This window comes from Halomarinibacterium sedimenti (genome assembly GCF_019312585.1).
GTDB classification, from domain to species: domain Bacteria; phylum Bacteroidota; class Bacteroidia; order Flavobacteriales; family Flavobacteriaceae; genus Halomarinibacterium; species Halomarinibacterium sedimenti.
Map to the genome: position 1 here is coordinate 14,895 of NZ_JAHWDP010000006.1, position 85,301 is coordinate 100,195.

Annotated in this window: 79 protein-coding genes, 5 tRNA genes and 1 other RNA gene; 28 read left to right on the top strand and 57 right to left on the bottom strand. The window is 34.8% G+C overall.

The window, feature by feature from the left end:
* Positions 1-1,387, bottom strand: a 1,387-nt coding sequence (locus tag KXJ69_RS12155) for an Ig-like domain-containing protein (RefSeq protein ID WP_219053395.1), incomplete at its 3' end; no start/stop codon positions are given.
* Positions 1,388-1,811: 424 nt separating this feature from the next.
* Here KXJ69_RS12155 and KXJ69_RS12160 point away from each other — a divergent pair.
* Positions 1,812-3,410 (top strand): peptide chain release factor 3, encoded by a 1,599-nt coding sequence (locus tag KXJ69_RS12160; protein ID WP_219053396.1) that lies wholly within the window; start codon positions 1,812-1,814, stop codon positions 3,408-3,410.
* 14 nt (positions 3,411-3,424) lie between these two features.
* Here the strand turns inward: KXJ69_RS12160 and KXJ69_RS12165 are convergent, their stop codons facing one another.
* The 31 genes from KXJ69_RS12165 to KXJ69_RS12315 all read right to left on the bottom strand — a co-directional run bounded on the left by KXJ69_RS12165 (position 3,425) and on the right by KXJ69_RS12315 (position 34,038).
* Positions 3,425-4,129 carry a hypothetical protein gene (locus KXJ69_RS12165; protein ID WP_219053397.1) on the bottom strand — a complete coding sequence of 235 codons (705 nt, stop codon included), beginning with the start codon at positions 4,127-4,129 and terminating at the stop codon, positions 3,425-3,427.
* 33 nt (positions 4,130-4,162) lie between these two features.
* The gene (locus tag KXJ69_RS12170) at positions 4,163-5,308 is read right to left on the bottom strand and encodes an Ig-like domain-containing protein (protein ID WP_219053398.1); all 1,146 of its coding nucleotides are present in this window, start codon (positions 5,306-5,308) and stop codon (positions 4,163-4,165) included.
* A 305-nt stretch (positions 5,309-5,613) separates the two neighbouring features.
* The gene (locus KXJ69_RS12175; protein ID WP_219053399.1) at positions 5,614-5,931 is read right to left on the bottom strand and encodes a DUF3467 domain-containing protein; all 318 of its coding nucleotides are present in this window, start codon (positions 5,929-5,931) and stop codon (positions 5,614-5,616) included.
* 57 nt (positions 5,932-5,988) lie between these two features.
* Complete coding sequence (gene rpoC / locus KXJ69_RS12180) at positions 5,989-10,287, bottom strand: DNA-directed RNA polymerase subunit beta' (protein ID WP_219053400.1); 4,299 nt, start codon at positions 10,285-10,287, stop codon at positions 5,989-5,991.
* An 88-nt stretch (positions 10,288-10,375) separates the two neighbouring features.
* Entirely contained in the window at positions 10,376-14,188 is a 3,813-nt protein-coding gene (gene rpoB, locus KXJ69_RS12185; protein ID WP_219053401.1) for a DNA-directed RNA polymerase subunit beta, read from the bottom strand.
* 135 nt (positions 14,189-14,323) lie between these two features.
* Positions 14,324-14,701, bottom strand: coding sequence for a 50S ribosomal protein L7/L12 (rplL, locus tag KXJ69_RS12190; RefSeq protein WP_219053402.1), 378 nt, complete (start codon positions 14,699-14,701; stop codon positions 14,324-14,326).
* A 59-nt stretch (positions 14,702-14,760) separates the two neighbouring features.
* Entirely contained in the window at positions 14,761-15,282 is a 522-nt protein-coding gene (gene rplJ / locus KXJ69_RS12195; protein WP_219053403.1) for a 50S ribosomal protein L10, read from the bottom strand.
* 15 nt (positions 15,283-15,297) lie between these two features.
* On the bottom strand, positions 15,298-15,993 hold the full coding sequence (gene rplA / locus KXJ69_RS12200) for a 50S ribosomal protein L1 (RefSeq protein WP_219053404.1): 696 nt from the start codon (positions 15,991-15,993) through the stop codon (positions 15,298-15,300).
* Positions 15,994-16,013: 20 nt separating this feature from the next.
* Positions 16,014-16,451: a 50S ribosomal protein L11 gene (gene rplK, locus KXJ69_RS12205; protein ID WP_219053405.1), complete on the bottom strand. Its 438-nt coding sequence runs from the start codon at positions 16,449-16,451 to the stop codon at positions 16,014-16,016.
* A 70-nt stretch (positions 16,452-16,521) separates the two neighbouring features.
* On the bottom strand, positions 16,522-17,076 hold the full coding sequence (nusG, locus tag KXJ69_RS12210; protein ID WP_219053406.1) for a transcription termination/antitermination protein NusG: 555 nt from the start codon (positions 17,074-17,076) through the stop codon (positions 16,522-16,524).
* A gap of 12 nt (positions 17,077-17,088) precedes the next feature.
* Positions 17,089-17,277: a preprotein translocase subunit SecE gene (gene secE / locus KXJ69_RS12215; RefSeq protein WP_219053407.1), complete on the bottom strand. Its 189-nt coding sequence runs from the start codon at positions 17,275-17,277 to the stop codon at positions 17,089-17,091.
* Between the two features lie 45 nt (positions 17,278-17,322).
* A tRNA-Trp gene (locus tag KXJ69_RS12220) sits at positions 17,323-17,395 on the bottom strand.
* Between the two features lie 62 nt (positions 17,396-17,457).
* Positions 17,458-18,645: an elongation factor Tu gene (tuf, locus tag KXJ69_RS12225; RefSeq protein WP_219053408.1), complete on the bottom strand. Its 1,188-nt coding sequence runs from the start codon at positions 18,643-18,645 to the stop codon at positions 17,458-17,460.
* A gap of 54 nt (positions 18,646-18,699) precedes the next feature.
* Positions 18,700-18,771 (bottom strand) — tRNA-Thr (locus KXJ69_RS12230).
* Between the two features lie 63 nt (positions 18,772-18,834).
* Positions 18,835-18,907 (bottom strand) — tRNA-Gly (locus tag KXJ69_RS12235).
* Between the two features lie 145 nt (positions 18,908-19,052).
* A tRNA-Tyr gene (locus KXJ69_RS12240) sits at positions 19,053-19,135 on the bottom strand.
* A 38-nt stretch (positions 19,136-19,173) separates the two neighbouring features.
* Positions 19,174-19,247: transfer RNA gene (locus KXJ69_RS12245), tRNA-Thr, on the bottom strand.
* A gap of 111 nt (positions 19,248-19,358) precedes the next feature.
* The gene (hpf, locus tag KXJ69_RS12250) at positions 19,359-19,661 is read right to left on the bottom strand and encodes a ribosome hibernation-promoting factor, HPF/YfiA family (protein ID WP_219053409.1); all 303 of its coding nucleotides are present in this window, start codon (positions 19,659-19,661) and stop codon (positions 19,359-19,361) included.
* 41 nt (positions 19,662-19,702) lie between these two features.
* The gene (locus tag KXJ69_RS12255; RefSeq protein WP_219053410.1) at positions 19,703-20,599 is read right to left on the bottom strand and encodes a tyrosine-type recombinase/integrase; all 897 of its coding nucleotides are present in this window, start codon (positions 20,597-20,599) and stop codon (positions 19,703-19,705) included.
* Positions 20,600-20,605: 6 nt separating this feature from the next.
* Positions 20,606-21,796, bottom strand: a complete 1,191-nt coding sequence (locus KXJ69_RS12260; RefSeq protein WP_219053411.1) for a leucine-rich repeat domain-containing protein — start codon at positions 21,794-21,796, stop codon at positions 20,606-20,608.
* Positions 21,797-21,802: 6 nt separating this feature from the next.
* Positions 21,803-23,344 (bottom strand): leucine-rich repeat domain-containing protein, encoded by a 1,542-nt coding sequence (locus tag KXJ69_RS12265; RefSeq protein ID WP_219053412.1) that lies wholly within the window; start codon positions 23,342-23,344, stop codon positions 21,803-21,805.
* Between the two features lie 78 nt (positions 23,345-23,422).
* A complete protein-coding gene (rpsU, locus tag KXJ69_RS12270) occupies positions 23,423-23,617 on the bottom strand; it encodes a 30S ribosomal protein S21 (protein ID WP_219053470.1) in 195 nt (64 codons plus the stop codon).
* Between the two features lie 79 nt (positions 23,618-23,696).
* The gene (locus KXJ69_RS12275; RefSeq protein WP_219053413.1) at positions 23,697-25,124 is read right to left on the bottom strand and encodes a carboxypeptidase-like regulatory domain-containing protein; all 1,428 of its coding nucleotides are present in this window, start codon (positions 25,122-25,124) and stop codon (positions 23,697-23,699) included.
* Between the two features lie 28 nt (positions 25,125-25,152).
* Positions 25,153-26,319: an acyl-CoA dehydrogenase family protein gene (locus tag KXJ69_RS12280; protein WP_219053414.1), complete on the bottom strand. Its 1,167-nt coding sequence runs from the start codon at positions 26,317-26,319 to the stop codon at positions 25,153-25,155.
* Positions 26,320-26,367: 48 nt separating this feature from the next.
* Positions 26,368-27,246 carry a ComEA family DNA-binding protein gene (locus tag KXJ69_RS12285; RefSeq protein ID WP_219053415.1) on the bottom strand — a complete coding sequence of 293 codons (879 nt, stop codon included), beginning with the start codon at positions 27,244-27,246 and terminating at the stop codon, positions 26,368-26,370.
* 58 nt (positions 27,247-27,304) lie between these two features.
* A complete protein-coding gene (locus KXJ69_RS12290) occupies positions 27,305-29,008 on the bottom strand; it encodes an alanine/glycine:cation symporter family protein (protein ID WP_219053416.1) in 1,704 nt (567 codons plus the stop codon).
* Between the two features lie 96 nt (positions 29,009-29,104).
* A complete protein-coding gene (locus KXJ69_RS12295) occupies positions 29,105-30,115 on the bottom strand; it encodes a potassium channel family protein (protein WP_219053417.1) in 1,011 nt (336 codons plus the stop codon).
* Entirely contained in the window at positions 30,112-30,342 is a 231-nt protein-coding gene (locus KXJ69_RS12300; RefSeq protein WP_219053418.1) for a PspC domain-containing protein, read from the bottom strand. Before KXJ69_RS12300 ends, KXJ69_RS12295 begins: the two co-directional genes overlap by 4 nt.
* A 37-nt stretch (positions 30,343-30,379) precedes the next feature.
* Positions 30,380-31,651, bottom strand: a complete 1,272-nt coding sequence (locus KXJ69_RS12305; RefSeq protein ID WP_219053419.1) for a DUF2851 family protein — start codon at positions 31,649-31,651, stop codon at positions 30,380-30,382.
* A 96-nt stretch (positions 31,652-31,747) separates the two neighbouring features.
* Positions 31,748-32,728 (bottom strand): PLP-dependent cysteine synthase family protein, encoded by a 981-nt coding sequence (locus KXJ69_RS12310; RefSeq protein ID WP_219053420.1) that lies wholly within the window; start codon positions 32,726-32,728, stop codon positions 31,748-31,750.
* A 74-nt stretch (positions 32,729-32,802) separates the two neighbouring features.
* On the bottom strand, positions 32,803-34,038 hold the full coding sequence (locus KXJ69_RS12315) for an ABC transporter permease (RefSeq protein WP_219053421.1): 1,236 nt from the start codon (positions 34,036-34,038) through the stop codon (positions 32,803-32,805).
* A gap of 5 nt (positions 34,039-34,043) precedes the next feature.
* On the opposite strand from KXJ69_RS12315, the gene KXJ69_RS12320 reads away from it, so the two are divergent.
* Positions 34,044-35,360: an exo-beta-N-acetylmuramidase NamZ family protein gene (locus KXJ69_RS12320; RefSeq protein ID WP_219053422.1), complete on the top strand. Its 1,317-nt coding sequence runs from the start codon at positions 34,044-34,046 to the stop codon at positions 35,358-35,360.
* Here KXJ69_RS12320 and KXJ69_RS12325 read toward each other — a convergent pair whose 3' ends face one another.
* Positions 35,361-35,852, bottom strand: coding sequence for a YkgJ family cysteine cluster protein (locus KXJ69_RS12325; RefSeq protein WP_219053423.1), 492 nt, complete (start codon positions 35,850-35,852; stop codon positions 35,361-35,363).
* Between the two features lie 64 nt (positions 35,853-35,916).
* On the opposite strand from KXJ69_RS12325, the gene KXJ69_RS12330 reads away from it, so the two are divergent.
* The gene (locus tag KXJ69_RS12330) at positions 35,917-36,627 is read left to right on the top strand and encodes a class I SAM-dependent methyltransferase (protein WP_219053424.1); all 711 of its coding nucleotides are present in this window, start codon (positions 35,917-35,919) and stop codon (positions 36,625-36,627) included.
* On the opposite strand, the gene KXJ69_RS12335 is transcribed toward KXJ69_RS12330, so the two are convergent.
* Positions 36,608-37,144: a DUF2059 domain-containing protein gene (locus tag KXJ69_RS12335; protein WP_219053425.1), complete on the bottom strand. Its 537-nt coding sequence runs from the start codon at positions 37,142-37,144 to the stop codon at positions 36,608-36,610. The two genes, KXJ69_RS12330 and KXJ69_RS12335, sit on opposite strands and share 20 nt — an antisense overlap.
* A 53-nt stretch (positions 37,145-37,197) precedes the next feature.
* Between KXJ69_RS12335 and KXJ69_RS12340 the strand changes: the two genes are divergently transcribed.
* The gene (locus KXJ69_RS12340; RefSeq protein ID WP_219053426.1) at positions 37,198-37,980 is read left to right on the top strand and encodes a hypothetical protein; all 783 of its coding nucleotides are present in this window, start codon (positions 37,198-37,200) and stop codon (positions 37,978-37,980) included.
* A gap of 9 nt (positions 37,981-37,989) precedes the next feature.
* Here the strand turns inward: KXJ69_RS12340 and KXJ69_RS12345 are convergent, their stop codons facing one another.
* From KXJ69_RS12345 to KXJ69_RS12355, 3 genes are all read right to left on the bottom strand, one after another.
* Positions 37,990-39,621, bottom strand: a complete 1,632-nt coding sequence (locus tag KXJ69_RS12345; RefSeq protein ID WP_219053427.1) for an amidohydrolase — start codon at positions 39,619-39,621, stop codon at positions 37,990-37,992.
* Between the two features lie 130 nt (positions 39,622-39,751).
* Positions 39,752-41,470 (bottom strand): TonB-dependent receptor, encoded by a 1,719-nt coding sequence (locus KXJ69_RS12350; RefSeq protein WP_219053428.1) that lies wholly within the window; start codon positions 41,468-41,470, stop codon positions 39,752-39,754.
* Between the two features lie 31 nt (positions 41,471-41,501).
* Positions 41,502-44,522 carry a tetratricopeptide repeat protein gene (locus tag KXJ69_RS12355; protein ID WP_219053429.1) on the bottom strand — a complete coding sequence of 1,007 codons (3,021 nt, stop codon included), beginning with the start codon at positions 44,520-44,522 and terminating at the stop codon, positions 41,502-41,504.
* Positions 44,523-44,673: 151 nt separating this feature from the next.
* Between KXJ69_RS12355 and KXJ69_RS12360 the strand changes: the two genes are divergently transcribed.
* Together KXJ69_RS12360 and KXJ69_RS12365 are read left to right on the top strand one after the other, a co-directional pair.
* Positions 44,674-45,135, top strand: coding sequence for a tail fiber protein (locus KXJ69_RS12360; protein ID WP_219053430.1), 462 nt, complete (start codon positions 44,674-44,676; stop codon positions 45,133-45,135).
* Between the two features lie 60 nt (positions 45,136-45,195).
* Positions 45,196-45,879 carry a cell division ATP-binding protein FtsE gene (locus KXJ69_RS12365; protein ID WP_219053431.1) on the top strand — a complete coding sequence of 228 codons (684 nt, stop codon included), beginning with the start codon at positions 45,196-45,198 and terminating at the stop codon, positions 45,877-45,879.
* Here KXJ69_RS12365 and KXJ69_RS12370 read toward each other — a convergent pair whose 3' ends face one another.
* Positions 45,880-47,526 (bottom strand): S8 family peptidase, encoded by a 1,647-nt coding sequence (locus tag KXJ69_RS12370; RefSeq protein WP_219053432.1) that lies wholly within the window; start codon positions 47,524-47,526, stop codon positions 45,880-45,882. It abuts the gene before it with no gap.
* Positions 47,527-47,614: 88 nt separating this feature from the next.
* Here KXJ69_RS12370 and KXJ69_RS12375 point away from each other — a divergent pair, with 88 nt between their 5' ends.
* Positions 47,615-48,496 carry a glycosyltransferase family 2 protein gene (locus tag KXJ69_RS12375; RefSeq protein ID WP_219053433.1) on the top strand — a complete coding sequence of 294 codons (882 nt, stop codon included), beginning with the start codon at positions 47,615-47,617 and terminating at the stop codon, positions 48,494-48,496.
* Entirely contained in the window at positions 48,486-49,433 is a 948-nt protein-coding gene (locus KXJ69_RS12380; RefSeq protein ID WP_219053434.1) for a glycosyltransferase family 2 protein, read from the top strand. The genes KXJ69_RS12375 and KXJ69_RS12380 overlap by 11 nt, the downstream gene beginning before the upstream one ends.
* Here KXJ69_RS12380 and KXJ69_RS12385 read toward each other — a convergent pair whose 3' ends face one another.
* On the bottom strand, positions 49,434-50,528 hold the full coding sequence (locus tag KXJ69_RS12385) for a glycosyltransferase (RefSeq protein ID WP_219053435.1): 1,095 nt from the start codon (positions 50,526-50,528) through the stop codon (positions 49,434-49,436). It abuts the gene before it with no gap.
* A gap of 38 nt (positions 50,529-50,566) precedes the next feature.
* On the opposite strand from KXJ69_RS12385, the gene KXJ69_RS12390 reads away from it, so the two are divergent.
* The gene (locus tag KXJ69_RS12390; RefSeq protein ID WP_219053436.1) at positions 50,567-51,709 is read left to right on the top strand and encodes a glycosyltransferase; all 1,143 of its coding nucleotides are present in this window, start codon (positions 50,567-50,569) and stop codon (positions 51,707-51,709) included.
* On the opposite strand, the gene KXJ69_RS12395 is transcribed toward KXJ69_RS12390, so the two are convergent.
* The 9 genes from KXJ69_RS12395 to typA all read right to left on the bottom strand — a co-directional run bounded on the left by KXJ69_RS12395 (position 51,706) and on the right by typA (position 61,936).
* On the bottom strand, positions 51,706-52,110 hold the full coding sequence (locus KXJ69_RS12395) for a sugar 3,4-ketoisomerase (protein WP_219053437.1): 405 nt from the start codon (positions 52,108-52,110) through the stop codon (positions 51,706-51,708). The genes KXJ69_RS12390 and KXJ69_RS12395 overlap by 4 nt on opposite strands.
* A 29-nt stretch (positions 52,111-52,139) precedes the next feature.
* Positions 52,140-53,396 (bottom strand): O-antigen translocase, encoded by a 1,257-nt coding sequence (locus KXJ69_RS12400; protein WP_255571354.1) that lies wholly within the window; start codon positions 53,394-53,396, stop codon positions 52,140-52,142.
* A 42-nt stretch (positions 53,397-53,438) separates the two neighbouring features.
* Positions 53,439-54,539, bottom strand: coding sequence for a DegT/DnrJ/EryC1/StrS family aminotransferase (locus tag KXJ69_RS12405; protein ID WP_219053439.1), 1,101 nt, complete (start codon positions 54,537-54,539; stop codon positions 53,439-53,441).
* Entirely contained in the window at positions 54,536-55,408 is an 873-nt protein-coding gene (locus tag KXJ69_RS12410; RefSeq protein WP_255571355.1) for a GNAT family N-acetyltransferase, read from the bottom strand. The genes KXJ69_RS12405 and KXJ69_RS12410 overlap by 4 nt, the downstream gene beginning before the upstream one ends.
* A gap of 103 nt (positions 55,409-55,511) precedes the next feature.
* Complete coding sequence (locus KXJ69_RS12415; RefSeq protein ID WP_219053440.1) at positions 55,512-56,669, bottom strand: sulfatase-like hydrolase/transferase; 1,158 nt, start codon at positions 56,667-56,669, stop codon at positions 55,512-55,514.
* Between the two features lie 320 nt (positions 56,670-56,989).
* Positions 56,990-58,477, bottom strand: a complete 1,488-nt coding sequence (locus KXJ69_RS12420) for a hypothetical protein (protein WP_219053441.1) — start codon at positions 58,475-58,477, stop codon at positions 56,990-56,992.
* Between the two features lie 5 nt (positions 58,478-58,482).
* Positions 58,483-59,871, bottom strand: coding sequence for a class I SAM-dependent methyltransferase (locus KXJ69_RS12425; RefSeq protein WP_219053442.1), 1,389 nt, complete (start codon positions 59,869-59,871; stop codon positions 58,483-58,485).
* On the bottom strand, positions 59,855-60,058 hold the full coding sequence (locus KXJ69_RS12430; RefSeq protein ID WP_219053443.1) for a hypothetical protein: 204 nt from the start codon (positions 60,056-60,058) through the stop codon (positions 59,855-59,857). The genes KXJ69_RS12425 and KXJ69_RS12430 overlap by 17 nt, the downstream gene beginning before the upstream one ends.
* Before the next feature lie 84 nt (positions 60,059-60,142).
* On the bottom strand, positions 60,143-61,936 hold the full coding sequence (gene typA, locus KXJ69_RS12435; RefSeq protein WP_219053444.1) for a translational GTPase TypA: 1,794 nt from the start codon (positions 61,934-61,936) through the stop codon (positions 60,143-60,145).
* Positions 61,937-62,087: 151 nt separating this feature from the next.
* Here typA and kdsA point away from each other — a divergent pair, with 151 nt between their 5' ends.
* Positions 62,088-62,906 carry a 3-deoxy-8-phosphooctulonate synthase gene (gene kdsA, locus KXJ69_RS12440; protein WP_219053445.1) on the top strand — a complete coding sequence of 273 codons (819 nt, stop codon included), beginning with the start codon at positions 62,088-62,090 and terminating at the stop codon, positions 62,904-62,906.
* On the opposite strand, the gene KXJ69_RS12445 is transcribed toward kdsA, so the two are convergent.
* Positions 62,893-63,255: a DUF1801 domain-containing protein gene (locus KXJ69_RS12445; RefSeq protein ID WP_219053446.1), complete on the bottom strand. Its 363-nt coding sequence runs from the start codon at positions 63,253-63,255 to the stop codon at positions 62,893-62,895. The two genes, kdsA and KXJ69_RS12445, sit on opposite strands and share 14 nt — an antisense overlap.
* A gap of 348 nt (positions 63,256-63,603) precedes the next feature.
* Between KXJ69_RS12445 and KXJ69_RS12450 the strand changes: the two genes are divergently transcribed.
* The 6 genes from KXJ69_RS12450 to KXJ69_RS12475 all read left to right on the top strand — a co-directional run bounded on the left by KXJ69_RS12450 (position 63,604) and on the right by KXJ69_RS12475 (position 68,957).
* Complete coding sequence (locus KXJ69_RS12450; RefSeq protein WP_219053447.1) at positions 63,604-65,874, top strand: CRTAC1 family protein; 2,271 nt, start codon at positions 63,604-63,606, stop codon at positions 65,872-65,874.
* A gap of 79 nt (positions 65,875-65,953) precedes the next feature.
* Complete coding sequence (locus KXJ69_RS12455) at positions 65,954-66,559, top strand: hypothetical protein (protein WP_219053448.1); 606 nt, start codon at positions 65,954-65,956, stop codon at positions 66,557-66,559.
* A 3-nt stretch (positions 66,560-66,562) separates the two neighbouring features.
* On the top strand, positions 66,563-66,853 hold the full coding sequence (locus tag KXJ69_RS12460) for a winged helix-turn-helix domain-containing protein (protein ID WP_219053449.1): 291 nt from the start codon (positions 66,563-66,565) through the stop codon (positions 66,851-66,853).
* Positions 66,854-66,901: 48 nt separating this feature from the next.
* Positions 66,902-67,180, top strand: coding sequence for a hypothetical protein (locus tag KXJ69_RS12465; RefSeq protein ID WP_219053450.1), 279 nt, complete (start codon positions 66,902-66,904; stop codon positions 67,178-67,180).
* Between the two features lie 18 nt (positions 67,181-67,198).
* Positions 67,199-68,551 carry a cell envelope integrity protein CreD gene (creD, locus tag KXJ69_RS12470; protein ID WP_219053451.1) on the top strand — a complete coding sequence of 451 codons (1,353 nt, stop codon included), beginning with the start codon at positions 67,199-67,201 and terminating at the stop codon, positions 68,549-68,551.
* Positions 68,544-68,957 carry a DUF2809 domain-containing protein gene (locus KXJ69_RS12475; protein WP_219053452.1) on the top strand — a complete coding sequence of 138 codons (414 nt, stop codon included), beginning with the start codon at positions 68,544-68,546 and terminating at the stop codon, positions 68,955-68,957. The genes creD and KXJ69_RS12475 overlap by 8 nt, the downstream gene beginning before the upstream one ends.
* Before the next feature lie 59 nt (positions 68,958-69,016).
* On the opposite strand, the gene KXJ69_RS12480 is transcribed toward KXJ69_RS12475, so the two are convergent.
* On the bottom strand, positions 69,017-69,436 hold the full coding sequence (locus KXJ69_RS12480) for a CBS domain-containing protein (protein WP_219053453.1): 420 nt from the start codon (positions 69,434-69,436) through the stop codon (positions 69,017-69,019).
* A 251-nt stretch (positions 69,437-69,687) separates the two neighbouring features.
* Here KXJ69_RS12480 and KXJ69_RS12485 point away from each other — a divergent pair, with 251 nt between their 5' ends.
* Complete coding sequence (locus tag KXJ69_RS12485; protein ID WP_219053454.1) at positions 69,688-71,925, top strand: ATP-binding response regulator; 2,238 nt, start codon at positions 69,688-69,690, stop codon at positions 71,923-71,925.
* A gap of 592 nt (positions 71,926-72,517) precedes the next feature.
* Here the strand turns inward: KXJ69_RS12485 and KXJ69_RS12490 are convergent.
* Both KXJ69_RS12490 and KXJ69_RS12495 read right to left on the bottom strand, forming a co-directional pair.
* Entirely contained in the window at positions 72,518-73,108 is a 591-nt protein-coding gene (locus tag KXJ69_RS12490) for a hypothetical protein (RefSeq protein WP_219053455.1), read from the bottom strand.
* A 150-nt stretch (positions 73,109-73,258) separates the two neighbouring features.
* Positions 73,259-74,461, bottom strand: coding sequence for an NAD(P)-dependent oxidoreductase (locus tag KXJ69_RS12495; RefSeq protein WP_219053472.1), 1,203 nt, complete (start codon positions 74,459-74,461; stop codon positions 73,259-73,261).
* Positions 74,462-74,555: 94 nt separating this feature from the next.
* Here KXJ69_RS12495 and ssrA point away from each other — a divergent pair.
* Positions 74,556-74,955: a transfer-messenger RNA gene (gene ssrA / locus KXJ69_RS12500) on the top strand.
* 191 nt (positions 74,956-75,146) lie between these two features.
* On the opposite strand, the gene KXJ69_RS12505 is transcribed toward ssrA, so the two are convergent.
* From KXJ69_RS12505 to KXJ69_RS12520, 4 genes are all read right to left on the bottom strand, one after another.
* Complete coding sequence (locus KXJ69_RS12505; RefSeq protein WP_219053456.1) at positions 75,147-75,536, bottom strand: rhodanese-like domain-containing protein; 390 nt, start codon at positions 75,534-75,536, stop codon at positions 75,147-75,149.
* A 12-nt stretch (positions 75,537-75,548) separates the two neighbouring features.
* Positions 75,549-75,857 (bottom strand): rhodanese-like domain-containing protein, encoded by a 309-nt coding sequence (locus KXJ69_RS12510; protein ID WP_219053457.1) that lies wholly within the window; start codon positions 75,855-75,857, stop codon positions 75,549-75,551.
* Between the two features lie 87 nt (positions 75,858-75,944).
* A complete protein-coding gene (locus KXJ69_RS12515; RefSeq protein ID WP_219053458.1) occupies positions 75,945-76,589 on the bottom strand; it encodes a thioredoxin family protein in 645 nt (214 codons plus the stop codon).
* A 10-nt stretch (positions 76,590-76,599) separates the two neighbouring features.
* Positions 76,600-77,133: a TlpA family protein disulfide reductase gene (locus tag KXJ69_RS12520; RefSeq protein ID WP_219053459.1), complete on the bottom strand. Its 534-nt coding sequence runs from the start codon at positions 77,131-77,133 to the stop codon at positions 76,600-76,602.
* Between the two features lie 152 nt (positions 77,134-77,285).
* Between KXJ69_RS12520 and KXJ69_RS12525 the strand changes: the two genes are divergently transcribed.
* From KXJ69_RS12525 to KXJ69_RS12570, 10 genes are all read left to right on the top strand, one after another.
* Positions 77,286-77,738, top strand: a complete 453-nt coding sequence (locus KXJ69_RS12525; RefSeq protein WP_219053460.1) for a MarR family winged helix-turn-helix transcriptional regulator — start codon at positions 77,286-77,288, stop codon at positions 77,736-77,738.
* Positions 77,739-77,764: 26 nt separating this feature from the next.
* Positions 77,765-78,331, top strand: coding sequence for a YceI family protein (locus KXJ69_RS12530; protein ID WP_219053461.1), 567 nt, complete (start codon positions 77,765-77,767; stop codon positions 78,329-78,331).
* A gap of 170 nt (positions 78,332-78,501) precedes the next feature.
* The gene (locus KXJ69_RS12535; RefSeq protein WP_219053462.1) at positions 78,502-79,902 is read left to right on the top strand and encodes an anthranilate synthase component I family protein; all 1,401 of its coding nucleotides are present in this window, start codon (positions 78,502-78,504) and stop codon (positions 79,900-79,902) included.
* A 2-nt stretch (positions 79,903-79,904) separates the two neighbouring features.
* A complete protein-coding gene (locus KXJ69_RS12540; RefSeq protein WP_219053463.1) occupies positions 79,905-80,471 on the top strand; it encodes an anthranilate synthase component II in 567 nt (188 codons plus the stop codon).
* 1 nt (position 80,472) lies between these two features.
* Complete coding sequence (gene trpD, locus KXJ69_RS12545) at positions 80,473-81,474, top strand: anthranilate phosphoribosyltransferase (protein ID WP_219053464.1); 1,002 nt, start codon at positions 80,473-80,475, stop codon at positions 81,472-81,474.
* On the top strand, positions 81,461-82,243 hold the full coding sequence (gene trpC, locus KXJ69_RS12550; RefSeq protein ID WP_219053465.1) for an indole-3-glycerol phosphate synthase TrpC: 783 nt from the start codon (positions 81,461-81,463) through the stop codon (positions 82,241-82,243). The genes trpD and trpC overlap by 14 nt, the downstream gene beginning before the upstream one ends.
* 23 nt (positions 82,244-82,266) lie before the next feature.
* Positions 82,267-82,854: a phosphoribosylanthranilate isomerase gene (locus KXJ69_RS12555; RefSeq protein WP_219053466.1), complete on the top strand. Its 588-nt coding sequence runs from the start codon at positions 82,267-82,269 to the stop codon at positions 82,852-82,854.
* The gene (trpB, locus tag KXJ69_RS12560; RefSeq protein ID WP_219053467.1) at positions 82,844-84,025 is read left to right on the top strand and encodes a tryptophan synthase subunit beta; all 1,182 of its coding nucleotides are present in this window, start codon (positions 82,844-82,846) and stop codon (positions 84,023-84,025) included. Before KXJ69_RS12555 ends, trpB begins: the two co-directional genes overlap by 11 nt.
* 88 nt (positions 84,026-84,113) lie before the next feature.
* A complete protein-coding gene (gene trpA, locus KXJ69_RS12565) occupies positions 84,114-84,881 on the top strand; it encodes a tryptophan synthase subunit alpha (protein WP_219053468.1) in 768 nt (255 codons plus the stop codon).
* A 56-nt stretch (positions 84,882-84,937) separates the two neighbouring features.
* A complete protein-coding gene (locus tag KXJ69_RS12570; protein ID WP_219053469.1) occupies positions 84,938-85,057 on the top strand; it encodes a 30S ribosomal protein THX in 120 nt (39 codons plus the stop codon).
* 72 nt (positions 85,058-85,129) lie between these two features.
* Here the strand turns inward: KXJ69_RS12570 and KXJ69_RS13805 are convergent, their stop codons facing one another.
* Positions 85,130-85,300, bottom strand: a complete 171-nt coding sequence (locus tag KXJ69_RS13805) for a T9SS type A sorting domain-containing protein (protein WP_219053473.1) — start codon at positions 85,298-85,300, stop codon at positions 85,130-85,132.
* Between the last annotated feature and the right edge of the window lies 1 nt (position 85,301).

Consider the following 85,301-nt stretch of genomic DNA (forward strand, 5'->3'; position numbering starts at 1 on the left):
CTATGGGCGTAATGGCATCATTGGCATCTAAGGTCTGGATTGGGTCTTCCTCACACTCCGTAATATCCCCCGTGCTGATGGGAGCATCCGCTGCAGGGTTGATCGTTAAGGTAACTGCTGTTCGCGTTAAACTACTACAGTTGGTTTGATCTACAACACCCTCGGCCCAGTAAGTAACAGTGCCTACCGTGTTTAAAATTGGATTCGCAACAACATTGCCGCCAGTGGCAGCATCGTACCAGACAACGCTCTGACCCGCTATGGGCGTAATGGCATCATTGGCATCTAAGGTCTGGATTGGGTCTTCCTCACACTCCGTAATATCCCCCGTGCTGATGGGAGCATCCGCTGCAGGGTTGATCGTTAAGGTAACTGCTGTTCTAGTAAGTGAGCTACAACCACCAATAGTAACAGTTGCCTCTGCCCAATAGGTAATACTTCCAAGTTGATTCCATATAGGGTTTGCAACGACATTGCCGCCCGTGGCAGCATCGTACCAAGTTATAGTTTGACCTGCTGGAACAGTTGCAGTTGCAGTTAAAGTTTGAATTGGATTTTCTTCACACTCGGTTTGATCTCCTCCACTAACAGGAGCACTAGGAGTTACACAACAAGACTGGACATCAATAACATTAGAATGGCTATCGCTATTTGCTGGGACATCACTATCAGTTACAATTACTGTTACAGTTCTAACCCCAGTAGAATTATATGAAACAATATGTGGTCCAGGGCCTACAGCAGTTCCTGGGCTAGCACCAAATCCAAAATTCCAAGTATAGCTATAAGGTGTGTCTCCTCCAGTTGCAGTTCCAGTAAAAGTAAATTGCTCAAAAGCATTTCCAGGGACACAATTAAAAGTAGTTGAAAAATTGGCTACTAAAGGAGCATCAACAACTATGGGGGGCAATTTTTTACATTTAGGAGTATTACAAATTGTACAAGTACCACCGGGAGAGTTATTCACATTCCAACTAAAAACGGTGTTATTTACAGACAAGGTTTCTCCACAAGTATATGTTATGGAAGTTATTTGAACACTATGAGGGTTTCCTGCACTGCCATAATCTCCTAAACACTCATTAAAAGTAGAATCATAAACTCCATCAATAAATAAATCTCCATATACATTAATATCATACCTATTCGTGGCATTAACATTAAAAACTGCATATATATAGGCAACAACAGGATCACCCGGCGTACAACTAGTAGATAATGGATTACCATTAATATCTCCAACAAAATAACTCACATCTTGAATATCCTGCGATGTACAATTTGCCCCTGGGCATGGATCCCCAGGCATCGTTTGACCAAATATTGAGGAAATTGAAAAAAACAATAAAATAAAAATTGTTCTTTTTAAAAACGTAAATTTCTTCATAATACAATATGTTACAACACCAATTAATTTAATTTCTATTTATTCAGTACACTTTATTATGCTAATAGAAAAACAATTAGCTATTACAAATGCATTTATAAATAGTATAGTGGTAGGTCTGATATGGTAGACTTCAGGGCTAAGTCTACTTATTAGGTAGAATTATCTATACCAAATTTACGTACGAAAATTCTTATTTATTCAAAATCAATAAGTTATTAGTTAAATTCTATGAAAAAATCGACCAAAAGCATAAAAAATGCCAATTTGAGAGAAAATTTCCTTTCTAAACTGTACGTATAAGTACTTATTTATTTGAATACAATTAAATAAGCACAATAAAATATCACTTTAAGAATTAAATGCAAATATCAAATTAGAGGCCATGAAAATGTATATTTGCACCTAATTATTCAATAGAAATATGTCCTTATTAAAAGAAATTCAACGAAGAAAAACCTTCGGAATTATCTCCCACCCAGATGCAGGAAAAACAACTTTAACCGAAAAATTATTATTGTTTGGAGGAGCTATTCAAGAAGCTGGGGCCGTGAAAAGCAATAAGATAAAAAAGGGTGCTACAAGTGATTTTATGGAGATTGAACGCCAAAGAGGTATTTCGGTGGCTACCTCGGTTTTGGCATTTGAATATGAAGGAATTAAAATCAATATTCTAGATACTCCCGGGCATAAAGATTTTGCTGAAGATACGTTCCGTACCCTGACAGCTGTAGACAGCGTAATTGTGGTAATAGACGTTGCCAAAGGGGTTGAGGAACAAACTAAAAAACTTGTTGAAGTTTGTAGAATGCGTAATATCCCTATGATAGTTTTTATCAATAAATTGGATAGAGAAGGAAAAGACGCCTTTGAGCTTTTAGATGAAATTGAACAAAAATTAAACCTGCGTGTAACACCCCTCTCCTTTCCTATTGGTATGGGATATGATTTTAAAGGGATTTATAATATTTGGGAAAAGAATGTTAATCTATTTAGTGGGGATAGCCGGAAAAATATTGAAGAAACCATTGAAATTAAAGATATTTCCTCAAATGAGTTAGATAAATTAATAGGAGAAAAGGCTGCCGAAAACCTTCGGAGTGAATTAGAATTAGTTTATGAAGTGTATCCAGATTTTGATCTACAGGAATATCTTAGTGGAACTCTTCAACCTGTATTTTTTGGTTCAGCCCTAAATAATTTTGGAGTGCGAGAGCTACTCGATTGCTTTATTGAAATTGCTCCAAAACCACGGCCCAAAGAAAGTGATACTCGTTTAGTAAAACCTGAAGAAAAAGAATTTTCGGGATTTGTATTTAAAATTCACGCCAATATGGATCCTAAACATAGAGACAGATTGGCGTTTGTAAAAATTGTTTCGGGAACTTTTGAAAGAAACACAGCATACCTGCACGTTCGTAATGGAAAAAAACTAAAATTTTCCAGCCCTAATGCCTTTTTTGCTGATAAAAAAGAAATTGTGGATGTCTCCTATCCTGGTGATATTGTAGGGCTACACGATACGGGGAATTTCAAAATAGGAGATACCTTAACTGAAGGTGAAGAAATGCGCTATAAAGGTATTCCTAGCTTTTCTCCAGAGCATTTTAAGTATATTAATAATGCAGACCCCATGAAAAGCAAACAATTGGAAAAAGGGGTGGACCAATTAATGGATGAAGGAGTTGCTCAGTTATTTATATTAGAGCTTAACGGAAGAAAAGTAATTGGGACCGTTGGAGCGCTTCAGTTTGAAGTCATTCAATATCGGCTAGAACATGAATATGGTGCCAAATGTTCGTATGAGAACCTGAATGTACATAAAGCTTGCTGGGTTGAACCCAAAGATGTAAAAGGTGCGGAATTTGCAGATTTTAAGCGAGTGAAATCAAAGTATTTAGCTAAGGATAAAAGAGGTCAATTGGTGTTTTTTGCAGATAGTGCATTTACATTACAAATGACACAACAGAAATATCCTAATATTAAATTTCACTTTGTTAGTGAGTTTGAAAAAATTCAATAACTATCCATCATTTTTTATAAATAAATAGCCTGAATATCAATTCTATCTAAATCTCCAAAGGTAGCTCTAAAAGCAGCATCTGCTGTTAAATCACCTCCATATACAGCACCATTTAAATGTACACTATAAGTACCCGCTTCTAATGAAATGGTTGTTGATCGTGAATTATAAACATAGCCTGTAGCAGTATCACAATTTGAATTTGAATATACAGAACTTGTCATTCCATACGCTTTTGAAGTGTCTGCCGTTGTACCATTTCCTATGTAAAAATAGTTATGTGCAATTTTAGCTCTTCCATCATCTATTTTAGAGACGCCATCATATCCTTCATAATCTATAGAAATGTAATAAGTGATAACAACTAAAGCTCTTTGAGTTAAGGTAAAATTCTTTTGGTATAACTCGGAAGAATTTAACCCAGAATTAGCCGTTGTTTGTACTACGACTGGAGATGAAATTCCCGATTCGGAAACAACTTCACCAGATAAATCTCCAAGTGAAAGGTTACCATTTGCATCCACCAAAACATTATACTTTGCAGTCCCTCCCAAGTTTTTATTATTGTTTTCGCTATTAAGACCGTCTACTCGAATAGTACTAGTATTTCCTGCAATATGTAAAGATTCTTGAGGATTGGTAGTGCCAATTCCAACTTGTGCACTTGCTGTTAACACTGCAAAAATACTAAGTGCGATAAGCGTAATTTTATTTTTCATAATTGAGTGTTTTATAAAAATTTTAATATATAATTAGTTTTGTAATAAGGGTCCATTTGCATTTCCGCTAGAGCAGGTACAATATTCATCAGACCAAGAAACATAAGTAATTGTTACTGTATTTGTATCACAGGTTCCTGAATTAGGGAAGGGTAAACAAACCTCATATTCAAAAACAACATCGCCTAAAAATCCCGTTTCAGGAGTGTAAGAATAACTTCCATCTGAATTAAATGTAAAATCTTGACCTGCAGGTGTAGGCCCTGAAACTAATGAAAAAGTAGAACCTGAAGGAATGCTATTGGTAACTACAGAACCATCAAATTGAGTGTCCAAACAAGCTTTTTCATTTATGGCTTGTGCATACTTTTGAACAACAAATACTTTACCATCGGCATGGTCGAGAGTAGCTCCCACTAGTTCCACTTTAGTTATAACAGATCCTGTTGGAGCTAAATCGTCCAATTTAAATATGGCTATACCTATGGTTCCGTTATTTTCCTGAACCCTTCCAGAATTCCAATAATCCACTCCTGCCGGCGGAGCATTAAACAATGGTCCCCATTGAGTTGAATTTGCTCTCACAAACGTATCTCCTAAAAATTGCTCTGGACCTCCACCACTTGGAGTACCATATACGGCAATATAGTAACAGTTATTTGCATTCCTTTCTGAGACTGCTAATAGGCCCCCTTCATTTGAAGGGATTCCTGGATTAAAATAAAGTGTTTGTAACTGGGCATCGGTAGTTGCAACGGCATTAAAATCACCACAAATGTCACGTCCATTTGGATTTGCTACGAAATAATGATTCAAATTTTTATCTTGATATGCTGCCTGAGCGTGTAAATTCCACGTTGGATTTGAGCTATTATTATTTACTACCACTCCATTCAAATATATATTATTTGTGGAATGTCCCGCTGGACCCACCCTGGTCATCTCATAAGAAGTAGGGGCCGCAAAGGCTTCAAAAACCTCTCCGTCTATAGTAATGGATTTAATAGTAGCAGGATTGCTAGGTATTGTTTGTACATCTTCCCATTGAAAGGTCACGCCTGTTTGAACAGATGGTGCTTGGGTTTGTCCATAATGTTTTCCACTAAGTAGAAAAATTAAGGCAATCGAAAGTATATAAATAAGCCTTTTGAAAAGACCTTTAAACACAGTAGGTTTCATAAGTTCAATTTGGGTATGAAAACAAGAATTAATTAAAAAAATTAACGGGGGCTCTTGTTTTACTTTACAAATATAAACACATGTTGAAGTATTTTCCTACAACCTGTATCGTATATTCGTTATGAGGCAAAATAAAATCGTTTAAGTGCATAAAATTGTGATTTTTACGTACTTAAATTTTCAAGTTTTAAGGTTAATGGAATGGAAATTGGTGAAGTGGTTGGATAAAATGCACCATATAAATGATGTAAATTCCTATCAAAATAAAAAGTAAACCTTCAAATAACTATTTGAAGGTTTACTTTTTAAGCTTCTCCTGTAGGCCCAAAATTAATAGGCATAGGTGGCTGTTGATAGTCTTTTATTTCGCCGTGAGCATTTTCAAACCTCGCAACGTTGTCGCTTAATGCTTTTAAAAATCGCTTTGCGTGTTGCGGTGTGAGTACAATTCTAGATTTTACTTTACTCTTAGGCACCCCTGGCATGATAGTAACAAAATCTACTACAAATTCAGATTGAGAATGATTTATGATAGCAAGGTTACTGTAAATTCCTTGTGCTACAGTTTCGTCCAGTTCTATGTTAATCTGTCCCTTTTTAGGTTGTTTTTTATCTTCTGCCATAATGATTCTGTTTTAAACAATTTGCGCTCCTTTCGGAGCGCAAATTTCAATAATATATTAATTGTAATTTACTTCTTGTTTGGCTTTGGTCATTTCTTCAAATTCCTCCTTTGAGCCAACAATAATTGTATCATATCTTCTCATTCCTGTACCGGCTGGAATTCTGTGACCTACAATTACGTTTTCTTTTAATCCTTCTAAAGTATCCACTTTTCCGTTTACTGCTGCTTCATTAAGTACTTTAGTAGTTTCCTGGAATGAGGCTGCAGAAATAAACGATTTCGTTTGTAATGAAGCTCTTGTAATACCTTGTAAGATTGGTGTTGCCGTAGCAGGAACCGCATCACGCGCTTCAACTAAAGCTTTATCCTCTCTTTTTAGAATAGAGTTTTCATCTCTCAACTCACGTGAAGAAATAATTTGTCCTTCCTTAAGGTTTTCAGAATCTCCAGCATTTTCAACTACCTTCATTCCAAAAATCTTATCGTTTTCTTCAATGAAATCGTCTTTATGAACTAATTGATCCTCTAAGAATAACGTATCGCCCGTATCTACAATTCGAACTTTACGCATCATCTGGCGAACAACCACTTCAAAGTGCTTATCATTAATCTTCACCCCTTGTAAACGATATACTTCCTGAACCTCGTTTACCAAGTACTGTTGTACAGCAGATGGTCCTTTAATGTTCAAGATATCATCTGGAGTTACAGAACCGTCAGACAACGGCATCCCTGCACGCACATAATCGTTCTCCTGAACTAGGATTTGGTTTGATAATTTTACCAAGTATTTCTTAATTTCTCCTAGTTTAGACTCTACGATAATTTCACGGTTACCACGCTTAATCTTTCCGAAGGAAACGACACCATCAATTTCACTTACTACAGCTGGGTTTGAAGGGTTACGAGCTTCAAACAACTCTGTAACTCTTGGAAGACCCCCTGTAATATCTCCTGCTTTTGCAGATTTACGAGGTATTTTCACTAGAATCTTACCTACCTTAATTTTATCGTTATCATCCACCATTAAGTGAGCTCCTACAGGTAAGTTATATGATCTTATAACCTCTCCTTTAGAATCTAAAATTTGAAGGGTTGGTATTTTCTTTTTATCTCTAGATTCTGAAATTACTTTTTCTTGGAAACCAGTTTGTTCATCAATTTCAACCTGATAAGTAACTCCTTGCTCTATGTTATCGTACTTAATTTTTCCAGCAAATTCTGAAATAATTACTCCGTTATACGGATCCCAAGAACAAACAACATCTCCTCTTTTAACTTTTTGACCATCTTTAACAAAAATAGAAGAACCGTAAGGTATATTATTGGTACTTAAGGTAATTCCTGTTTCAACATCTACTAATTTAGCTTCAGAGGTTCTAGAAATTACGATATCAATTGGCTTTCCTTCGTTATCTTCTCCTTTTACAGTCTTAAGGTCTTCAATTTCTACACGACCATCAAACTTAACAGTTAATTTGTTTTCTTCAGAAATGTTACCAGCAATACCTCCCACGTGGAATGTACGAAGTGTTAACTGAGTTCCTGGTTCACCAATAGATTGTGCAGCAACTACTCCTACGGCTTCACCTCTTTGAACCATTTTATTGGTAGCAAGGTTTCTTCCGTAGCATTGTGCACAGATTCCTTTTTTGGCTTCACAAGTTAGTGCTGAACGAACTTCAACAGATTCAATTGGAGAGTTTTCAATCTTATCTGCAATGACATCTGAAATATGTCCACCTGAAGCAACATATAGTTCCTTGGTTAATGGGTCATAAACATCATTTAATGAAGTTCTACCTTTAATTCTCTCGGCAAGTGTTTCTACTACTTCTTCATTCTTCTTTAATGGCATTACTTCAATTCCTCGAAGTGTTCCACAATCTTCGGTGTTGATTATAACATCCTGAGAAACATCTACCAAACGACGCGTTAGGTATCCAGCATCGGCAGTTTTAAGAGCCGTATCTGCAAGTCCCTTACGCGCACCGTGTGTAGAAATAAAGTATTCTAAAATTGAAAGTCCTTCCTTAAAGTTAGAAAGAATTGGGTTTTCAATAATTTCACCACCACCAGAGCTAGATTTTTTAGGTTTCGCCATTAATCCACGCATACCTGTTAACTGACGGATTTGCTCCTTTGAACCCCTCGCACCAGAATCAAGCATCATATATACCGAGTTAAACCCTTGTTGGTCTTCTCGAATACGTTTCATAGATAGCTCAGTCAATTCAGCATTGGTAGCTGTCCAAATATCAATTACCTGATTGTAACGCTCGTTATTGGTAATTAATCCCATATTGTAGTTGGCAATAATTCCATCTACTTGGGCATTGGCAGAGTCAATCATACTCTGTTTTTCAGCTGGGATAATAATATCACCTAAACTGAATGACAATCCACCTTCAAATGCAAACTTATATCCTAAGTTTTTAATTTGATCTAAGAATTCGGCTGTTTTAGGTACCGATGTTACCGATAAAATATTACCAATAATATCACGAAGTGATTTCTTAGTTAATACCTCATTTATAAATCCTGCTTCCTCTGGCACACTATCGTTAAAGATAATTCTACCAATGGTAGTTGTTATAATTTTCGTTACTAATTCACCTTCTTCATCAAGGTCTTTAGTTCTTACTTTTACTTCGGCATTAAGCTCAACTTTCTTTTCATTGTAAGCAATAAATGCTTCTTCTGGCGAGTAGAACGTTAAGCCTTCTCCTTTTACTTTGTGCTCTTCTGTAGACTTACGAAGTTTGGTCATATAATAAAGACCCAACACCATATCTTGAGAAGGAACCGCCACTGGAGAACCGTTGGCCGGATTCAAGATATTATGAGAAGCCAACATTAATAATTGTGCTTCCAAAATTGCTTCTGGCCCTAATGGAAGGTGCACTGCCATTTGATCCCCATCAAAATCCGCGTTAAACGCAGTACATACCAATGGGTGCAATTGGATTGCTTTTCCTTCAATTAATTTAGGCTGGAATGCTTGAATACCTAAACGGTGAAGTGTAGGAGCACGGTTTAGCAATACTGGATGCCCTTTAAGAACGTTTTCCAAAATATCCCAAACTACAGGCTCTTTTTTATCTATAATCTTTTTAGCAGACTTTACTGTTTTTACAATACCTCTTTCAATTAATTTTCTAATAACAAAAGGCTTGTATAGCTCGGCAGCCATATCTTTAGGAATACCGCACTCAAATAATTTTAATTCAGGTCCAACAACAATTACCGAACGAGCTGAATAATCCACACGCTTACCTAGTAAGTTTTGACGGAAACGTCCTTGTTTTCCTTTTAATGAATCGGAAAGTGATTTTAACGGACGGTTACTATCGGTTTTAACTGCTGAAGATTTACGCGTATTATCAAATAATGAATCTACCGATTCCTGAAGCATACGCTTTTCGTTACGTAAAATTACTTCAGGAGCTTTAATTTCCATCAATCGCTTTAAACGATTGTTTCTAATAATTACTCGACGATATAAATCATTTAAATCTGAAGTAGCAAAACGACCTCCATCTAGCGGCACCAAAGGACGTAATTCTGGTGGAATTACAGGAACCACCTTCATAATCATCCATTCAGGCTTGTTCTCTCTATTTTTTGCTGCTTCACGGAAGGCTTCAACCACTTGAAGTCTCTTTAAAGCTTCGGTTTTACGTTGTTTTGAAGTTTCGTGATTTGCTTTATGACGTAATTCGAAAGATAATTTATCTAAATCGATACGGTTTAAAAGCTCGATAAGACATTCAGCTCCCATTTTAGCAATAAACTTGTTAGGGTCTGTATCGTCTAAATATAAATTCTCCTGAGGAAGTGTGTCTAAAATATTTAGGTACTCTTCTTCCGTAAGGAAATCTAACCTTTGAACTGGCTCTCCTTCTTCATTCTTTGCAATACCTGGCTGAATTACCACATATCTTTCGTAGTAAATAATCATATCCAATTTCTTGGATGGTAAGCCTAATAGGTATCCTATTTTATTTGGAAGTGAACGGAAATACCAAATATGTGCAACTGGCACCACTAAGTTGATGTGTCCAACACGGTCACGACGTACTTTCTTTTCGGTAACTTCTACACCACAACGGTCACAAACAATACCTTTATATCGAATTCTTTTATATTTACCACAGGCACATTCGTAGTCTTTTACAGGACCAAAAATACGCTCACAGAAAAGACCGTCACGCTCTGGTTTGTGCGTACGGTAGTTAATAGTTTCTGGTTTTAAAACCTCTCCACGAGATTCTGCCAAAATAGCCTCTGGAGAAGCTAAACCAATTGAAATCTTGTCAAATTTCTGTACTGTGTTTTCTTTATTTCTTGACATAATGCTGAAAATATTCTTTAAATTTTTGAAACGGGATTTTTAACTATCCCAAACCCGAATGGAAGAGTCCCGCCTAGGCGGGATTTTCCTATTCTTCTAATCTAATGTCTAGTCCAAGACCTTTCAATTCATGCATAAGTACATTGAAAGATTCTGGTAATCCAGGCTCTGGCATCGATTCTCCTTTTACAATAGATTCGTATGTTTTTGCCCTTCCTACAACGTCATCAGATTTAACCGTCAAAATTTCTCTTAATGTGCTTGAAGCTCCATACGCCTCAAGTGCCCAAACTTCCATCTCTCCAAAACGCTGACCTCCAAACTGAGCTTTACCACCCAATGGTTGTTGTGTAATAAGTGAGTATGGTCCAATAGAACGAGCGTGCATTTTATCATCTACCATGTGACCTAATTTCAACATATAAATGATTCCTACTGTTGCAGGTTGGTCGAAACGCTCTCCTGTTCCACCATCATATAAATAGGTATGTCCAAATCTTGGAATTCCAGCCTTATCGGTAAGTTCATTTATTTGGTCTAATGTAGCTCCATCGAAAATTGGAGTAGCATATTTTTGACCTAATTTTTGACCTGCCCATCCAAGAACCGTTTCATAAATCTGACCAATATTCATACGTGATGGTACACCAAGTGGATTCAATACGATATCTACTGGAGTTCCATCTTCTAAGAATGGCATATCCTCTTCACGAACAATACGTGCCACAATACCTTTGTTACCGTGACGTCCTGCCATTTTATCCCCTACTTTAAGTTTACGCTTTTTAGCAATATAAACTTTGGCAAGTTTTAAAATACCCGCTGGTAATTCGTCCCCTACAGAAATTGTAAATTTCTCACGACGCAAGTTACCTTGAAGATCGTTTTCTTTAATCTTATAGTTATGCATTAGGTCTCTCACCAATATATTGGCATTATCATCTGTGGTCCATGTACCTCCTACTAAATGTGCATAATCATCAACAGCATGAAGCATTTTTAAAGTGAATTTCTTTCCTTTTGGGAAAACAACTTCACCTAAGTCATTTGTCACACCTTGCGCAGTTTTACCGCCAACGATGTTAAACAACTTATCTACAAGAACTTCTTTTAATTCTTGGAATTTTGCTTCGTAGATTACCTCCAATTCTGAAATATCTTCTTTGTCCTTGGCTCTCTTACGCTTATCTTTAATCGCTCTAGCGAATAGTTTTTTATCAATAACTACTCCGCTTAATGATGGAGATGCTTTTAAAGAAGCATCTTTAACATCACCTGCTTTATCACCAAAGATCGCACGCAATAGTTTTTCTTCAGGCGTAGGATCACTTTCTCCCTTTGGAGTAATTTTTCCAATAAGAATATCGCCAGGTTTTACCTCGGCACCAATTCTTATCATTCCGCTTTCATCCAAATCTTTGGTCGCTTCTTCAGAAACGTTTGGAATATCATTGGTTAATTCTTCGTTACCTAACTTGGTATCACGGACATCCAACGAATATTCATCGATATGAATTGAAGTAAAGATATCGTCTCTTACTACTTTTTCAGAAATTACAATCGCATCCTCAAAGTTGTACCCTTTCCAAGGCATGAAGGCTACTTTCATATTTCTACCAAGAGCTAATTCACCACTTTCGGTTGCATATCCTTGGCAAAGTACTTGTCCTTTAGAAACTCTATCCCCTTTTCTTACGATAGGTTTTAGGTTAATAGAAGTACTTTGGTTTGTCTTTCTGAATTTAATAAGGTTGTATGTTTTTGAATCACCATCAAAACTCACCATTTTTTCTTCTTTGGTACGATCGTACTTAATGGTAATTTTTTCGGCATCTACATATTCTACAACTCCATTTCCTTCTGCATTTATTAATACTCTCGAATCTGAAGCAACTTGACGTTCAAGTCCTGTTCCAACAATAGGAGCATCGGCTCTTAATAAAGGTACCGCTTGACGCATCATATTTGATCCCATCAAGGCACGGTTCGCATCATCATGTTCCAAGAATGGAATCAAGGATGCCGAAATGGATGAAATCTGGTTAGGTGCAACGTCTGTATAATGAACCGTTTTAGGATCTACCACTGGGAAGTCTCCTTCCATTCTAGCAATTACACGATCGGTATCGATAGTTCCATCATCCTTCAAAGGAATGTTGGCTTGTGCAATTAACTTTTCCTCTTCTTCTTCAGCTGAAAGATAAATAGGTTCGTTTTTCAAATCTATTTTACCATTCTCAACTTTACGATAAGGAGTTTCTATGAAACCTAGGTTGTTCACTTTAGCAAAAACTGAAAGCGAAGAAATAAGTCCAATGTTTGGACCTTCAGGAGTTTCAATAGGACATAACCTTCCGTAGTGCGTATAGTGTACATCACGCACCTCGAAACCAGCTCTTTCTCTGGATAAACCTCCAGGTCCTAAAGCCGAAAGACGACGTTTGTGAGTAATCTCTGCCAATGGATTGGTTTGATCCATAAACTGAGATAACTGGTTAGTACCAAAGAAGGAGTTAATTACCGAAGATAGTGTCTTCGCATTAATCAAATCGATAGGTGTGAATACTTCGTTATCACGAACATTCATACGTTCTCTAATGGTACGAGCCATACGAGCCAAACCAACACCAAACTGTTGTGATAATTGCTCACCTACGGTACGTACACGACGGTTACTAAGGTGATCGATATCATCGATTTCAGCTTTAGAGTTAATTAACTCAATTAAGTATTTTACAATGGTAATGATATCTTCTTTGGTAAGCACTTGCTTATCCATTGCGATGTCAAGACCTAATTTTTTATTCATTCTGTAACGTCCAACCTCACCCAAGTTATATCGTTGGTCGCTAAAGAAAAGCTTATGGATAATTCCACGAGCGGTTTCTTCATCTGGTGGTTCTGCGTTACGTAATTGTCTGTAGATATGTTCTACCGCTTCTTTTTCAGAATTGGTAGGATCCTTTTGAAGTGTATTATGAATAATTCCATAATCTGCCTGAAGGATGTCTTCTTTATGAAGAAGAATTGTCTTCGCACCAGCATCCAAAATCTCATCAAGGTGTTCTTTTTCAAGAACAGTATCTCTATCAAGAATAATTTCGTTACGCTCAATAGAAACTACTTCACCTGTATCTTCATCTACGAAGTCTTCGTGCCAAGTTTTTAATACACGAGCCGCTAACTTACGCCCTAAGTATTTTTTAAGTCCTGTTTTTGACGCTTTTACTTCTTCGGCAAGATCAAATATTTCAAGAATATCTTTATCCCTTTCAAAGCCAATAGCACGGAAAAGTGTTGTAACAGGTAATTTTTTCTTTCTATCGATATAGGCGTACATGACGCTATTGATATCGGTAGCAAATTCAATCCAAGATCCTTTAAAAGGAATCACTCTCGCTGAATAAAGCTTAGTACCATTTGCATGGAAAGATTGTCCAAAGAAAACCCCGGGAGAACGGTGTAATTGTGAAACCACAACACGTTCGGCTCCATTAATTACAAACGTGCCACTAGGCGTCATATAAGGAATAGTCCCTAAATAAACATCTTGAACAATTGTTTCGAAATCTTCATGTTCCTCGTCGGTACAATATAATTTCAATCTTGCTTTTAATGGAACACTATATGTAAGTCCACGTTCGATACATTCCTGAATGGAGTACCTTGGAGGATCCACAAAGTAATCTAGGAATTCTAATACGAACTGGTTACGGGTATCGGTAATTGGGAAGTTTTCTAAGAAAGTCTTATAGAGTCCTTCGTTACCTCTTTCTTCTGATTTGGTTTCCAGTTGGAAAAAATCTTGAAACGATTTAATCTGGATATCCAAAAAGTCCGGGTAATCCGGCTTATTTTGTACAGAGGAAAAATTCAATCTTTCAGTTTGCGTTGCTGACATCTATGGATGGAATTTTAATTAAAATAAAAACAGTTTTTGTGTATACTGAAATTGAAAACCTATATATACACAAAATGGTTTAGGTCTTAACCGCTTTGGCAAAGACCTAAACCTTAAGGTTTGGAATGGAGAGGCTTACTTAAGCTCAACCTCTGCTCCAGCTTCTTCTAACTGAGCTTTTAAAGCTTCAGCTTCGTCTTTAGCTACACCTTCTTTGATTGGTGAAGGAGCATTATCAACTAAATCTTTTGCATCTTTAAGACCAGCACCAGTTAATTCTTTAACTAGTTTTACTACTGCTAATTTTGAAGCACCAGCGGCTTTAAGGATTACATCAAATTCTGATTGTTCTTCAGCGGCGTCACCACCAGCAGCGGCACCACCAGCAGCAACAGCAACAGCTGCAGCAGCAGGCTCGATACCATACTCATCTTTTAATATAGTAGCTAACTCGTTAACTTCTTTTACAGTTAGGTTAACCAATTTTTCTGCGAAATCTTTTAAATCTGCCATTTTCTATCGTTTTAAGTGTATTTTAATTTATTATAATTTAATTAGTGCAATAATTTAGATTACCCTTCTCTTTCTGAAAGGGTTTTAACAATACCTGCAATAGTTCCTCCACTACTCTTAAGAGCAGAGATAACATTCTTAGCAGGCGATTGAAGCAATGCAATGATGTCTCCAATAAGCTCTTCTTTAGATTTAATATCTACAAGTGCATCTAATTGGTTATCGCCAATATAAATTGCTTCTTCAATGAAAGCTCCTTTTAATAAAGGTTTATCAGATTTTTTTCTGAATTCCTTGATTACTTTAGCAGGTGCATTACTTGCTTCAGCGATCATAATAGAAGTATTTCCTTTAAGCACATTGGTTAATTCACCAAAATCTTTTTCGGAACTTTCCATTGCTTTTGCTAGCAATGTGTTTTTAACCACATTTAGTTTTACGCCCGCTTTAAAACAAGCACGACGTAGGTTCGAAGTTGAATCTGCATCAAGACCTGAAATATCTGCCAAATAAATGGTAGAATTTTCAGCAAGCTGTGCAGTTAACTGTTCAATTACTAATGATTTTTCTTCTCTAGTCATAATTTTACAATATTACTACTCAGCAAATCTTTTAGAGTCTATTTCTACACTAGGGCTCATAGTACTTGACATATAAATGCTCTTAATGTAAACTCCTTTTGCAGCCTGAGGCTTCAATTTTACTAAAGTTGTTATTAATTCTCTTGCGTTTCCAGCAATTTTATCTGCATCAAAGGATGCTTTTCCAATTGCAGCATGAACGATTCCAGTTTTATCAACTTTAAAATCGATCTTACCAGACTTCACATCGGAAACTGCTTTAGCAACATCCATAGTTACAGTACCAGTCTTTGGGTTTGGCATAAGACCGCGAGGTCCTAATATACGTCCTAATGGACCTAATTTACCCATAACACTTGGCATTGTTACTATAACGTCAACATCTGTCCAACCTCCTTTAATTTTATCGAGGTACTCGTCTAATCCAACAAAATCTGCTCCTGCTTCTTTAGCCTCAGCTTCCTTATCTGGAGTAACTAATGCTAAAACTTTTACATCTTTACCTGTTCCATGAGGAAGGGTTACCACACCACGAACCATTTGATTCGCTTTACGAGGGTCAACATTAAGACGTACAGCAAGGTCTACAGACGCATCAAAATTTGCGTTGGTGATCTCTTTTACTAAAGCAGAAGCTTCTGCAATAGAATAGGTCTTATTAGACTCTACTTTTGCACTTGCTTCTTTTTGCTTTTTTGTTAATCTTGCCATTTTTTAGATTCTTTTCTTGATTAAAAAGGTGCGTTACCTTTAATTTTAACTCCCATAGAACGTGCAGTTCCTGCTACCATTTTCATGGCAGACTCAATAGTGAATGCATTTAAATCTGGCATCTTGTCTTCAGCAATTACTTTAACTTGATCCCAAGAAATAGTCGCAACCTTCTTAACGTGTGGTTCTCCAGAGCCTTTTTTGGTTTTCGCAGCTTCTAAAATTTGCACTGCAGCTGGAGGAGTTTTAATAACAAAGTCGAAAGACTTGTCTTTATAAACTGTAATCGCAACTGGCAATACTTTTCCTTGCTTGTCCTGAGTTCTAGCATTAAACTGCTTACAGAATTCCATAATGTTAACTCCTGCAGCACCTAAAGCTGGTCCTACTGGTGGAGAGGGGTTAGCCGCTCCTCCGCGAACTTGCAACTTTACTACTTTACTTACTTCTTTTGCCATTTTCTAAAATTTAAAAATTGGTTTTTCAAATGTGGAAGCCTAAGAAAAAACCTTTTATATAGCGTAACAATTAAACTTTCTCTACTTGCATATAACTTAACTCCAATGGTGTTTTTCTTCCGAAAATTTTAACCATTACCTCAAGTTTACGCTTTTCTTCATTTATCTTTTCAACCGTTCCATTAAATCCATTGAACGGCCCATCAATTACTTTTACTGTTTCCCCAATTACATAAGGGATATTAATATTATCGTCCTGAACAGCTAATTCATCAACCTTTCCTAACATTCTGTTCACTTCTGATTGGCGAAGCGGCACAGGATCTCCTCCTTTGGTTTCTCCTAAAAACCCAATAACACCATTAATAGAGCGAATAATATGAGGAATTTCCCCAGCTAACGTTGCCTGAATCATAATATACCCAGGAAAGTAAACACGCTCTTTATTAATTTTTTTTCCGTTACGGATTTGGATTACTTTTTCAGTAGGTACTAAAACTTGTTCTATATAGTCTTGCAGGTCTAATCGGACAATTTCAGACTCGATATAAGATTTAATCTTATTCTCTTGCCCGCTTACCGAACGAACCACATACCACTTTTTTGTACTTTTAGTTTCAGTCATTCCTTTATTTACTTAGGATTTAATCCATTGAAAATATTGCCCTACCATTTTACTAAAAACAGTATCAATCCCCCAAATAGCTAAAGCTAAAACAACTGAAAATACAGCCACTACAACAGTAAGACGTTGTGCCTCTGACCATGTAGTCCAGGTCACATGATTTCTTAACTCGTTATAAGATTCTTTGATGTAGTTAATCATATTCTTTAATTTATATACTCAGCCTTGAGAGTTCTGTTCCAAGAGCACGGGTTGAGAGACTCGAACTCCCGACACCTGGTTTTGGAGACCAGTGCTCTACCAACTGAGCTAAACCCGTAACAAAAGTCAAGGCGTTCCGTTATAAACGGAACACCTTTAAAACTTTTATCTAAATTTTAATTATTCTAAAATTTCAGTTACCTGACCTGCACCAACAGTTCTACCTCCTTCACGGATAGCAAAACGTAAACCTACAGTCATTGCAATAGGCTGGATAAGATCTACAGTAATAGTTAAGTTATCACCTGGCATTACCATCTCTACACCAGCAGGAAGATTAATATTTCCTGTTACATCTGTTGTACGAACGTAAAATTGAGGACGGTAGTTGTTATGGAATGGAGTGTGACGTCCACCTTCTTCTTTTTTAAGAACATATACCTCAGCTTTGAACTTAGCGTGTGGTTTTACAGATCCTGGCTTAACGATAACCATACCTCTTCTAATATCGGTTTTCTCGATACCTCTTAAAAGGATACCTACGTTATCTCCAGCTTCTCCTCTATCAAGAATTTTACGGAACATTTCAACTCCAGTAATAGTGGAAGTTAATTTCTCTGCTCCCATACCAATAATATCTACTGCATCTCCAGTGTTAGCAACTCCAGTTTCGATACGACCAGTAGCAACTGTTCCACGACCTGTAATTGAGAATACATCTTCGATTGGCATTAAGAAAGGCTTATCAACTTCACGAAGAGGCTCTTCAATCCAAGTATCAACAGCTTCCATTAATTCCATTACTGTATCAACCCATTTTTGCTCACCGTTCAATGCTCCTAAAGCTGAACCTTGAATAACAGGACCATTATCACCATCATACTCATAGAAGTTTAATAGGTCACGGATTTCCATTTCAACAAGCTCTAAAAGCTCAGGATCATCCACCATATCAACCTTGTTCATAAAAACAACAATACGAGGAATACCAACTTGACGTCCTAATAGGATGTGCTCACGAGTTTGTGGCATAGGTCCATCTGTAGCAGCAACCACAAGGATAGCACCGTCCATTTGAGCAGCACCAGTAACCATGTTCTTAACGTAATCCGCGTGACCTGGACAGTCAACGTGAGCGTAGTGACGATTAGCTGTTTGGTACTCTACGTGTGAAGAGTTAATTGTAATACCTCTTTCTTTTTCTTCTGGAGCGTTATCAATTTGATCAAAAGATCTAGCTTCTGAAAAACCAGCATCTGCCATTACTTTTGTAATTGCAGCAGTCAAAGTTGTTTTACCGTGATCAACGTGACCGATAGTACCTACATTTAAGTGGGGTTTTGACCGGTCGAAAGTTTCTTTTGCCATTTGTATTAAGTTTAATCTTAGTTATATATTAGTGTTCAATTATAAACGAATTTGAGCCAATGATGGGAATTGAACCCATGACCTCTTCCTTACCAAGGAAACGCTCTACCCCTGAGCTACACCGGCGTAAAGTATTTTTTTCTACTCCTTACAAAAAGGAAGAGATTCCTGCCTTCGCAGAGAATTTTGAGCGGGAGACCGGGTTCGAACCGGCGACATTCAGCTTGGAAGGCTGACGCTCTACCAACTGAGCTACTCCCGCTTTTAATCCTTAAAAACATCAAGAATTAGTAATCAATATTTCAATACATTTATTAGAATATTTTTTCTAAAAATGCGTGCAAAGATAATGATAAATCACTAGCCCGCAAAATCTTAATGCAACTATTTTAATGCATCAAAAATAGTGGGGAGAGCAGGATTCGAACCTGCGAAGTCGTAAAACAACAGAGTTACAGTCTGTCCTCGTTGGCCGCTTGAGTATCTCCCCAATCCAATAATTTGCACTATTTTAATGAACTTTAAAAGAGCCGATGGAGGGACTCGAACCCACGACCTGCTGATTACAAATCAGCTGCTCTAGCCAGCTGAGCTACATCGGCTTTTATGTCTTTTTAACACTAAAATTTAGCATAAAAAAGTCCGCTATTTCTAACGGACTGCAAATGTATATAAATATTTGTTTCTAAAAAATCTTTTTCAAAAAAAATCTTTTATAAATATGCTCTTTGTTTTTGCTTTCTTTTTTTTAGCTGCCTTTCGAGAGATTGTACACATTCGTCGGTGCCTTCTTCAAAGGTTTTGGCTTCTTTTTTTACAATTAAATCATCGCCAGGGACACTTAATAAAACCTCTACTGTTTTATTTTCCTTTTCACTTGTTTTTTGAACCTTCAAAAAAACATCTGCATAAATAATTTTGTCATAAAACTGCTCTAATTTTGCTAATCTTTTTTCGATAAAGTTTACAAGCTTAATGTCTGCAACAAAATTGGGGGTTTGAATGTTTACTTTCATCTGTTACTTTTTTTCTGTTAATAAATAGGTCTATTAAAAAGTTACTCTTTTCTAGAGTTTCTGGGGTGTGCATTTTGGTAAACCTTTTTTAATTGTACTATACTATTATGAGTATACACTTGTGTTGATGCCAAACTTGCGTGCCCAAGTAACTCTTTTACAGCGTTTAATTCTGCTCCTTCATTAAGAAGGTGGGTTGCAAAAGAATGCCTTAAGATGTGTGGGCTTTTCTTAATCTTTTCTGATGCTTTACTAAAGTATGAATTTATAATTCGGTAGACAAACGTTTCATATATTTTAACTCCTTTTTTGGAAAGTAATAAATAAGGTGTGTCCTTAATATAATCTAAACGTGAACGCTCTTGTATATATTGCTGGATAGAATCTACAAGAGAGGGAATAAGGGGAATGATTCTTTCCTTGTTACGCTTTCCCAAAACCTTTATTGTTTTTTGAGCTAAAGAAATATCAGACACTTTTAAATTCACCAATTCTGTACGCCGCATTCCTGTGGCATAAAACAACTCAACTATAAGTTTATTTCTTAGTCCTTCAAACCCTTCTTCTTGCGATAGCAATTCAATTACTTCGTTTATTTCTTTTTCTGAAAAAGGAACTTGCAGTTTTGAAGTCGTTTTTAAAGATTTGTGCTTTACTAGTGGATTCTCTTTAATTTGTTGCGTCTTCAATAAAAATTTGTAGTAAGTTTTTAAAGAGGACATTTTTCGGTTAATGGTCCTATTGGAAATTCCACTATCGACCAAACTTACTATCCAGCTTCGTATTACACTATAGTTTACCTTTTTTATCGTATGGTAATCATAATTTTCTGATGCAAATGCCAAAAAAGTCTCTAAGTCTTTAAGATACGCAGTAACGGTATGCTTAGAGTAGTTTTTCTCTAAGGTGAGGTAATCTATAAATTCTTTGAAGGGCATAAATAATCATTCACAATTTATCGAATATTTTGCAGTTTCATCTTTAAACCAATTGGGTTGGCTTTCTGCAAAATCTACATCATCAACCCCTACACAAGTTAAATAAGGACTGTAATTAGCCCAAAATCTATTTATCTTTTCATTATTCCCATTTGCAATATTTATTTCAGTTACATCAAAGTTATTGTACGTAATTACCTCTTCTAGGTTTAAATTTTGAGATACATCTAAGTAAGTGAAATAATTGAAGGCTACATCCAGTTTTTTTAATTTTAAATTATTTGTTAGGTCATATTCTGGCACTCTACAACTCCAACATCTTAACGTTTGTAATTCTAAGTTTTGAGATACATCCAATTCACGAAGTATATTAGATGCTATATTTAAGGTAGTTAAAAGGGGGCAATTAGTCACATCAATATTTCCCACTTCCCAAGAAACTTCTACTTCAATTAGATCAGGATTGTTTGTTAAATCTAGGTTGAAAAGATCCACTCCTCCTAATAGTAATTTTCTTAATTTGGTATTTTTTGAAATATCCAAATCATCAATACGGTAACCCCCAAATGAAGAAATTTCTTTTAGGTTTAGGTTATTACTTAACTTAAGTGAAGTAATAAAGGTGTTATCGCAGTTTAATTTTTCTAAGGCTCTAAAGCCTTGAATTCCTCTCAAATTAAAAATAGTTCTATTTGAAATATCCAATTCTGTTATACCAATAATATTTTCTGTAAGCACTTTATTGTCTAGCAAATCATCATACCCTTGGTCTATTAAAGCTTGTTCAAAACCATCATCTGGCACCTCTATCCATTGTGGTATAGTTGTAGTAAAAGACAATTCATTACCATAATAGGTTCCCTCTTGATTGGCGACAAAGGTTCGATAGTAATAAGTAGTTCCAAATTTTAAATCTTCAAGGACAGCATTTATATTTTCTCCCTGAATCTCAACAACTATATCTTCTTCCACTTTTGGAAATATAGATTCTCCATAAACAAGACCTTGAGCTAAAACAGGAGTTTCATCACAAGTATTTGTATGTATTGTTCCAGAAATAACTGCAGTATAATCTTCAATGTCACTGGCAGAAAAAGTTTCTAATTGTGGATTATTTATGCAATCAATCATGGTGCTATTTTCCTTATTACAAGAAACTAAGAAGACTAAACAATAAATAACAACTTTAAATTTCATAACACTTTAATCACAAATTGTATTAACTTCAGTCCAAGGATCTTTACACCAATAACCTGGAGGAGGAGGATCACAATTAAAACCATGTGCAGGAATAACGGGATCTACTTGCACACAAAGCAAATTAGGGTTTCCGGAAATAACGAGTTCTGAAATTCCTAAATTGTTACCATTGGCCACATTTAATGAACTTAATTGGTTAACCCCACACCAAAGGGCAAAAATATTCTTATGATTAGAGAAATCCAATGTAGTAATTTGATTGCCAAATATATATATATCTCTCAAACTTAAAGAGTTACTAATATCAATTGAATTTAAATTATTACAACATATGGACAAGAATACCAAATCATTGGTTTCTCCTAGATTGACTTCTGTTAATTGGTTAATTTTAGCGTCTATTGATTTTAGGAGTGGGTTCTTCGATACATCTAGGGTTAATAAAGAATTTTCATAACAACTTAAGGATTCTAATAAATAGTTTTGGCTTACATCAAGATTTTTTATTTGATTTTCACTACAGTTTAAAGAAATGAGAGCCTTATTATTTGTTACATTTAGTTCAGAAATTTGATTTCTCCAGCAATTTAAATTTGTAAGGTTAGGGTTGTTTGAAATATTTAAAGATTCAATAGTATTAAAATAACAATATAACTTCTCTAACTCTAAATTCTTTGAAACCTCTAAGGTGGAAAGAAAATTATCCCCACAATTTAGCTCTTTTAATCCAAGGTTACTAGAAATATTCAGAGATGGTAAAAGATTATGCGAACAATCTAGTATTTCTAGGGTAGGGCATTGGTTGACTTCTAATGAGGAAATTTGATTCCTGTTACAATAAAGTTCTTCTAAATTATTATTATTTCCAACATTAAGATAATTGATAGAATTAAAACTGCAATCAATAATTTTTAAATTTGTGTTATTTGTTAAATCTAAGGTCTTAATATCATTTTGTCTACAATTAAGCACTTCTAAAGCTACGAAATCTTGAATCCCAGTTAAGTCTGTCACTATTGTTGATTGCCCTGAAACAGGTTCTAAATCAAGCTCTGTAATAAAATTTATATTTTCAGTTATAACATAGTCGTCAAGTAAATCATCATAATCCAAATCGATTAATTTTTGTTCAAAAACATCATCAGGTACATAGGTTAATTGTGGAACAGTCGTTGTAAATGAAACTTCATTCCCATATAGAGTTTTTGTAGGAGAAGTTAAAAAAGTTCTGCAATAATAGGTTGTACTACTTGTAAGGTTTTCAACTCCACTTGTTATATTATTTTGACCTGTAACTTCAGCTATTATATCATTAATTGTAGGGGATGGACTAGTGCCATAGACAAATCCTTGGGAGGTTATGGAAAAACCATCACAATTTGGCTTATTAATTACCCCATTTAATGTAACGCTTTGGTAATTAACATTTGTAGCTTCAAGGGTTTCTAGGGTAATTGTATCATCACAAACAGAAACCCCATCGTCGTTATTTTTATTACAAGAAAAAAAGATGAATAGAATAATAAGGTAAAGGTGGTTTTTCATTGCATTTTTTTTAAATATAAAAAAATCCGCTGAAACATTTGCTGCTCCAGCGGATTTATAAATTATTAAAACTGAATACTAAATTTCCTCAGCGTCACGTAGTCCTTGAATGTACTGCGCTTTCTGAACTTGCTTTCTGCGTTTTACAGAAGGTTTAGTAAACTGTTGTCTATCTCTTAATTGACGCATCGTGCCCGTTTTGTCGAACTTACGCTTAAAACGCTTTAGCGCTCTATCAATATTTTCTCCGTCTTTTACTGGTATTATTAACATAGTGTCATCACCTCCTCTCTTTAGGGACGGCAAATATAAAAAGTAATTTATAATTAGCGTAAAATAAAATGCAAAAAGTTTATTCCTTAAATAATGAAGCCCGTTTGCTTAAATCCCTAATAAGCTTTTCTTCTTCGGCACTTTCAAGTAGGACGTTGTAATTTCTCCAAAATCCTTCATTGTATGGCCGTGGTGCAAAAATATCTGAAGACCATTCTTTACGCAATGATTCTGAAATAATTTCTGGATCTTGAATGACTTCTGAAAATAGAATCTCCTGAATGGTATAGTAATACTGTTCGTCTTTATCAATTCCCTGCTCCTCTTCATTCTTCTCTCTATCCGAAGATCGATCCCCAATGTTCACCAATTTTGGTGTTTCGTAATACAAATAACTTGGGTACATTTTATCATTGTATTCTCTATATGTTATAACAAGTTTATGATTTACATTCGTATCAAACAAACTTTTACTTCGTCTTTTTTGCACATCGGAAGCCGCAACGAGTTCGTATTCTAATTTCTTCACCGCATAATTATCGTAATAAATATAGATCCACCCTTTGGCTTCGAAACCTTCGTTGTAAACATTTTCAGTATTTAAACCAACAAAATCTTTACTTTTTGTGATTCTTATTTTGTACAATTTTCGACCATCATCCACTAAGATAGTATCTAACACAAATTGATGCTTGTCTAGCATTCCTTTTCCAAACAAGGCATCGTGAGTGTTGGAATTACGAATTAAATTTAGTTGTCCTTTAAATAAATTTTCAACACCAGTAAGTCTACTATCATTCCATTTAATAGCATTTACTAAGGTTTTGGTTTTAATGGTATCTCTAAGAAGATTTTTTGACCTCAACTTTTTATTTCCACCGTGGTATCTTAGATAGGACGCGTATGCAAAGAGACTATCCACATCACGTAAATCGTAACTCTTTCTGTTTTCGTCAACGTTTATTTTTAAATTCTTCCTTGAGCCTGAAGCAAAACTAGAATCATATAGTGTAAGTGCACTTTCAATAAGCCATTTGTATTCTTTTTTGTTTCGCTCTCTATGTCTTAAAAATCCCTTTTGAAGATAGGGCTCATTTGGCATATTGCGATCCAATCTTTCCATGGCTCTTACCACTATTCCGTTCCCATCGGTGGGTCTAGGGTCTGCCACAATAAGTACTTCATCCAATGAGGCAATATCCTCTTCTAGAAATACCTCTTGGGTATTATCAAATTCACTTACCAAGGTTTTAAAGCTTTTAAAGCCAATTGAAGAAATTACCAAAGTATCATTCTTGTGCTCCTGTGGAACCAACAACACAAACTTTCCATCAATGTTACTCACCGTACCTATGGTCGAATTTTGCACGTACACACTAGCGCTTTCAATAGGCTCGAAGGTTAAAAAATCTGAAATTTTGCTTTTGATTTCAATTTGCCCATAGGTATTTATAAAAAATAGGCTAATTAATAAAGTTAAGAAATGCTTTGAATAACGATACTTCATCTTTAAAGTTTAAGTTGTTAGTAGGTCGTTAGGTTGCTGGCTTATATGTTTTACCATCAATTACCATTTTGGCAATAATCTCTCTCAAAATCTCCGATGTACCACCACCAATAGGACCTAGTCTACTATCACGCAATAACCTTGCCATTGGGTAGTCCTCCATATAGCCATAGCCTCCTAAAAGTTGCAGACACTCGTAGGCAACCTCATCGGCTACTTTGGTAGAAAATAGTTTCGACATGGTTGCTTCTTTCACCACATATTGTCCTTCGCCTAAACTCTTAGCTACATTATAATTAAAGGTTTTGGAAATTTCAACTTCTGTAGATAAATCTGCCACTTTATGTCGTAGGGCTTGAAATTTTGAAATACTCTGTCCAAAAGCCATCCGGTCTTTCATATATTGAATAGTATATTCCAACGCCCATTCACTTCTTGCGTGTGCATTAATCCCCATCACCAATCGCTCTAATGCAAAGTGTTGCATGATGTAAGGGAAGCCCATATTTTCTTCTCCCATTAGGTTTTCCGCAGGAATTTTCACATTGTCAAATGCTATTTCGCCAGTATCGCTCGCTCGCCATCCCAATTTATCCAGTTTTGTGGCAGAAATCCCAGGAGTGTCCCTATCTATTACAAATATACTTATACCTTTATTACCAAGTTCGGGTTTAGTTTTAGCTGCTACAATTAAATAATCGCTATAGACCCCATTTGTAATGAACGTTTTTGAACCATTAATTATATAATGGTTTCCGTCTTTTACGGCTGTAGAACGCATCCCACTTACATCACTTCCTCCAAAAGGTTCTGTAATGCAAAGACAACCCATTTTTTCACCAGAAATACTTGGCGCTAAATACTTTTCTTTTTGAGCTTCATTTCCTTCCTTTTCAAGATGCGTCATAGCTAAATAGGTATGTGCCCACATGGCTGCCGCAAAACCACCACTATTTAATCGTTGCATTTCTTCAAGAAAAATAACCATGTAGAAAATGTCTAAGTTTAGTCCACCATATTTCTCAGGATAGGAAATTCCAAAGTAGCCCATTTCGCCCATTTTCTTCCATATAAAACGGTCTATGGTTCCGGTTTTTTCCCACGTATCTATATGTGGCGCTACCTCCTTTTGAAGGAAATCGCGAAAGGTCTTTCTAAAATATTGATGTTCTTCGGTAAAATATTGATCATTCATCTATTTGCACGCTTTAAAAGTCTTCAATTTCCCGAAGCTTTTGGGAAATTATTCTGCTAGCAAATATAGTTTAATTAGCTGTAATTTTTGAACGGTAATTCCTTCAATTTTTGATAATTCATCCAAATTCCCAATACCATTTCTCAAGTGAACAAATTCCCAAATATCTTTTGCAAGGGCAAATGAAATACCTGGAAGCGTTGCAATATCCGAAGCCGACGAATGATTGATATTCATTTTTTGAATTTCTTTTGGTGTTTTTACGGTAAACTTATTTAGTGCTCTTTGAACTACCGAAGCATCTAAACCATACACAAAATAAAGTTGGACATCATCTGTAAACCCACCTAATTTGTTGCGATATTCAATAATTCTATTACTTAATGCATCTCCTATACCACTCACTTCCATTAACTGTTCTTTTGTAGCCAGGTTTAAATCTGTTTTTTCAGAAAATGATAGTACTTTATTATACGAATTTGTCTTAGTATTCCTTTTGGGATTGGTTACCCACTCTGGAAACTTAAAATAAGGGCTTATTGAGTCCAACCAGTTTTGGTTTACTCCGGTAACTTTCTTAAAATCTGAAACTGAATTAATCCACTTTCCGTCTTCCCTAAAAGTCTTTAGTTTATCGTATTCTTCCGTTTTCATCCCTAACGTATACGCTTTAAAATCGGTAATGAAATTAGGATTAAAAGGATATAACTTGGGTTTTCTTTTATCAAGTTCAACCTTACGAAGCGAATCCATTTCTATTTGAAGTAGTAATACTTTAGGGGTGTCTATTTTGAAAGATGATTCAGAAGAAAAACTAAAGAAATAATTAAGGTAGATAAGCAGAATAATTAGTGCCGACAAAAGTAAAATCCCACTTTGTTCACTTCTACTGAACCGTAAGTGGGATTTTAAAAAATTTTGAAACATAACTCCACATTTTAAATGCTAACGGGGAGTTAATAGACTATAAATTTAAAAAAATATTTTAATCATTTAAAGCATCTCGTTTTAATTTAATAGCATCGAGATAGCGATTTAATTGCTTTTTCACTACTGGGAATAAGAAGTATAACCCAATCATATTAGGGAATACCATAGCAAAAATCATTGCATCAGAGAAATCCCAAATAGATTGCATACTTGCTGCCGCACCAATAACGATAAATGTTAAGAATAAAATTTTATACACCAAATCGGCTCTTTTACCTCTTCCAAAAAGGAATTTCCAAGATTGTAATCCATAATACGACCAAGAAATCATGGTTGAAACTGCAAATAATACCACCGCAATAGTTAAGAATATATTTGAATAAGGAATAAACTCTGCAAATGCCTTAGCTGTTATTCCAGCTCCTTCATAAGAAATACCATCTATAATAGCAACTCCTTCACCTGTAATATCTCCATATTCAAAATATCCGCCAAAATTAAATATAATGATCACTAGTGCTGTCATGGTACAAATCACTACAGTATCGATAAAAGGTTCAAGCAAAGCAACTAGTCCTTCACTAGCAGAATACTTAGTACGAACAGCAGAGTGAGCAATGGAAGCAGAACCTGCTCCAGCTTCGTTTGAGAAGGCCGCTCGTTTAAATCCTACTAATAATACACCAATTAAACTTCCCACACCAATTGCAGTAGGGTTAAAAGCTTCAGTTATAATAAGTGAGATAGCATCATCTATCAGTCCAAAATTACTGAAAATGATATACAAACAAGCGAGTATGTAAAAGACTGCCATAAAAGGAACTACTCTTTCTGTTACTGAAGCAATTCGCTTAATACCGCCAATAATGATAATACCTACAAAGAATGCAAGCACTAATCCTATAATGGTTCCAGCCATAGTGCTTTCAGTTCCAAACATTTCTTTAAGTACTATGGTCGCCTGATTCGATTGTGCAGCATTACCTCCTCCAAAAGATCCTCCAATACAGAAAATAGCAAAGAATACCGCAGCTATTTTACCAAGGGTAGCAAATCCCTTTTCCTTAAGTCCTTTTGTTAAGTAATACATAGGACCCCCATAAACGGTTCCATCTTCACCAACATCTCTATATTGAACTCCAAGTGTACATTCAACAAATTTTGTAGACATTCCTAATAACCCACAAACTATCATCCAAAATGTAGCTCCTGGTCCACCTAATGCAATAGCTAGAGCAACACCGGCAATATTTCCGTTACCAACAGTACCTGAAACAGCTGTTGCCAATGCCTGAAAATGACTTACTTCACCATCGCTACTTTCATCACGTATGGTGTCTCTAATATCTCCATCTATAGCAAGTTCATCATCAAGCGTACCAATGTGGTGATCTATGTCATCTACTTTGTTCATATCGACTCCTTGAGCAATTCCATCTTCACCGTACAATATTTTTGCACCGTGCTTTTCAATGTCCTCATATTTTCCTCGCACTGTATTTATTGCTTTTCCAAAAAACCGAATATTTGGAAATCCAAAATAAATAGTAAAGAAAGCTGCACTACCTACCAAAAGCACAATTATAAAAGGCACATTTGGATACACTTCAAAAAAGATTACATTAGAAAAAAAGCTAGAAACAGGTGCAAATGCTTGATCTATCTTTTGGTCTATACCAATTTCTTCAGTTGCAGTTTCTTGCGCAAAAGTTACTATTGGAATAATAAAACTTAGAATGGAAAGAAGGAATTTCTTCATAATGGGTTTTTTAGTTAGTATTTGTTTTTCAGCACAGCAAGATGCTAAAAAAAATAGCTTTTTCAAATTTTTACTGAGTATTAATTACCGTATATCTTAAACTTGGTACTGTGCTTTTAAACTTTCAATTTGATTTGGCCGACCAATTAAAATCAATTTAGAGTCTTTTTTCAAAATAAGGGAAGCTTCTGGGTTGACTATATACTCTCCTTCCGGAGTTTTATACCCAATAATAGAACATCCTGTTTTTTTACGAATATCTAAGTCTTTAATGGCCTGTTCCTTTCCACTTGGACACACTTTTTCAAATGGAATTTGCTCCACAAAAATACTATCTTCCTCTCCTGATACTGTAAGATTGTCTAAAAACTCTACCAAATCTGGAACAACCACTAAGGATGCCATGTGGTCCCCTCCTATCTTATCTGGCATAATGACATTGTCTGCCCCAGCTAATTTCAATTTTTTATAACTAGTCTCCTCTGTAGCGCGACTTATTATTTTTAAGTTTTTATTAATCTGTCTTGCAGAAAGCACCACAAAGAGATTATCTGCATCACTAGGCAAAGCGCAAATTAATGTCGCGGCTCTTTCAATTCCTGCCTTTAATAAAACTTCGTCTTCATTGGCATTCCCTGTTACAAATAAGTGATCTTCATCAGAAAAGCGCTCTACCACTTCTTCATTCATTTCTACCACTACATATTCCTTATTGTATGCTTCTAATTTCTGAACTGCTTGCATCCCGTTTCTTCCAAAACCACAAATAATAACATGGTCGCGAAGATTGTCTATTTTCTGTTGCACTTTTTTTTGTCTTAAGTTACCAATATTGCTCTTACTTAAAATATATTCGGATATTACACTTATAGCATATCCAACGATAAAGATACTTGAAAGAATAAGAAATGAAGTGAAAATCTTTTCAGAAGCACTCATTGGGTGTAACTCCCCAAACCCTACCGTAGTAATTGTAATCACAGTCATATATACTGCATCAATCCACAGGTAATTATAAAAGAACTTAAAGCCAAAAATCCCCATAAAAAACACGAGGATTAACAACCCTAAAGCACCCATTATTTTTGATTGAAAGAACGCTCTCATAGATCAAAAACTGAACTTCTTTTGGTATATACCAAATCTTTAATCTTTAGCCAAAAGGCAAGTACTAAATATAGCGCAAATCCCGCCCCAAAGGTCGCAAAGGTCACATAAATAAAAGAAAGCCGAACGGTCTTGGCACGCATCCCTAATCGCTCGGCCAATCGAGAACTTACATAAAAGCCTCTTTTTTCGAAGTAATGACGTATGTTGTATACCATTTGAAGCATGGATGCAAAATACTACATTTTTTAACAATAAAATAGGCTATGATTTTAAAATAAAGTTCCCAACTTCACATTGCATACAACGATATTTATTACAATATTCATTCTTTAATTGCAGTAATGCTTGACTATGCCAAGCCGAATTTTCAATAGTTCTTAATGCTTGAAACTTTGTGATAGTTCTATTATTTTCAATAGGTAATGAAAGGGCTAAATCGATTAACTCTTCGGTAATGTCCCGACCTTGCTGTGTTGCGAATGCAAACTTTAACGGAATAATCGTATTAATGATAAACAAATCTACTAATCCCTTCGTTATGCTCTTTTTTCGTTTTGTGGAAGTGATTTCAAAATTGTAGTGTGCATCCCAATATTCACTGGCAGCAACATTAAAAAGATCATAAAATTCTTCTTTGGTGGTTGCTTCCATCATTTTTGAAAAAAGATGCGGATTGCTAGACCATAAAGTAGCTAATTGAGACAATCGTATGGTGGGGAAATTTGGAGGTCTAAGTCTAAAAAATTTTGAAGGAATCACCCCAACATTCGAGATTTTATACATGGTCTTGGAATACTCATAACTATCTTTCAATAAACCAAAATACCTTCCTCCTTTTTCAACTTCCAACAAGCCTGCTTGTCCAAAAAGCAGCGCTTCCAATTTCAATAAATTTCCACCACATTTTTTAATAATAGCATAATCTATAGATTTGGCGACACTATAAAACGAATCTGCATTTAACTTAAGCCCGAAGTTTTTAGACAGCATATAAAACATAACGGCTTCCCAATTATTTTGGGTTTCAGAAAGTTCCTGTAAAATAAGGGTTGTTTTTTTCTGAAGCCGCTCTACAAACAATCGCCAAAACCAACTTTGAAGAATAAAATCATCTACCTTTCCAAAATCATTTTCACAGGGAATAAATTGTTTTGTTTTTGAAAATAGTTGACAGTATTGCAACAGGGTTCTTTGCTCCACAATGTCTTTTACTTCCATAGTTGGCAATACACTATTGTCATTTCTAAAAATAGCCACGTCGTACTCCCATACCACATGCAGAATTACGTTATCATAATTTGAATCTTTTTCGTGTTGGTGGGCATACCAATCTGAAGACCTAATATGAATTTCTATATTCCCAACCCACAATTGTCCATCAATTTCTACATGCGCCAAAAGGAAATCGGGACCAGCATCCTGATTATGATGACCCACTTGTAAAACCTTAATGGGTTTTATGTCTGAAGTAAATAAATTAACCGTAGAAAATTTTTGAAATTTCCACAGATAATGAAGAAAATCCTCCTTCATGAGAGTTTAATATAGGGGGGAGTTATTCTGCGGAAGTCTAAAAATAAAAAAACCTCTCCAATTCTGGGAGGCTTTTCTTACATATTTTGAATATTGTTATTCAATATACCCCATTTTTCGCATCCAATCGTCATTATACATTTTACCTACATAACGACTTCCGTGGTCGTGAAAAAGCACCACTACCACATCATTCTTCGTAAAATGCTCTTTTAACTGTAGCACCCCTTTTATGGCTGCTCCCGCCGAATTACCTAAAAACATCCCCTCTTCTTTTGAAAGGCGTTGGGTATACACCGCGGCATCTTTATCGGTTACTTTGGTAAAACCATCAATAATGGAGAAATCAACATTTTTAGGAAGAATATCTTCTCCAATACCTTCAGTTACATAAGGGTAAATTTCCTTTTCATCAAAAATTCCTGTTTCATGATATTTTTTAAAAACGCTTCCGTAAGTGTCAATACCCCAAACTTTTACATTGGGGTTTTGTTCTTTTAAATATTTTCCCACACCGCTAATGGTTCCACCTGTTCCTACTCCCACAACAAAGTGAGTCACTTTACCATCGGTTTGTTTCCAAATTTCGGGGCCTGTACTTTCATAATGCGCTACCGCGTTACTTGGATTGTCATACTGATTCACATACCAAGCGTTCGGTGTTTCTTCAGCAAGACGTTTAGCGGTAGAATAATAGGATCGAGGATCTTCGGGTGCAACATCGGTTGGGCACACATACACTTCACTACCCACAGCCTTTAAAATATCTACCTTTTCTTTACTCTGCTTATCGCTGGTGACGCAAATCATTTTGTACCCTTTTACAATGGCGGCTAAGGCTAGTCCCATTCCTGTATTTCCACTGGTTCCTTCCACAATAGTGCCACCGGGTTTTAGTCGTCCGTCGGCTTCGGCATCTTCAATCATTTTTAACGCCATTCTATCTTTTACCGAGTTTCCTGGGTTAAAAGTTTCGTATTTGGCAAGAACCAAACAAGGTAAGTCGGCCGTAAGTTTATTGATTTTAACTAAAGGTGTATTTCCAATAGTTTCTAAAATATTTTTTGCGTATTCCATCTCTTATTTTAAAGCTGGGCAAAAGTACAAAAGACTTAAGAGAAAAGAGAATAGACTATAAAGAAAAGCAATACTTACTGAAACCTAATTGCTTTTACGGGGGAAATTTTTGACACCATATACGACGGAATTAACAGCATCAGCAAGCAAAGTAATAAGGTGCCAACATTCAACAGAATAATGTAACCAACATCAATAAATACAGGCGCATGGGTTACGTAATAGGTTTTAGGGTCTAAGGTGATAAAATTTCCATATTTCTGAAGGAGCAGAAATCCAATTCCTATCACATTTCCGAAAAACAAGCCCACACAAATAATATAGCTTGCATTGTATAAAAATATCTTTCTTATACTCCAATCGGTACTCCCCAACGCTTTCAAAATACCAATCATTTGGGTGCGTTCCAAAATTAAAACAAGCAAGGCGGTAATCATATTAATCCCTGCAATAAGAATCATAATTCCTATAATAAGTACCACATTAAAATCGAACAAATCTATCCATTCAAAAATGGAATAGTATTTATCCCGTATGGTAATAGAATCTAAGGTGCTGGGAGTGGCTTCGTAAACCTGATTCCCAATCGTTTGAATATCATTAAAATCGTCTACAAAAATTTCGAAAGAGCCTATTTCATCTTCGGTCCAATTATTCAATCGTTGGATATGCCGAATATCGGTGAGCATAAACTGTTCATCAAATTCCTGAAATCCGCTATCGTAAATTCCCACAAGGGTAAACCCTCTACTTCGGGTTTTATTTTCTTTTTCTTCCTGAAGAAAAAAAGTGACAATTTTATCGCCTAGCTTAAACCCTAATCTATTGGCGAGATAGGAGGAAATAAGCACCTCATCATGTAAGTTTTCAGTATAATTAGGCAGCCGTCCTTCCATGAGATATTCTTCAAAATACTGCCAATCGTAATCGGCGCCTACACCTTTCGCCACAACGCCTTCAAAATCGGTTTCGGTACGGATAATACCTCCCTTGGAAGCGGTTACCTGTATGTGCCTTATTCCTTCTACAGAAGTAAACTTGGGATAAAAATCTTGATTTTTTGAAATGGCAACTTGCGACTCGTCGCTGGTATTGGTATCGAAATTTGAAATGATAATATCGCCGTTAAAAGCAGATACTTTTTCCCGTATTTTTTTCTGAAGTCCTACACTGGTAGCAATGGTTACCAACATAATCACCATTCCCAATGTAATTGCCGCAATAGCAATTTTTATTATTGGTGCCGATACACTACTTTTATAATCCTTCGAAGCAATGATGCGTCGAGCAGTAAAGAATTCAAAATTCACGGGCTATGGTTCGATTTTCTTTTTTCAAAAATACATTATTAATTATTCTTCCATTAACGATGCTCATTTGTTTTTCGTGCGGAGGGCAGAATACTTCAGAGAAAAGAACAGAGAAAAGTGAAAAAAGCGAAGAGAAAATAGAGAAGACATTAGATTCTATTTATGTTTTAGGTATAATTCCTGGAGCAAACTCATATAATGAATATCTTCCTCTAATTATAAACAAAAAAATTGGGATTGTTGCAAATCAGACTTCAGTGGTTACTGAAAAGGTCAATAGTATTTTAGGAAAGCCAATAAAATTAATAGATAGTAAAATATACAAAGACGCTCATCTTGTCGATTTTTTACTTTCTGAAGGCATTGCACTTCAAAAAATATTCTCTCCAGAACACGGCTTTCGGGGCTCTGAAGATGCTGGTGCCGAAGTAAAAGATGGCAAAGACACCAAAACAGGATTGCCTATTTTTTCACTCCACGGAAAGAACCGAAAACCTACCTCTGAGCAAATGCATGGATTAGAAATGATGGTGTTCGATATTCAAGATGTAGGTGTGCGCTTTTACACTTATTTATCAACCCTGCATTATGTGATGGAAGCCTGTGCCGAAGCGAATATTCCATTAATTGTTCTAGATCGTCCCAATCCCAACGCCCATTATATGGATGGCCCGATGATGGAACCTGAAAATACTGGGTTTTTAGGGCTACACCCTGTGCCTTTGGTCTACGGAATGACCATTGGTGAATACGCCCAAATGATAAATGGGGAAGGTTGGTTGAAGGATGGGATACAATGTAATTTGACTGTCATCCCTATTAAAAACTACAATCACCAAAGTCGCTATTCATTGCCCGTGCGTCCTTCACCCAATTTACCCGATGACCAAGCCATTAATTTATACCCGAGTTTGGGATTATTGGAAGGCACCAACCTCAACGCGGGTCGTGGCACCGAAATGCAGTTTCAAGTCATTGGTTCGCCCTATTTACCCAAAGATAAGTATCCCTTTAGCTACACGCCACAACCAAATTTTGGCTCTAGCAATCCTAAATTTAAAGGCGTAGCCTGCCACGGACTCGATTTACGAAATACCCCCCGATTGGATAACGTAGATCTCACTTGGATTATGGATGCCTACCATAATTACGAAAAGAAAGACGATTTTTTTAACACCAAAAACTTTACCACCCACGCGGGAACCGCCAAACTGCAACAGCAAATTGAAGCAGGCTTATCGATGAAGGAAATTAGAGAAAGTTGGCAAGCTGATTTGGAACAATTTAAAAAGGTGAGAATGAAGTATTTGATTTATGAGTAATTAAGAAATCCTCCGCTTCATCTCCTCCACAATGTTGAACGCCGCAGGGCAAATCGCCACATTTTTCAGCGTCAGGTTTGAGATTTGCTGGAACTTTTTTCTATCGGTATGTGGAAATTCGCGACAGGCTTTGGGACGGACTTCATAAATACTGCAATAGTTATCGGCTCCTAAAAATGTACACGGCACGCTTTGCAACACATAATCGTGGTCTTCATCCACTCGCAAATACGTTTCAATAAACTGCTGGGGTTTCATTCTAAAATGTTTGGCAATACGTTCTACATCCTTATCGGTAAACAAGGGTCCTGTTGTTTTACAGCAATTAGCACAATTGAGGCAATCGGTCTTTCGAAACTCGGCCTCGTGCAATTCCACCATCAAGGTATCTAAGTTTTTGGGTGGTTTTTTCTTCAGCTTGGCAAAGAATTTTTTGTTTTCGGTATTCGTATCTTTGGCGCGCTGTGGGAGTTGTTTTAGGATTTCTTCCATTTAGGTCTTGGGTCTTGGGTCTTGGGTCTTGGGTCTTGGGTAAATTTACTTATTCTATTCGAAAATGAAAGATATATTAGGAAAAGCATTACTAGATTATTTTCACGGAAACTACACCGAGGACATCCTCACCGAAACCAATATTAGTGATGAAGACGAGCTACCCCTGCCCTATCTTTTCCGAAATTATGACGAAATGCCTTCTTTAGAACAAAAAGCACTCGAATTATGCAAAGGAACTGTTTTGGACGTAGGATGTGGTGCTGGAAGTCATTCGCTTTGGCTTCAAAATAAGGGATTGCAAGTAACAGCAATCGATACATCCAAAGGAGCTTTAGAGGTTACTAGGTTACGCGGGGTTGAAAATGTAAAACAGATATCTCTTTTAGACTATTCCGAAGCAAAATTCGATACCATTTTATTGCTCATGAATGGTACTGGAATCTTTGAGACCATTGACCAAGTTCCAAATTATTTACATCATTTAAAATCGCTTTTACAACCTAACGGACAAATTTTAATCGATTCTTCCGATTTAAAATATATGTACGACACCAGTGAAGAAGGTGGTATTTGGGTCCCTGCAGATAGATATTATGGCGAGTTGGAATTTACGATGAAATACAAAGGCGAGCTAAGCAACCCTTTTCATTGGTTGTATTTAGATTCCGCTCGTTTTGAGGTATACGCAAAAAATAATGGTTTCAAATTTGAAACCATTATAGAAGGTGAACATTTTGAGTACCTAGCGAGACTTACTGCTTATCCACTGTAAGATAACCGCCTTTTACAAGTTGTTTAATCTTTGTACCAAATAACTCACGGCTCCAATCGGAAGAAATTTTTTCGATGTCTTTGGTGAGTTCTTTTCGATTTTTTTCAAACTTCTTCGATACATCACTGTCAAGGTATTCTTGAAAAACGGCATTTTCTTCTTCGGTTAACGCATAATCTGAAACTACTTTTTGGCCAACTTCAGAGCTATAAAAATCGTTCATTTTGGCAATGTCTTCTCTTGTAAAGTACTTTCGGTAAGCAAATGTAAGACGAGAAATGATATCGTCTATTTGATCTTCTTCGTCAAGTTTAAGCTCTTCCCAAGCTTCTTCTGGAATTTCCTTATCCCTAAAGTTACGTTCTAAAACAGGGAACAATTCGTAAAAAGCAATGCTGTATTGAACACGGGTTCCGTTGATATCTAAATAATCTATAATTTCTTTCTGAAAATCATCCACTTGAGAGATTCCCGAAAAACAAATAAGTAAAAATATCGTTAAAAAGGTAGACTTCATTTTAAATTTGGTATTATAAAAGTTATGTTTGCCAAACTTACAAAAATTGCGCCATGTCACAATATTTAAGAATTTTCTTTTTTGCTTCGTTGCTATTATTTTCATTTTCGGGATGTAAAAATGACGATGGCGGCGAGGTAATCGCAGACCCAACGGCCGAAAATAAAAAGGCTTTGGGGGTATCTGCAGAGGATTTACTTTCCGATGACATTTATGGCTCTTTAACCGTTGAGTTTGTGTACACCACTTCTTCGAAACCAGCTGAAGCAAGTATTACTGCTTTCAGAAACTTTTTACAGGCTAGAATTCATAAACCTGGTGGTATAATTTTTGTAGAAACTCAAATTCCAGACCAAGCAGGCGCGCCTTTTACGTTAAACGATATTAAAGATTTTGAAGAAGAATTTAGAACCCAATACACTGATGGAGATGACATAGCTGTGTATATCTTTTTCTCTAACGGAAGCTCTAGTAACGACACTCAAACCAATGTAACTTTAGGAACAGCCTATAGAAATACCTCCATGGTAATTTATGAAAATACCTTACGCATTATTACCGAGTCTGACCCTGTTTTGCTTCCTATTTTAGAGCAAACCACTATGCAACACGAAATGGGTCATATTTTTGGATTGGTGAATATTCAAAATGATGATATTCATACCGCTCACGAAGATCCAAGTGCTAGTAAACATTGTATTGTGAATGAATGCCTCATGTATTTTGAAGCGACTAACCTTTTAAGAAGCGAAGTAACTCGTTTTTTAAGACGAGGCGCTGTACCTCAGCTAGATCCCTTGTGTATTGAAGATTTACAAGCTAAAGGAGGAAAATAAATCTATTTCTTATTTTGCTTCAAAGACTTTTTCTCCGTTGATAAAAGTTTTAAGCACTTTGATATTAGGTATTTCATCCTCTGGGCAAGTCATAATGTCCTTATCAATGACAATAAAATCGGCAAATTTTCCTGCTTCAATACTTCCTTTTTCGTTTTCTTCAAAATTAGAATAGGCCGCCCAAATGGTCATCCCTTTTAAGGTTTCTTCACGAGTTAATCCTTCTTCTTTACGGTACCCATTTTCAGGATATTGTTTTAAGTCTTTTCTAGCCGTGGCAGCATAAAAAGTGTACATAGGGTTTACATTCTCCACGGGGAAATCGGTTCCCAACGCCACCAATCCAGCTTTATTCAATAACGTTTTATACGCATAAGCACCTTTAATTCTTTCGGAACCCACACGGTCTTCTGCCCAATACATATCGCTTGTGGCGTGGGTAGGTTGAATCGACGGAATGATATTTTTTGAAAAGGCATCAAAATCCGAAAGACTTACCACTTGTGCATGTTCAATTTTCCAACGGGCATCCTTCTTTCCATCTAGTGCTTTTTTATAGGCTCTTAAAACCGAAACGTTTGCCGAATCACCAATGGCATGGGTATTCATTTGATAGCCTGCTTTTACAATTCTTTCGGCTAGTGAATCTAATTGAGCCGCATTGGTAATCATGGCGCCAAAATGTCTGTCTTTATCACTATAAGGAGCGCGTAAAGCCGCCCCTCGGGAACCTAAAGCGCCATCACCGTAAATTTTTACAGAACGTACATTTAATCTTTCGGTTTTTACAATTCCTTTATTTAAAAAGTGATTTAAATTTTCTTCAGAATTACTCACCATAGCATATACTCTCAATTTAATATCACCGGTCTGTTGAAGACTTTCAATTAATTCAATAATATCTCTATCTAAGCCAGCATCATTCACTGTAGTTAATCCCAAGCTTACACACGCTTTTTCAGCATCTTTTAATGCTACTGTAGAAACTTCTCTTGATGGTACGGGCATAATATCGAAGACCAATTTCATAGGCGAATCGACAATTATACCGGATGGTTCTCCATTCTCTAAAACGACTTCTCCACCTTCCATCTTGGTGGCCGATGTAATTCCAGCCATTTCAAGTGTTTTGGAGTTAACCCAAAGTGCATGACCATCAATTCTACTTAAGGCAATTGGCGTGTCTGGAAATAATGAATCAAGCTCCTTTTTTGTTGGAAACTCCTTTATAGGCCAATCGTTTTGATCCCAACCACGGCCAAAAATAAAAGTTGAATTTTTGTCTTTCTGAAAATCTACAATTCTTTGCAGCGTCTCTTCTTTACTAGTTGTCCCCACCAAATCGACATTCTGTAATCCTAGTCCGAAATTATATAAGTGCGCATGGGCGTCGATAAGTCCTGGTAGAACAGTTTTTCCATCCACATCCAATGTTTCTGTGGCTTTGTATTTTCCTAAAATACTTTCGGAAGTTCCTACTTCCAGAATTTTACCGTCTTTTACGGCAAATGCTTCGGCGGTTTCAAAACCTTCATTGACGGTGTAAATTTTAGCGTTAGTAACAATTAAATCGGCTAAAGGTTTTTCAGAATTACAAGAAAATAAAGACGAAAGAAGGGCGAAAAGGAGTAGTTTTTTCATGAAATTGGTTTTGGTAAATATAAAAAAAGCATCCGATTATGAACGGATGCTTTCTATATTAAACCCTAAACTTAACTTTTCCTTTTCAATGCTATTTATTAGATACTTAATAGCAAAAAGGTTGCTTCATTTACCAGTCAAATTTATAGGTGGCACCAAGAAGTCCCTGTATACCTTGCACAGGGAAATTTTGCCATTTTTCATAGTTGTTTCCTAGCAGGTTACTTCCTTTGGCAAATATGGAAAGACGGTCGTTTACACGATATCCCAAATTAACATTGGCATCAAAAAAAGAGTCCAACGAAATCACTTGTGAATTGCTTGTGTTGTCTAAATCTTTACGTTCTCCAACAAAGAATAAAGACACCCCTCCGTAGACTTTTTCGGTTATATTGAAATTGGAAAAGATCGACGCTTCTAATTCTGGTACATTCCAAGCTTCAGGTTGATTGTCTAAAGAATAACTATAAAAATTGGCGCTTGCTCCTAACATAAAAGTATTTGACACTTCTACTTTCAATTCACCAAAAATGTTTAAAATATTAAGGTCATCGTAAACCAGTCCGAAGGAATTTCCGTATTCGTAACCTTCAAAATTAGGGCTCATTCCTTTGTACGGATTTAACTGAAAAAAGGCTCTGTTTTCTTCTTTTCCATAGCTTCCGCGAACATTATATCCCACTTGATTGCTCAACTTCCCTTTTAGTCCTCCAAAGGCATTGTACAATTGACTCGTAGGCGCGATAAATAAGGTGGGGGACACAAAAGGGTTTTCATTTTTAAATTCGCGGTAGGTGTTTTGATGCAAGCCTCCCTCGGCACCCCCGTACACAATTAAAACCTCATCTACCAATCTATAAGAAGCATTTATTTGCGGATAAATAAAGAATTCAGTTTCACTATTCTCCGTATCCAAACTCACTACCGCATTGGCTCCTAAAGAAAGCGTTAAATCTTCATTTACATACACCAAAGATGGAGTAATCCCAGCATTAAGGTAACTATATGCAATACCCATATTGTTAATATAATTCCTTTCGAAACTTCCATTTACATAATCCACTTCTCCATCTATTTTTAAGGTAAAATCGGTTAATGGAAAAGCAAATTTGGGTTGAAGATTCAAATTAATTTCTGAAGAAGAAAAAGCATCTCCCAAATAATGAATCTTTGCCGAAGCACCTTCAAAAATAGATTCTTCTAAAGATATATTTCCTCCCACATGAAACCCTAAATAGGTTTGTTGCGGATCGATTTCATTAAGGGTTTCATCAGTTGCAGAATCAAAGTTATCATTTAAACCGTACCAATTAAAAAGTTGATGCTCCACACCAGCTTCCAATTTATACGACATATCCTTTTGACGGCTTGTGTAATTTCCGCTAAGTTCGGTATCGTAATATTTGTTCTCTAAACGAACCCCATCAATGTCCCCTTGTGAAGAATTATGGCGGAAGAAGATTCCTGCATTGTCAGTACGGCTAATTTCAAAACTACTGAATAATTCTCCTAATACACTGGTGTAATTTCCAAATCCAAGCGTAGCATAATTATCATACAGTGTTATTGGTTTTGCTTTATCTACTGTGGCAGCCTTTCCTTTGGAAGGCGTAAAAGTAGAAGCTACTGGTACCGAAAAAATTTCATACCGAACCTCCTTTTTTTGAACTGAATCTGTATCGTTTAAAACAGGTGTTTCCTTTACTTTAAACGCATCCGATATAGTTGGCGTGTAAGGCTTTACAATATTTACTACTTCCGTCCCTAAATCATCTTTGTCTTGAGAAAAAACAAGACTTATAGAAAGAATGCAAAAAACAAAAATCAGTGATTTTTTGAATAAAAACATAGTGTTTATAATAATTTGAATTGATGAATTTCTAATTTCCGTCAGTTTCTACAGAAGAATTGGTTTTTGACTCCGCTGCTTTAATTACAGCAAGCTCTGCTTTGGCTTCTTCCACTACATCGGGATAGTCGGTGAAATTGGTCGTAACACTTTCCAGAATATAAGTAGCTTGATACGCATCTTTTAAGGCATAAAAGTTCTTCGCCATGAGTACCAATCCTTTCGCTCCAAAGTATTTATAACCCGAAAAATCTTTTGCCAATTTTTGAACTGAGGCATTGGAAGCTTCATATTTTCCTTCTTTATTTTTGAAATACGCATCGTAGTACAATGCTTCTGCTGCTAATTTACCTGTAGCAATTTTGGCGACCTCTGCATAAGCCGTTTTCGCTTTTTGCTCTTCCCCAGTTTCAATAGCCGATCGTGCAATAATAATTTGCGCATCACTTTTTATTGCGTTGTCAATTTTACCATTCTGAAGCACTTTTTCTGCATATGTTACGGCTTCACTGTATTTTTTCAACTCATAACTCGCCTTCATACTGTTGGTCTGCGCAAAAATGACGTTTTGAGGGAAATCGGCTTCGGTTTCAAGGCGTTTCAAATAAGTTAAGGCTTTGTTGTAGTCTTTTTTACCCAAATACAATTCAGAAATTCTTGCTAAAGCCTGCTCGCTAAATTCACTTCGCTCCTTCCCTACTACAAACTCGTAATGTGGAATGGCTTTGTCGCCTTTATTTTCAGCAAAATATAATTGTGCCAAATAAAAATGGGCTTTTAATGCGTGGGAACCATTTGGGAAATCCTTTAAATAGGCTTCAAATCGGGTGATGGCTTGAGAAGGCTTATTTTCAAGATAAGGTTGTTCGGCCGCTTGATAACTGGCGTCGTCCAATTCGGCATTTTCAACTTCCACAAAATCTAAAGTATTTACCCAAGTAGCATAATCGTTAACTCGTCCCTGATCAATGTAAATAATCTTTGCCGAAGCCACTGCCTGTAATGCTTCGGGTGTGGATGGAAAATCATTGGCCACCTTTTTGAATTTTGCCAACGCCTCGTTGCTTTTTCCAGTATTGTCTAAAATAAGTGCTTGTTTTAATAGCGCTTTAGGTACATAACTACTCCCTGGAATTTCATTAATCAGTTTTTCATAAGTTACCATCGCATCGCGTGTGTTTTCTTGTGCTACATAGGTATTTCCAAGTTCGTATAAAGCATCATCGCGATAAAAGGATTTCGGGTATTTAGCCGAAAAACTTTTCAGTTCTTCCAATTTCTTTTCGGTTCGGTCTACAAATCCATAGCTAATTGCTTTCTGAAACGCTGCATAATCTTTATCTGGCGTACCACCTTCTATGGCTTTATTATAATTTTCCATCGCCGGCCAATAACTACTGCTAACAAAATGACTATCCCCTAATCGCAAATACGCATCGTTTCGTCGTGCGGCATCGTTGGAAGACGATTCTAAAAACTTTTCATATTGTGTAATCGCTTCAGGATAGTTTTTAAGTTTGAAATAATTGTAGCCCAAATTATAACTGCTATTTTTATACTCAGGGGTTTGAGAAGCATTAGGTAATTGCAAAAACTGTTTGTATCCTACTAGTGACGTTTCAAAATTAGAAGCTTGGTAATCGCTTTCGGCTTTCCAAAAAGTAGCTCGGGCTGTAAAAACAGGATCGAGTGGTTCTTTTAATGATTTCTGAAAAAGCGCCACCGCTTCAGGATAATTTCCTTCGTTATATACTTCCAAACCTCGATAAAAAGCAACTTTTTGATAGGCTTTTTTATTATTGAATGTCTTGTTGTTTTCTAACAATTCCAACGCAGCTTGATAGTTCTTTGAAGTGATATACGAATCAATTAATAAATCCTTCAAAGCTTCATTATTTGGGTTTTTGGGATAGGTCTCCAAAAAGGAAAGAATCACTTGTGGAACACTGGTATAACTGTTACCAATTTCGTAACTCAGCTTAGCATAATTAAACCACGCATCCTCCTGAATTTGAGCCGAAAAATCCATCTCGGAAGCATTTTTAAATGCATTTAATGCTTGTTGCTTTTTATTTAGTTTTAAATAGCTTTCGGCTAAATGATAGTAGGCATTTTGCGCCACCGCATTACGCCCGTCTACAATTTTATTAAACTCCCCAATAGCGTTTTCATAATTGCCTTGTTTGTAATAGGCATAGCCCAATTGGTAATAGTCTGTGTTGTTCCACTTGCCCTTTTTCCCATTGTATTCTTTTAAATACGGAATGGCCTCTTCGTATTTTTCTAAATTAAAATAACTTTCTCCAATAATTTTTGAGAGTTCACTTTTCTCCTGCGGATTGGAATTATCATATTGTTGTAAACCCAAATTGATAGCTTCTTGAAACTTCCCTAGTTTGAAGTTCATATCGGCTTTATAATAACTTAAGCCTTCGGCATATTTTTCTTCGTTTTCAATGGTTTCAAATTGTTTGTTGGCTTCTTCGTAATCGTCTCCTTCGTAGGCAATAAAACCTAAATAATACTTGGCTTGAGAACCATACTTTTGAGAATCACTTACACGATTAAAATATTTTTGAGCTTCAGCATAACGCTTGTTTACAAAATATGCATATCCATTATTGAAATAAAACTTATCACGATCTCCTCTACTCAAACTACTCTCATCAACTTTATCGTACCACTTGCGCGCGTAGGAATATTTTCCGTTTTCAAAATAATAGTTAGCCACATTAATAAAGGCATCATTTCGATTTATGCTTGTAGGATAATCGTTTACAAATTGCTCCATAAGGAAATCGGCGTCCTGCTGATTAAGACGCACCGCACAATTGGCAATATAATAAGCACATTCGCCTTTTAAGGTTTCGTCTTCGGTATGGTCCTTAATTGCCGAAAACAATCCTTGGGATGCGAGATATTGGTTATTATTGTAGAGCTCTAGTGCTTTGTTATACGTAACTAACTCATTGGTGAAAGCTGCTGATTGTTGCGCAGCAAGCGTTCCAAAAAATAAAAGAAAGAGGGAAATAGAAATGAGGTTTTTAACCATTTTTAGATAGATTTTGGGCTTAAGTATGACTGTATTTCTAAAACATGCTAACGGAATATTATAAAAATCCGTATGTTTTTTATGTATTAAATATTTGGGTGCGAAAATTACTGTATTTTTAAAGTTCAATAAATTTTAAACTTCAATTCTTATGAAGAATCTATTGTTAATAGCTGTTATTTGTTTTACTACCAGTTGTATTGCACAACGGGATTTTAAAAATCTTACGGAAAAAAATGGAAAAATAGGAATAGGGACTACCACTCCAGATGAGTTACTCACTGTAAAGGGAAAAATCCACACTCAGGAAGTATTGGTAGACCTTGAAGGTGCCGTAGCTCCCGATTATGTATTTGAGTACTATTTTGAGGGTACTTCAACGTTAAATCCCAACTATAATCGCCTTTCTTTAAAGGAAACTGAAATCTATATAAAGGAACATTTTCATCTACCTGGAGTGCCTTCAGCAATAGAAATGGAAGAAAAAGGAATGTCTTTAAAAGAAATGAATTTACTATTACTGGAAAAAATTGAAGAACTGACGATTTTTACCATAGAACAACAAAGAGAAATAGATATTTTAAAAGAAAAAATAAGTTCTTTAGAAAAATAAGTTCCTGAAATTGGAGTTCGCAAGAAATCCATTTACATTTGAAAAAATAATTTAAACTACATGTCCCAGCCCGTATTAGAATTAAAAGATGCGTCTATTTTTCAACGAGAAAGTTTGATATTGAGTGATGTTTCGGTGACTATTGAAAAAGGAGAATTTGTATACCTCATTGGAAAAACCGGAAGCGGAAAAAGTAGTTTTATGAAAACACTTTACGGCGATTTACCGCTTCAAAAAGGGACAGGACATATAGTGGGATTTGATTTGGTAACATTAAAAGAGAAAGACATCCCTTTTTTAAGAAGAAAGTTGGGTGTGGTTTTTCAGGATTTTAAATTGCTGAATGATCGTACTGTAAAAGACAATTTGTTGTTTGTATTGAATGCTACGGGTTGGAAAGACAATGCAGCGATGGACACCAAAATTGATGAAGTTTTGGACAAAGTTGGGATGAAAACCAAAAGCTTTAAATATCCGTATCAACTATCCGGTGGAGAGCAACAACGTATTGGTATTGCTAGAGCTTTACTTAATGATCCCGAACTTATTTTGGCGGATGAGCCTACAGGAAATCTGGATCCACAAACAAGTGTTGAAGTGATGCAAGTGCTTCAGGAAATAAACAAAAATGGCAATACCATTTTAATGGCCACTCACGATTATGCTTTACTACTAAAATACCCTTCAAAAACTTTGAAATGTGATGAAAATCAGATTTTTGAAGTGGTGCAGAAAACAGTGTAATTACTCATCCAATATACTTGGATCACGAAGTATCAAATCGCATTCTTTCTCAAGCTTCGGATTAATTTTTAAAGCTATTTTACCGTTGACTCCAGGTTTTATTACTGTATTTTCTTTGATAACAATCCTATTTTTGGCAGTCAGTTTTAGTGTAGCACTATCTGTAAATTTTTGATTCTGAATAATAATCTCTTTAGACAAAGAAGTTAGTTTAAAATCCCAACGAGAAAAGTGCTGATTATCGATATACGCTGTTTCATTTTCGTTATATAATTGAAATACCATTTCCACGGCATCTCCTGTTTGTAACATTCCTGAGCCGTATAAACCTGTGTAAGGTTTGTTTTGTGGGATATGGTCAATATTCCAAGAAGTTATTTTAAGGATGGACTCTACCTCATCAACTGGCAAACAAGGGTATAATGAAAACATAAGACCAATGGTTCCTGTTACTAACGGTGCAACACCCGATGTTTGAGAACCTTCACTTACCTCATCTTCTTGGTGAAGTGACCGTTCTCCATACCTATATACGCCTACTGCGGGCCCTACTAGGTCAACTGATACATTTAAATTTCTAACACTTTCTTTATAAATATAGGGAGCCAAGGTAGTATCTCTTTGAACGAATCCGGCATTACGACCCACATAGCCTCTTATATTGTTAGCATAATAAAAGGTTCCATTTTTAGATTCACCTTTAAGAATATTTTCTTGTGCTGTTTTATAACGGTGCATTGCAGAAGAAATGGAAAGCACATTATCATAAGAAGCGGGATAATAGAATTTTTCTCCCTCGGTTTTGGAAAAAGAATCATTATGTCCCGCAGCCACTATAATGGTTCCGTTCTTAAACATCTTGTTAATTGCTTCTTGTGCCGAAGGATAATTTAAAGTAGCCCCCCAACTACAGTTGATAACCTTCACTCCCAAATTGGATAATTCTACGAGCTGTTGTAAATCTTTAAAATCTCCAAATTTTGAACTATAAATGGTACAATCATAGCAAATTCCTGCAATTCCGTAAGCATTATCACCCTGTCCCGCTGCTGTCTCTGTAACGGAAATACCATGTCCTTTTGAGAGTGTTGACTTATGAATAATTTTAGACTTTCCTTTAAATTCTATATCGTTGGTATCAATGGCTCCATCTGAAATTCCGATAATAATATCTCTTGACCCTGTGGTATAATACCAAGCTTTGGGAACTCCTAAAAAATCTAAATAATCTAAATTAACTTGAGCACCAAGATTTTCACCAATAGTACTTGTTAATCCGTAATCATTAGGTTCATAAATTTTTCTATCTTCCTTTGAAATTAATTCTCCCGAAGTAAATAAATGTGGCGCTCTTTTCAATATATCATCTAGCAATGCTACATTATTTGCAATAACAAAAAATGTTCTCTTTAAATTCTTTTTAGATGCATTTCTGTAAGTTTTTTTAAATGTTTTAATTGAGTAGTTTTCTAAGACCTTTTTGAAAGCCTTGTCTTCACCCATGTAAGTTAATATTCCATTTTTCTTTTTAAAACTTGGTGAAATAGTATCAGAAGTTGCGACCAAATAAAACCATTCCTCTTCTTTTTGACTAAAGCATGAAAGAACATTCAAACTAAATACAAATACAAAAAGATAGGTCTTCATAGAAAAATTTTATGGAAAACAAATTACTAAATTTACATCACATTTATCACTTTCTAACTTTGCATATCCTATTTTTGTTTAACCAGGTATGATTTCCATTTTAATCCCAACATATAACTATTCCATTTTTCCTTTGGTTAAAATATTGCACGAGCAATGTTCAGTTTTAAATATTCCCTTTGAAATATCTGTGCTTGAAGATGCATCTACAAAGGTATTTACTGAAAATACCGAGATTGTTTCATTAAAAAACACATCTTACAGAAAGCTAGAAACAAATGTTGGTAGAACCAAAACAAGAAATTTATTAGCAGAAAATGCTCAATACAACTGGTTGCTTTTTCTAGATGCAGATACAACACCAGTTAACGATAATTTTATTGAAAAATATATTGAAGAATTAAACCAAATCACTTCCGTTGTTTTTGGAGGTATACAATATTCTCAAGAAAAGCCAACCAGAGAGTATTTATTACGTTGGGTTTATGGAACCAAAAGAGAATCCAAATCCGTTTTTGAAAGAAATAAAAATCCATATTATATTATATCCCAAAACCTATTTATTGAAAAGAATACTTTTTTACAAATAAATAAACATCTCGATAATAGCTATGGAATGGATAACATTTTTTCGTACAGACTTCAAAAAAATGGGATGGAAGTTAAACATATAGATAATCCTGTATATCATCACGGATTGGAAAAAGGTAGCGTTTTTTTAGAAAAATCCCTTATGGCAATTGACACATTAATTTATCAAGAATCCAAAAATAATATAAGTGAGAATTTTACATCCTTACAAAAGTTTTATTTAAAGCTAAAGAGAATGCATCTTGTGGAATTTACTTATAAGATTATTGACCCTTTTTTAATTAAGATGAAACACAATTTATGTTCAGAAAAGCCAAATATTATTTTGTTAGATTTTTACAAGCTATATCACTACATAAAACTAAAACATGGAAAATAGTATTCGATTTTCTGTTGTTATTCCACTTTATAACAAAGAGAACTATGTTGAAGCAACACTTAAAAGTGTTTTAAATCAGCGTTATGAAAATTTTGAAATACTAATTGTTAATGATTGCTCTACAGATTCTAGTCTAGAAAAAGTAAATTCTTTTATTGATAAACGAATTAAAATTATACAACACCCTATAAACAAAGGCCTTTCGGCTTCAAGAAATACAGGCATACAAAATGCTACGGCCGACTACGTTGCTTTTATAGATGCAGATGATTTGTGGAAACCTACTTTTTTAGAAAAAATGAATTCACTTATTGGCACTTATCAAAATCAAACATCGGTGTTTGCCTCCACTTATGAAATTACCTTTGGAGAAGAGAGAAAAGTAATGTTTCCATTTCCTTTGCTAGGCATAAATTCGGAAGGTATTATCCAAAACTTTTTCTCCACCAGTTTGGGATACAACTATTATTGTATGTCTAGCATTTGCGCCAACAAAAAACTTTTTGATGATATAGGCTATTTTGATGAACGCATCAACTATAGCGAAGATGTAGATTTTAATATTAGGCTTAATCTAAAACACAAAGTAGCTTTTATAAACGAACCATTAGCCACATTAAATTTTATAAGTGAAAATCAAATTACCCACAGTAAATTATCTGGAAAAGTTATTCCCGACTACGACTTTTATGAAGACCAAAATCCAAATAATAAAGAATTAAAAAAATATTTAGATTTTCACAGATACGTAAAGGCAAAGCTTCTTAAAATGGAGAATAATAATGATGGATTTAAAAAGTTAAAATCTAGAATTGATACCAAAAATTTAAACTGGAAACAAAAGCTACTATTGCGACTTCCTCAATTTGTTTTAAAAACAATTTATGTTTCCAAAAGAAAACTTCTACAAAAGGGAATAAATGTAAGTTCTTATTAATTAGTTAAGTTCAAGAAATTTTAACCAATCTGTTATAATGTGATTAGGAGAAAAACGTGCCACACTTTGCTTAGCATTTTGCCTGCATTTTTCATAAAGTGTTTTATCTAAAAGCATAGAATTAATGGCTAATGCCATTCCATCAATGTCTTGATTCTTTACAATAAGTCCATTTTCCTTATGATTTATAATCTCATTTGGTCCAGAATTACAATTATAGGACACAACAGGAGTTCCAGTTGCTAAACTTTCAATTAATACATTAGGAAACCCTTCAAATTTACTTGTCATTGCTGTAAATAAGGCATTTTTATAATAAGGAAATGGATTATTTGCAAAAGGATAAAAAACAACATGTTCTTTAAGATTTTTTTCTAAAACGAGTTTTTCTAATTCCGTTTTATACTCCCCTTCGCCTACTATTACCAATTTTATATTTTGCGATGTAGCTACAGAGATTTGAAATGCATGAATAAGATGATCGAATTGCTTAACATTATCCTTCATCCTTCCAATGCCTAAAATATACTTTTCTGGAACAGAAATATCATCTGCTGCTAGTTTTTCAATTTCGAGTATATCAACTGGATTATGGATAGTAGTAACTTTGGTATAGCCATATTCTTCCCTTACTTTATTTTCAATAGCTTCTGAAACAGTTACAATTCCATAACCTTTTTTAAAAATAGTTTTTGCCAAAAAATTGTTCTTCGGAAAATATAATTGGGTATTAAAACTATGCACATACTGGATCGAGGGAGCATTATATATACAATTAGCGATGGCGTATTCTTGAATAAAATTACGTTTATCCCTAAAATCAATAATATAATTAAATTTATGTTTTTTTAGATACTTTCTTAGGGTTAACATCCGTTTAAATCTATTAAACGGACTGTTTGAAGTATTTTTTAAAACACTCATGTCGAAAAGCTGTCCGGCATAGGAATATCCTACATCTCCATTAACCAAAATATGATGAATCTCTATGTTTTGTGCTTCAAAAAGAAAAGATAATTTTGCTTGAACACGTTCGGCGCCACCGGTATTTAATGTAATACCTACAAATGCAATTTTAATTTTTGGTTGCGCCATGATTTTAAAAAACTATTTTTGTTACAAATATAACCTTTATGCGCATTTTGCTGTTAGGCGAATATAGCAGATTACATAATTCACTTAAAGTAGGCCTCAAAGCTATTGGCCATGAAGTTACTTTGGTTGGAGATGGTGATGGATTTAAAAATTTTCCCTCAGATATTTCAATTAGACCAACCCTTGTAAACAATACTTTAATTAGATATATTAAACTTGGTTTATATAAATTTCTAAAGTTAGATATTTCTAAATTGGAGAGAGGGATAAGATTTCATTTTCAACTTCATCGTTTAAAAAATTACGATGTAGTTCAATTAATTAATGAAAGACCCATAAAAACTTACGCTTTTTGGGAGCGCTTTTTATTAAAAAAAATATTTAATCATAATCACAAAATCGTCCTTGTTAGTTGTGGAGCAGATTACTCAAATATTGCGTATGCATTTAATCATAAAGAAGAACTATCATTATTAACCCCTTTTTTTGAAAATCCTAAGTTAAAATCACATTTTAATTTTGCATTAGAATACCAAAAGAAATCACATAAAAAAACTCACGAATTTATACTTAAAAATGTAAATGCGATTGTGGCTTCAGATTTTGATTATGTTGCCCCTTTAACAAAAATTCCAAAATTTAAAGGACTTATTCCCAATCCTATTATTACAAATAATACACAAATTCAAGATAACCCAATAGCTGATAAAATTCGTATTTTTTTAGGAATAAATCGAGGAAACTACTATGCTAAAGGTATTTGCTTTTTTGAAGAAGCACTACACACAATTAATAAAAAATATACCTCTAAGGTTGAAATCATAAAAACTGAAAATGTGCCTTTTAAAGAATATATTTCCTATTTACAGTCTTCTCATATTATATTAGATCAAGTGTATGCTAAAGATCAAGGATATAATGCACTAGAGAGCATGGCTAGAGGGAAGGTTGTATTTACGGGTGCAAATTCAGATTTTTTATCTCATTTCAACCTTAAAAAAGACGAAGTTTGTATTGAAGCTAGACCTGATGTAACCTATTTAATTAAAAAGCTATCTTATTTAATAGATAATCCTGAGAGAATTGCTGAAATTGGAAATAATGCTCATAAATTTATTCAAAAAGAACATCAGTATATCGAAATTGCAAAAAAATATAACAAACTCTACAATAGTATTTAACGCATGATGTACTTTAAAAAATCGTTATATTCTCTAATATAATCTTCTTCTTTATAGACATCACTTACCAAGGAAAGACACAAAGCCCCTGCAGAAAAATTATCTAACTCTCTCCAAATACCTTGAGGAATATAGAGTCCTTTATTAGGCCTATTTAAAGTAATTGTTTGTTTTTGGTTTCCATTGTCCAAAACCACATCAAAACTACCACTCAGGGCAATTAAAAACTGTTGTAATTTAATATGTGCATGCCCTCCTCTGCTAGAGTCTGAGGGTACATCATATAAATAATACACTCTTTTAATATCAAAAGGGATGATTGTTTTTTCAATAACAGACAAATTCCCTCGTCCATCTGGATCACTTATTTTTGGGATATCGATAAGTTTTATGTTTTTCAAAACCAAATAGTTTTTTCAAATATACACAACTATTTAAGTTGCGCTTTTTTATTTTGTTTTTTAAAGTATCGTAGAATTAAAACAAAAACTACTATAAAATAAATTATATATCTAAGGAAATGTGCTATGGTAACTCCTTCTATACCGTAAATATCTACAAAGTAATAGGCAAAGCCATAAAAAAGTGCTAAAGAAAGCACTTCAGTGAAAATAAAATTATAAACCATTTTTTTGGCAATAAATTGCGATGCTAAAAGAATTGCTGCTAATCGAATAAAATCACCTAACAATTGCCACCTAAACAGTGGCGACATAGCACTATAATCTCCTTTAAATACTAAGTCAATTGCAACGTCTCTAAATAAATAGACCAAAAACATCCCAACGGCAAACAACGGTAACAATGTTTTATATATGCTACCTAACTCTTTCATAAAATCGGGTTTATTGTAAATTCCAGAAAATTTTGGTAATACATATAGGGTTAGTAACGCATTCGAAAAAACCATATAGTTTTTTGAAATAAACATAAGACCCGTCCAGATACCTGCTTCATCTTCACTAATCTTATTCTCAATCATATTCCGTATTTCTATTTCAACTTGATTGAGTAGCAGGGTAGAAAAAAAAGACATAATAGTAAATGCAAATAAACTTTTTGCTAATGGTGCTTGCCATTTTAATTGCGAAAATTGAACATATTCTCTTAGGATTTTCACAACCAAAAACATCATCACCAATACTTGTACTACAGGAGCAAGTGCTATAGAAATTAAAACACCATCTAATTCCTTGTAAAATAGAAAAACAATAGTTAGTGCTGCACTTACTAAATACGCAACCAATTCTATTTTAGCAAAACTTTTATACTCTGAAAGACCATTAATAACCCCGCTAAAAACCCTTTGGATGCTAATAAAAGGAATAACAATAGCAGTTAATTTTATAATGTAAACAAAGTCTGAAGAATTAAAATAATACTCACTAAAAAATGAGGCACCAAAAAATAAAGCAACAAAAGTAATGATACTACCAAGCGTAGTAAATACAAAAGTTGTTGAAAATAGTTTCTGAAGTTGCTCTTTATTTTCCTTATGCTCTGCAACATATTTCACAACCCCATTAAAAACTCCTAAAGAAGTAAAGGAAGTCAGTTGGGCAATAAGGTTGCGTAAGTTACCAATCTTCGCGTACCCTCCTTTGCTAATAACATCTGTAATTTCGCGGTTTACAAAAAATGTCACCACCAATCGAATTACGATGGTTGCTGCATTTAAAGACGTCATCTTTAACAGCAAATTTTGTCGTATAAATTTTGGTATCTTCAACTAGTAGGCGTTTAAAACCGAAATAACCCTATCTACTTCCATCTCATTCATCACAGGGCTCATAGGCAAACTTACTACTTCCGCATGAATTTTTTCAGAAATTGGAAAATTAAGATACTCAAATTCATTTAGTGCTTTTTGACGGTGTGGTGCTATAGGGTAATGAATTAAATATCCAATTTCATTTTTGGTTAAATAGTCCGTAAATGCTTCTCGGTCTTCTACCCTAATGACAAACAAATGGAATACATGATTTCCCGAACCATCATAAAAGGGAAGTACAATTTTGCTATTATTTATTTTTGAAAGGTATCGCGCAGCAATCTCACGACGTTTACTATTATCAACATCCAGAGAGTCCAACTTTATGTTCAAAAAAGCGGCTTGAAATTCGTCTAAACGCGAATTGAAACCCAATTTATCATTTACATATTTTGAAGAAGTTCCGTAGTTTCTTAGTTTTCTTACAACCGAAGCTAATTCATGATCATTCGTAGTAATAGCGCCAGCATCACCCAATGCTCCTAAATTCTTTGTTGGGTAAAATGAAAATCCAGCAGCATTTCCCAAGTTTCCTGCTTTATTTCCATTTATTGAAATAGCTCCATGAGCTTGTGCGGCATCTTCAATGACCAACAATTTGTATTGATCTGCTATTTCCTGCAAAGCGTTCATGGGAGAAAGTTGACCATATAAATGGACAGGCATTATAGCCTTAGTTTTTGAAGAAATATTGTCTTTTAGACTATCCAAATTAAAATTAAAAGTCTTGGCTTCGGCTTCTACTAATACGGGTTGTAATCCAGCTTGTTTTATAGCCAAAATAGTAGCTATATAGGTATTAGATGCTACTAAAACCTCATCACCTATTTTCAGTTTCCCTAATACTTTATATCCTTCCAGTATAATGCGCAGGGCATCCAATCCATTACCAACGCCAATACAATGCGAAACACCACAATATTGTGCAAAATTCTTTTCAAAAGCTGCCACCTCTTCTCCTAAAATAAAATGACTAGCTTCCATGGTCTTTTTAAAGGTCTCTTCAAAAGCCATATCAAAGCGAGCGTTTATTTTTTTTAAATTTATAAAAGGAATCATATAAATACGGTGTCCATTAATTTGTATTTCGAAATTTCAATTTCATAATATCGATGTGCCATAGGTCTAGCCCCAAAGCATTCTTTCCAATATAATAATCCTGAATTAAGATTGTTCCCACCATTTTCATTAGAGGTTCCAAAATCGAAATAATCTTTATTTTTATATTTTTCTAGGATAAGATAATAAAACAAATAATCTAGTGCTCCCAATTCTTGCCTATTTTCATTAGCCGAGATATACTGGACATGGGCTACTTTTTGGGTTTCAAAAATTGTGGCTCCTGCAACGATTGTACTTCCAGAATAGACATTAAATTGCTTGATGTTTTTAGGAAATTTAGATTGTAAATAGGTTATTTCTGAAATACTATGTACTGGAGAGGCTCCATGTCTTTTTTGAAGATTTGGGATTAGTATTTCATTCCAAAATCCTTCAAAATTAGATTCTTCTTTAATAGTCAGCTGTGCTTTTTCGGCTTTTTTCACCCCTTCTTTTCGATTACTTTGAATTTTTATGGCACTAGGGAGAAATATACTACTGGCTATATCTGTACGAATCAATTTAGCCTTCAAAATATAGGTTAAATAAGAAAATTCATCTGCAGGATAAATAGTGTACATATTGGGCATTTCTTTTACCACAAACTTTTGAAACCCCTTCTCTTCAAAAAATTGAAGCAAGGTCTTATAGATGTGCCAAACCTCACTAAGCTTGACATCCTTTTTTAAGACAATCCCGCCATATGTTAACCCTGAATGCGAATAAACTGTGTCCTCCTTTTTATTTGCAGGCATCACAGAAACTAATTTATCTTTTTTATATATAAGTATAGAAAAATCTTCGAAACGATCTTTATGGTATTCCATAAAATCACGTTTAAATAAAAACGTAGCGTTTTTTGCTTGGTCTACAAACGTATCCCAAGCTAATTTGTACTCCTTCCTATATGATTTTACTTGATAAATAATTTTAATTTTTTAGATTTTCGTAAACAGCATTACCATTGTCATCTATTACTTTTCTAACCGATTTAAAAAAGGAACCTTCATTATTTAAATTATAACTATCATTACTTTCCAAATGCTTTAAATACACGTTGTTTTTACTCATTGCAGAAAACAATACTCTAAAAACATTAACATTTGATTTTAAATCCTCATCGTACCCAGTATTTTCTATACCATTCCATTTTACTGCAAATAAAGCGGCATAAATAGAGTGAATTTTTGTCGCATCCCGAGTGCTAAACATCTCTCTGTAATTTTCCATACCTACCCAACCTCCATGATCTGCTAAAACAAGAATTATCCCATTTGGATCCTTTTTAGAAATAAAATTGATGGTTTCCTTAAGCCAAATGTTTACTTCTTCAATTTTAGATAAATAATCCAATCGTTCAGTTTCAATTCTATCTTTTGCTGCATCAAAATGAACATGATGTGGTAAACATTTTTCAATAAAGAAAAACTTTGGTTTATCTACTTTAATAGTAAATGCTTCTTTCACATCTGCTAGTACATCTCTTTTTAAATCCCCTCCTAAGCCAAAATAAGGAATCTCATCTAGATTAGTATTGGTATAATCGTACAATTGCTCACATCTGTTTTGCTGAAAATATTCGTCTTCTGCAATAAAAAAAGTAAAATACCCATTGTTTTTAAAGATTCTTACTACTGGGTTATCTCCGGATATGGATTCTCTCGCATAAGGCATTTCTAAATCGGGCAATAAGGAGCTTCCAAAATAATGATGCCTCATAGCAAAAAGAGATGCATTAGAATTTAAACTAGCTGGATAATTACTTCTAAATGTATTATAAAGTGTAAAATCATTTGTCTCCAACCAATCGTAAAACTCGGTTTCATAATTATATAAGCCCCCCTCCATCATACTTTTATTCACATATCCGTCTGGTTGAATCATATATACATTTGGGGTTTGCTTAAACACAATTTCTTCAATATTATCTGGTTGCTGAAGCCAAGATTTTTCACGCACTTGATCGTAAATTTTATATCCCAATTTGGCCAAAGGAAGTATACTTACAACCAAAATTAGGGAAAGAAGTTTTTTATAGCGATCGCTAAGTTTTATAGAAAGTAAAACAGCTACAACTAAAGCTATCAATAATAGCTTCTTTTTAATTACTAAAGAGGAAGCGTAAGAGGTAAAAAAAACGACCACTAAAATTATGAGGACAAAAAGAATATGTCCTCTAAAACTAGATAAGCCTTTTATATTCTTAAGTAAAAGTATACTGATTGAAAAAAGGACAATAGGAATACCAATAAAAAATAACAAGAAATAACACCAATACTCCCAGGAATTTGTAGCGTAAAAATTATTTGAAACATAAAAAAGAAAGGGATATATTCCACAAATAAGGCCCAACCAAAGTGGGTTTGTACCATCAATCTTAAATTGATCAAATATGTTTTTTAATGCCTTCATTCGTTATCAAAAAGAAAAACTTCTTTAAAATCAACCTGCCCTTTATCATCTAACATACGATAGATTCCTCTTGGCGCTCCTTTCCCAATTACTTGATAACTACCATTATCCTGCAAATGGTTTAAGTACTTTTCATTTTCACTTAAATGGGAAAATACAATTCTAAAAGTATTTACAGAAGTTTTTAAGCTGTCATTAAATATGGGTACATTATTATTTGGCCATTTAATAGCACCTAAGGTTCCAAAAACCGAATAAATATAGTCTCTATCTTGTGTATTTTCAAACAATTGATGGGCATATTCGTAACCTATATAACCCCCATGATCTGCCATTATTATTATAAGTGCATTCTTATCGTTTTGATTTATGGTAGAAATTAAATCTGCAAGAACTTCATTTGATTGAATCACTCTTTCCTTCCAAAGTGCCTTTTCCTCTTCAATACCACGACTATCATTCTTTTTATTTGGAATATGCGCAGGTGATATATACTCAATGAAAAAAAAGTGAGGAGTCCCTTCTTCTAAAGGATAAGATTCATCAAGTGCCTCTGTTACTTGTTTTAATTTTTTAAATCCTGTACTTATTATAGGTATCTCAAAAAAACTAAAATTACAATAATCATAATTTATTTTTTTATGATTCATTAAAAAATAAGGAGAATGTAATAGCAAATGCGTTTTATAACCATTATTTTTAAATATAGATAACACAGAATTATTACTTACTAACAGTTCCTGAGGATTAAATCCATTATTGTGAGAATAAAATTTATTGTAGTAATGATGCTTCATTTGAAAAATGGCAGCATTGGTAGACAATGTAGATGCATAATTACTTCTTAGGTTTTCATATAGTGTAAAACCATTAGAGTTTAAAATAGCTCTAATTTCTGAAGCATCCATGTTATAATGGCCTTTTTCCATTTCAGACAAACTAATGTACCCATCTGGCTGGATAAAATAAATATTGGGTTTCTTTTTTAATACAACACTTTCAATATCATCTGGCTGTTGCGTCCACTCCATATCAATTTGTATATGCCTATATAGGGTAGGCACGAAATCCATAAATCCCATAATTGAAAGTAATAACTGGAAAACTATTAACTGTTTATGGAATTTATATAATAAGAAAGACAAAGGAATTAATGCAATAAAAGTAATTAAGGCAAGTATTTTTTCAACACTTGCATGAAGGATTAATTCAATAAAAAACAAAAACAAAAATGCACTAAGAAAAAAAAGAAACTGCTTTTTATACTTCAGATATAATGGAATTCTGTTGAATTTTTTAAAAAATAAAAAAATTAGTACTGGAACTATTAAAAATAAAAAGATTAAAAAAGCAAACTGAATCCAAGAATTTGAAAGGTGAAAGTTTTTAGAACTGTAAAATAAAAGAGGATATAATCCTGTTGCTACTCCGGCTAAACCATACGGAATATTTTTGGATACTAAAAAGTTAGTAAGCCATTTCATTTTTACTACTTTCGTTTTTTAAATTGAAAGAGTACTCTGTTAGTACCTTTAATTTCTTCCTTTTTTTCAAGGTCAAAATAAATTAAATAGCCCCTTTCAAAAGCTTCAAGGTTGTAAAAATCAAAATGATTAATAAATTCTCGTTTTCTAACCAAAAGGGACTCAACCCAAGAGTCTTCACGCTTTGGAAATTCAATAATTAAATATTTAGAAAATTTCGCAAAAAATGCGGCGGATTTTTCAAAGGGTACATTTCCAGATAATGTTATATGGTGTATTAATGCCAATGCTAGGGTTACGTCTGGGGCATAATTTTGAAGTCTCTCAATAAGCGAATCACGTTCCACATTATTAAAACCAATCCCAGGAGAAGGTTGTAACACATCACATACAAAAGGAAGCATGTTCTCTTCTTTATTTTGTTGTACTTGCCAATAGTTATATTCTACGGCATTGCTATCGATATCGGTTACTATAACCTCTGGGACTTCGTCTAAAAACGTTCTTGCAAACGTACCGTCGTTTCCTCCCATATCTATGGCAGATTTAGGCTTAAGGTCCAACACCCAATCTCTTATTAAATGCTTTTTACCATCAAAAGCTTCTTTATCGTAATTGGTTTTGTTGTAATAATCACCCCATTCGGTCGCCTCACTAACTTTTAGTTTTTTGATATAATCGAAAAGACTTTCTAAAATATTATTCTGTGCCTTTTTAGAAAGTTTCGCAACTTTGGTTTCAGCTTTGTAATCTACACTATGCTTACTTTCCATTTTTGCCAATAAGTGAATATTGGTGTAAAGAGTTGAACTAAATTTTGTTTTCTTGGGAAGTAATGATGCAATTAATTTTACAGGAATCCCATCGATATGGGTTTGCATCATTTTAAAGATTTCGGTACCATGATAATGTGCTAACACTAACGGTCCTAAAAAATGTGTAATAAATTGCTTGTAAGCCCTCCAAGGGGTGTTTTCATCGTAAAAATCGAACGAAAGGGTGTCGATAAAAACGGGTTTTCCTTTATGAAAGGTAACATTATAAGCCGAAGCATCTTTCAAAATAAAGCCTTTGCTTAAGGCGTATTTTTGAATTTGAAGTGTTAATAATGCGGCGTGTTTGTATTGCTCAAAACTCCATTCATAAGGGTTGGTAATAAACGGAATCTTCACTGGGGTAATGATTATTGTGTCTTCAGCAACGGAAGTTTCCGTATGTGGAATTAACAATCCCTTTTTAAATAGGGTTTCAAAAAAACCTGAAGATTTTAGCCTTTGGTATTGCGGAAAATAAATAGGGTTAATAACTCTTCGCAAGGTATCGCCATCGTGAAACATATATCCCGATGGATCTCTAAAAGAAGCTTGGTGCGTGTTATTACTTTTTTGATTCATTTTCTTGGGTTTCATCGTCTTCGATATCAATGGAATCATAGTGCTCATCTTCCTCTTTTATTAATCCAAAGAAAGATTTCACTTTGTACATTACATTTTTCGAAAATAATAAAATCCCAGCGGCTGCAGCAACAATAGCTTGCACAATCATTGCACCCAAACCTGGATCGAAGTATAAAGATATCATTAAAAAATTATTCATAATTCACCCTATTTTTACAAAACCTCAACAAAATAACTAAAAAACGAGGAGACTATACTTTTATTTTACTTAAAGTTTACCTCGTTTACGGTCCACCTCTTTTAAGAAAATTTTACGCAGCCTTAAATGTTTTGGGGTTACCTCCACATATTCGTCTTTCTGAATATACTCCAACGCTTCTTCTAACGAAAACTTAATCGCTGGAACAATCTTCGCCTTATCGTCTGCTCCAGAAGAACGTACATTACTCAATTTTTTTGTTTTGGTTACATTCACCACCATATCATCTTGGCGAGAATTTTCACCAATTACTTGTCCTTCGTAAATATCTTCTCCTGGATCGATAAAAAATCGTCCTCTTTCCTGTAATTTATCGATAGAATAAGGAATGGCTGTTCCATTTTCCATAGAAACCAAGCTTCCGTTTTGTCTTTCAGGAATTCCTCCTTTTAAAGGCTGGTATTCAAGAAAACGGTGTGTCATAATAGCCTCCCCAGCGGTAGCGGTTAGCAACTGATTTCGTAAACCAATAATTCCACGTGAAGGAATTAAAAACTTACATATCATACGCTCGCCTTTTCCTTCCATGCTTATCATTTCACCCTTACGGATAGTCACCATATCAATAGCACGACCACTTACTTCTTCTGGTAAGTCGATGGTTAATTCTTCAACTGGTTCGCACTTAACACCATCTACCTCTTTTATAATAACCTGTGGTTGTCCAATTTGAAGCTCATATCCTTCACGGCGCATGGTCTCTATTAAAACAGAAAGGTGTAATACCCCTCTTCCAAAAACCATAAATTTATCGGCACTATCGGTTGGCTTCATTCTAAGCGCCAAGTTTTTCTCCAATTCTTTTTCCAGACGTTCTTTAATGTGTCTTGAGGTCACGAACTTTCCGTCTTTTCCAAAGAAAGGCGAATCGTTTATCGTGAACAACATACTCATCGTAGGTTCATCTATGGCAATAGTTTGCAGTGCTTCAGGGTTTTCAAAATCAGCAACAGTATCACCAATTTCAAATCCTTCCAATCCTACAATAGCACAAATATCACCAGCACTTACTTCGGTTACTTTTTTTCTTCCAAGCCCTTCAAATATGTGTAGCTCTTTAATTCTAGATTTTTGAATTTTACCATCTCTTTTCACCAAAGAAATAGGCATATTTTCTTTTAAAATTCCCCTTTGTAAACGTCCAATGGCGATTCGCCCTGTAAACGAAGAATAGTCTAAAGATGTAATCAACATTTGAGAGGTTCCTTCCTCCGTTTTAGGTGAAGGAATATGCTCCAATACCATATCCAACAGAGATTCTATGTTATTGGTAGGCTTTTTCCAATCATCACTCATCCAGTTGTGCTTTGCAGAACCGTACACCGTTGGGAAATCCAGCTGCCATTCTTCGGCTCCTAGTTCAAACATTAAATCAAAAACAGCTTCATGCACCTCGTCTGGAGTACAGTTTTCTTTATCTACTTTGTTAATCACCACGCAAGGCTTTTTTCCTAAGGAAATAGCTTTTTGAAGGACAAAACGAGTTTGTGGCATAGGGCCTTCAAAGGCATCTACTAACAACAAAACCCCGTCTGCCATGTTTAATACACGCTCCACTTCACCACCAAAATCGGCGTGACCAGGGGTATCGATGATGTTAATTTTGGTGTCTTTATATATTACCGAAACGTTTTTTGAGGTAATGGTAATACCACGCTCACGCTCCAAGTCGTTATTATCAAGGATCAATTCGCCTGTTTTTTCGTTTTCACGGAACAAGCTACAGTGGTGTAAAATCTTATCTACCAATGTGGTTTTACCGTGGTCTACGTGGGCAATAATAGCTATGTTTTTAATCTTCATGACTTCCCCTTTTTTAGGACGTGCAAAAGTACTGCTATTTCCTTGAATATTTGTACTTTATTGAATTATTATTTTTCTAAGTATCCTTGGAATAGAAATCCCTAATTCAGCTAATGAAAATGATTATCTTTGCCGTTCAAAACTATTGTACATGAATCTCGACCTTATTCCGAAGATAAAACACACCCAATCCAAAAACTTTTTTTTGCTAGCTGGTCCTTGCGCGATAGAAGGCGAAGAAATGGCATTACGTATTGCCGAAAAAATTGTTGGAATTACCAACAAACTTGAAATTCCGTATATTTTCAAAGGCAGTTTTAAGAAGGCCAACCGAAGCAGGATTGATAGTTTTACAGGAATAGGCGATGAAAAGGCATTGAAAATTCTGAAAAAAGTATCGGAGACTTTTGATGTTCCTACGGTAACAGATATTCACGAAGTAAGTGATGCTGCCATGGCCGCCCAATTTGTGGATGTGCTTCAAATTCCAGCATTTTTAGTTCGCCAAACCGATTTAGTTGTAGCTGCTGCCGAAACAGGTAAAGTGGTAAATCTTAAAAAAGGACAGTTTATGAGTCCTGAAAGCATGAAACACGCCGTTACTAAAGTAACAGATTGCAATAACAATCAAGTTCTTATCACCGATCGCGGAACCATGTTTGGCTACCAGGATATGATAGTGGATTTTAGAGGCATCCCCACCATGAAACAATTTGCCCCCACCGTGTTGGATGTTACTCATAGTTTACAACAACCCAATCAGAGTGCCGGTGTTACGGGCGGTCGTCCCGAAATGATAAGCACCATTGCGAGAGCGGGAATTGCTGTAGGCGTAGATGGAATATTTATTGAAACACATTTTGATCCTAAAAATGCAAAAAGTGATGGGGCTAATATGCTTGATTTAAGTTTATTGGAAAAATTACTTACCGACTTGGTGGCAATTCGAAAAACGGTTAACGCACTTTAAAACCCTCTTCCCTAGTTCGGTAGGCTTCTTTAATACAACGAATTAATAATTGAGCATCAATTTCTTCAGGAGAGCGATATCGCAATGATTTTACACGTTTCCTTTTTTCAGTAATTAAATCTTGATGTTTAATTAAGAATTCATCCGAAAGCCAAAAACAAACATCTACATAGCCTTTGGTAACGTTTAAATAGCAAATAGGACAACCTTCTGTAAAATAGAAGGGCAAACGCCATTTGTAAAGCAACTCAAAATTAGGAAGCGTTTGCTCCACAAGTACCTGCACTTGTAAAAGAATAGTTTTAAAGGGTTCTGGTTTTTCGAGTATGTAAGCTTCGGCTGGATTCATATTTTAAAAATAAAAAAGGTTGTTCAATAGAACAACCTTTTCTGAGCAAAATAACCGCATTTTTAACTCCCCAGTTAATCATTAGACGATTATTACTAAAAACTTAAATATCGATGGCAAATTAATAATAACACCATTTATAGTTCAAATATGCAACCTTTTTATGGAATAATGCAACAGGGTTTTTCCTGAATTTACAGGGGGTTTTTCCTGTTTTTTATACAGGGTTTTTCCTGTTTACTGATTATGAATCGAATTTTCAATTCATTAAACATAATGACAATAGTATTTTTTGAATTCTAAAAAATAAGGGGTAACATTGTTTAAACATTTTTATAATTACCTCAAATGCAAAGTAAGTATCTGTTCCTTCTACTCTTTATAGTAATTTGGTCTTGTAAAGAAGAATCCAAAGAAATAAAAACGGCAGAAGAAAATCCAAAAAATTCGGATTATAGGATTTCTACAATACAAATGATCGATAGTATCCAGTCTATAAAATCTAATGTTAACTATAGACAGCATATATATGAAAGCTCTGAAAAGCTAAAGCTGGTCGAGCAAGAACTAAATGCTGCAAAAGCAAAAAATCAACTTCCAATAAATTTATACGTCGAATACGGCAAAACATTACTTGATGCTGGAAGATCTCAAGATGCGGTCAATGTTTTTGAAGATCTTTTAAATAGAATGCCAGAAAATAAAGTAATAAACGCAACTACTAAGGGGCTTCACGAAGCTCTTGCTATTAGCTATATGCGTATTGGCGAACAAATTAATTGTAGGGACAATCACACTACAGAGTCGTGTTTATTTCCAATAAAAGGTGGCGGAATCCATAAAAATAAAACGGGTTCTCAAAAAGCAATTGAAATTTATAAAGAAATACTGAAGGTTTTTCCAGATGATCTTCAAAGCAAATGGTTATTAAATGTTGCGTATATGACACTTGGCGAATATCCAACTGCCGTACCAACGCATTTGTTAATACCTCCAAATATTTTTAAACCTGAATACAACCTACCTGTTTTTGAAAATATTTCGATGAACGTAGGTTTGGATGTAAATGAGCTTGCGGGTGGTGTCATTGTAGATGATTTTAACAATGATGGATTTATTGATGTGCTAGTTTCTTCTTGGGGATTATTCGGACAACTTCATTATTTTGAAAGTGATGGCAACGGCAGTTACGTTGAAAAAACTGAAGCTTCTGGATTAAATGGTCTTACTGGGGGTTTAAATATGGTTCAGGCAGATTATAACAATGACGGTCATTTAGACTTTTACATCATCCGAAGTGCTTGGAGTGGTTATAAATGGATGGGGCAACTCCCCAACTCCCTAGTAAAGAATAACGGTGATGGTACCTTTAGCGACGTAACCTTAGCTTCCGGAATGTACGCTCCCCACCCTACCCAATCTGCGGTTTGGTTCGATTTTAATGCAGATGGTTGGTTAGATTTATATGTAGGGAATGAAACGCACACTAATGCGGAATTGAATCCAGCACAGTTCTTTGTAAATCAAAAAGATGGAACATTTAAAGATATAGCCCCTCAATTAAACCTTAACATCACAAATTATATTAAAGGTGTCACCGCAGCCGATGCCAATAATGACGGGTGGGAAGATTTATATATTTCTATTCTTGATGGTCCCAACAAGCTTTTTATGAATCGCGGTGGCTCGTCTATAGAAAATTGGAAATTTGAAGAAATTTCGGTTAAAGCCAATGTTTCAGACCCACAAGAAAGTTTCCCAACTTGGTTCTTTGATTATAACAACGATGGTTGGGAGGATATTTTTGTGAGTTGTTACGATCGCTATTTATTAAAACAATGTTCCATGGAGGTTACGGCAGATTACCTTGGGTTAAAATCCAATTCAGATTTTCCAAGATTGTATGAAAATAACAGAAATGAAACTTTTTCAAACAATACAAAAAAAACCAATTTAGACCGCATTCTACCAACGATGGGATGTAATTACGGAGACGTTGACAACGATGGCTTTTTGGATTTTTATTTAAGCACAGGTGCACCAGATTATCGCTCCATTACTCCAAATAGAATGTTTAGAAATAACGAGGGTAAAACATTTCAGGATGCTACCTATTCAGGAAATTTAGGACATATTCAAAAAGGTCACGGGATTGGATTTGCAGATTTGGATAACGATGGCGACCAAGATATTTATGCCGTTATGGGAGGTTCGGTTTCTGGTGATATTTTTCAGAATGCATTATTTGAAAACCCTGGGAATAACAATCAATGGATCACGCTGCGTTTAAAAGGTACTACTTCTAACCGTTCCGCCATTGGAGCGAGAATTAAGATAACCGTAGAAGAAAAAGATGGAACAACAAGAGATATTTATAACACCGTAAGTTCTGGCGGAAGCTTTGGCGCCAACAGTTTACAGGCTGAAATTGGATTAGGCGATTGTAAAGCGATTAAAAATATTGCTGTGAATTGGCCAAACGGGCAATATTCATATTTGGACTACGGTAGCGTTGATAGTAATGGAGTCTATTTTATTGAAGAAGGAAAAAATGCAATACAGTCCATTGAAAGCAAAAAAAATCCTTTCATAAAGGGACACCATTCCATGTCTCATTAAATTTTATGTAAATATTAACGAATAAATACTTTGAAAATAAAAAGGAAAAACATTACTTTGTAATTCAAAGTACTTTATTATGAGTGAGCAAGATTATCTAAAAGACATTAGTGAGATTAAAAATCTTATGAACCGTTCCTCCCGATTTATATCCCTTAGCGGACTTTCGGGTATTTTTGCAGGAATATATGCGCTTATCGGTGCTGGAGTTGCCTATTTCTTTTTGCTGCCCAATCAAGATTACGTAACATTACATAGTTGGAATTTTAAAATGTTGGTGGGCCTTTTAATTGCTGTAGCTGTGTTGAGTGTCGTGACCGCTTTCCTACTTACCACAAGAAAAGCCAAAGCTAATAATGCTAAAATTTGGGATGATACCACCAAAAGGTTATTACTTAATTTTATGATTCCATTAGTTACGGGCGGAATTTATATTTTAATTAAACTGAACAGCCAACACTACGGGCTTACTGCAGCACTGATGCTTATCTTTTACGGACTTGCTTTAGTTAATGCTTCAAAATACACCATTGGAAATGTAAAATATCTAGGTTATGTTGAAATTATTGCAGGATTGCTTTGTGCCGCCCTACCTGGATATGGATTCTATTTTTGGGTATTTGGATTTGGCGTGATGCATATCATCTACGGAGGTATTATGTATTTTCAAGAAAAGAAACAATAGGCTTTGGGAATCATCGAAAACATAAATAAGCTATTTGATCACCGAATACGTTTAGGCATTATGTCTATTCTTATGGTGAATGACGATGCCGATTTTAACCGCCTTAAAGAATTGCTCGATGTTACCGACGGAAACCTCGCCAGCCATATTAAAGCCTTAGAAAATGCAGAATATATCTTAGTGGAAAAACAATTTATAGACCGTAAACCCAATACACGTTATAGTGCTACGAAATTGGGTAAAATGGAATTTAAAAAACATATTGACGCACTAGAAAAACTAATTAGAAAATAAAAAAATTTATTAATTTACTTTGTTTTTCAAAGTACTTTAAAATCTAGTATGACTTTAAAAACTGCGCAAAAAACTGCAATTACTTTTTACACAATAGGAACTTTATTCTTTTTACTTCTCCTTGTGGCAGGCAAAATAATTCCTATTATTTTTTTAACTGCCTTGTATTTATTAATCGCTGTTATCTATAATCTCATTGTGTTATTAATCCTCATTATTCAACTTATCAAACACAATGAGTTGGAAACCTTTTTTTCAATCTTAATCATTCTATTAAATATTCCTATAGCCATTGGCTATGGCTACATACTTATTCATTTTTCATAAACTCTAAAAAATATCAATATGGAACCTAAAAAACAGAAGTTTACAAGTTGGCTAAAAACATCCATTACGGCTAGAATGATTGTCGTTGGATTTTTATTATTCGTATTACTTATTCCCTTGGAATTTGTAAAGACATTAATTACAGAAAGAGCGTATAGACAACAAGAAGTCATTCAAGAAATCAATGGAAAATGGGGTAATGAAGTGTTACTTTCTGGACCCATATTAAAAATCCCTTATAAAACATATAGAGAGGAAAAGGTGTACATTCCAGAAACCAAAGTTTTTGAAATAAAAACTGAAGAAATCATCAATAACGCCTACCTTTTTCCAGACGATCTAAATATTGTTTCTAAAGTCACCACAAAAGAAGAACCTCTTAAAAGAAGTATTTATGAGTCGGTTGTGTTTACTTCCGAAATAGCAGTCGACGGTAGTTTTCCAAGTATTGATTTCTCCAGCAAAGACATTCCACATAAGGATATTATTTGGGATAAAATTTCAGTATTGATAAAAACATCCAACCTGAAGGGAATACGAAACACTATTGAAGTAAACCTAGCAGGAGAAACCCTAGCAATGACGCCAAAATATTCTCAGGCGTATTTAAACACAATTGAAACACAATCTGTTTCCAATTTCCCAAAAGAAAGTACTGAAATGATTCCTTTTTCTTTTACAATGAAAGTAAATGGAAGCGAAAGTTTAAAGTTTATCCCAATTGGAAAAGAAACCGACGTAAGCATGACCTCCAATTGGCACTCCCCCAGTTTTGATGGTAACTTTTTACCAGATGATGGATCCCGAGAAATAACCAAAGATGGCTTTAAATCTACCTGGAAAGTATTGCAAATAAACAGACAGTTTCAGCAAGAGTTTTTTAATGAATTACCCGATTTAACCGAGTTTGCTTTTGGTTCAAAATTAATTATCCCAATAGATGAGTATCAAAAAAGTGAAAGAACTGCTAAATACGGGTTTATGGTTATTGGACTTACGCTTTTGGTTTTCCTTTTAATTCAGCTGGTGAGTAAAATATACATCCATCCTTTTCAATATATCATGATTGGATTGGCATTAGTGATGTTTTACACCTTGCTTATTTCCATTTCGGAGCACAGTTCTTTTTTTAAAGCATATGTTATTGCTTCTGCTTCGGTTTTAGGCTTAATTACCTTATACTCAAGAGCTATTTTAAAAGGATTTAAATTTCCTTTATTGATTTGTGGATCTTTGGCTTCTTTATATGGATTTATTTACGTAATCATTCAGCTTGAAAAATATGCATTGTTAGTGGGTAGCATAGGATTATTTATAATACTAGCTATTATCATGTTTGCTTCCCGAAAAATTGATTGGGGCAATGAATAAAGTAGGAAAAGAGTCTTCCTTTACAACTAAAAGGAAGGCTCTACTTTTAGAAAAAACAAATAGATATTTCTGGATTTTTTTGCTCCTATTAACCATAGAAGTAGTCATAGCATTATTTCAGTTTCACAAATTTATACGTGGATTTGTGGGAGATGTTTTGGTAATCCCCTTACTCTATTATTTTGGCAGATGGATAACACGATTCTCAGCAAATAAACTGCTGTTGGCTGTTCTATTGCTTGCTATAAGTGTAGAAATAATTCAATGGTTTAACCTTTTTCCTTTGTTAGGAATCGAATCCAAATTATTTTATATCTTGATAGGTAATACTTTTGACCCTTTAGACTTAGGGGCCCATTGTATTGGGTTCTTGACGGTTTTATTCTTAAACAAACTCGACGTTTAGCCTAGTAAAAGTTCCTGTTGATGCTTATCACACAACAGGAACTTTAAAATTAAACCTGGTTAGTATTGGTCTAATAAATATGTAATTAAATCTGTGGTGGTCACAATGCCTACCAGCTTGCTATTATCCACGACGGGAATGGCATGAAACTCTTTTTCCGCAAGTATTTCGGCGGTTTCTTTTATAGTTGTATGGGAAGAAATACTTATTAAATTCTTTGCCATTACTTGCTCTATAGTAAATAGATTATATACCGAAGTATCAACATAATCGCCATCTGCTGTAACAGAATCTGCAAAACTTATTCGAAGAATATCGGTATAACTTAACATTCCTATAATAGATTCGCCACTTACTACTGGTATATGTCTAATCTTTTTCGATTTAAATAATCGTTCTGCAGTTTCTAAACTATCGGTATTATTAAGTGTAATAACCTCTTTGGTCATAATTGCGGAAACGGGTGTTCTTTGCTTCATTTTATTGTTTTTAAGTTTTCTTAAATCTCTTAAAATGAAACATCAAAAAAAATGACCAAGATCATAGGACATAGATCAAGATTATTGATTTTCATTCTATAAATAGTGAATGAATTTCAATTTTGTAGGTATTTTCTTAACAAAATATTGTATTTCATCGTTATTTTACTCATTTCCACGATTATATGAGCAAAATCAATACCTCTTGTCAATTTTTATATATATTTAACCACCCAAAAAAATGAACCTACTTGAAAAAGAAAGTTTTCATATTAGTAATTGCACTACTGCAAACCATACTCTTCTCTGCCCAGAATTCTGAATTGAAGCTTACAGATAGTATTGCTAATGCTCAAAAAGAGCAGAAAGCCAAGCATCTGGATAGTATGGTGAAGCACATCCGCAAACAATTTTATGGGAATAATCTCGATGTCGCCATAGAATTAGGGGAACCTACGTTAGAATTAGCAAATGAGCTAAACAATCTTAAAGCCATAGTAGCCATTTCTAGTTTAATGGGTAACGCATTTTTAAAAGTTGAGGACACCCTACAAGCTAAGCGTATTTTTACGAATGCAATTGAAAAGGCAGAAAAAGAACATGACTCCACAAGAGTTATAACCACGGCACGAATTGATCTAGGAAACTATTATGCCCTTCGGAGTAAAAGGAAAGAAGCTATAGAAATTTATAAAAAGGCATTACCACTTCCTGAAAAATTAAAAGACACTACGCACCTATATATTATAAACTACAATATTGCAGAGCTATTTTTAGATGATAAAGATGTTATAAATGCTCAATTTTATGTGGAAGAAACAAATAATTATGTTAAAGGACTAAATCCAGATGCCTATCACGCAGGAGCAAAGCTCCTTACAGGAAAACTGTATTTTCTACAAAATAACACCCAAAAAGCAATAGAAGTATTGACTGAAAGTGTAAAACTTTCGGATAAATCAGGATTTCAGGATGGACTAATAGAAGGACATGATTATCTAGCCAAAGCCTACCAAAAGGAAGGGAATTTACTTGAAACCATTAATCACTTGCAACTTTTGGATACTTACAAAAGTGAAAAGTATAAAAGTGATAAAATCGAGGCCATTGAGTATGCCACAGCAAAATATAAAACCAACTTTTATCAACAAGAAATTAAATCGCAGTTGCTTCAGAATGAAATAAACAAGCAAACTGCCAAAAGGGAAACCACTATTTTCTGGATAAAAATAGCTTCGGCAATTCTCTTAATTTCGGCCATATTCTTATTTATTTCTTATAGAAAAAGAAAGCAATTGCTTTTTCACCTTATTGATAAAAACAAGCAATATCTTGAAGAGAAGGAAAAATCTGAAGAGCTTGCAAAAGCAAAAAGTATTTTATTCTCCAATATCACTCACGAGTTAAGGACGCCTATGTATGGTATTATTGGTATTTCCTCTATTCTTATGAGAGATGCCAAACTTAAAAACCATAAAGAGAATTTGGCTTCTCTTAAATTTTCAGCAAATCACCTTTTATCACTTATAAATAATGTGCTTCAATTAACAAGTATTTATAGCACTAAAAAAGAAGAGCTTAAACGAAACAAATTTAGCCTTAGAGAAATAGTTGAAAATGTGGTTAAATCATCAAAATTTATTAATGCCTCACATCCAAATAAATACATTGTAAATATTGATGACCAAATCCCAGAATATCTTATTGGGGATGAAGTGAAGATATCTCAAATACTTATAAATTTAATAGGCAATGCATCAAAATTTACTTTTGACGGTGAAATTACCATTAACTTAACACGAGTAAAAAATCAAAATAACAAGCTTTGTGTTCATTTTAATATAAAAGATACCGGTGTTGGAATTTCAGAAGAAAAACTGGAAATAATCTTTGATGAATTTTTACAGTCAAATAATAATGACCAACATCAAGGCACTGGACTAGGATTACCAATTGTAAAGAAAATCTTAGATATATATGAGTCTGAAATAACAATAAAGAGTACTGTAGGTGAAGGAACTGAAATCGATTTCGAACTTTGTTATGAGGAAACGAAATTAGAAAGTACTCAAAATAAAGACACTCATAAGCATTCAGACTCCTTATTAAAGGGGAAGAATATCTTAGTTGTGGATGATAACAAAATTAATCTTTTAGTAACTAAGAAGACTTTAATGGCCTATGGTGCCAGTGTAAGTATTGCCCCTGGCGGTGCTGAAGGTATTATAATGGCGAATGAGGAAAAATTTGACCTTATACTCATGGATATAAATATGCCAGAGGTAAACGGTTTTGAAGCTACAAAAGCTATTAGGCAAAAGGATACCCATATCCCGATTATTGCACTTACTGCAGTAGAGATGGAAAAGGTAGTTGGGGAAAGTTCTTTTAATTTAATGAATGACTTTATAATTAAACCTTATAAAAATAATATCTTTTTAGATACCATTGCCAAACATATAACTGAAAGACAACTCCTAGAAGTATAATATTATTTAATAGCACTTACCGTACTTTTATTCCATCATAAAAACCAATTTCCCTTGTACTTTATCGAAGGAACTTTACGTTGTAACAATTATTGTTCACCATACCTACTAGATTTTTGGTTTATCAATCATTCTTTTCACTTTAAGTGGTGATTGATTTGTTTTGGATAGTTAGCCTCTTATGGCAACTTAAACTAGCTAAGTACCCTTTATAAAAAACTTGAGTAGCTTAATGCTGATATCATTTACATTCTAATGAAACAGAAAAAAGGTTGTAGGCAATTCGTAAAATAAGACCATTAATCCAACCATATAATTGACGAGTATAGGATTTCTCACAAAGTATTATATTACATAATTATTAAACTTGCTATTAGATGATCCCTTTAAATTCTACCCACTGAAATAAAGTATAGCTATTGTTGAGCATTTCTAAACCTAAAGGATGTTAAACATCTTATCTATTTTTTCCAAACAATAACAATATAGAATCAATAAGACTATAGCTCTAAAAGAATTATTAAGGTGTTTAATACAAACAAAAAAGCACTCCGGTTTTGGAGTGCTTTTTTGTTTTCTATATTGGTTCATTTTATCTATCCATAATAATCCACTTGGATCTTGTGGCATCATACATTAATTTCACCATCTCATATCGTTGGACCACGAGATTACTATTATTTTCAATTCTATTACCAAAGAGTGATAAAAGACTGTTAGGTATAAATGTTAGATCACCTGTTGTTGGGTATAACCAAATGGTTTGACCGTCTTGACCTGCTGCAATACCTGTGACTATAACATCGCCCAGTATACTTCTAATTCTAATTACAGATTTATCTTCATTAGGCTCACCTGGCCAAATAATAAGGTTTAAATCACTTATTATAGGTACACCAATAGGATCAATATCACCAATAGTAAGGATTTTGTCATTGGCTCTTATGGTATTGTTTTCAAGAATAAGATTTTCAGCAACTTCTACTTGAACAATATTTCCGCTGTCATCAATACCAACAATTCTTGTGGCTATGACTTCGTTGGGACCTTTTTCTGCATCACGTAATCGCAGAGTTCCATTAACATCTAAAGTGGCTGTAGGTTCTGTAGTATTTATTCCTACTTGAGCGTTACTTATATATCCAATAAGTAGAGCAATGAAAATGGGGGCTAGATTTTTCATTAGGCTTAATTTTATTTTATAGTACAAAATAACCCTTTAATCTATTAATAATCAAAGGTTCGTAAGCTTTTTCTGAATTTTTTCGATAAAATGTAATAAATATCCTACATGATGCTATTTAAATAGAATATTTTAAGAAAAAAGGATTGATTATCCACCTACATACTCCTGTAAATATGCAAATCGCTCTGTTAATTGACCATTATTTGTGGTAATCTTTGCCCTTTTTAAAATCCCATCCTTATCTCCATTAAAATATGCTGGAATTACGTTTTCTAAAAACATATCCCCAAAACCTTCACTGGCATCTTTGGGTAGCTCACAAGGTAGATTGTCTACAGCCATGACTCCAATACTATTAGGAGCTCCAAAAGGCACTTCGCTTTCCATTTTTGGGTCATACCCGTAAAAAGGTTCGGCTATTGTTGAAGCACGCAGCGTACTGGCGACAGGACCATCAACATCGCAAGAGATATCAGCAACCAAGTTTATATTAAACTCGGGGCTTTTAGCATCTTCTCTTGTAAAAAGATAAGGTGCATTATTGCCGTAAAAATGACCTGTGATAAACATGTCGCTCACTTTGGCATATTTCATAAAATCACTTTCGTAGCCTTCAGGATTTAAGTAAAAAACGTCTTTTTCAAATTCACCACCATCGATTCGCCTGTTGTATTCAGTAACATCAATTAAGCAATAGACGGGTTCATTATATTCCTTAGCAAGATATTCGGCATCAGGCACCTCCCGTATTTTTAAATGATCAAGAATTTCTTTGGCACCACGAGCCACTTTTCCTGTCCCCGAAAGAATGATTTTAATATTAGGCAGGGTAATTTTATCCAACTCGGCTTTTACCGCTTCTAAGTCTGGTAAGGTTTCTACTTTAGGTAAATTGAAGAGATTGTCTCTAAGTCCTAATCCTCTAAATCCATTATACGCTCCTACCAATCCTGCATAATACCCAAACCCAATTAATCGGTGATTGCTGTCATTTACAATGGTCTCATGATCAAAAAGTTCTATTTTCTTTGCTAAAATAGTTTGAAGCAACTTTCTATTGTACGGTTGTTTTTTTATGGTATGACTGAAGAAGAAGTACTTTTTATTGGGAATTAATGCATCCACTGGCACTTCTTTTACACCTAACATCACATTCGCTTCTGAAATATCTTCTTTCACTTCAAATCCAGCTTCTCTATAAGCTTCATCTGGGAAAATTCGAACGTCTGAAGCCTCTACAATAATTCGTGCATCCGGAAACTTTTGTATGACTTCTTGACACTTTTCAGGTGAAAAAACAACGCGCCTATCGGGTGGATTCTTTCTTTCTTTTATAATTGCGAAGGTAATGGGCATTTGGAATACTTTTTGATTTCTATTTTAGGTCTGCAAAGATAGGTTTTTAATGTATCTTTGCCACCCAAAAGTTCATTGAAAATAACAAGGGGCCGACTGGTTTTGACAGCGGGTTTCATTGTACGGTAAGCATGTCGAGCGCTGGGATACAGCTCGTAAATCTCATATTTCATCTTTTTTAAACGGCGAGAATAACTACGCCCTAGCTGCATAATCCGAATTATAGTAGGATAATGCCTCGGCCCGCAAGGCGGGCAAGCAGGAAGTCACTCGAGAGCCTTGGTTTGCGGCAATCGATTTAGTGGCTTCGTAAAAGTAAACCTAGTTTGTGTAGGGCTTTGATACACTTACGAAACCAAATTGAAGCTAAGTCTTGCGCAGGTTGTTTCCAGCCAGTAATAGATCGAAAACCCTAATGGAAAATAAACATGTAGAAAGCTCTACAACGGCACGTTTGGACGGGAGTTCGAATCTCCCCGGCTCCACAACCCTCTAGAAACCATACCAACAGGTATGGTTTTTCATTTTATGAAAAAAACAAACTTGCTTGTGGTTTTGAAATGAAATGAAAGCGCAAACTGAGTCAACAGTTTGGTTTCTTATTTGCAACATAGGAAGTGGGCGAAATTTAATCTCCCAGACTCCACAAAAAAACCCGAGTAATACTCGGGTTTTTTTATTAATTCACCGTCTCTAGCCCTTTGGTTTCCCAATTGTCAATACCACCTTGGAGGTCATATACTTTGGTAAAGCCCATCTCTTTTAAAATGAGTGCAGCTTGCGCACTTCTTCCGCCCTTTTTACAATATACGTATACAGGTTCGTCTTTATCGAGTGTGGCAACCTTCTCTTTAAAATCATCATTCGTTACACAAATGTTTTGGGCGTTTTTTAAGTGGCTTACAGAATATTCATCGCTGGTTCTAACATCCACCAACTGAAGGTCCTTTTCTGAGTTTACAGCATTCACCACTTGTTCTGGGGTAATCATAATAATTTCCCCTTCCTTTTTATTTTGACAGGAAGCTACCAAAGAGGTGATAGCAATAAATAAAAGTATATTTTTCATAATTAAATTGTTTTAAACGGTTTCACCATTCCACTGCATCATTCCACCAATAAGATTGTATGTGTTCTTAAATCCTAATGAATTCATAATCATACATGCTTGAGCACTTCTCCCTCCAGATCGACAATAGATATAATAATTTTTTGACGTATCCAATTGTTTTACTTTTTCCATAAAATTAGCCGCATTCATAATATCAATTTGTTGTGCATTTGGAATCATTCCTTCGGCAACCTCGGCGTTGGTTCTAACATCTAAAACAACAGCGTTAGCATCATTTTCTAATTGATCTCTCCACCGAGATTGGTTAAGTTCTTGCATATTTTTTAATTTTTTATAAAAGTAATAAAAAACCCCAAAACACTTGGATGGTGCTTCGGGGTTTCTACGAAAAATTAATTTACTTAATTAAACCTTTATACTACAGCCTATAGCTTTGGTTTCTTTTACAGTTACTTCTTTCCCTTGAAGCAATTCATTTACAGCATTGGCAAGAAAACGGTCCTTCACGGCGGCTCCATTACGCACATTATCATCAATGGCGCCAATATATTTTACAATATTTTTCCCTTTTTCTTTTTGAAGTAAATACACATGAGGTGTTTTTTTAGCGCCATATTCTGCATATATACTACTAGAGTCATCATAAAGATAAGGGAATGTAAATCCTTTTTCATTTACCTTTTGCTGCATCTTCTCAAAGGTATCGTCTGGTTGCACCTCAGGGTTGTTAGGGTTAATAGCAATTACAGGAAACCCTTTGGACTTAAATTCTTTATCCAACGCTATGATTCGGTCTTCACTAGCAACAGCATAGGGACAAGTATTGCAAGTGAAAATCACAATAAACCCTTTTGCATCTTTGTAATGAGATAAGGACACCATTTTTCCATCTACATTTTTTAAGTTGAAATCGGTTGCCGCGTCACCAATGGTATATCCATCTGAAGCAGGTGCCTCAGAAGTATTTGTAAAACTAAATGACCCAACAACAATAAGTGCTAAAGCAACTACCTCTAGTACAAGCCATTTTTTTAAAATTGAACGTTTCATAATTTTCTTTTTATTGTGTTATTGCTTTTATTTCAGTTTCTAATTCTTCATAGGTGAAAGACTTTTCAAAAAAGACCTTTTTTCCATCCTTTATAATTAGGGTTGCCGGTATAGCTCCACTCCATGCTTCACTCACTTTTGGAATCCAAGTATTGGCATCAGGATCATCTAGTAAAACCACCTCGCTTAGTAGTTGATGTTTTTCAATAAAGGGGACTACCCCTGTTTTTATTTTTTCTGGAAAATCAAGACTTACTAAAACTACTTTAATTCCTTGTTCCTTATAATTTTCATTTAGCTTTTCAAAAGCAGGTAATTCTTTTACACAAGGTTTGCACCAGGTTGCCCAAAAGTTAATGACATAGGTAGACCCATCTTCTTTATTAAAATAAGCATCTTCCAGTGTTTCAAAATTAAAAATTGGAATGGGTAAAAATTTTTCTGTGATGGGTTCTTTAATTACTTCTGAAATGGTAGACTCTGTCTTTTCCTTACAAGACCAAGTAACAAGAATAACAGAAAACAATAACATAATTTTTTTCATAGCCTAAATCTACTGAAAGTATTAATTTCTTGTATACGCTTTAACGTTTGATTAATATTTATCATAAATAGTAAAAGCTAAATTTTTGTTAATTGGCATTTCATTCAAAAAATAATAGTACATTTGTATGTACAAATATTGTATATACAACTATGGATATTGAAAGTGAAATAAAAAATACTAGTCCGTTAAGCTTAAGTACTCGTTCTGTTATTAATTTGATGTATACAGCCAGACAAATTGAAGAAATAGCTGCCGCAAAATTTAAAGAATACGATTTAACGGCACAGCAATACAATGTGATGCGTATCCTAAGGGGGCAAAAAGGGAATCCAGCCAATTTATCCACTATACAAGAACGGATGATAGATAAAAGCAGTAATACAACTCGATTGATTGACAAACTGATTCAAAAGGGATATGCAAAAAGACAAATTTGTAAAAAAAACCGAAGAAAAATAGAAGTATTTATTACTGAAAATGGATTGGAATTATTAAAAAAATTAGACCCACTTACCGAACAAGTGAACAAAAATATTATGGAGAAACTCTCCATCAATGAAAAAGAAAAATTAAACTCATTCTTAGACAAACTAAGAAATTAACAATTAAATTAAAAACAATTAACATTATGAAAAAGACAGTAAAAACAGTATTAATTTTAGCAATTGCTACAACGGCATCAGCTTTCACAAACTCTGTAAAAGAAAGAATTGAAGTAAAAGAAAGTACCATTAATTGGTTAGGTAAAAAAGTAACAGGAAAACACAACGGTATTATTACCCTTAAAGAAGGATATCTAGAAATGGACGGTGATAATATCTTAGGTGGTAAATTTGTTATTGATATGACTTCTATCACTGTATTAGACCTTAAAGGGGATATGAAAGGAAAACTAGAAGGTCATTTAAAATCCGACGACTTCTTCGGAGTAGCAGATTATCCAACAGCTACTTTGGTTGTTAATAACGCTAAGAAAAATGGAAGTATCTATACTGTTAATGGCAACATTACCATTAAAGGAATTACACAACCTATTTCATTCGATTTAAATAAGGATGGAAATACGGCTACAACTACCGTTACAATAGACAGATCAAAATTTAATGTACGTTATGGATCCGGAAGTTTCTTCGATAATTTAGGGGATAAAACTATTTATGACGATTTTCAATTAGACGTCACCCTAAATTTTTAAATTTTTGTATGGCTAGTTTCAAATTCATTTCTATATTTGAAGCAATGAAAATAACAAATCAACATACTTGGTGGTGGAATAATTTACGTAATCAGTCGTGAGCTAGACCACTTTGTATGTACCTAATATAAAAACCTGTCTTTCACGACAGGTTTTTTTTATTTTATAGTATGAAATACGCATTAAAAACATATTCTAAAAAATTACTATCAGATACCCTTACACCCGTGTCGGTATATTTGAGGCTACGGGATAAATTTCCAAATAGTTTACTTTTAGAAAGTAGCGATTATCACGCAAACGATAATAGCTTCAGTTATATTTGTTGCAACCCTATTGCCTCAATAAAAATTGAAAAGGAATCTATTATTCAGCAATTCCCTGATGGCAAAAATGAAGAAATATCAATTTCTGAAGCAACCCATATACCAGAAATTCTTCAACAATTTGCATCTTCCTTTGAATTAGACGCCACTCAAAAATTCAAATTTATCAACAACGGGATTTTTGGATATATGAGTTATGACATGGTTCGCTATTTTGAAAATATTTCTATTGAAAAGAAAAAGGACCAGCTCGACATTCCTGATGTATTTTATGCAGTGTATCAAAATATCATAGCCATCAATCATTTTAATAATGAGGCCTATATTTTTGCACATTGTTATAATACTGAAAATAATATCCCGCAAATTGAACAGCTTTTAAAATCGAAAAACTTTGCAGAATACTCCTTTGTAAGAGCAGGCGAAGTAACTTCAAATTTAAACGATGTAGATTTTAAAACTTTAGTAAAAAAGTGCAAAGAGCATTGTGCACGAGGGGATGTTTTTCAAATTGTTCCAAGCAAACGATTTTCACAACCATTTACTGGAGACGAATTTAATGTTTATAGAACGTTACGAAGCGTAAACCCCTCCCCTTATTTGTTTTATTTCGATTATGGAAATTTTAAAATCTTCGGAAGTTCGCCAGAAGCTCAACTTATTGTAAAAAATGGCAAAGCCGAAATTCATCCTATTGCGGGAACTTTTAAACGAACCGGGAATGATGAAAAAGATGCCCAACTAGCAAAACAACTAGCCGAAGATATTAAGGAAAATAGCGAACATGTCATGTTGGTGGATTTGGCTCGAAACGATTTGAGTCGTCATGGAAACCAAGTAAAAGTGGAAACCTATAAAGAGGTACAATTCTTTTCCCATGTAATTCATTTGGTAAGTAAGGTTACCGCCCAAATAGAAAGTAATGCAAATACCCTTCAAATTGTTGCCGATACCTTTCCCGCTGGGACATTAAGTGGAGCCCCCAAACATAAAGCGATGCAATTATTAGAAAAATACGAGAATGTCAATCGTGATTTTTATGGGGGCGCTATTGGCTTTATGGATTTTGAGGGTAATTTTAATCACGCCATTATCATACGTTCTTTTGTTAGTAAAGATCATACCTTACATTTTCAAGCCGGAGCGGGAATTGTTTCAGAAAGTGATGAAGAAAAGGAATTGCAAGAAGTATATAATAAACTAGGTGCTTTAACGAAAGCTCTGGAACTAGCCGAAACGATATAAAAATGAAAATAGTAGTCATAGATAATTACGACAGTTTTGTGTACAACTTAGTACACTATTTGGAGGAATTCGATTGCGAAGTAACTGTTTTTAGAAACGATGAATTTTCAATGGAAGAAATCGAAAATTTCGACAAGATTTTACTCTCACCTGGTCCAGGAATTCCAGATGAAGCTGGGTTATTAAAAGAAGTAATTAAAGTATACACTGGTAAAAAACCCATCTTTGGTGTGTGTCTTGGGCAACAAGCCATTGGAGAAGTATTTGGAGGAACAATCACCAACCTTAAAAAAGTATTTCACGGGGTAGCAACGAAAGCTACTATTCTAGTAGAAAGCGACCCTCTTTTTAAAGGGCTTGACAATGAAATAGAAATTGGAAGATATCATTCATGGGTGGTTTCCAAAGAAAATTTCCCTGAATCCTTGGAAATTACCTCTGTAGATGAAACGGGACAAATTATGTCGCTGCGCCATAGAGAATTTGATATTTGTGGGGTACAATTTCATCCCGAAAGTGTCCTTACGCCCAATGGGAAACAAATAATAAAAAACTGGTTAGAAAACTAATATGAAGAATATCCTAAACAGGCTTATAAATCACGAACAACTTGCCAAAGAAGAAGCCAGAGAGGTTCTTGTAAATATCTCTCAAGGCACATACAACAGTAGCCAAATTGCTGCTTTTATGACGGTGTACATGATGCGTAGTATTTCATTGGAGGAGTTAGAAGGTTTTCGTGATGCCCTTTTAGAATTGTGTATAAAAGTGCCTATAGAAAATTATAATACGATTGACTTATGTGGCACAGGAGGTGATGGAAAAAACACCTTTAATATTTCAACATTAGCATCCTTTGTAACCGCGGGTGCCGGGGTATTAGTTTCAAAACACGGGAATTATGGTGTCTCTTCTATTAGTGGAAGTAGTAACGTGATGGAAACCCTTGGAGTTAAATTTAGCAGCGATTCAAACTTCCTAAAAAGATGTTTGGACGAAGCAGGAATCTGTGTAATGCACGCACCGCTCTTTCACCCTGCTATGAAAAATGTTGGCCCTATTCGCAAAGAATTGGGGGTGAAAACATTCTTCAATATGCTAGGCCCTATGGTGAATCCAGCTTTTCCCAAAAATCAATTAGTGGGAGTTTTCAGTTTAGAATTAGCACGTATGTATGGGTATTTATACCAAAAAGGAACTAAAAACTTTACTGTGCTTCATGCTATGGATGGCTATGACGAAATTTCATTAACCAGCCCTGTAAAAATGATTTCAAGAAATTCTGAAAAAATATTGAATGCCTCCAATTTTGGCCTCACTGAAATTTCACAACAGGAAATCTACGGAGGGGATACTATAGAGGCATCAGCAAAAATTTTTGAAATGATTCTCAATGGGAAAGGCACCGAAGCCCAAAACAATGTGGTTTGTGCTAATGCAGCCATGGCTATAACCACTGTGGAACATAGTTCCATTGAAAGAAGTTTCGAAAAGGCTAAAGATTCATTGCTGTCTGGAAAGGCGCTAAAAAGTTTACAAACACTTCAAAAACTAAGCAATGACCATTCTTGAAAAAATAAATGCCTATAAAAGATTGGAAGTTGCTTCTAAGAAAGAAGTCTTTCCTGTTTCCCTGTTGGAACAATCCTTTTATTTTCAAAAAGAAAAAAATTCCTTAGCGAAGGCAATCAAAAATTCTTCAACAGGAATTATAGCAGAGCACAAACGGAAATCCCCAAGTAAATCGGTTATTAACGATAAAATTCTACTACCCGAAGTAGTAAAAGGATATGAATTGGCAGGTGCTTCAGGTATTTCGGTTTTAACCGATACTCAATTTTTTGGAGGCTCGTTAGACGATTTGTTATTGGTGAGAAAGACCGTTTCATTACCCATCCTAAGGAAGGAATTTATTGTAGAGGAATACCAAATTTTTGAAGCCAAAGCCTACGGAGCAGATGCTATCTTGTTAATAGCCGCAAGTCTTTCAAAACAGGAAATTCGAGATTTTTCAATTTTAGCAAAACAATTACAACTCGATGTTTTAGTTGAAATACACAATGAAGCAGAGCTTGAAAAATCGGTTCATGCCACAGTTGATATCATAGGTGTGAACAATCGGAATCTAAAAACGTTTGAAGTCTCTATTGAAAATAGTATTCGACTTTCTGAAAAAATTCCTTCCGAATTTGTAAAAATTTCTGAAAGTGGAATCAATTCTGTTGAAAATGTAAAAGAATTGAAAAAATACGGGTTCGAAGGATTTCTCATTGGAGAACATTTTATGAAAACTGAAAATCCAGGAAAAGCTTTAAAAGATTTTATTACAACATTATCGTGAAGCCAAAATTAAAAATATGCGGAATGAAACACAATGTTGCCGAAGTCGCAACATTGCTCCCTGATTATTTGGGTTTTATTTTTTACGATAAAAGCCCTAGAAACTTTGAAGGGGAAATTCCTAAGATTCCTTCCGATATTAAAAAGGTAGGTGTTTTTGTAAATGAAAAAGTAGTTAGAGTTATTGAAAAGGCAGCCACTCATAAACTAAATATCATTCAGCTACATGGAGAAGAATCTCCCGAATATTGTGGTGAACTTTCAGACCTAACCTCTAATCTTGAAATTTGGAAAGTATTTTCGGTAGGTGAAACATTCAATTATGATTTATTAAAACCTTATGAAAATGTAGTTGACAAATTTTTATTCGACACCAAAGGAAAAAACAAAGGAGGAAATGGAATCACCTTTAATTGGCAAGTCCTTAGACAATACCCTTCAAAAAAACCCTTCATTTTAAGCGGTGGAATTGGTCTAGAAGAAGTTGATAAAATACATACATTAATGGAAAGGGAATTACCATTATATGCCATTGATGTTAATAGCAAATTTGAAATAGGACCAGGATTAAAAAACAGTACAGAATTAAAACAATTTATATATGAACTATAATGTTGATGAAAAAGGATACTACGGGGAATTTGGCGGTGCCTACATTCCTGAAATGTTATACCCAAATGTTGAAGAACTGAGGCAACAATATTTGCAAATAACCGCTGAAGAAAGTTTTCAAAAGGAATTTAGGCAATTGTTAAAAGATTATGTAGGACGCCCAACACCACTTTATTTTGCAAAGAGGCTTTCAGAAAAATACAATACAAAAATATATCTCAAACGTGAAGATTTATGTCATACGGGAGCTCATAAGGTAAATAACACTATTGGTCAAATTCTACTAGCAAAACGGTTAGGAAAAACACGAATCATTGCCGAAACGGGAGCGGGCCAACACGGGGTAGCAACCGCTACAGTTTGTGCGCTTATGGGACTTGAGTGTATTGTTTATATGGGTGAAATCGACATCCAGCGGCAATCACCCAATGTGGCCCGAATGAAAATGCTGGGCGCAAAAGTAATTCCAGCTACAAGCGGAAGCAAAACCCTAAAAGATGCCACTAATGAAGCTATTCGTGATTGGATTAATAACCTCATAGATACATATTATATTATTGGCAGTGTGGTGGGGCCCCATCCCTATCCCGATATGGTGGCTCGATTTCAAAGTGTTATTTCGGAGGAAGTAAAGAAACAATTACTTGAGAAAGAAAAAAGAGAAAATCCAGATTATGTAGTAGCCTGCGTAGGTGGCGGAAGTAATGCTGCGGGAATTTATTATCACTATCTCAATAATCCAAAAGTGGGCATCATTGCTGTAGAAGCAGCTGGAAAAGGAATTGATAGCGGCGAAAGTGCGGCCACTTCGGTATTAGGAAAAATGGGAATCATCCACGGAAGCAAAACACTCTTAATGCAGACTCCAGATGGTCAAATAACAGAACCCTACTCTATTTCGGCTGGGTTAGATTATCCCGGTGTTGGCCCCATGCACGCCCATTTATACACTAGCGGTAGAGGAAAATTTATTTCCATTACAGACGACGATGCCATGAAAGCTGGAATGGAGTTAAGTCAATTAGAAGGAATCATTCCCGCCATAGAAAGTAGTCATGCCTTGGCAATTTTTGAAGAACTAAAATTTAAAAAAGACGATATTATTGTTCTCAATCTTAGTGGTCGTGGCGATAAAGACTTAAACACCTATATCAATTATTTTAAACTTTAACTATTTGGGCGTTTCCACGCAATTGCGTGGTCGGGCTTTCGTTGCTACACGATAGCACACTCAATCCCTAACGCAAAGATTATAGAAAATGAATAGATTACAAAAAACACTTCAACAAGATAAAAAGTTATTATCCATCTATTTCACAGCTGGTTATCCTAACTTAAACAATACTGTTTCCATCATTCAAGAATTGGAAAAAAACGGAGTAGATTTTATAGAAATCGGACTCCCTTTTAGCGATCCCTTAGCAGATGGACCTACCATTCAAACGAGTTCCACACATGCTTTAAAAAATGGGATGAATACAGCCTTACTTTTCGATCAACTCAAAGACATTCGTAAAACGGTGCAAATTCCTTTAATAATCATGGGATATTTTAATCCGATACTTCAGTATGGCGTTGAGGAATTCTGCAAAAAATGTCAAGAAATTGGAATTGATGCTTTAATTCTTCCAGATCTTCCTTTAGAAGAATATAACACACTATATAAAGCAACCTTCGAAAAATATAATCTTTCCAATATATTTTTAATTACACCACAAACTTCTACCAAAAGAATAAAAGAAATAGACAGCAGTAGTTCTGCCTTTATCTATATGGTAAGTAGTGCGAGTACTACGGGAACTCAAAATGATTTTAGTGCAAAGCAAACTGATTATTTTGAACGCATTTCAAAATTAAAATTAAAAAACCCACAGATTGTTGGTTTTGGAATTAGCAATTATGAAACTTTTCTTTCAACAATATCCTATGCAAAAGGTGCCATCATTGGTAGTGCTTTTATAAAGATGATAAGCAAGGAAGGTATTGCCGGAATTTCATCATTTATAAAAAGCATTAGAAATTCCTAAAAACTCATCTTTATATTTTTTAGTAATTTTAGATTTATTAATCTAAATTAAAAAGTATGGGAAAAGGAGATAAGAAAACTAAGAGAGGTAAAATTATAAGAGGAACTTATGGAAAAGTAAGAATCCGCAAAAAGAATAAGCACGAAAACATTAAAGTTCCTAAAAAGAAAAAATAGTATTTACTTTTATAAAAAATAAAACCCCCTCCAGAAATGGAGGGGGTTTTTGTATTTAGGTTAGCAAGATGATTATCTTCTTACTAATCGTTTTACTGTTTGTGCGCTTTCACTTTGGATTTGTACCATGTACACTCCTGAAGCTAAGCTAGAAACATTAAAGGTTCGCTCTGTTGCCATACCACGTAAGTCAACCTGTTGTACCAATCTTCCGTTGGCATCATAGATAACTGCTCTCTCCAAC

Bases quoted from the DNA above. Each gene is read 5' to 3' on its own strand.
- KXJ69_RS12525 (WP_219053460.1), top strand. From the start codon at position 77,286: ATGGATATTGAAAGTGAAATAAAAAATACTAGTCCGTTAAGCTTAAGT.
- KXJ69_RS12515 (WP_219053458.1), bottom strand. From the start codon at position 76,589: ATGAAACGTTCAATTTTAAAAAAATGGCTTGTACTAGAGGTAGTTGCT.
- KXJ69_RS12490 (WP_219053455.1), bottom strand. From the start codon at position 73,108: ATGAAAAATCTAGCCCCCATTTTCATTGCTCTACTTATTGGATATATA.
- KXJ69_RS12285 (WP_219053415.1), bottom strand. From the start codon at position 27,246: ATGTTTCAAAATTTTTTAAAATCCCACTTACGGTTCAGTAGAAGTGAA.
- KXJ69_RS12255 (WP_219053410.1), bottom strand. From the start codon at position 20,599: ATGCCCTTCAAAGAATTTATAGATTACCTCACCTTAGAGAAAAACTAC.
- KXJ69_RS12325 (WP_219053423.1), bottom strand. From the start codon at position 35,852: ATGGAAGAAATCCTAAAACAACTCCCACAGCGCGCCAAAGATACGAAT.
- KXJ69_RS12340 (WP_219053426.1), top strand. From the start codon at position 37,198: ATGTCACAATATTTAAGAATTTTCTTTTTTGCTTCGTTGCTATTATTT.
- KXJ69_RS12165 (WP_219053397.1), bottom strand. From the start codon at position 4,129: ATGAAAAATAAAATTACGCTTATCGCACTTAGTATTTTTGCAGTGTTA.
- KXJ69_RS12555 (WP_219053466.1), top strand. From the start codon at position 82,267: ATGAAACACAATGTTGCCGAAGTCGCAACATTGCTCCCTGATTATTTG.
- KXJ69_RS12350 (WP_219053428.1), bottom strand. From the start codon at position 41,470: ATGTTTTTATTCAAAAAATCACTGATTTTTGTTTTTTGCATTCTTTCT.
- trpD (WP_219053464.1), top strand. From the start codon at position 80,473: ATGAAGAATATCCTAAACAGGCTTATAAATCACGAACAACTTGCCAAA.
- trpA (WP_219053468.1), top strand. From the start codon at position 84,114: ATGAATAGATTACAAAAAACACTTCAACAAGATAAAAAGTTATTATCC.
- KXJ69_RS12280 (WP_219053414.1), bottom strand. From the start codon at position 26,319: ATGAATGATCAATATTTTACCGAAGAACATCAATATTTTAGAAAGACC.
- KXJ69_RS12375 (WP_219053433.1), top strand. From the start codon at position 47,615: ATGATTTCCATTTTAATCCCAACATATAACTATTCCATTTTTCCTTTG.
- KXJ69_RS12320 (WP_219053422.1), top strand. From the start codon at position 34,044: ATGGTTCGATTTTCTTTTTTCAAAAATACATTATTAATTATTCTTCCA.
- KXJ69_RS12295 (WP_219053417.1), bottom strand. From the start codon at position 30,115: ATGAGAGCGTTCTTTCAATCAAAAATAATGGGTGCTTTAGGGTTGTTA.
- KXJ69_RS12405 (WP_219053439.1), bottom strand. From the start codon at position 54,539: ATGATTCCTTTTATAAATTTAAAAAAAATAAACGCTCGCTTTGATATG.
- KXJ69_RS12450 (WP_219053447.1), top strand. From the start codon at position 63,604: ATGCAAAGTAAGTATCTGTTCCTTCTACTCTTTATAGTAATTTGGTCT.
- rpoC (WP_219053400.1), bottom strand. From the start codon at position 10,287: ATGTCAAGAAATAAAGAAAACACAGTACAGAAATTTGACAAGATTTCA.
- KXJ69_RS12510 (WP_219053457.1), bottom strand. From the start codon at position 75,857: ATGCAAGAACTTAACCAATCTCGGTGGAGAGATCAATTAGAAAATGAT.
- kdsA (WP_219053445.1), top strand. From the start codon at position 62,088: ATGAATCTCGACCTTATTCCGAAGATAAAACACACCCAATCCAAAAAC.
- nusG (WP_219053406.1), bottom strand. From the start codon at position 17,076: ATGACTGAAACTAAAAGTACAAAAAAGTGGTATGTGGTTCGTTCGGTA.
- KXJ69_RS12430 (WP_219053443.1), bottom strand. From the start codon at position 60,058: ATGATATCTTTATACTTCGATCCAGGTTTGGGTGCAATGATTGTGCAA.
- KXJ69_RS12260 (WP_219053411.1), bottom strand. From the start codon at position 21,796: ATGAAATTTAAAGTTGTTATTTATTGTTTAGTCTTCTTAGTTTCTTGT.
- KXJ69_RS12505 (WP_219053456.1), bottom strand. From the start codon at position 75,536: ATGAAAAATATACTTTTATTTATTGCTATCACCTCTTTGGTAGCTTCC.
- KXJ69_RS12170 (WP_219053398.1), bottom strand. From the start codon at position 5,308: ATGAAACCTACTGTGTTTAAAGGTCTTTTCAAAAGGCTTATTTATATA.
- KXJ69_RS12540 (WP_219053463.1), top strand. From the start codon at position 79,905: ATGAAAATAGTAGTCATAGATAATTACGACAGTTTTGTGTACAACTTA.
- KXJ69_RS12410 (WP_255571355.1), bottom strand. From the start codon at position 55,408: ATGGAATACCATAAAGATCGTTTCGAAGATTTTTCTATACTTATATAT.
- KXJ69_RS12445 (WP_219053446.1), bottom strand. From the start codon at position 63,255: ATGAATCCAGCCGAAGCTTACATACTCGAAAAACCAGAACCCTTTAAA.
- KXJ69_RS12480 (WP_219053453.1), bottom strand. From the start codon at position 69,436: ATGAAGCAAAGAACACCCGTTTCCGCAATTATGACCAAAGAGGTTATT.
- KXJ69_RS12175 (WP_219053399.1), bottom strand. From the start codon at position 5,931: ATGGCAGAAGATAAAAAACAACCTAAAAAGGGACAGATTAACATAGAA.
- rpsU (WP_219053470.1), bottom strand. From the start codon at position 23,617: ATGTTAATAATACCAGTAAAAGACGGAGAAAATATTGATAGAGCGCTA.
- creD (WP_219053451.1), top strand. From the start codon at position 67,199: ATGGAACCTAAAAAACAGAAGTTTACAAGTTGGCTAAAAACATCCATT.
- KXJ69_RS12310 (WP_219053420.1), bottom strand. From the start codon at position 32,728: ATGGAATACGCAAAAAATATTTTAGAAACTATTGGAAATACACCTTTA.
- rplJ (WP_219053403.1), bottom strand. From the start codon at position 15,282: ATGACTAGAGAAGAAAAATCATTAGTAATTGAACAGTTAACTGCACAG.
- KXJ69_RS12160 (WP_219053396.1), top strand. From the start codon at position 1,812: ATGTCCTTATTAAAAGAAATTCAACGAAGAAAAACCTTCGGAATTATC.
- KXJ69_RS12455 (WP_219053448.1), top strand. From the start codon at position 65,954: ATGAGTGAGCAAGATTATCTAAAAGACATTAGTGAGATTAAAAATCTT.
- rplL (WP_219053402.1), bottom strand. From the start codon at position 14,701: ATGGCAGATTTAAAAGATTTCGCAGAAAAATTGGTTAACCTAACTGTA.
- trpB (WP_219053467.1), top strand. From the start codon at position 82,844: ATGAACTATAATGTTGATGAAAAAGGATACTACGGGGAATTTGGCGGT.
- KXJ69_RS12290 (WP_219053416.1), bottom strand. From the start codon at position 29,008: ATGAAGAAATTCCTTCTTTCCATTCTAAGTTTTATTATTCCAATAGTA.
- rpoB (WP_219053401.1), bottom strand. From the start codon at position 14,188: ATGTCAGCAACGCAAACTGAAAGATTGAATTTTTCCTCTGTACAAAAT.
- rplK (WP_219053405.1), bottom strand. From the start codon at position 16,451: ATGGCAAAAGAAGTAAGTAAAGTAGTAAAGTTGCAAGTTCGCGGAGGA.
- trpC (WP_219053465.1), top strand. From the start codon at position 81,461: ATGACCATTCTTGAAAAAATAAATGCCTATAAAAGATTGGAAGTTGCT.
- secE (WP_219053407.1), bottom strand. From the start codon at position 17,277: ATGATTAACTACATCAAAGAATCTTATAACGAGTTAAGAAATCATGTG.
- KXJ69_RS12530 (WP_219053461.1), top strand. From the start codon at position 77,765: ATGAAAAAGACAGTAAAAACAGTATTAATTTTAGCAATTGCTACAACG.
- KXJ69_RS12400 (WP_255571354.1), bottom strand. From the start codon at position 53,396: ATGACGTCTTTAAATGCAGCAACCATCGTAATTCGATTGGTGGTGACA.
- KXJ69_RS12425 (WP_219053442.1), bottom strand. From the start codon at position 59,871: ATGAATCAAAAAAGTAATAACACGCACCAAGCTTCTTTTAGAGATCCA.
- KXJ69_RS12275 (WP_219053413.1), bottom strand. From the start codon at position 25,124: ATGAAGTATCGTTATTCAAAGCATTTCTTAACTTTATTAATTAGCCTA.
- KXJ69_RS12475 (WP_219053452.1), top strand. From the start codon at position 68,544: ATGAATAAAGTAGGAAAAGAGTCTTCCTTTACAACTAAAAGGAAGGCT.
- KXJ69_RS12535 (WP_219053462.1), top strand. From the start codon at position 78,502: ATGAAATACGCATTAAAAACATATTCTAAAAAATTACTATCAGATACC.
- KXJ69_RS12305 (WP_219053419.1), bottom strand. From the start codon at position 31,651: ATGAAGGAGGATTTTCTTCATTATCTGTGGAAATTTCAAAAATTTTCT.
- KXJ69_RS12345 (WP_219053427.1), bottom strand. From the start codon at position 39,621: ATGAAAAAACTACTCCTTTTCGCCCTTCTTTCGTCTTTATTTTCTTGT.
- KXJ69_RS12330 (WP_219053424.1), top strand. From the start codon at position 35,917: ATGAAAGATATATTAGGAAAAGCATTACTAGATTATTTTCACGGAAAC.
- KXJ69_RS12520 (WP_219053459.1), bottom strand. From the start codon at position 77,133: ATGAAAAAAATTATGTTATTGTTTTCTGTTATTCTTGTTACTTGGTCT.
- typA (WP_219053444.1), bottom strand. From the start codon at position 61,936: ATGAAGATTAAAAACATAGCTATTATTGCCCACGTAGACCACGGTAAA.
- hpf (WP_219053409.1), bottom strand. From the start codon at position 19,661: ATGAAAGTAAACATTCAAACCCCCAATTTTGTTGCAGACATTAAGCTT.
- KXJ69_RS12570 (WP_219053469.1), top strand. From the start codon at position 84,938: ATGGGAAAAGGAGATAAGAAAACTAAGAGAGGTAAAATTATAAGAGGA.
- KXJ69_RS12335 (WP_219053425.1), bottom strand. From the start codon at position 37,144: ATGAAGTCTACCTTTTTAACGATATTTTTACTTATTTGTTTTTCGGGA.
- KXJ69_RS12420 (WP_219053441.1), bottom strand. From the start codon at position 58,477: ATGAAATGGCTTACTAACTTTTTAGTATCCAAAAATATTCCGTATGGT.
- KXJ69_RS12465 (WP_219053450.1), top strand. From the start codon at position 66,902: ATGACTTTAAAAACTGCGCAAAAAACTGCAATTACTTTTTACACAATA.
- rplA (WP_219053404.1), bottom strand. From the start codon at position 15,993: ATGGCAAGATTAACAAAAAAGCAAAAAGAAGCAAGTGCAAAAGTAGAG.
- KXJ69_RS12365 (WP_219053431.1), top strand. From the start codon at position 45,196: ATGTCCCAGCCCGTATTAGAATTAAAAGATGCGTCTATTTTTCAACGA.
- KXJ69_RS12380 (WP_219053434.1), top strand. From the start codon at position 48,486: ATGGAAAATAGTATTCGATTTTCTGTTGTTATTCCACTTTATAACAAA.
- KXJ69_RS12355 (WP_219053429.1), bottom strand. From the start codon at position 44,522: ATGGTTAAAAACCTCATTTCTATTTCCCTCTTTCTTTTATTTTTTGGA.
- KXJ69_RS12265 (WP_219053412.1), bottom strand. From the start codon at position 23,344: ATGAAAAACCACCTTTACCTTATTATTCTATTCATCTTTTTTTCTTGT.
- KXJ69_RS12370 (WP_219053432.1), bottom strand. From the start codon at position 47,526: ATGAAGACCTATCTTTTTGTATTTGTATTTAGTTTGAATGTTCTTTCA.
- KXJ69_RS12385 (WP_219053435.1), bottom strand. From the start codon at position 50,528: ATGGCGCAACCAAAAATTAAAATTGCATTTGTAGGTATTACATTAAAT.
- tuf (WP_219053408.1), bottom strand. From the start codon at position 18,645: ATGGCAAAAGAAACTTTCGACCGGTCAAAACCCCACTTAAATGTAGGT.
- KXJ69_RS12360 (WP_219053430.1), top strand. From the start codon at position 44,674: ATGAAGAATCTATTGTTAATAGCTGTTATTTGTTTTACTACCAGTTGT.
- KXJ69_RS12390 (WP_219053436.1), top strand. From the start codon at position 50,567: ATGCGCATTTTGCTGTTAGGCGAATATAGCAGATTACATAATTCACTT.
- KXJ69_RS12300 (WP_219053418.1), bottom strand. From the start codon at position 30,342: ATGCTTCAAATGGTATACAACATACGTCATTACTTCGAAAAAAGAGGC.